Raw genomic sequence first — 114237 nt, 5'->3', positions numbered from 1 at the left:
GGGGGGTCGATCACTGCGTTCTACACCGTGTTGTCCGAAGGCGATGACCAGCAGGACCCGATTGCCGACTCGGCGCGGGGTGTGCTTGACGGCCACATCGTGTTGTCCCGGCGTCTGGCCGAGGAAGGTCACTACCCGGCCATCGATATCGAAGCCTCGATCAGCCGGGTGATGCCGGCCGTGGTCTCGGCGGAACACATGCAGCGTGCGCAGTACTTCAAGCAACTGTGGTCGCGCTACCAGCAGAGTCGCGACCTGATCAGTGTCGGTGCCTATGTGGCCGGTGGCGACCGCGAAACTGACCTGGCGATCTCGCTGCAGCCACAACTGACCCGCTACCAGCGGCAGGGGCTGAACGACAAGATCAACATGGGCGAAAGCCAGGCCTATCTGGAAACCCTGTTCGCGCCTGCGGCAGGCGGGTAACCGGCCATGGCCGTGAGTCGCGCCGCACGCCTGGCGCCGGTAGTGGACATGGCTGAGCAGGCCGAAAAAACTGCCGTGCAGCGTCTGGGCTACTTTCAGGGTCAGGTCAAAGTGGCTGAAAGCAAACTCGCCGACCTCGACGCCTTTCGTCTGGATTACCAGGAGCAGTGGATCGTGCGCGGCAGCGACGGCGTGTCCGGGCAATGGCTGCTCGGTTATCACGGCTTTCTGGCACAACTGGACACCGCCATCGACCAGCAGCGCCAGAGTCTGGTCTGGCACCAGAACAACCTGGTCAAGGCGCGGGACGCCTGGCAGCAGGCGTTTGCCAAGGTCGAAGGCTTGCGCAAACTGGTGCAGCGCTACCGCGAAGAGGCGCAACGCCTCGAAGACAAGCGCGAACAGAAGTTGCTGGACGAATTGTCGCAGCGCTTGCCGCGCCATGAACCCTTCTAAGCAGCGCGGCTAAACCCTGTGGGAGCGAGCCTGCTCGCGAAGGCGTCGTGTCAGTCAACAGCTCAGTCAACTGACCGATTGCATTCGCGAGCAAGCCCGCTCCCGCAGTAGATCTGCGTCGCGCCTTGCCCCAAACCTGTCCAAGTGCTAAACCTTGTACACGTTCGTCAATGACAAGGAAGCCAGTCAATGTCAGTCGTTACAGAAGTCTCTCCGGATGGTCAAAAACTGACGATTTCGGTCAGGGGGCGGTTCGATTTTGGGCGCCATCAGGAGTTTCGCGATTCCTATGAGCTGCTTGCCAAGAAGCCTGACTCCATCGTGGTTGATCTGAAAGACGCCACCTATCTCGACAGCTCGGCACTGGGCATGCTGCTCCTGCTGCGCGATCACGCCGGCGGCGACAATTCGGATGTGCGGGTGGTCAACAGCAACTCCGATGTGCGCAAGATCCTCGCCATCTCCAACTTCGACAAACTCTTCGACATCAGTTGACGGCCATGCAGGCGCAAGAGCCGCTGACGATCCTGATCGCCGAAGACAGCGCCGCCGACCGGTTGCTGTTGTCGACCATCGTCCGCCGTCAGGGGCATGAGGTACTGACGGCGGCCAATGGCGCCGAAGCGTTGGAGGTGTTCCGGCGCCAGCCACCGCATCTGGTGCTGATGGACGCGATGATGCCGGTGATGGATGGCTTCGAAGCGGCGCGGCAGATCAAGGTGCTGGCAGGGGAAACCCTGGTGCCGATCATCTTCCTGACGTCGCTCACTGAAAGTGAGGCGCTGGCCCGTTGCCTGGAGGCCGGTGGCGACGACTTTCTGGCGAAGCCCTACAACCAGGTTATCCTCGCCGCCAAAATCAAGGCGATGGATCGCTTGCGGCGCTTGCAGGCCACGGTGCTGCAGCAGCGCGACCTGATCGCCAGGCATCATGATTACCTGCTCAACGAACAGCGCGTGGCCAAAGCGGTGTTCGACAAGGTCGCGCACTCGGGTTGCCTCAGTGCCCCTAACATTCGTTACCTGCAATCACCCTATGCGTTGTTCAACGGCGATCTGCTGTTGGCGGCGTACACCCCGGCCGGCGACATGCATGTGTTGCTCGGCGATTTCACCGGTCACGGCTTGCCGGCTGCGGTGGGGGCGATGCCCTTGGCCGAAGTGTTTTATGGCATGACTGCCAAGGGTTACGGTCTGGCCGAAACCCTGCGCGAGATGAACGCCAAGCTCAAGCGCATCTTGCCGGTGGACATGTTCTGCTGCGCGACCATGCTCTGCCTGAGTTTTCAGCGGCGTTCGGTGGAGGTGTGGAACGGCGGCATGCCTGACGGTTATCTGCACCGGATCGCCAGCGGGGAGCGCGTGCCGCTGCCGGCGCGGCATTTGCCGCTGGGCGTGCTCAGCCCGCAAGCGTTTGATGATCGCACCGAGGTGCAGACCCTGGCCGTGGGTGACCGGGTATTCCTGCTCTCGGACGGAGTGATCGACACCACGGATGCCGATGACCAGTTGTTCGGTGTCGAGCGCTTGCAGCAACTGTTTGCCGCCAACCGTGAGCCGGACAACCTGTTTGCCGAGATCGATCAGGCCTTGCGCGAGTTTCGCGGTGAGCCTCGTGACGATGTGAGCATGGTCGAGATCAGCCTGCTGGAGGCGGCGCAGGTGGTGCCGTCGGCGCCGGTCTATTCCGACAGCGGCCAATCGTGTCCGCTGGACTGGTCAGTCAGCTTCGAGTTTCGCGGTGCCACGCTCAAACGCTTCAATCCCTTGCCGTACTTGCTGCAATTGTTGCTGGAAGTGCACGGCTTGCGCACGCAAGGCGGCGCGATCTACAGCGTGCTCGCGGAGCTGTATTCCAATGCGCTGGAGCATGGCGTGCTGGGCCTGGATTCCAGCCTCAAGCGCGATGCCAGTGGATTCGCTCGCTACTACGAGCAGCGCAATGAACGGCTGGAGGCCTTGCAGGACGGTTATGTGCGCGTACACCTGCAGGTGCGTCCGCAAGGCGGCGGTGGCTGTCTGGTTATCCGCGTCGAGGACAGCGGCAAGGGTTTTGACGTGACGCGAGTGATGGAACGGCCGCTTGACGGTGTCCGCCTGTCGGGTCGTGGTGTCAGTTTGATCCGGCAATTGGGGCATAACGCCAGTTGGTCGGACGAAGGTCGCAGTGCTTGCGTGGAGTTTTTCTGGGAGGTTAAGGCATAATTCGCGAATTCTTGATCAAGGAGTGAACAAGTGACTGACAAACATGTGGATCGCGAAGTACTCGATGCGTTGCGCGAAGTCATGGAGGACAGCTATCCGGATTTGCTGGATACCTTCCTGACCGATTCTGAAAGTCGCTTGCATCAATTGCAAAAAACGGCCGATGCCAAGGTGTTGGCGGAGCTTGCCCATAGTTTCAAGGGCAGCGCCAGCAACATGGGCGCGGTTCGCCTGGCGACGCTTTGCCAGACGCTGGAGTCGGACGCCAGGGACAAGAGTCCAACCGAAATCGTAGAGCTGGTGGCTGACATCAGCAGCGAGTTCGCCCATGTCCGTCCGGTTTACGAGGACGAGCGCCAGCACGCACTGACCCATTGAATCCTGCCGTCCGGCGCTTTTCGCAAGCGCCGGACGAATCTGGCCCGACACTTGCAATAACCCCCTTCAACTGTACCTACGATCCCAGTGCAGCGGAGACCGTGTCATGCCTGCGACCCCCAATGTTCTTCTTCAATCTGCCGCCCAGGCCAAGGCGCAAGCCGCCGCTGCCAAAGTGCCGGCAATGGCCGCAGATACCGGGGACAAGGCCTCAAGCTTCGCTCAGGTATTCGCTGATCAAGGCCCGAAAAAGACCCTCGCCAGTGCTGACAATTCGTTGAAACCGGCGCGCGACAAAGTCGCTGACAACAGCGATAAAAAGGATGCCGACACGTCGTCGTCTGCCGCCGCGCAACAGACCGTTGCCGATAGCGGCAATGCCTTGCCTGCCGACAAGACGGCGTCGACGACGTCCGATGATCAGGCGGCCAGCGACGACGCAGCTGCAGATACCGCGCAGACTCCGGTAACAGACACCACCCCGGTGGATCCGGCACTGGATCCGGCGCTGGCGCAAACCGTGCAACCGCTGGTGGCCACGCCCGTAGCGCCAACCCCGGTCGCTGAAACCCCGGCGCCGACCAAAACAGAAACACCGGTCGTGGCCGCTACCGTTGCGCCAGCGGTGGTCAAAGACCCGGCGGCCCCCACCGACAGCGCTTTCGACCCGGCAGCCGATCCTCTCGACTCGCTGCCGGCGGTGCGTATGGCGATGGAGCAGGGCGGGCATATTTCTGCCGCCAGCCAGTCCCAGCCCAAAGCCGCGCCGGCCCAGACTCAGGCCGACAGTGAATTGACTTCGGCGCAGACGTTTGCCGCTGGCATGGCCACTATGCTCGATGTGCAGGCCGACAAAGACAGCACCAGTCAGAGCGGTGAGAAAGCCTTCAGCGGCCTGATCGACGATGGTCTCAAAGATCTCAAGTCTGCTACCAGCGACACTCGTGTCGATGATTTCGCCAACCGTCTGGCGGCGCTGACCCAGGCGGCCACCCCGAAAACCGCGAACGCGGTGCCGGTGAACCAACCGATCGCCATGCACCAGAGCGGCTGGACCGAAGAAATCGTCAATCGCGTGATGTACCTGTCGAGCGCCAATCTGAAGGCCGCCGATATTCAGCTGCAACCGGCGGAACTCGGACGTCTGGACATCCGCGTGAACATGGTGCCGGACCAGCAGACCCAGGTGACGTTCATGAGCGCGCACCCAAGCGTGCGTGAAGCCCTCGACGGCCAGATGCATCGCCTGCGTGACATGTTCACCCAGCAGGGCATGGGCCAGGTCGACGTCAACGTCTCTGACCAGAGCCGTGGCTGGCAGGGTCAGCAGGGCCAGGAGCAGGCGCAGCAAGGTCAGAGTGGCCGCACCAGTGCCGCTGGCGGGCGTCTGGATTCGGCGGAAGAAGAGCTGACCCCGGCGGCGGTGGCTGAAGCCGCTGCGCAAACCACCAGCGTGATTGGCTCCAGCGCCGTCGACTATTACGCCTGATACAACGCAACACCCCTTGTGGGAGCGAGCCTGCTCGCGAATGCGTCATGACAGTCGACATCAATGTTGAATGTTAAATCGCTTTCGCGAGCAGGCTCGCTCCCACATTGGTTATGGGGTGCTACCCAATTCCGCTCTTCGACACTTCTGGCATAACACTTGCTCTTGCCTTGCCGTGCGACTGTGAAAACCCGATTAGTGACGGATTATTGGCATGGCGAAGAGCGAAGCAGCAGCTGTAAAAGACCCCGCGACCAAAGGCAAACTCAAGATGATCATCCTGATCGTGGTGGCTCTGCTGCTGGCGATCGGTGTCTCCGTGGGCGCGACCTGGTACTTCATGCACAGTGCTCAGAGCAAGCCTGCCGCAGCGGCCGAGGCCACTCCGGTCGGCAAGCAACCGGCGATCTTCGAGCCGATGGCGCCAGCGTTTGTCGCCAACTACAACCAGAACGGCCGTCAGCGCTACATGCAGGTGAGTATCACCATGCTGGCGCGTAACCAGGCCGATCTGGAGGCGCTCAAAGTGCACATGCCGGTGATCCGCAACAACCTGGTGATGCTCTTCTCCGGTCAGGATTTCGCCACATTGGCGACGCCGGTCGGGCAGGAGATGTTGCGCCAGAAGGCCACGGCCAGCGTCCAGGAAGTGGCGCAGAAAGAGCTGGGCAAAGTGGTGATCGAACAGTTGCTTTTCACTAATTTCGTACTGCAGTAGGAACACGACATGGCCGTGCAGGATCTGCTGTCCCAGGATGAAATCGATGCGCTGTTGCATGGCGTCGACGATGGTCTGGTACAGACCGATAACGCTGCCGAACCCGGCAGTGTCAAAAGCTACGACCTGACCAGTCAGGATCGCATCGTCCGTGGACGCATGCCGACCCTGGAAATGATCAACGAGCGTTTTGCCCGTTACACCCGCATCAGCATGTTCAACATGCTGCGCCGCTCGGCGGACGTTGCCGTCGGTGGCGTACAGGTGATGAAGTTCGGCGAATACGTGCACTCGCTGTACGTGCCGACCAGCCTCAACCTGGTCAAGATCAAACCGCTGCGCGGCACTGCGCTGTTCATCCTCGACGCCAAACTGGTGTTCAAGCTGGTGGACAACTTCTTCGGCGGCGACGGTCGTCACGCCAAGATCGAAGGCCGTGAATTCACCCCGACCGAGCTGCGCGTGGTGCGCATGGTGCTGGAACAGGCCTTCGTCGATTTGAAGGAAGCCTGGCAGGCAATCATGGAAGTCAATTTCGAGTACATCAACTCGGAAGTGAACCCGGCCATGGCCAACATCGTCGGCCCGAGCGAAGCGATTGTCGTATCGACATTCCACATCGAACTCGACGGCGGTGGCGGCGACCTGCACGTGACCATGCCGTACTCGATGATTGAGCCGGTGCGCGAGATGCTCGACGCCGGTTTCCAGTCGGACCTCGACGATCAGGACGAGCGCTGGGTCAATGCCCTGCGTCAGGACGTGCTCGATGTCGACGTACCGATCGGTGCCACCGTGGCCCGCCGTCAGTTGAAGCTGCGCGACATCCTGCACATGCAGCCGGGGGATGTGATCCCGGTCGAGATGCCGGAAGACATGATCATGCGCGCCAACGGCGTACCGGCCTTCAAGGTCAAGATGGGCTCGCACAAAGGCAACCTCGCGTTGCAAGTGATCGAGCCGATCGAGCGTCGCTGAAGCGGCACTCTCACCCCCACGCATTTAACTGAATTGTTGCCCGCCGAGGACAAATGATGAACGACGATATGAACGCCCAGGACGATCAGGCACTGGCTGACGAATGGGCTGCTGCCCTGGAAGAGACCGGTGACGGCCAGGCTGACATCGACGCGCTGCTGGCCGCTGACGCCGGCGCCGCCAGCTCCAACCGTCTGCCGATGGAAGAGTTCGGCAGCGTGCCGAAGAACAACGATCCGGTGACGCTGGACGGTCCGAACCTGGACGTGATCCTCGACATCCCGGTATCGATCTCGATGGAAGTGGGCAGCACAGACATCAACATTCGCAACCTGCTGCAACTCAACCAGGGTTCGGTGATCGAGCTTGATCGCCTGGCGGGTGAGCCACTGGACGTGCTGGTCAACGGCACGCTGATCGCACACGGCGAAGTGGTGGTGGTCAACGAGAAGTTCGGCATCCGCCTGACCGACGTGATCAGCCCAAGCGAACGCATCAAGAAGCTGCGCTGAGTGAAGCGCTTTCTCTGGGCGCTGCTGGCGCTGCCATTGAGTGTGCTGGCCGCCGAACCGGCCGCCACGACTGCTGCTGCGACTGCCGCGCCGGCGGTCGGCAGTGGCGTGGCCGGGCAACTGACGCAGTTGGTGTTCGGTTTGTTGCTGGTACTCGGGTTGATCTTCTTCCTCGCCTGGCTGTTGCGCCGGGTGCAGCAGGCCGGTCCTGCGGGCAAGGGCCAGGTGATCGAGCTGATCGGCTCCCGTGCCCTTGGCCCGCGCGACCGGCTGATGCTGGTGCAGGTCGGCAACGAACAGATTCTGTTAGGGCTCAGCCCTGGCACCATCACCGCGCTGCATGTGCTCAAGGAGCCGGTGCAGGTGCCGAGCACCAGCGAGAAAGCGACCCCGGAATTTGCCCAGCATCTGCTGAAGATTCTCGGCAAGGATCAGAAGGATAAGAAGTAATGGGTGCGCTACGTATCGTCTTGACGCTGGCCCTGATGCTGGCCGCGCCGCTGGCGTTCGCCGCCGATCCGTTGTCGATCCCGGCGATCACGCTGGGCACCAACGCCGACGGCGCGCAGGAGTATTCGGTCAGCCTGCAGATCCTGCTGATCATGACCGCCCTGAGCTTCATTCCGGCGGCCGTGATCCTGATGACCAGTTTCACCCGGATCATTATCGTCTTTTCGATCCTGCGTCAGGCCCTGGGTCTGCAGCAGACGCCATCGAACCAGATCCTCACCGGCATGGCGCTGTTCCTGACCATGTTCATCATGGCCCCGGTGTTCGATCGGGTGAACAACGATGCGCTGCAGCCGTATCTGGCGGAAAAACTCACCGCGCAGCAGGCCGTGGAAAAGGCTCAGGTGCCAATCAAGGACTTCATGCTCGCGCAGACCCGCACCAGCGATCTGGAGTTGTTCATGCGCCTGTCCAAGCGCACCGACATCGCCACCCCGGATCAGGCGCCGCTGACCATTCTGGTGCCGGCATTCGTCACGTCCGAGCTTAAAACTGCGTTTCAGATCGGCTTCATGATCTTCATTCCGTTCCTGATCATCGACCTGGTCGTGGCCAGTGTGCTGATGGCGATGGGTATGATGATGCTGTCGCCGCTGATCATTTCCCTGCCGTTCAAGATCATGCTGTTCGTGCTGGTAGATGGCTGGGCGCTGATTATCGGCACCCTGGCCAGTAGCTTCGGAGGTGTTTCGCCATGACGCCGGAAGTTGCGGTCGATATCTTTCGTGAAGCGCTGTGGCTGACCACGATGATGGTCGCAATCCTCGTCGTGCCGAGCCTGCTGATCGGCCTGCTGGTGGCGATGTTCCAGGCCGCGACGCAGATCAACGAACAGACCCTGAGCTTTCTGCCGCGTCTGCTGGTGATGCTGGTGACCCTGATCGTTGCCGGCCCATGGCTGGTGCAGACGTTCATGGAATACATCATCCAGCTCTACAAGAACATTCCGATGGTCATCGGCTGAGCCATGCAATCACTGCTTCAGCTGACCGACACCCAGATCAGTACCTGGGTGGCATCGTTCATGTTGCCGCTGTTTCGCGTCGCGTCGATGCTGATGGTGATGCCGGTGTTCGGCACCACGCTGGTGTCGCGCCGGATACGTTTGTATTTCGCCGTGGCGATCACCGTGTGTATTGCCCCGGGCCTGCCGCCGATGCCGGAGGTCAGTCCGCTTGCTCTCAGTGGCTGGTTGCTGATCGCCGAGCAGATTCTGGTCGGCGCGGTGCTCGGGTTTTCCCTGCAGCTGTTTTTCCAGGCCTTTGCCGTGGCCGGGCAGATTGTCGCGATCCAGATGGGCATGGGCTTCGCCTCGATGGTCGACCCGGCCAACGGCGTCTCGGTGGCGGTGATCGGCCAGTTCTTCACCATGCTGGTGACCTTGCTGTTCCTGTCGATGAACGGCCATCTGGTGGTCTTCGAGGTGCTCACCGAGAGCTTCACCACGCTGCCAGTGGGCGGCGGGTTGATGACGGCGCAGTACTGGGAGCTGGCCGGCAAGCTCGGCTGGGTATTGGGCGCGGCGTTGTTGCTGGTGTTGCCGGCGGTTACCGCACTGCTGGTGGTCAACATCGCGTTCGGCGTGATGACACGTGCGGCGCCGCAACTGAACATCTTCTCCATCGGTTTTCCACTGACCCTGGTGCTTGGCCTGTTCATTGTCTGGGTCGGCCTGGCGGACATTCTCAATCAGTATCAACCGCTGGCCTCCGAGGCCCTGCAGTTGTTACGCGAACTGGCACGAGCGCGCTGAGTCATGGCTGAGAGCGAAAGCGGTCAGGACAAAACAGAAGACCCCACGGATAAACGTAAAAAAGACTCCCGTGAGAAGGGTGAGATTGCTCGTTCCAAAGAGCTCAATACCCTGGCGGTAATGCTTGCCGGTGCCGGTGGCCTGCTGATATTTGGCGGTATGCTGGCGCAAGAACTGATGGACGTGATGCGGCTGAATTTCTCGCTGTCGCGGGAAGTGATCATGGATGAAAAGTCCATGGGCACGTTCCTGCTGGTCTCGGGCAAGATCGCGCTGGTCGCGATCCAGCCGGTCATGATCACGCTGTTGCTGGCCGCGCTGATCGGGCCGATTTCCCTTGGTGGCTGGCTGTTCGCGGCCGGCTCCATGGCACCGAAATTCAGCCGGATGAACCCGGGTGCGGGCCTCAAGCGCATGTTCTCGATGAAGGCGGTGATAGAACTGCTCAAGGCGCTGGCCAAGTTCATCATCACCTTGTTCGTGGCACTGATGGTGTTGTCGTCCGACATCGACGATTTCCTGCGTATCGCCCACGAGCCGCTTGAGCAGGCGATCATTCATAGCGTGACGCTGGTGGGCTGGAGTTCGCTGTGGCTGGCTTGCGGTCTGATTATCATCGCCGCGGTCGATGTGCCGGTGCAGCTCTGGGAAAGCCACAAGAAACTGCTGATGACCAAGCAGGAAGTGCGCGACGAGCACAAGGATCAGGAAGGTCGTCCGGAGGTCAAGCAGCGCATCCGTCAGACCCAGCGCGAAATGTCGCAGCGGCGGATGATGGCGGCGATTCCCGACGCCGACGTGGTCATCACCAACCCGACCCACTACGCCGTCGCGCTCAAGTACGACTCGGAGAAGGGCGGGGCGCCGGTGCTGCTGGCCAAGGGCAGCGACTTCCTCGCGCTGAAGATCCGCGAAATCGCCGTCGCCAACAACGTCATGCTCCTCGAATCGCCGGGGTTGGCACGCTCGATCTACTACTCCACTGAACTGGATCAGGAAATCCCCGGCGGCCTGTATCTGGCGGTTGCTCAGGTGCTGGCCTACGTCTACCAGATCCGCCAGTACCGTGCCGGCAAGGGCAAGCGCCCGGATCCGCTCAAGGACGACTTGCCGATCCCGCCGGATCTGCGCCGCGATTCCTGATCCTGCGGTGCCGCTGATGGCCTCTTCGCGAGCAAGCCCGCTCCCACATTCGATCTTCGGTGAATACAGAATTGGGGTATCACACAGATCCCCTGTGGGAGCGGGCTTGCTCGCGAAAGCGTCAGTCCAGGCGCCGACATTTTCCCGATAAATTCCAAGACTGATGCCTTCTGTCTGAAAACGGGCGTGACCTGTCACCTCTGACAGGTGTGCTTGCCTTCTTTTTGCCGTTTGATTGCGGGGTGATTTCGCGCGCCTGTAAGGGAGCAAGCCCGCTCCCACATTCGATCTTCGGTGAATACAGAATTGGGGTATCACACAGATCCCCTGTGGGAGCGGGCTTGCTCGCGAATGCGTCAGTCCAGGCGCCGGAATTTTCCCGATAAACCCTTCTGTTTCAATCATTGGCAAAAGTTGGAAGGCCTCTTGCGGTAGCCGCCGTGCCCCTGCTTTGGGCGTCAAAAGTTTGCTTTAAAGGAACGGGGAAAACCGGTGGATCGCTCTCAGTTAATCAACAGCGCACGCTCGAACATTGCCGACCTCAGTCGAGACAATCTGGGCGTGCCGTTGTTGCTGCTGGTCATGCTGGCGACGCTGCTGCGGCTGGCGTTGAACGTGGCGTCGACGCGGGTGGTGATGCTCCACGGTCAGGTCGCTTTCGCGAGCAGGTCGAATCGTCGCACCGTCGCTCCCACATTTGGAATGCATTTCCCTGTGGGAGCGAGCCTGCTCGCGAAGGCGTCAACCGCCACGACGCATGTCTCAAGCCTTTACACGGAGGTCTGCGACGGCTGAAGTTCCAGATTATCCAGCACCCGATTCGCTGCCAGTTCCCCGAGCATGATCAGTTGCCCGATGCCCATTAATGTCTTGCGCTGCGAGGCGGGCATGAGGTGGGCGAAGTCATTGACCATGTTTCTGGCTGAGGCGAGGGTTTCGCAGGCATCGGCCAGCAGCTCTTCGTTTTTGAAGTCTGCGGTGACGGCATACATCCGGCGGGTTCTGCGTGGCGGTGGAGTGGAGCCGGGCGGGCAGAGGTAATGGTCGAGCGCGCGGTCGGCGGCATCGTGGAGCTTTTTAGGCTGAACAATCAGCGACCGACCCACAATAGAACCCGACCCCAAGGCGCACAAGCCGGCGGATTCTGGCGTGGCTGTAGGCAACGGCGCAAGGATTCGTAGCCTCTAAGGCGTGTCTGAAGGTGTCTTTTAAACACCGGAGTTTAAAAGACACTTTGTGCTGATTTCTCGGGTCTCTTCGCGAGCAAGTCTAAGACGCCATCCTGGTCAGACTCCTGGCGGGACTCAAACCCAGAGTTGAAAGTGATCCAGGTAGGACCAGTCCCTTGATACGATTTGAATGGATGTAATTTTCCTGCCGGTGGGTGCGGAAAAATCGACCCATTTATGGCCGTTGGAGGCGTCTGCTGGAAGGTTCCTCGACCCTACATTTCCCAAGTTGTCGGAAAAACTGATTTCTGCGGCTCGCAGTTGATAGGTGTACGCAAATCTGACCCGAGAGTAGGCTGATTTTAGGCTTAGTGTGATCAGTTGCTGGCCTGTCGGTGATTCGACGCCTGAGTTGGTCACAATAGCCGGGCCTGTGAGCATTCCCGCTACGGGAGCCTCGTATGTTTGAATGCCGCTTGAGTTAGGTCCTGAGGTGAGCGTTATGGTCATGCTTGGAATGTTGATGCTTTGACCCGCGACAATGCTGCTATGAGGTTGGCCATCGAAATTTTCAAATAGTATCGGCTCAGGTATCGCTTCACCTACCAATACTCTCAACACCTTCGAAAACATCAATCGCTCACCACTACCCGATTTGTATACGGTGTAATTGATCAAGGCATTGGCGCCGCGATTGGTGGTTAGCCAATCGGAAGGAAGGGGGAAAGTCGGGGTGACACCTGCCTGAACCGGTTTCTCATCACTTTGCCAGGTCGTGTTGGCTGCCGCGCGAATACGCACCGTATAGCCTGTTGTCATGCCTGCATAGTTCACGCTAAGGGTTTTCTGGTCGCTCGATAGTGTTGGTGCCAGTAAATCGAATGGCTGAGGAAGGACGTGCAGCAGCAAGTATCTGGAGGGGATCAGTGCAGTGCCCGGCGCGGTCCGCACCGTGTAGTTGATTTTCACGGTGTGGCCAATGCTATCGATCGCCTCCAGGCGCGGAATGGGGATGTCGATGGTGCCTGGTGTTCCTACCGTGATGACTTGCGAGTAGTGGGTGTGCCGTGGGTTTTCCCAAGCGATACGAACCGTGTGACCGCGTTCCATGCCGGTGTATTGCGGGACTTGAGCGGTGACATGATCGGCGGAATAGAAGTTTTTGATGTCAAGTTGATCGCCGGCTGTGCCGTGTGCTTCCCGTACTTTTGGTGCTGCTGGATCTGTCACGGCAGTGGTTGAAGTCATGGCATTTGCTCCGACGTTTGGGTATTCGCTTTGGAAGCTTCATCTGATGTCATGAGCGCAAATCATGCGACTGTCAGATCTGCCAGTCGCGACGAATGGTCACCTGCCATTTTCGTAGTCGGGACCGGTTGCCAAATCCATTGGTTTTGCATGCAGTGGGTCAAACTGGCTGGGTCGGCGTATCACTATTCCTACAATCAGGTACGCCTCAGGCCCCTCTATTTCAATCCCCCCCTCAAAAGTTGGAAGGCTTCTTGCAGTAGCCGCCGTGCGCCTGCTTTGGGCGTCAAAAGTTTGCTTTAAAGGAACGGGGAAAACCGGTGGATCGCTCTCAGTTAATCAACAGCGCACGCTCGAACATTGCCGACCTCAGTCGAGGCAATCTGGGCGTGCCGTTGTTGCTGCTGGTCATGCTGGCGATGATGATGCTGCCGGTGCCGCCGTTCCTGCTCGACGTGTTCTTCACCTTCAACATCGCCCTGTCGATTGTCGTCCTGCTGGTCTGCGTGTATGCGCTGCGGCCGCTGGATTTCGCGGTGTTCCCGACGATCCTGCTGGTGGCGACGCTGCTGCGGCTGGCGTTGAACGTGGCGTCGACACGGGTGGTGATGCTCCACGGTCAGGACGGTCACGCCGCCGCCGGTAAGGTGATCCAGGCCTTCGGTGAGGTGGTGATCGGCGGTAACTACGTGGTCGGTATCGTGGTCTTCGCGATCCTGATGATCATCAACTTCGTCGTGGTGACCAAGGGTGCCGGGCGGATTTCCGAGGTGAGCGCGCGCTTCACCCTCGATGCGATGCCTGGCAAACAAATGGCCATCGACGCCGACCTCAACGCCGGCCTGATCGACCAGAACCAGGCGAAGCTGCGCCGTCAGGAAGTTGCCCAAGAGGCCGAGTTCTACGGTTCGATGGACGGTGCCAGCAAGTTCGTCCGTGGTGACGCCATCGCCGGTCTGCTGATTCTGTTCATCAACCTCATCGGCGGCATGGCCGTCGGCATCTTCCAGCACAACATGTCGTTCGCCGACGCCGGCAAGGTTTACGCCTTGCTGACCATCGGTGACGGTTTGGTGGCGCAATTGCCATCACTGTTGTTATCGACAGCGGCGGCGATCATGGTGACCCGTGCTTCCGGTTCGGAAGACATGGGCAAACAGATCAATCGGCAGATGTTCGCTTCGCCAAAAGCCTTGGCGGTGGCGGCAGGTCTGATGGCGGTCATGGGCCTGGTGCCGGGCATGCCGCACTTCTCGTTCCTGAGCATGGCGGCGCTGGCTGCCGGTGGCGCGTACCTGTTCTGGAAAAAACAGAACGTGGCCAAGGTTCAGGCGCTGCAAGAGGTTCAGCGTCAGCAGGAACTGCTGCCGTCGCCGGCCCGCGCCATGGAAACCAAGGAGCTGGGCTGGGATGACGTGACCCCGATCGACATGATCGGCCTGGAAGTCGGCTATCGCCTGATCCCGCTGGTGGATCGCAATCAGGGCGGGCAGTTGCTGGCGCGGATCAAGGGCGTGCGCAAGAAGCTCTCGCAGGATCTGGGCTTCCTGATGCCGACCGTGCACATCCGCGACAACCTCGATCTGGCGCCGAGCGCCTATCGCCTGACCCTGATGGGGGTGATCCTGGCCGAAGCCGAGATCTACCCGGACCGCGAACTGGCGATCAACCCGGGGCAGGTCTACGGCACGCTCAACGGCATTACCGCCAAAGATCCGGCTTTTGGCCTGGAGGCGGTGTGGATCGAAGTCAGTCAGCGCGCCCAGGCGCAATCGCTCGGTTACACCGTGGTCGACGCCAGTACCGTGGTCGCGACCCACTTGAACCAGATTCTGTACAAGCACTCCAGTGAGCTGATCGGCCACGAAGAAGTGCAGCAACTCATGCAATTGCTGGCCAAAAGCTCGCCGAAACTGGCTGAAGAGCTGGTGCCGGGCGTGGTTTCGTTGTCGCAGTTGCTCAAAGTGCTGCAGGCGCTGCTGGCCGAACACGTGCCGGTGCGCGACATCCGCAGCATCGCCGAGGCCATCGCCAACAACGCCGCCAAGAGTCAAGATACCGCCGCCTTGGTGGCCGCAGTCCGCGTCGGCGTATCCCGCGCCATCGTCCAAAGCATTGTAGGCACTGACTCCGAGCTGCCTGTGATCACCCTGGAACCAAGGTTGGAACAAATATTGCTCAATAGTCTGCAGAAGGCAGGACAAGGCTCGGAAGAGGGCGTTCTGCTGGAGCCAAGCATGGCCGAGAAGCTGCAGCGTTCGCTCATCGAAGCGGCGCAGCGCCAGGAAATGCAAGGTCAACCGGTGATCCTGTTGGTAGCAGGCCCGATACGCGCGATGCTCTCGCGTTTCGGCCGCCTCGCCGTCCCGGGGCTGCACGTGCTGGCCTACCAGGAAATTCCGGACAACAAGCAAGTGACCATCGTTGCGACAGTAGGGCCCAACGGCTGAGGTAGTGGTTTATGCAAGTTAAGCGTTTTTTCGCCGCCGATATGCGTCAGGCCATGAAGCTGGTTCGTGATGAGCTGGGCGCTGATGCCGCCATTATTGGCAACCGCCGCATTGCCGGCGGCGTCGAGCTGACGGCGGCGCTGGATTACAAATTGTCGGCGCTGGCGCCACGGGTTCCGAACATGGAACTTGAGGACGAGCTGCGCAAGACCCAGTCGCGCATCGTTACCGCCCAGGCCGAGCTGAGCCTGCGTGGCGAAGCCGACGGCAACACCAATCGCCAGTTGTTCGCCGGTCTGCCGTTGACGGCCGGTCTGCCGCTGACCGCTGCCGAGCCGTTGAGCGAACCGACTTACGCCGCCCCGGCGCGCCCGGCCCCGGCGCCTGCGCAGTCCTCCGGCGGGATTGACCCGCGTGCACTGGATTCGATGCGTTTTGAATTGAACAGCCTGCGCGAGCTGATGGAAGTACAGCTCGGCACCCTGGCCTGGAATCAACTGCAAGGCAGCCGTCCGGCGCAAGCCAACCTGTATCGCCGTCTGCAACGTATCGGTCTGTCCGGCCCGTTGTCGCGCGACCTGCTGGCAATGATCACCGACATCGAAGAGCCTCGTCAGGCCTGGCGCATGCTGCTCGCACATCTGGCGCGGATGATTGCCGTACCGGAAGTCGAGCCGCTGGAAGAGGGTGGGGTGATTGCCATGGTCGGCCCGGCCGGCATGGGCAAGACCACCACCCTGGCCAAGCTCGCCGCGCGCTACGTGCTCAAGTACGGCGCGCAGAATGTCGCGCTGGTCAGCATGGACAGCTTCCGCATCGGCGCTCAGGAACAACTCAAGACCCTGGGCCGGATTCTCAACGTGCCGGTGACGCACGTTGATCCGGGTCAGTCGCTGGTTCAAGCGCTGGATCCACTGCTGCGCAAGCGCGTGGTGCTGATCGATACCGCCGGCCTGCAGGCCAGCGATCCGGCCCTGCGCATGCAGCTCGAAAGCCTGGCCGGTCGTGGCATCCGTTCAAAAAATTATCTGGTCCTGGCAACCACCAGCCAGAAACAGGTTCTAACCGCCGCTTATCACAGTTACAAGCGTTGCGGGCTTGCCGGGTGCATCCTGACTAAACTGGATGAGACAGCAAGCCTGGGCGAAGTGTTGAGCCTGGCAATCAGTCATGAACTGCCGGTCGCGTATCTGACCGATGGCCCACGGATTCCGGATGATCTGCATCTGCCGCGCCGCCATCAACTGGTCAGCCGCGCCGTCAGCGTGCAAATGCAGGAAGAACCCAGCGAAGAAGCCATGGCTGACATGTTCGCTGATATCTACCACAGCCCGACCAAGCAGGTTGGCTGAGGTAATGAACCGTTTTTGTACCTACATCGATGGTCTGCCATGCATTGTTCCGGTTGAGAACGCGCAGCCAGTAATGTGGCCTCCGTCTATGCAAGACAAGGTAAAGAAATAACATGGGCAGCATGCATCCCGTACAGGTGATCGCGGTGACCGGCGGCAAAGGTGGCGTCGGCAAGACTAACGTGTCAGTGAACTTGTCTCTGGCGTTGGCAGAGCTTGGCCGTCGGGTCATGCTGCTGGACGCCGACCTGGGGCTGGCGAACGTCGACGTTCTGCTGGGACTGACCCCCAAACGTACCCTGGCCGACGTGATCGAAGGTCGCTGCGAGCTGCGCGACGTGCTGTTGCAAGGTCCCGGCGGGATCCGCATCGTGCCGGCCGCCTCCGGCACCCAGAGCATGGTTCACCTGAGTCCGGCGCAACATGCCGGTCTGATTCAGGCCTTCAGCGACATCGGCGACAACCTCGATGTGCTGGTGATCGACACCGCTGCAGGTATTGGTGACTCGGTAGTCAGCTTTGTCCGCGCAGCCCAGGAAGTGTTGCTGGTGGTTTGCGACGAGCCGACTTCGATCACCGATGCCTACGCGTTGATCAAACTGCTCAATCGCGACTACGGCATGAACCGCTTCCGTGTCCTCGCCAACATGGCGCAGAGCCCGCAGGAAGGGCGCAACCTGTTCGCCAAGTTGACCAAGGTCACGGATCGCTTCCTCGATGTCGCCTTACAATACGTCGGCGCGGTGCCGTACGACGAAAGCGTGCGCAAGGCAGTGCAGAAGCAGCGAGCGGTCTATGAAGCCTTTCCGCGTTCCAAGTGCGCGCTGGCGTTCAAGGCGATCGCGCAGAAGGTCGATACCTGGCCGCTGCCTGCCAACCCGCGCGGTCACCTTGAGTTTTTCGTCGAGCGCCTCGTGCAGCAAACGGCAGGGCCTGTGTTATGACCGCCAGCGGTATGAATTACTACAAGAAGTCGGCACGTGACGCGCAGTACGAGTTGATCGAGCGTTACGCGCCACTGGTCAAGCGCATTGCCTATCACCTGCTGGCGCGCTTGCCGGCGAGTGTGCAGGTCGAAGATCTGATTCAGGCCGGGATGATCGGCCTGCTCGAAGTCTCGACCAAATATGACGCCAGCAAGGGCGCCAGTTTCGAAACGTACGCGGGCATTCGAATCCGCGGTGCGATGCTCGATGAAGTGCGCAAAGGTGATTGGGCGCCACGCTCGGTTCACCGCAACACCCGTATGGTCAGTGACGCAATTCGGGCAATTGAAGCTAAAACCGGCCGTGATGCTAAAGATCACGAGGTTGCGGCCGAACTCCAATTGAGTCTCGACGATTACTACGGGATTTTGAATGACACGCTGGGCAGCCGGCTGTTCAGTTTCGACGACCTGTTGCAGGACGGCGAACACGAAGGGCTGCACGAGGATGGCGCCAGTGCTCATCTTGAGCCGTCACGCGATCTGGAAGATGAACGCTTCCAGGCCGCGCTGGCGGACGCGATTGCCAATTTGCCGGAGCGTGAGCGACTGGTGTTGGCGCTGTACTACGACGAAGAGCTGAACCTCAAGGAGATCGGAGAAGTCCTTGGCGTCAGTGAATCGCGGGTCAGCCAGTTACACAGCCAGTGCGCGGCCCGCTTGCGGGGGCGTTTGGGGGAGTGGCGAGCGCGCTGAAGGCAGTGTGGGGACACTGCGAACGAGGCTGGTGCGGTGATGAACGGCACCGGTCTTGCTCTGTTGTGCTCCAGACAGTCATCGAGTGCTTTGCCGGATTGATTGAAATGGCGCGTCCAGGTGCTGGGCGCGTTTAAGACTGCTTGGAGGTCGAATTGGACAAGAACATGAAAATCCTCATCGTTGATGACTTCTCAACGATGCGGCGGATCATCAAGAACCTGCTGCGTGATCTGGGGTTCACCAACACCGTCGAGGCCGACGATGGCACGACTGCCATTCCGGTGCTCAACAGCGGAAGCATCGACTTTCTGGTAACGGACTGGAACATGCCGGGCATGACCGGTATCGACCTGCTGCGCCACGTGCGTGCCGATGAAAAACTCAAGCACCTGCCCGTGCTGATGGTGACTGCAGAAGCCAAGCGCGAGCAGATCATCGAGGCCGCTCAGGCCGGTGTGAACGGCTACGTGGTCAAACCTTTCACGGCTCAGGCGCTGAAAGAAAAAATCGAGAAGATTTTCGAACGCATCGGCTGATGAACGCGCGGGGGAGCTATGGAGCATAACGAATCTTCACAGGGCGATTTCGAATCGACCCTGAAAAAACACGCGGTCGAACTGGTCGAGAGCCTTGAAAAAGGCAGGTTCGGCGACGCTGTGCAACTGATCCATGAGCTCAATCAGACCCGTGACCGCGGCCTGTATCAGGAAGTGGGCAAGCTCACACGCGAACTGCACAGTGCGATCGTCAACTTCCAGATCGATCCGCACATGCCGCAGGCCGAGGAAGTGTCGCAAATCACCGACGCCACCGAACGCCTGGGCTATGTGGTCAAGCTGACCGAAGCCGCGGCCAACCGCACCATGGATCTGGTGGAAAGCGCCACCCCGGTCGTCAATGGCCTGGCTGAAGAAGCCCAGGCCCTGAGCACCGACTGGGGCCGTTTCATGCGCCGTGAGGTCGGGGCCGAAGAGTTCCGCGAGCTGGCGCGCCGGGTCGACGGTTTTCTGTCGCGCAGCAGCACGGGCAACCGTGCGGTGTCGAGCAACCTTAACGACATCCTGCTGGCTCAGGATTACCAGGACCTTACCGGTCAGGTGATCAAGCGCGTGACCCAACTGGTCACCGAAGTCGAAAGCAATTTGCTCAAACTCGTCCTCATGGCCAGTCAGGTGGACCGCTTTGCGGGCATCGAACACGACCGCGCCGCGATGCTTGCAGAAAAAGATCCACAAAAACATCTCTCGCAGGGTGAAGGTCCGCAGATTCATGCCGATAAACGAGAAGACGTTGTGTCCGGTCAGGACGATGTGGACGATTTGTTATCCAGCCTTGGATTCTAGAGTTTTGGAATTTTAGGTTTTTTGGGTTTTTAGACCTGTAGGAGCACCCCATTAATGAGCTTCGGCGCCGATGAAGAGATCCTTCAGGATTTCCTGGTTGAGGCCGGCGAGATTCTTGAGCAACTGTCCGAACAACTGGTCGAGCTGGAAAGCCGTCCGGATGACGCAGATCTGCTCAACGCAATTTTTCGCGGTTTCCACACTGTAAAAGGGGGCGCCGGCTTCCTTCAGCTCAACGAGCTGGTGGAGTGCTGTCACATCGCCGAAAACGTGTTCGACATCCTGCGCAAGGGTGAGCGTCGCGTTGATGCAGAACTGATGGACGTTGTCCTCGAAGCACTGGACGCGGTGAACAGCATGTTCAGCGAAGTCCGTGAACGTGCACCGATCACGGCGGCCACCCCGGAACTGCTGGCCGCGCTGGCACGTCTGGCCGAGCCGCAATCGGCCGACGAAGCTCCGGCTTCGCCGGTGGCCGAGATGATCGAAGAGCTGGTCGTCGAAGGCGATTCTGGCGATTCGGGTGATATCACCGATAACGAATTTGAACAGCTGCTGGATTCGCTGAACGCCGTCAAGGCTGAAGCCGAAGCCCCGGCCGCTGCTGCACCTGCGCAAACTGCCAATGAGGCAGCCAGCGATGAAATCACTGACGCTGAATTCGAGTCGTTGCTCGATCAGTTGCACGGCAAAGGCCAGTTCGCGGCGGACGCCGTTGCACCGACGGCGGCTGCTCCTGCGGCACCGGCTGCGGGCGACAGCTCCGACATTACCGACGACGAATTCGAAGCGCTGCTCGACCAGTTGCACGGCAAGGGCAACTTTGCCGTTGAAGCACTCGAGTCGGCGATCGCCTCGGCACCAGCTGCACCTGCCGCTCCGGTGGCCGCTGCGGCCGGTAGCGACTTGATCAGCGATCACGAGTTCGAATCGCTGCTCGACGAGCTGCACGGCAAAGGCAAGTTCACCGACGTCGGTGCTGCCGCTACAGGTACCGCTGCTGCCGTTTCGACGCCAGCTGCCAAGGCACCGGCCGCGCCGAAGGCTGCGCCCAAGCCTGAGCCGAAAGCCGAAGCTGCGAAACCGGCTGCCGCTGCCGCCCCGGCGCCGGCCCGCGCCGCCGCTGCACCGCCAGCGGAAAAACCGGCGAGCGAAGCCGAGACCACCGTGCGGGTCGACACCGCGCGTCTCGACGAAATCATGAACATGGTTGGCGAGCTGGTACTGGTGCGTAACCGTCTGGTGCGCCTGGGTCTCAACAGCGGCGACGAAGCCATGTCCAAGGCCGTGTCGAACCTCGATGTGGTCACAGCTGACCTGCAGACCGCGGTGATGAAGACCCGGATGCAGCCGATCAAGAAGGTCTTCGGGCGCTTCCCGCGTCTGGTTCGCGACCTCGCGCGTCAGCTCAAGAAAGAGATCAATCTGGAACTGGTGGGTGAAGAAACCGACCTCGACAAAAACCTTGTCGAGGCGCTGGCCGACCCGCTGGTCCACTTGGTGCGCAACGCTGTCGACCACGGCATCGAGTCACCGGAAGAACGCGAAGCCTCGGGCAAGGCCCGTGGCGGTCGTGTTGTTCTGGCCGCCGAGCAGGAAGGCGACCACATTCTGTTGTCGATCTCCGACGACGGCAAAGGCATGGACCCGAACGTCCTGCGTTCGATCGCGGTAAAACGCGGTGTGATGGACAAGGATGCGGCCGATCGCCTGAGCGACACCGAGTGCTACAACCTGATTTTTGCCCCGGGCTTCTCGACCAAGACCGAGATCTCCGACGTGTCCGGCCGCGGTGTCGGCATGGACGTGGTGAAGACCAAGATTTCCCAGCTCAACGGTTCGATCAACATCTACTCGACCAAGGGCCAGGGCTCGAAGATCGTCATCAAGGTGCCGCTGACGCTTGCGATCATGCCGACCCTGATGGTGATGCTCGGCAATCAGGCGTTTGCGTTCCCGTTGGTCAACGTCAACGAAATCTTCCACCTCGACCTGTCGACCACCAACGTCGTGGACGGTCAGGAAGTGGTGATCGTGCGGGACAAGGCGCTGCCATTGTTCTACCTCAAGCGCTGGCTGGTCAGCTCCGCCGCTCACGAAGAGCAGCGCGAAGGCCACGTGGTGATCCTTTCGGTGGGCACCCAGCGGATCGGCTTCGTCGTCGATCAACTGGTCGGCCAGGAAGAAGTGGTTATCAAGCCATTGGGCAAAATGCTTCAGGGCACTCCGGGCATGTCCGGCGCCACCATCACCGGTGACGGCCGCATCGCTCTGATCCTCGATGTTCCAAGCATGCTCAAGCGTTACGCCGCACGGCGTATTTGAATCCGGGGCAGCGGGGCTACAACGTCCCGCTGCGCCTAATGGAGTGTTTATGGCAGTCAAAGTCCTGGTGGTGGACGATTCGGGTTTTTTCCGCCGCCGCGTCTCGGAAATTCTTTCAGCGGATCCGAGCATCCAGGTGGTCGGTACGGCCACCAACGGTAAAGAGGCGATCGATCAGGCCCTGGCGCTCAAGCCGGACGTGATCACCATGGACTACGAGATGCCGATGATGGACGGCATCACGGCCGTGCGGCACATCATGCAGCGCTGCCCGACCCCGGTGTTGATGTTCTCCTCGCTGACGCACGAAGGTGCCCGGGTCACCCTGGATGCACTGGACGCTGGCGCGGTGGATTTCCTGCCGAAGAATTTCGAAGACATCTCGCGTAACCCCGAGAAGGTCAAGCAACTGCTGTGCGAGAAGGTCCACAGCATCTCGCGCAGCAACCGTCGTTTCAGCGCTTACAGTGCGCCGGCGCCGGCCGCTGCACCGACGCCAGCGCCAACGCCGGCGGCATCGAGCTTCAGCAGCCACAGCAGCAGCGCGCCAACGCGTCCGGCGCCTGCTCCAGCTGCAAGCCGCGCACCGGCTGCCAGCGCTTCGTCGCCGGCACCGAAACGCAAAGCCTACAAACTGGTTGCCATCGGTACGTCAACGGGCGGCCCGGTTGCGCTGCAACGCGTCCTGACTCAGTTGCCGGCGAACTTCCCGGCACCGATCGTGCTGATCCAGCACATGCCGGCGGCGTTCACCAAAGCGTTCGCCGAGCGTCTGGACAAGCTGTGCCGCATCAGCGTCAAGGAAGCCGAGGATGGCGACATCCTGCGTCCGGGCCTGGCGCTGCTGGCTCCGGGTGGCAAGCAGATGATGATCGACGGCCGTGGCGCGGTGAAAATCCTCCCGGGCGACGAACGTCTGAACTACAAGCCGTGCGTGGACATCACCTTCGGTTCCGCTGCCAAGTCCTACGGTGACAAAGTTCTGGCGGTGGTGCTGACCGGCATGGGCGCCGACGGCCGCGAAGGTGCGCGTCTGCTCAAGCAGGGCGGCAGCGCGGTGTGGGCGCAGGACGAAGCCAGTTGCGTGATCTACGGCATGCCGATGGCTATCGTCAAAGCTGATCTCGCCGACGCGGTGTATAGCCTGGACGACATCGGCAAGCACATCGTCGAGGCGTGTATCTGATGGATGTTCTAAGCCTTATCGGGATCATCATGGCGTTCGTCGCCATCATCGGCGGCAACTACCTTGAAGGTGGTCACCTCGGTGCGCTGGCCAACGGCCCGGCGGCATTGATCGTACTGGGCGGCACCATCGGTGCCGCACTGCTGCAATCGCCGATGAGCGCGTTCAAGCGCGCCATGCAGATCCTTGCCTGGATTCTGTTTCCGCCACGGGTCGATCTGGCCGGTGGCATCGATCGCGTGGTCAACTGGAGCCTCACCGCTCGCAAGGAAGGCCTGCTGGGCCTGGAAGGCGTGGCTGATGCCGAACCGGACAACTACTCGCGCAAGGGTCTGCAACTGCTGGTCGATGGCGCCGAGCCGGAGGCGATTCGCAGTATCCTCGAAGTGGATTTCTACACCCAGGAAGCCCGCGACATCGAGGCTGCCAAAGTCTTCGAAAGCATGGGCGGCTATGCGCCGACCATTGGCATCATCGGTGCGGTGATGGGCCTGATCCATGTGATGGGCAACCTCGCCGATCCCACGCAGTTGGGCAGCGGCATTGCCGTGGCGTTCGTTGCGACCATTTACGGTGTGGCCAGTGCCAACCTGGTCTTGCTGCCGGTAGCGGCCAAGCTCAAGTCAATCGCGTTGCGGCAGTCGCGTTATCGCGAAATGTTGTTGGAAGGGATCCTGTCGATCGCCGAAGGTGAAAACCCTCGCTCTATCGAGCTGAAGCTTCAGGGCTTCATGGATTGATGGGGGTAATGGACTATGGCTCGTCGCAGGCACCAGGAAGAACATGTTAATCACGAGCGCTGGCTCGTGTCCTATGCGGACTTCATCACGCTGCTGTTCGCTTTTTTCGTGGTGATGTACTCGATCTCGTCGATCAACGAAGGCAAGTACAAGGTCATTTCCGAAGCGCTGATCGGGGTCTTCACCGATTCCGATCGCTCGCTCAAGCCGATCCCGATTGGCGATGAACGACCGAAGACCGTGACCCCGGCCAAGCCGCTGGTCAAGGACAGCGAGCAGGTTGACGCCGGTATCGCCGGTGCCAGCGATCCGTTGAAAAGCATTGCCGATGACATCAGCGCCGCGTTCGGCGACCTGATCGCCTCCAACCAGATGACGGTGCGCGGCAACGAGTTGTGGGTCGAGATCGAACTCAACTCCAGCCTGTTGTTCGGCAGCGGCGACGCCATGCCAAGCGACATCGCCTTCAACATCATCGACAAGGTTGCGGCGATCCTCAAACCGTTCGACAACCCGATCCACGTCGAAGGTTTTACCGACGATCAGCCGATCCGCACCGCGCAGTACCCGACCAACTGGGAGCTGTCTTCGGCGCGTTCGGCGAGCATCGTACGCATGCTGGCGATGCAGGGTGTGAACCCTGGTCGTCTGGCCTCGGTGGGTTACGGTGAGTTCCAGCCAGTGGCCAACAACGCCACTGCCGAAGGCCGCGCGAAGAACCGTCGGGTGGTGCTGGTGGTGTCGCGCAATCTCGATGTACGCCGCAGTCTGACCGGCACCGGAACCGCCAACGCGCAACCGGACGCGGCATTGAAGCGCGCTGGCACACAAACTGCACCGACCCCGGTCAAGACGCCGGGACGCGAGAGTGCCGTCAATTCTCCGTCACCCGCATTAATACGCTGAGCTATGTCTCGGTCGAGCATCTCGGCCGGGAGGAACGAACCGAATGAGAGTCTGGGCAGTCGCCAATCAAAAGGGTGGTGTCGGTAAAACCACATCTTCCATCGCTTTAGCCGGATTGCTGGCGGAGGCGGGCAAGCGCGTGGTTGTGGTCGATCTCGACCCGCACGGCTCGATGACCAGCTATTTCGGCTACGACCCCGACAGCCTGGAACACAGCAATTACGACCTGTTTCTGCACAAGGGCAGCGTGCCACAAGGCTTGCCCGGGCAGTTGCTGCTGTCGACCAGCGACGAGCGCATTTCCCTGCTGCCGTCGAGTACCGCACTCGCGACCCTTGAGCGTCAGTCGCCGGGCCAGAGTGGCCTGGGCCTGGTGATCGCCAAGAGTCTGGCGCAACTGTGGCAGGATTTCGATTACGCGGTGATCGACAGCCCGCCGTTGCTGGGCGTGTTGATGGTCAACGCCCTGGCGGCGAGCCAGCAACTGGTGATTCCGGTGCAGACCGAGCACCTGGCCGTCAAAGGCCTGGAGCGCATGGTCAACACCCTGGCGATGATCAACCGTTCGCGCAAACAGGCGCTGCCGTTCAGCATCGTGCCGACCCTGTTCGACCGCCGCACCCAAGCGTCGCTGGGCACCTTGCGCGTGCTGCGTGACAAATTCCCCGACGAGATCTGGCAGGGTTATATCCCGGTCGATACCCGCCTGCGCGACGCCAGCCGGGCCGGTGTCACGCCTTCGCAATTCGACGGCAAGAGCCGTGGCGTGCTGGCTTACCGCGCGCTGCTCAAGCATCTGCTGGCGCAACAACTTGTTCCGGCGGTGGCGTGAGCATGAACCGCCCCGTCAAGCTCACCTCGCGTCCGCAGTTGGCGCTGCAGTCTTATCTGGATGGCCTGCTGCAGGAGATTCCTGAGGAGCTGCCGCCGGCAATCGAGGCGCAGCCTGAGGTTACCGAAAGCACCGAGGCACTGGACGAGTTCCAGGCGGCGGTACTCGAAGAGCAGGCACGTGACGCACAGAAAGCGGCCAAACCTGCCGCGCCGGTGGCTGCGCCTGCCGCCGCGCCGGTGGCCAAGGCCCCGGTCGCGTTGATCGAACAGGCTGAGCCGGTGCGCGCAGCGGTTTCGACGCTCGCACCGCTGCTGCAAACCCGGTTACTGAACACTGCACCGGAACCGGTGGAGGTCGAACCGGCACCGGTCGCACCTGCACCCGTCGAGCAGACGCTGGTGACGCCGCTGGTAGAAGTGCATCTGCCGCCAAGCAATACGCCGCCACCGGTAGAGACCGAGGGGCGTCCCGCATGGGCCTCGGAAGCCTTCGAATGCCTGCTGTTCGACGTTGCCGGGCTGACCCTGGCGGTGCCGCTGGTGTGCCTGGGCTCGATTTATTCACTGGCCGGGCACGAGCTGACGCCGCTGTTCGGGCAGCCGGAATGGTTCCTCGGGATTCTGCCGAGCCAGGCCGGCAATCTGAAGGTGCTGGATACCGCGCGTTGGGTCATGCCGGATCGCTATCGCGATGACTTCCGTCAGGGCCTGCAGTACGTGATTTCGGTACAAGGTTACGAATGGGGCCTGGCGGTGCATCAGGTCAGCCGTTCGTTGCGCCTGGACCCGAATGAAATCAAATGGAGAAGTCACCGGGGTCAGCGGCCATGGCTCGCCGGCACGGTGATTGAACACATGTGCGCCTTGCTTGATGTCGCTGCACTGGCCGAGTTGATCGCCAGCGGCGGGGCAAAGCACATGTCCGGCAGTAAGCCGAATCACAAACCGACATAACAGACACCGGCATAGCCATGCCGGCGAACGAAACATACACCGCGAGCGCGGTACTTCGAGGGGCTAGGGTATGAACGACAAGGCGACGGCGGCAAAGGGTTCTGAAGATCCGATCCTGCAATGGGTAACCTTCAAGCTGGACAACGAAACCTACGGCATCAACGTGATGCGCGTTCAGGAAGTCCTGCGCTACACCGAGATCGCTCCCGTGCCGGGTGCGCCAAGCTACGTGCTGGGCATCATCAACCTGCGCGGTAACGTGGTCACCGTGATCGACACCCGTCAGCGCTTCGGCCTGAGCACCGGCGAGATCAGCGACAACACCCGTATCGTCATCATCGAAGCTGACAAGCAAGTCGTCGGCATCATGGTCGACAGCGTGGCTGAAGTGGTTTATCTGCGTCAGTCGGAAATCGAGACCGCGCCAAACGTCGGTAATGAAGAGTCGGCCAAGTTCATCCAGGGCGTGTGCAACAAGAACAACGAGTTGCTGATCCTGGTCGAGCTGGACAAGATGATGAGCGAAGAAGAATGGTCGGAACTGGAGAGCATCTGATTGATTCTCGAGGTTGCGGTCATTGTCCTGTTCCTCTTCTGGGCAGGCACGCTGGCAATGTTTCTGGCGTACATCAAGGCGCAGCGACTGATCGCTGCGCAACAGGCTCAGGGCGATGCGCTGCGTGATCAGCGCATCAAGGACCTGGCCAAGCGCGTCGACGACTACCAGAACGGCAACGTGCGCATGGGCGAAGCCCTGCACGAGCTGCGCTCGGTAGTTGCTCCGTTGCCGGACAAGATTGTTGCGCTAGAGCAGCGCGATCCATCGAGCCTGTCGTTTGCCCAGGCGGCGAAACTGGTGGGCATGGGCGCGAGCGTCGATGAGCTGACGCAGTCCTGCGGGTTGACCCAGGCTGAAGCGGAGTTGATGCGCAAGTTGCACAGAAGCTGATTTTTGCTCTAAAGCTGAAATCGCCCTTCGCGAGCAAGCCCGCTCCCACAGTTGACCGCGATCCTGTTGAAGGAATGCGGTCGAGTGTGGGAGCGGGCTTGCTCGCGAAGAGGTCTCCAGAACCTCAATAATCATCCCCGCGTTCGGTGACGTCCTTCTCGACCATCGGCGCCTGCGGATCGTGTCCCTCGGGGAATTTCCCCTTCAGATTCCATGCAAACGCGATGATCTCGGCAATCGTGCGGTACAGCTCGTCGGGGATGCTGTCGCCCAGTTCCATGCGCGCCAACAGCCGCACCAGCTCGGCGTTCTATCGAGCCTGTCGTTTGCCCAGGCGGCGAAACTGGTGGGCATGGGCGCGAGCGTCGATGAGCTGACGCAGTCCTGCGGGTTGACCCAGGCTGAAGCGGAGTTGATGCGCAAGTTGCACAGAAGCTGATTTTTGCTCTAAAGCTGAAATCACCCTTCGCGAGCAAGCCCGCTCCCACAGTTGACCGCGATCCTGTTGAAGGAATGCGGTCGAGTGTGGGAGCGGGCTTGCTCGCGAAGGGGTCTCCAGAACCTCAATAATCATCCCCGCGTTCGGTGACGTCCTTCTCGACCATCGGCGCCTGCGGATCGTGTCCCTCGGGGAATTTCCCCTTCAGATTCCATGCAAACGCGATGATCTCGGCAATCGTGCGGTACAGCTCTTCGGGGATGCTGTCGCCCAGTTCCATGCGCGCCAACAGCCGCACCAGCTCGGCGTTCTCATAGATCGGTACTTCACAGTCGCGGGCAATGCGCAGGATTTCTTCGGCCAGTTCCTCGTCGCCCTTGGCGGTGAGAGTCGGTGCGTGGTTGCCGTCGTATTTGAGGGCGATGGCCTGGCGTGGAGCGGTGCTGTCGTTCATGCGGTTTCGTCGACCCAGCGGTGTTCGAGGCGAGTTTGGCCGCCCTGCGGCGGAATGCCGAGGTGGCAGTCGAGATCGCCGACGTTCAGCCCGCGATCGAGCAAGCGCTGGCGCAGCGCGAACAGGTTGGTTTCGATCAGGTCGGCGGTGTACGGGCGTTCCGCCCAGAGCTGACTCGACAGGCTGCCGGCGATCAACTGAGCCTGAATCTGCATCGGCCCCAATGGCTCCATATCGAAGGCCAGATCGACGCGCCACAGCTGTTGCCTGGGCTCGCGTTCGTCACGGCGTTCGTTGGGCTGCGGTTCTTTTTCCGGGGCTTCTTCGCGTTGGAACTTGACCTGCAACGGCACGATGTCCTGCAGGTTGCGCATGGGGATTTCCAGCTGCCAGGTGCTGAGCAGGCGGCCGTCATCGGTGACCCCGGTCTGTTCCAGGCTCGACAGCTGATGACTTTGCAGGCGCGACACGGCCGCCGCAGCGAGACGCAGCAAATGCTCCAGATCGCCTTCGTCGTCCAGGCTTTGCAGCAAGCGGTCGGGCAGCGGAAAGCTGCTCGGCACTGGTTTGGCGCTGACCTGGCCGAGAGTGCCAAGGGCGTTGCGCACGAAACTTGGCAGCGCTTGTGCCAGGGTGTTGGCGGCGATGATCGCGTTGAAACTGGCATTGCCCGGCGCACCCGGCGACAGCTGCGCGATCAACTTGAGCAGATCGGCTTTCATGTCCGGGGCCAGCGCCGGATTCTGTCCGGTCAGCAATTTGGCTTCGAGAAAGGCGCCGCTGTTGGCCAGGGCCAGGGCGACGCCTTTGGCGGTGCTCATCTGCTGCACGTCGGGCAGGTTGGCGAGCAGGCGCACGACGGCAGCGCGCAGATCCTGCGAAGTCTGGTCGTCGTCGCTCGGCAGGTTTTGCAAGGCATTGAGCAAGCCGTCCAGCGAGCCCTGGCGACTCTGCTGGCCAAGCAGTTGCTGACTCACCGCCAATTGTTCCTGACGGCTGCTCAGCGGCACGAACTTGAGGGTTTGCGAGTCCTCGACCAGCGCCGAGAGCAGGGTGCCGATGCGCAATGGCGTCGGGCTGTCGATGTCCAGCGTGGCACCGCTCTGCGCGGTGTTGAGCAGGCTCACCAGCGAGCGGTACACCGTCGGCTGCCCCGGCACTTGCGGCAGTGTCTGCGAGGTCAGCACCTTGCCTTGCAAAAGCGTACCGACCGGCAACTGCGCGGTGTCGATGCGGGTGAGGGCGGCGACGCTGCTGGCGATGGCTTGCTGCACGGTGATCGCCAGATTGCCCGCCGACGGTTGGGTGACGGCCAGGCTGGTTCCGGTCGGCAGTGGCAGGTTACTGCTGGCTTGCACGGTGGTCTGGCGGCCGCCGTCGACGGTCACTTTGAGCAGCAGTTGAAAGGTCTGATCCGCCTGCTTGAGCGACAGCACCTCGGCCTGGGCACTTTGCCCTGCACCGATCAAGCCTTCGACCGGGGTCAGCAGCTTGAGCAACTCACCGCTCATCACCAGCGGACGAGCGTTCGCCGGGGTGGTGGGCGGGAGCGGGAGGATGTTCATTTCGCCTGTCATACGCGGACACAACCTGAGGAAATTGCACTCTTGAGAGTAAGACACGGCATGTATAATGCCGCGCGTCTTGCGCTTCGTTCAGAAAACATAGCAATTGTTTGATCCAGCTCTCTGGTTCGCACCGTCATTGCATTTATCCTGCATCTCTTTAACGGCCGCGCCAGAGCCGACTTGAACCGTATAAGGCCCGTGATCCCTTGACCAGTCCCGTCCTGCAAACCGTTGCCCTCGCCTGTGAGCGAGACCTGCGGCTGCTCTTCGAAAATCTCGAATTGAGACTGGCCAGTGGCGATATGGTGCAGATCAGCGGTCCCAACGGCAGCGGCAAAACCAGTTTGCTGCGCCTGTTGTCGGGGTTGATGCAGCCGACCAGCGGTCAGGTGCTGCTCAACGGTGAGCCCTTGACTGCGCAGCCGAGCGAACTGGCGCGCAACCTGTTGTGGATCGGCCACGCCGCCGGGATCAAGGATCTGCTGACTCCGGAAGAGAACCTGTCCTGGCTCTGCGCCCTGCATCAACCTGCCGAACGCGAGGCGATCTGGCAGGCGTTGGCAGCCGTAGGATTGCGCGGTTTCGAAGATGTTCCCTGCCATACCCTGTCCGCTGGCCAGCAACGTCGTGTGGCGTTGGCGCGCCTGTATCTGGACAGCCCGCCACTGTGGATTCTCGACGAGCCGTTCACCGCGCTCGACAAACAGGGCGTGGCGCAACTCGAAGACCACCTGGCCAGGCACTGCGAAAGTGGCGGCCTGGTGGTGCTGACCACGCACCACACACTGAGCCGGATGCCGGCCGGTTATCGCGACATCGATCTGGGGAACTGGGCAGTATGAGTGTGTTCGGCCTGCTGGTTGCCCGTGAGTCCCGCCTGCTGTTTCGTCGCCCGGCCGAACTGGCCAATCCGCTGATTTTCTTCGCCATCGTCATCGCTTTGTTCCCGCTGGCCGTCGGCCCGGAAACTCAAGTGTTGCAAAACCTGTCCCCGGGGTTAGTCTGGGTGGCCGCGCTGTTGTCGGTCCTGCTCTCGCTGGACGGGCTGTTTCGCAGTGATTTCGAGGACGGATCCCTTGAGCAGTGGGTCCTTTCGCCGCACCCGCTGCCACTGTTGGTCCTGGCCAAGGTGCTGGCACACTGGCTGTTCTCGGGTCTGGCACTGGTTTTGCTCTCGCCCTTGCTGGCGCTGATGCTCGGTTTGCCGGTCGCCTGCCTGCCAGTGTTGCTGTTGTCGTTGCTGCTGGGGACACCGGTACTGAGTTTGCTCGGTGCGGTGGGCGCGGCGCTGACGGTCGGTTTGAAACGCGGCGGCCTGTTGCTGGCGCTGCTGATTCTGCCGTTGTACATCCCGGTGTTGATCCTTGGCAGCGGCGCCTTGCAGGCCGCCTTGCAAGGCATGCCGGCGACCGGGTATCTGCTGTGGCTGGGTAGCCTGACCGCCCTGGCGATCACCCTGACACCTTTTGCAATAGCTGCTGGCCTGAAGATCAGCGTCGGCGAATAATAATGAGGTCTGGTCAAAAATTGACCGCTTTTTTTTGAAAGAATGACCCTTGCCAGCTCACACCGATGAGCGGCACCCGTGATGGAAACAGTATGAACTGGACCTGGTTTCACAAGCTCGGCTCGCCCAAGTGGTTCTACGGCATCAGCAGCAAGTTTCTGCCGTGGCTGAGCATTGCAGCGTTGCTGCTGATCACCGTGGGCGTTGTCTGGGGCCTGGCCTTCGCACCGCCGGATTATCAGCAGGGCAACAGCTTTCGCATCATCTACATCCACGTGCCTGCCGCGATGCTTGCGCAGTCGATCTACGTGATGCTGGCGGTGTGCGGTGTGGTCGGCCTGGTCTGGAAAATGAAACTGGCCGACGTCGCCCTGCAATGCGCGGCCCCTATCGGCGCGTGGATGACCGCCGTGGCGCTGGTCACCGGGGCGATCTGGGGCAAGCCGACGTGGGGTTCCTGGTGGGTCTGGGACGCGCGTCTGACCTCGATGCTGATTCTGCTGTTCCTGTATTTCGGGGTGATCGCGCTGGGCAATGCCATCAGCAACCGTGACAGCGCCGCCAAGGCCTGCGCGGTACTGGCGATCGTCGGCGTGATCAACATCCCGATCATCAAGTACTCGGTGGAGTGGTGGAACACCCTGCACCAGGGCGCCACCTTCACCCTCACCGAAAAGCCGGCGATGCCGGCCGAAATGTGGCTGCCGCTGCTGCTGACGGTGCTGGGTTTCTACTGCTTCTTCGGCGCCGTGCTGTTGCTGCGCATGCGCCTTGAGGTGCTCAAGCGCGAAGCCCGCGCCAGTTGGGTCAAAGAAGAAGTGCAGAACAGTCTGGAGGCCGCTCGATGAGTTTTGCTTCATTCGGCGACTTCCTCGCCATGGGCCATCATGGCCTGTATGTCTGGTCGGCCTACGGCATCTGTCTGGCGGTGCTGATCCTCAACGTGGTGGCGCCGATCGCGGCCCGCAAGCGCTATCTGCAACAAGAGGCGCGTCGTCTGCGCCGGGAGAACGGCAAGTGAATCCGCTGCGCAAAAAACGTCTGATCATCATTCTGGCCATTCTGGTCGGGGTCGGCGCTGCCGTCGGCCTGGCCCTGAGCGCCCTGCAGGAAAACATCAACCTGTTTTACACCCCGACCCAGATCGCCAACGGCGAAGCACCGCACGACACGCGCATTCGCGCCGGCGGCATGGTCGAGAAGGGCTCGCTGCAGCGCTCGTCAGATTCGCTGGACGTGCAGTTCATTGTTACCGACTTCAACAAATCCGTGACCATCACCTATCGCGGCATCCTCCCGGATCTGTTCCGCGAAGGGCAGGGCATTGTCGCCCTGGGCAAACTCAACGCCGACGGCGTGGTGGTGGCTGATGAAGTGCTGGCCAAGCACGACGAGAAATACATGCCGCCGGAGGTGACCAAGGCCTTGAAAGACAGTGGTCAATCCGCGCCGACCCCAGCGAAGGAGGGTTGATCGATGACGTCCGCACTGTTTATTCCCGAGCTCGGCCATCTGGCGATGATTCTGGCGCTGTGTTTTGCGCTGGTGCAGGCCGTGGTGCCGCTGCTCGGTGCCTGGCGCGGCGACCGTTTGTGGATGGGCCTGGCTCAGCCGGCGGCATGGGGCCAGTTCGCGTTCCTGCTGTTTGCCTTCGGTTGCCTGACCTACGCGTTCATGACCGACGATTTTTCGGTCGGCTACGTGGCGATGAACTCCAACAGCGCACTGCCGTGGTACTACAAGTTCAGCGCCGTGTGGGGCGCACACGAAGGCTCGCTGCTGCTGTGGGCGCTGATCCTTGGTGGCTGGACTTTTGCCGTATCGGTGTTCTCCCGCCAGTTGCCGCAAGTCATGCTCGCCCGCGTGCTGGCAGTGATGGGCATGATCAGCACCGGTTTCCTGTTGTTCCTGATCCTCACCTCCAACCCGTTCTCGCGGATTCTGCCGCAGATTCCGGCGGATGGTCGTGACCTCAACCCGTTGCTGCAAGACATCGGCCTGATCGTGCATCCGCCGATGCTGTACATGGGGTATGTCGGCTTCTCCGTGGCGTTCGCATTCGCCATCGCGGCATTGCTCGGTGGTCGGCTCGACGCTGCGTGGGCGCGCTGGTCGCGGCCATGGACGATTGTGGCCTGGGCCTTCCTCGGCATCGGCATCACCCTCGGTTCGTGGTGGGCTTACTACGAACTCGGCTGGGGCGGCTGGTGGTTCTGGGACCCGGTGGAAAACGCCTCGTTCATGCCATGGCTGGTCGGCACGGCGCTGATCCACTCGCTGGCGGTCACGGAAAAACGTGGCGTGTTCAAGAGCTGGACGGTGTTGCTGGCGATTGCCGCGTTCTCCCTCAGTCTGCTCGGGACGTTCCTCGTGCGTTCCGGTGTGCTGACGTCGGTGCACGCGTTTGCTTCAGATCCTGAGCGCGGCGTGTTCATCCTGATCTTCCTGTTGTTTGTGGTCGGTGGTTCGCTGACGCTGTTCGCCTTGCGCGCCCCGGTGGTCAAGAGCCAGGTCGGCTTCAACCTGTGGTCGCGGGAAACCCTGCTGCTGGGCAACAACCTGGTGCTGGTGGTCGCAGCCTCGATGATCCTGCTCGGTACTCTGTACCCGCTGATTCTCGATGCGTTGAGCGGCGCCAAGCTGTCGGTTGGCCCGCCGTACTTCAATGCGTTGTTCATCCCGCTGATGGCATTGCTGATGGTGGTGATGGCGGTCGGCGTGATCGTGCGCTGGAAAGACACCCCGGTGAAATGGCTGGTGAACATGCTGACCCCGGTGTTGTTGGGCAGCGTCGCCTTGGCCGTGGTGGCCGGTGTCGCCTACGGCGATTTCAACTGGGCGGTGATCGCCACCTTCCTGCTCGCCGCGTGGGTGCTGCTGGCCGGTGTGCGCGACATCGTCGACAAGACCCGCCACAAAGGTCTGATCAAGGGCCTGCCAACGCTGACCCGCAGCTACTGGGGCATGCAGATTGCGCACCTGGGCATCGCCGTGTGCGCCCTCGGTGTGGTGCTGTCGAGCCAGAACAGTGCCGAGCGCGACCTGCGCCTGGCGCCGGGCGAGTCGATGGACCTGGCCGGTTATCACTTCATCTTCGAAGGCGCCAAGCACTTCGAGGGGCCGAACTTCACCTCCGACAAGGGCACCATCCGGGTGATCCGCGACGGCAAGGAAGTCAGCGTGCTGCATCCGGAAAAACGCCTGTACACCGTGCAGAGCTCGATGATGACCGAGGCCGGGATCGACGCCGGCTTCACCCGCGACCTCTATGTCGCTCTGGGCGAGCCGTTGGAAAACGGCGCCTGGGCGGTGCGGGTTCACGTCAAACCGTTCGTGCGCTGGATCTGGTTCGGTGGCTTGCTCACCGGTCTGGGTGGGTTGCTGGCGGCGCTGGATCGGCGTTATCGCGTCAAGGTCAATGCCCGGGTGCGTGAAGCCCTTGGCCTGCAAGGAGCCGCTGCATGAGACGTTGGTTGATGCTGGTGCCACTGGCGATTTTCCTGCTGGTGGCGGTATTTCTTTATCGCGGTCTGTACCTCGATCCGGCGGAACTGCCGTCGGCGATGATCAACAAGCCGTTCCCGGAGTTCAGCCTGCCGAACGTGCAGGGCGACAAGACCCTGACCAAGGCGGACATTCTCGGCAAGCCGGCGCTGGTCAACGTCTGGGGCACCTGGTGCATTTCCTGCCGGGTCGAGCACCCGGTGCTGAACAAACTCGCCGAGCGCGGCGTGGTGATCTACGGCATCAACTACAAGGACACCAACACCGATGCCTTGAAGTGGCTGGCCGAGTTCCACAACCCGTATGTGCTGGACATCCGTGACGACGAAGGCTCGCTGGGCCTGAACCTCGGCGTGTACGGTGCGCCGGAAACCTTCTTCATCGACGCCAAGGGCATCATTCGCGACAAGTACGTGGGTGTGATCGACGAGCAGGTCTGGCGCGAGAAGCTCGCGGCCAAGTATCAGGCGCTGGTCGATGAGGCCAAGCCATGAAGCGTTTTCTCGCCGCCGTGGTATTGGGCTTGAGTCTGGTCGGCGTGGCGCATGCCGCGATCGACACTTATGAGTTCGCCAAAGAAGGTGATCGCGAGCGTTTCCGCGAGTTGACCAAGGAGCTGCGCTGCCCCAAGTGCCAGAACCAGGACATCGCCGACTCCAACGCACCGATTGCCGCCGACCTGCGCAAAGAGATTTTCCGCATGCTCGGCGAGGGCAAGGACAATCAGCAGATCATCGACTTCATGGTCGACCGCTACGGTGATTTCGTCCGCTACAAACCGGCACTCAACGCCAAGACCGCACTGCTGTGGTTCGGCCCGGCCGGGTTGTTGCTGGGTGGTCTGGTGGTGATCGTGGTGATCGTTCGCCGTCGTCGCGGCCAGCGCGCCGAGACCCCGCAATCGCTGTCCATCGAAGAACGTCAGCGCCTCGACCAACTGTTGGATAAAAACCAAGAATGATTGATTTCTGGCTTGCCGCAGGGCTGTTGCTTCTGGTCGCCCTGAGTTTTCTGCTGATCCCGGTTTTGCGTGGCCGTCGCGCCCAGCGTGAAGAGGATCGTACTGCCCTGAACGTCGCGTTGTATCAGGAACGCGTGGCCGAGTTGCAATCGCAGCAGGCCGAAGGCGTACTCGATGCCGCGCAAATGGACAGTGGCCGCGCGGAAGCTGCGCGTGAACTGCTCGCGGACACCGAAGGCGTTGCCGCGCCGCGCGTCTCGAAGCTGGGCAAACCATTGCCGCTGCTGGCAGCGGTGCTGGTGCCGGTGTTGGGCCTGGGGCTGTATCTGCATTTCGGCGCGGCCGACAAGGTCGAACTGACCCGCGAATTCGCCCAGGCGCCGCAATCGATGGAGGAGATGACCCAACGTCTGGAGCGCGCCGTTGCTGCGCAACCGGACTCGGCGGAAGGCCTGTACTTCCTTGGTCGCACCTACATGGCTCAGGATCGTCCGGCGGACGCAGCGAAGATGTTCGAGCGCGCGGCCAACCTGGCGGGTCGGCAGCCGGAACTGCTCGGCCAGTGGGCGCAGGCGCAATACTTTGCCGATGGCAAGAAGTGGTCGGACAAGATCCAGGCCCTGACCGACGAAGCGCTGAAAGCCGATCCGAAAGAAGTCACCAGCCTCGGCCTGCTGGGCATCGCAGCGTTCGAGGGCGAGCGGTACCAGCAAGCCATCGATTACTGGAATCGCCTGCTGGCGCAATTGCCCGCTGACGACAACTCCCGCGCTGCGCTGCAAGGCGGGATCGAGCGCGCCACCGAGCGCCTGCAGGCCAGTGGCGGCAAGGTCGCCGAAGCGCCGGCCGCCAAGGTCGCTGCATTGCTCAGGGTCCACGTTGACCTGGCCAGTGAACTGCGCAGCAAGGTGAAACCGGATGACAGCGTGTTCATCTTCGCGCGCGCGACGTCCGGCCCACCGGCACCGCTGGCGGCCAAGCGCCTGACCGTGGCCGATCTGCCGGTGACCATCGAGCTGGGCGATGCCGACGCCATGATGCCGCAGTTGAAACTGTCGAACTTTCCTGAAGTCCAACTGGTTGCGCGCATCTCCCGTGCCGGTCAGCCGACCGCCGGGGAATGGGTAGGGCGCAGCGGCCCACTGGCCAGCAGCACCACCGCGCCACAAAAACTGATCATCGACAGCCCGGACAAATAGCCGCCGGAACCCACAGGAAAGCACCGCCATGCACAGCCTCGCCCGCATCACAGTCATCACACTGGCCCTGGGCATGAGCGCATGTGCGGTGCACCGACCGGAGCCGACCACCAGTCTGCCACCGATCCCGCCGTCACAACCGAGCCCGACCCCGTCGACCTCGCCGACCCCGGGCAAAAGCATTCCGGCCAAACCGTCCAAGCCTGTCCCGCGCACCTCAGCCAGCTTCGCCCCGCCACCCGGCGGCAACAGCCACTGGGACCAGAAGCTCGGCGTCTACGTCCTCGACGACCAGCCCAACACCTTCTATCGCCAGCGCACCTACTTCCGCTGGAACAACGGCTGGAGCCGCTCGATCGGCCCCAACGGCCCGTGGGAAGACACCGACATTCACGGCGTGCCCCCGGGTTTGGGCAAGCAGTTCGGGCAGTAATGAAAACGGCGATCTTCGGATCGCCGTTTTGTTTTGAAGCGTTGCAATCGCCACCCTGCAGGCGCTGGCGAAGCCTGTGATTTTTTGATCTGGCTGTTCATCTGGCCAACAACCCCTGCACATAGTCGACAAACGCCCGCGCCTTGGCGCTGGCCATTCTCCCCGTCGCAAATACCGCCCATAAATCCAGATCAGGCAGTGTCCAGTCAGGCATGACGGTTTTCACCGCGCCGCTGGCCAGTTCCGGGGCGAACATCCATTCGGAGGCGAGCGTCAGGCCCTGATCGGCCAGAACCGCTTCGCGCACGCCCTCGGCCGCGCTGACGCGCAAGCGTCCGCTGAGGATCACCGATTGTTGTTCCGCGCCTTTGGTGAACTGCCAGGCGGTGCCGCCGCCGAGGTTGTAGACGACGGCCTGGTGTTTGCTCAGGTCGGCGGGGCAGCTCGGTTCGCCGTGCTTGGCAAAGTAGGCCGGGGTGCCGAGCACCACGCGGCGGCAATCGGCGATCTTGCGTGCGGTCAGGCCCGAATCGGTCAGGGCGCCCATGCGCAGGGCGACATCGATGCCTTCTTCGACGAGGTTGATGTTGCGGTCGTCGAGCAGCAAGTCGATGTTCAGTTGTGGATGCTGATCGAGAAACGCCCCCAGGTGCGGTACGACGTGCAGACGGCCGAAGGTCACCGCAGCGCTGATGCGCAAGTTGCCGCTCAACCCGCCGGCGCTGCCTCGGGCGGCGTTGTCGGCCTCGTTGGCTTCATCGATGGCGCGTTTGGCGCGTTCGAAATAGGCCAGCCCGGCCTCGGTCGGGGTCAGGCCCCGGGTCGAGCGCAGCAACAGGCTGACCGCCAAGTGCCTTTCCAGCTGCGCGATAGTCTTCGACACGGCGGGCTGGCCGATATTCAGCCGTCGGGCGGCGGCGGAAAACGAGCCGGTTTCGACGACGCAGACGAAGGTTTCCATGGCAGCGAGGCGGTCCATCTCATGTCCTTGCACAATCTTGAGGCTGTGGAATAACCCCTGTAGGAGTGAGCCTGCTCGCGATAGCGGTGTGCCGTCTATTCAATGTTGGCTGGACGGACGCTATCGCGAGCAGGCTCACTCCCACAGGGGAATGGGGTGTTGGTCAGAATGCGGCTTTGCCGACTGAGGCGCCGCCATCGACAAACAACGTCTGCCCGGTGATAAACCCGCTCTGCTCGGACAACAGAAACGCAATCGCCGAGGCAATCTCCTCCGGCTGCCCCAGACGTCCCATCGGCACTGCGGCCAGATAGCGCGCTTCACCCTCGCTGCCCGGCGGATTGTTGGCGCGAAACAATTCCGTCTCGGTTGGTCCTGGCGCCACCGCATTCACGGTGATCCCGGTCTGCGCCAGCTCCAGCGCCCACGAACGGGTGAAGCTGACCAGCGCCGCTTTCGCCGCCGCATAGGCTGTACGTTGGGTGATGCCCAGTACCGTCAGGCTGGAGATGTTCACCACCCGACCCCAACCCCGCGTGCGCATCCCCGGCAGCAATGCCTGGGTGGCCTGCAACGCTGAATGCAGATTCAGACGCATCACGTCGTCGAACGCGTCCAGATCGATATCCCCCAGCGCCTGCGGGCGGACCAGCCCGACGTTGTTTACCAGCCCATCGAACTCATATGTACGCGCCAGTTCGGCCAGCACCTGGCGGGTCAGCTCGCGATCACTCAGGTCCAACGGAAACAGGATGCCCGGAAAGCTCAGGTCGGGCTGGCGGGCAATCCCCACCACCCGGTGCCCGGCACGGTCCAGATGCTCGGCCAGCGCCCGGCCGATGCCCTTGCTGGCGCCAGTGATGAGGAAAGTACGTCGGGTCATGGCAACTCCTGGGCACATGGGATCGGATCAGCCGCGCAATGCATCCAGCATCGCTTCAGGCTCGGGACGCTGAGTGTAATCCGGGTTGACCTCGGCGTAACGAATCACGCCATTTTGACCAATCACATAACGCGCCGGCATTGGCAATGTCCACGATGGATCATCGTTGAACGTCGGCAGGTCGTTACGCAGGTTCTTGTACAGCTCGATCAGGTAATCCGGTAATTCGAAGCGCAGGCCGAACGCCGCCGCCACGTCATTGCGCGGGTCGCTGAGGATCGGAAACTGCAGTTCGTTGATGCGTTGCGACTTGCGGCTGTTGGCGGCGATCTGTGGCGAAATTGCCAGCAGACTGGCCCCGGCGTGCTGAATCGAAGGGAGAAAGGCCTGCAACGCCTGCAGCTCCATGTTGCAGTACGGGCACCAGACGCCGCGATAGAAGGACAGCACCAACGGCCCTTGCGCCAACAGATCAACCGACGATACGGGATGGCCTTCGGGGTCTTTCAGGGTGAACAGAGGCGCCATGTCGCCGACTTTCAAGGCACGGCTTGCCGCGCCGCCGGCGATCAGTTCGGCAGTGGCGCGCTCCATCACCGGGTGAATGTCGGCGGGGGCGTTGTAAGGGGGTTTGCCGGCCTTGAAGTCGGCTTTGAAGGCATCGAGTCTTGCTTGCAGGGTCATGGTCGAAATTCCTTGGGGAGAGCCGTGAGTGGCTCGATTCAAGGATGACCGTCATGCGAGGGCAGCGGAACGCAGGTGCCGGGCATAGCATTCATGCTTCACCGGAATGGCTGGGTTGATCACACCCTGTAAAACAACCGAACGTCGTTCTATCGATTTCTGTGCTTGAGTAAAGATAACTCTAGAGTTATTTTTATTCGTCCGGAGCAAGGAGGCGGTAGGTGCAAAGCAGGCTATTGATCAAGGAACTGGAGGAGGCAGGCTGGGCGCTGGATCGAGTCACCGGCAGTCATCACATCTTCATTCACCGCTACAACCCGTACACGATTCCCGTTCCCCACCCGAAAAAGGATTTGCCGCCGGGGACGGTCAAAAGCATCAGGAGGCGTGCCGGGTTGTACCACCCGCCAGCCAGCTGCAAGGGAGATCCATAATGCAATATCCGATCTGCATCGAATGGGGTGACGACAACACCGCCATCGGGATTCAGATACCCGACATTCCCGGCGCCGTCACGGCTGGGGATACCTTCGAGGACGCCTACAACGCAGCCGTTGAAATCGCCCACATTCTGCTGCAGGAGAGAGCGGCAGACGGCGAGTCGATTCCGATGCCGACGTCGGCAGCGGCCCATCGCAATAATCCGGAGTTTGCCGACATGGGTTGGGGCATGCTTGAGCTGGATATCTCGCCCTACATGGGCAAAACCGAAAAGGTCAACGTGACGTTGCCGGGCTACGTCATCCAGCGTATCGATCGATATGTGCGTGAGCACAATGTCAAAAGCCGCTCCTCCTTTCTGGCGGATGCGGCGATGGAGAAACTGGTTCGGTATTGAATAGCAGCGCTCCCACAGGTTCAGTGGCGGTCCTGTGGGAGCGAGCCTGCTCGCGAAGCTTTTGACGCCTTACGCCGTTGCCAAGGAACCACGCTGCGAAGCACTCAGAAACCGCAACAGCGCCAGTAACGGGAATGCGCTGCCGACAATCACGATCCACAACCAGCCGCCATGCTCATACACGGCACTGGCGACCGACGAGCCGAAGGCGCCGCCGATGAAGATGCTGGTCATGTACAGCGCATTCAGGCGACCGCGGCTTTTGGCGTCCAGCGAATAGACCGCGCGCTGGCCGAGGACCATGTTCATCTGTACGCAGAAGTCGAGCACGACGCCGGTCACGGCCAGGCCGATCACGCTGTAGGCCGGGTGGATGAAGGCCGGCAGGAAGCTCAGGCTGGCGAACAGCATGGCCAGCAGCGAGGCAATGCGGGTGTGGCCGGCGTCGGCCAGGCGTCCGCTGATGGGGGCGGCGATGGCACCGATGGCGCCCACCAGAGCGAAGATCGCGATCTCGCTCTGCGACAGCCCATGGTTGCGCGCCAGTTCCAGCGGCACGGCGGTCCAGAACAGGCTGAACGTGGCAAACATGCAGCCCTGGTAAAACGCCCGCTGACGCAGTACCGGTTGCTGGCGCAGCAGTGTCCACAACGAGCCGATCAGTTGGCCATACGTGGCGCTGTGATCCGGTTGGCGCTTGGGCACGGTCAACGCCAGCACCACACTGATCGCGGCCATCAACGCTGCGGCAATCATGAACATCGCGCGCCAGCCGAAGTGGTCGGCGACGACGCTCGACACCGGCCGCGCCAGCAGAATGCCCAGCAGCAGGCCACCCATGATCCCGCCGACCACCCGGCCACGGGATTCTTCCGGCGCCAGATGCGCGGCGAGCGGAATCAGGATCTGCACTGACACCGAACTGAACCCCACCAGCAGCGAAATCAGCAGGAACACGTTCGGCTGATTGGTGAACGCCGCGCCGAGCAGGCTGGCAATCGCCACCACGGTGGTAATGATCATCAACCGACGATTTTCCAGCAGGTCGCCCAGTGGCACCAGGAAGAACAGGCCCAGCGCGTAACCGATCTGCGTCAGCGAGACGATGAAGCTGGCCATGGTGTCGGAGAGACCAATGTCCGGGGCGATCAGGCCGATGATCGGCTGCGCGTAGTAGATGTTGGCGACGATGGCGCCGCAGCAGAAGGCGAACAGCAGCACCATGCCTCGGGTCATTGTGTGAGTTGTGGCGTTCATAAGGTTTCTCGATCCAGCGAAAGGGAATGCGGTGAGGCTAAGGGACGCACCGGGGCGGCGGTAGAAGCCTTGTATCGATAGCAGTTATTCCGTTGCGGAATGATTGGCTTCAAGCGTGGTGGCGTTCATCGGCGAACCTTGCGTCCGGCCGGGGTGGGGTGGGGTGATGATACATTCACTTACATATTCTTCGATAGCGTGCTTATGTTTACTGCAGCGCTTTAACTGTTCATCACCGGAGGATCGCCATGTTTCGTCAGTTGCTGCGTCACACCACCACGATTGCCCTGATCGGCCTGCTCGGCGCCAGCGCGGTGCAGGCGGCTGACGCCCCCGGTACGCGGCTCGGCGTACGCGGCGAGATCACCGGGGTCAGCACCGATTCGTTGAAGGTACACGTCAACAGCGGCGAGAGCGTGGTGATCCAGTTGACCGCGGACACCAAGGTTCGCGCCGTCACGCTGGCGAATATCGAAGACATCAAACCCGGCAGCTACATCGGCTCGGCCGCCATGCCTCAGGAGGATGGCACGCTCAAGGCAATGGAAGTGCACGTATTCCCGCCGGAACTGGCCGGCAGTGGCGACGGCCATCGGCCGTTCGATCTGGCCAAGGGCAGCAGCATGACCAATGGCAGCGTCGGCGATCTGGTGGTCAGCAACGGCCGGGTGCTGACGGTGAACTACAAGGGCGGGCAGCAGAAGATCCTGGTGCCGGAGGATGTGCCGATCGTCAACCTGACGCCGGGAGATCGCAGCTTGCTCAAGGTCGGGGTGAAGATCGTGACGTTCGTCACCCAGAGTGCGGACGGCACGCTAACCGCCCAATCGATCTCCGCCGGCAAGGATGGCGTCACCCCACCCATGTAGTGGGTCACACACAAATCCCCTGTGGGAGCGGGCTTGCTCGCGAATACTGTCTGACATTCAGCAGATGTGCTGACTGATCCGACGCCTTCGCGAGCAAGCCCGCTCCCACAGGGGGAAGTGTGGTGATTTCAAACTCCATGAAAAAGGCGACCACTGAGGGTCGCCTTTTTCGTGACTGCCTAAGCCTTACTGGCCGGTATAAATCTGATCAAAGATCCCGCCATCATTGAAGTGGGTCTTCTGCACCGAGCGCCAGTCACCGAAGGTCTTCTCGACCGACAGGAAATCGACTTTCGGGAAGCGGTCGGTGTATTTCGCCAGCACCGCCGGGTCCCGTGGGCGCAGGTAGTTGGCGGCGGCAATTTCCTGGCCTTCCGGCGACCACAGGTACTTCAGGTATTCATCGGCGGCAGCGCGGGTGCCTTTCTTGTCGACCACTTTGTCGACCACCGACACCGGTGGCTCGGCTTCGGCGGAGACGCTTGGGTAGATCACTTCGAACTGGTCGCGGCCAAACTCGCGAGCGATCATTTCGGCTTCGTTCTCGAAGGTGACCAGCACGTCTCCGATCTGGTTGGTCATGAACGTGGTGGTCGCGGCGCGGCCGCCGGTATCGAGCACTGGCGCCTGTTTGAACAGTTTGCCGACAAAGTCCTTGGCCTTGTTCTCGTCACCGCCGTTCTTCAGCACGTAGCCCCAGGCCGACAGGTAGGTATAGCGGCCGTTACCCGAGGTTTTCGGGTTCGGCACGATCACCTGCACACCGTCCTTGAGCAGGTCCGGCCAGTCTTTCAGGGCTTTAGGGTTGCCCTTGCGGACGATGAACACCGTGGCCGAGGTGAACGGCGCGCTGTTGTTCGGCAAACGGGTGACCCAGTTCTCCGGGACCAGTTTGCCGTTATCGGCGAGGGCGTTGATGTCGGTTGCCATGTTCATGGTGATGACGTCAGCCGGCAGGCCGTCGATCACCGAGCGCGCCTGCTTGCTCGAACCTCCGAAGGACATCTGCACCGTGATGTTTTCGTTGTGCTCGGCTTGCCAGTGCTTCTGGAACGCAGTGTTGTAGTCCTTGTAGAAATCGCGCATCACGTCGTAGGAGACGTTGAGCAGGGTCGGTGCGGCTTGAGCCACGCTGCCAAAGGCAAGACCGGCGGCGAGAAGTGAGGCGCCAAAGAGTTTTTTCACTGCGCATTCCTTGTTGTGTCGGTGATAGCGGTAGGGGGTGATACCGTTTTGCCAGCGACTATAGCCGGGCGCACATAGTCGCTTAAAGATTAAAAAGCTCTGTGCTTATTCCATTTTCTTGAACAGGGCGTTGCCGCAACGGGAGCAGAACGCCGCGCCATGCTCATGGCTGTTTTTCTTGCACACCGGGCAGTCGTGCTGCAGTTGTTCGCCGCGCATGGCGTTGGCCAGTTCTGCGGTGAATATTCCGGTGGGCACGGCGATGATCGAATAACCGGTGATCATCACCAGCGACGAAATCACCTGACCCAGCGGGGTCTTCGGCACGATGTCGCCGAAACCGACGGTGGTCAGGGTCACGATAGCCCAATAGATGCCCTTGGGAATGCTGGTGAAGCCATGTTCCGGGCCTTCGATGACGTACATCAGGGTACCGAACACCGTCACCAGGGTGCAGACGCTGACCAGAAACACCACGATTTTCTGCTTGCTGCCACGCAGCGCCGACATCAGGTAGTTGGCTTGCTTGAGGTACGGACTGAGCTTGAGCACCCGGAAGATCCGCAGCATCCGAATGATCCGGATGATCAGCAGGTACTGCGCATCGCTGTAATACAGCGCGAGGATCCCGGGCACGATCGCCAGCAGGTCGACCAGCCCGTAGAAACTGAAGGCATAGCGCAACGGTTTGGGCGAGCAGTACAACCGCAGGATGTATTCACCGAGAAAGATCACGGTGAAGCCCCATTCGATGTACGCCAGCACATCGGCGTAGTTCTGATGAATGCTGTCGATGCTGTCGAGCATCACCACCACCAGGCTGGCGAGGATGATCAACAGCAAGGAGCCGTCGAAGCGCCGCCCGGCGAGGGTGTCACTCTGGAAAATCATGACGTAAAGCCGTTCACGCCAACTGTTGCTGCTGTCCATGGATAACGCCTGAATCGAAGATCAGCGCAGCCTAGGTTGATTCTCCCCATGAGCGCAAGGCGTGCCGTCGACGGTCGCTTTGCCGAGCATCTGAATACCGGCGCGGATCAGCCAGCAGGCCAGGATGAATGGCGCGGTCAGTGTCGCCAGACCGATGGCGGCGAACAGCGGCGTGACCAGCAGCGCGAGAACGATGCCCAGCAGCGGCAGCCACGGTTGCTGGCGTTGGGGGCTGAAGGCGAGGGCGGCGAGCACCGCGTTGTAGCTACCCAGGCCGAGCAGCGCCATGCTGGCTTCGTGGTGCAGCAGGCTGGAACCTAGGCCGATTGCGGACGCCAGCAGCGCCCAGCAAAAAGCCCGACGGTCAGAGATCAGCAACCCAATGGCGATCAGCGCGCCGGCCAGTGGATGCCCGAGAAACATCACCTGGCCCAAACCGCGCAGTTCGGCGGCAAACAGATTCAGCGTGTTCATCTCGATGTGCGCCATCGGCGCCGACGGTTCGGCGAACAGCAGCAGGATCCAGCTCATGGCCACAAAGGGTGAGGTGTAGGCCGGTATGGATCGGCTGCGGTACACATGTTTGAGCCATTGCTGAGTGACCATCGCGCTCAAGCCACCAGCGGCGAGAATCAGTGGCGGCAGCATCGGCGACCAAGGGAAATACAGACTCAACAGCAGGCCGAGCAATACGCCGTTGTAGCTGAACAGACCGGCCTGGCGATCAGCCTTGGCGTAGTTGCGCCGTTGCGCGGTGAGCAAACCGGCGACAGCACCGAGCAGTGCACCGGCAAACAGCACCGGCGCGGTCAGCAGGATCGCCAGCAAGCACAGCAAGCCGCACAGCGGGTGGCGCTGAAGGAATATTTGACTGAAACCGTTGAGCAAAGCCTCGGCCCAGTCGGGGCAGTGGGTGTTGAAAGAGTTGGCAGGCATGGCAGTTCTAAAAAGTCAGTGAAACCGAATCGCCTGCTTCGCCAGCAGGCTGGCTCCCACACTGAATCTTTGTTCAGTCATTGAGTTTGTGGTGCACACAAGTCAACTGTGGGAGCGAGCCTGCTCGCGAAGAGGCCAGTAAAAACAATGAATCTCTTTGTTATGTGAATCCCCTCGCCACGGGTTTTGTATCTATCTTTAAATCAATGTTTCGATCCGCAGCGAGTTAGTCGACCCCGGCTGCCCGAACGGCACACCGGCGGTGATCAGCAGCGTGTCGCCACGCTCGGCCATGCCTTGGGCCTGGGCGATTTCCAGCGCGGTCGAGCAGACTTCGTCGACCTGACGCAGGCGATCGTTGACCACCGAGTGAATGCCCCACGCCACGCTCAAACGGCGCGCGGTCTGCAGGTTCGGCGTCAGGTTGAGGATCGGCGCTTTCGGCCGCTCCCGCGCCGCCCGCAGGCTCGACGCACCGGACTCGCTGTAGTTGACCAGCACCGCCACCGGCAGCACGTTGCTGATACGCCGGATCGCGCAGCTGATCGCGTCGGACACGGTCGCTTCGGCTTTCGGCCGGCTGACGTCGAGCTGGGTCTGGTAATCCGGGCCGTTTTCCACCTGGCGGATGATCTTGCTCATCATCTGCACCGCTTCGAGCGGGTATTCACCGGACGCGGTTTCGGCCGAGAGCATCACCGCATCGGCGCCTTCGGCCACGGCGTTGGCCACGTCGGTGACTTCAGCGCGGGTTGGGGCCGGGGAGAAGCGCATCGACTCAAGCATCTGCGTCGCCACCACCACCGGTTTGCCGAGTTCGCGGCAGGTGGTAATGATGTTCTTCTGGATCTGCGGCACGCTTTCGGCGGGCACTTCCACGCCGAGATCGCCGCGAGCCACCATGATCGCGTCGCTCAGTTCGGCGATTTCGCGCAGTTGTTCAACCGCCGACGGCTTCTCGATTTTCGCCATCAGGAAGGCTTTGTCGCCAATCAGTTCGCGGGCTTCGAGGATGTCCTGCGGGCGTTGCACGAACGACAGCGCCACCCAGTCCACCCCCAGCTCCAGGCCGAAGCTCAGGTCGCGGCGATCCTTGGCCGTCAGCGGGCTGAGGTCGAGCACGGCTTGCGGCACGTTCACGCCTTTGCGGTCCGACAATTCGCCGCCGGCGAGTACGGTGGTGTCGATGGCATCGTTGTATTTGGTCACTACGCGCAGGCGCAGTTTGCCGTCATCGAGCAGCAGATCCATGCCCGCCTCCAGCGCAGCAATGATCTCCGGATGCGGCAGATTCACTCGGCGCTCATCGCCCGGTGTCGCGTCCAGATCAAGGCGAAACGCCTGGCCGCGATGCAACTGAACCTTGCCGTCGGCGAACTTGCCGACGCGCAGTTTCGGCCCCTGCAAGTCCATCAGAATGCCCAGCGGATAGTTGAGCTGGCGCTCGACTTCGCGGATCCACTGATAGCGCTTGGCGTGGTCGGCATGATCGCCGTGGCTGAAGTTCAGGCGGAAGATATTGACCCCGACCTCGACCAGTTCACGGATGTCCTCGATGCCATCGACAGCAGGCCCGAGGGTGGCGAGGATTTTGACCTTTTTATCAGGCGTCATGATTTAGAACTCTCGAGAATCAGAATGGCGCGGAAGTCGTTGACGTTGGTGCGGGTCGGCTCGGTGACGATCAGCGCATCGAGCGCCTCGAAGTAACCGTAACCGTTGTTGTTATCCAGCTCGTCGCTGGCGCTCAAACCGAGGGCGGCGGCGCGGGCGTAGCTGTCCGGAGTCATGATCGCGCCGGCGTTGTCTTCCGAGCCGTCGATGCCGTCGGTATCACCGGCCAGCGCGTAGACGCCGGGCTGGCCCTTGAGGCTGTCGGTCAGGCTCAAGAGGAATTCGGCATTGCGTCCGCCCCGGCCATTGCCGCGCACGGTCACGGTGGTTTCGCCGCCGGAGAGAATCACGCACGGGGCTGCCAGTGGCTGCCCGTGATGGATGATCTGGCGGGCGATGCCGGCGTGGACTTTTGCCACTTCGCGCGATTCACCTTCGAGGTCGCCGAGGATCAGCGTGCTGAAGCCGGCCTGACGGCATTTCACCGCAGCGGCATCGAGCGATTGCTGAGGGCGGGCGATCAACTGGAAGTGGCTGCGCGCCAGGGACGGATCACCGGGTTTGACGGTTTCCGACTCCGGGCTTTGCAGCCAGTTGCGCACCGACGCCGGGATCTCGATGCCATAGCGCTTGATGATCGCCAGGGCTTCGGCGCTGGTGCTCGGGTCGGCCACGGTCGGGCCGGACGCGATGACCGTGGCGAGGTCGCCCGGCACATCGGAAATGGCGTAGGTATAAACAGTTGCAGGCCAGCAGGCCTTGCCGAGGCGGCCACCTTTGATCGCCGAGAGGTGCTTGCGCACGCAGTTCATCTCGCCGATGGTCGCGCCGGATTTGAGCAGGGCTTTGTTGATCGACTGCTTGTCGGCGAGGGTGATGCCTTCGGCCGGCAACGCCAGCAGGGCAGAGCCGCCACCGGACAACAGGAAGATCACGCGGTCGTCTTCGGTCAGGTTGCTGACCAGCTCCAGCACGCGTTTGGCCACGGCCAGGCCGGCAGCGTCCGGTACCGGGTGCGCGGCTTCGACCACTTCGATTTTTTCGCACGGGGCGCCGTGACCGTAGCGGGTCACCACCAGGCCAGACACTTCACCTTGCCAGCTGCGCTCGACCACTTGCGCCATGGCTGCGGCGGCTTTGCCGGCGCCGATGACGATGACGCGACCGCTGCGATCGGCAGGCAGACAGGCTTCGAGGACTTGGTTCGGATGGGCCGCGTCGATGGCTGTGGCAAACAGTTCGCGCAGCAGTTGTTGCGGATCGACCGACATGGCGGGCTCCCGGAATTTTTGTTATTGGAAGGGCAACTCAGATCCATTGTGGGAGCGGGCTTGCTCGCGAATGCGGTGGGTCAGTCAATCTCCATGTCGACTGACACGCCCTCTTCGCGAGCAAGCCCGCTCCCACATGGAAAGCGGGGCAGGGCTTACTTCTTGTCGCGAATCGAGAAGTTGGCCATGTGTTCCAGGCCCTTGATCAGCGCCGAGTGGTCCCAGTTGCTGCCACCGATGGCCGCGCAGGTGCTGAACACTTGCTGGGCGTTGGCGGTGTTCGGCAGGTTGATGTTCAGCTCCTTGGCGCCTTGCAGGGCCAGGTTCAGGTCCTTCTGGTGCAGGCTGATGCGGAAGCCTGGGTCGAAAGTGCCCTTGATCATGCGCTCGCCGTGCACTTCGAGGATCTTCGAAGAGGCGAAACCACCCATCAGTGCTTCACGCACTTTTGCTGGATCGGCGCCGTTTTTCGAGGCGAACAACAGGGCTTCAGCGACGGCCTGAATGTTCAGGGCGACGATGATCTGGTTCGCGACTTTGGCGGTCTGACCGTCGCCATTGCCACCGACCAGCGTGATGTTCTTGCCCATGGCCTGGAACAGCGGCAGTGCGCGCTCGAAGGCATCGGCGTCGCCACCGACCATGATGCTCAGGGTCGCGGCCTTGGCACCGACTTCACCGCCGGACACTGGCGCGTCAAGATACTGTGCGCCTTTCTCGTTGATCTTCTTGGCGAAAGCCTTGGTGGCGGTTGGCGAAATCGAGCTCATGTCGATCACCACTTTGCCCTTGCCGATACCGGCAGCAACGCCGTCGGCGCGGAACAGCACGTCGTCGACCTGCGGGGTGTCCGGGACCATGACGATGATGAATTCGGCTTCCTGCGCCACTTCGCGCGGGTTGGCCAGGGCGACGGCGCCAGCGGCGATCAGGTCGGCTGGAGCGGCGTCGTGGTGTGCCGACAGGAACAGGCTGTGACCGGCTTTCTGCAGGTTCGAAGCCATTGGGTGGCCCATGATGCCAGTGCCGATAAATCCGATTTTAGCCATGAGAAAATCCTCTTGTTTTTGTCTTGCTCAAGCAAATTAGGGGAACTGCTTTTTGTGGGGGATCTGCGTCAGATTGCGTTGTGGGTCTTCAGCCAGCCGAGGCCCGCTTCAGTGGTAGTCAGCGGCTTGTATTCACAGCCAACCCAACCCTGATAACCGATGCGATCCAGGTGTTCGAACAGGAAGCGGTAGTTGATTTCACCGGTACCTGGTTCGTTGCGCCCCGGGTTGTCCGCGAGCTGCACGTGGTTGATCTCGCCCAAGTGCGATTGCAGGGTGCGGGCCAGATCGCCTTCCATGATTTGCATGTGATAAATGTCGTATTGCAGGAACAGATTGGCGCTGCCGACCTGCTCGCGAATCGACAGGGCTTGCGCCGTGTTGTTCAGGTAGAAGCCCGGAATGTCGCGGGTGTTGATCGCTTCCATCACCAGTTTGATGCCCGCTGCCTGCAGCTTGTCGGCGGCGTACTTGAGGTTGGCGACGAAGGTCTTTTCCACGGTGGCATCGTCCACGCCTTGCGGACGGATACCGGCCAGGCAGTTGACCTGGGTATTGCCCAGCACTTGCGCGTAGGCAATCGCCAGATCGACACCGGCACGGAACTCTTCGACCCGGTCCGGCAGGCACGCGATACCGCGCTCGCCCTTGGCCCAGTCACCGGCCGGCAGGTTGAACAGCACTTGAGTCAGACCGTTTGCATCAAGCTTGGCCTTGATTTCGGCGGAGCTGAAGTCGTACGGGAACAGGTATTCCACACCACTGAAACCGGCTTTGGCGGCGGCGTCGAAACGGGCAAGGAAATCCTGTTCGGTGAACAGCATGGACAGGTTGGCTGCGAAACGCGGCATGGTGGTCTCCCGTATATCTTGTGAGGTTCCCCTTGTGGGAGCGGGCTTGCTCGCGATAGCGGTGTATCAGCCAACATCCATGTTGGATATGAAATAGTCATCGCGAGCAGGCTCACTCCTACAGAGGGAGCGGTCAGCAGTTAGTCGAGCAGCGAAATCGCCGTTGGCGCGTCGTTGCCGACCAGCGCCAGGTCTTCGAATTCGTTGACGGCGTTGATCTCGGTCCCCATGGAAATGTTGGTCACACGCTCCAGGATGATTTCGACGATCACCGGCACCTTGAACTCTTCGATCATCTGTTCGGCCTTGCGCAGGGCAGGGGCGATTTCCGATGGTTCGAACACACGCAGCGCCTTACAGCCCAGGCCTTCGGCCACTGCGACGTGGTCAACACCGTAACCGTTGAGTTCCGGCGCGTTCAGGTTATCGAAGGACAGCTGCACGCAGTAGTCCATTTCGAACCCGCGCTGGGCCTGACGGATCAGTCCCAGGTACGAGTTGTTCACCACGACGTGGATGTAAGGCAGTTTGAACTGAGCGCCGACCGCCAGCTCTTCGATCATGAACTGGAAGTCATAGTCCCCCGACAGGGCCACGACTTTACGGTTCGGATCGGCCTTGACCACGCCCAGCGCTGCCGGAATGGTCCAGCCCAACGGGCCGGCCTGACCGCAGTTGATCCAGTGACGCGGCTTGTAGACGTGCAGGAACTGCGCGCCGGCAATCTGCGACAGACCGATGGTGCTGACGTAGCAGGTGTCCTTGCCGAATACCTGGTTCATTTCTTCGTAAACGCGCTGCGGCTTGACCGGCACGTTGTCGAAGTGAGTCTTGCGCTGCAGGCTGGCCTTGCGCTGCTGGCAATCTTGCAGCCAGGCGCTACGGTTTTTCAGCTTGCCGGCGGCTTGCCATTCACGGGCCACTTCGATGAACACGGTCAGCGCGGCAGCGGCATCGGAAACGATGCCCAGGTCCGGGGTGAACACGCGGCCGATTTGCGTGCCTTCGATGTCGACGTGAATGAACTTGCGGCCTTCGGTGTAGACATCCACCGAACCGGTGTGACGGTTGGCCCAACGGTTACCGATCCCCAACACCACGTCGGATTTCAGCATCGTGGCATTGCCGTAACGGTGCGAAGTCTGCAGACCGACCATGCCCACCATCAGCGGGTGATCGTCAGGAATGGTGCCCCAGCCCATCAGGGTAGGAATGACCGGAATACCGGTCAGCTCGGCGAACTCCACCAGCAGATCGCTGGCATCGGCGTTGATGATGCCACCACCGGCCACCAGCAATGGACGCTCAGCCTGATCGAGCAGCGCCAGAGCCTTCTCGACCTGAACGCGGGTCGCGGTCGGCTTGGCCAATGGCAGCGGCTGATAAGCGTCGATGTCGAATTCGATTTCCGCCATCTGCACGTCGAACGGCAGGTCGATCAGCACTGGGCCTGGACGCCCGGAGCGCATTTCATAGAAAGCTTTCTGGAACGCGTAAGGCACCTGGCCCGGCTCCAGAACAGTGGTCGCCCACTTGGTGACTGGCTTGACGATGCTGGTGATGTCGACCGCCTGGAAATCTTCCTTGTGCATACGGGCGCGGGGTGCCTGGCCGGTGATGCAGAGGATGGGAATCGAGTCGGCCGAGGCGCTGTAGAGCCCGGTGACCATGTCGGTACCGGCAGGGCCGGACGTACCGATGCACACGCCGATGTTGCCGGCCTTGGTGCGGGTGTAACCCTCGGCCATGTGCGACGCGCCTTCGACGTGGCGAGCGAGGACGTGATCGATGCCACCGACTTTTTTCAGTGCGGAGTACAGCGGGTTGATCGCAGCGCCCGGAATGCCAAAAGCGGTATCAACCCCTTCACGGCGCATCACCAGAACGGCGGCTTCGATTGCTCTCATTTTGCTCATGGTTTTGTGCCTCTTTACGTTTTGTAATTGTATACAAGTGGCTTTGCGCAGAGTGTATTCACGGCGGACGGCGCAGGTCAATCCATTTTCTCAAGCGCCTGTTTCATTCGTCGGAAGCCAGATTCTGCTGTGGCTTTTCGTCGCATGCGGCGCTTTTCGAGAATTATTGTATACAAAAAAATAATTCATTGTGTTCTATTTGTGGCATCGGGCTGCGGCACAAACGCGCAGCTCCACGACTTTCCCAATAACAAAATGAGGACGGCACCATGAGCGCTTTAACCTTGAAAGTCGCAGTCAACCTGGTCAACGAAGCCATCAGCACCGGGCGAAGCATCAACGCCGCGCCGCTGACCATCGCGGTACTCGATACCGGCGGCCACCTGATCGCCCTGCAACGCGAAGACGGCGCGAGCCTGCTGCGCCCCAACATCGCCATCGGCAAAGCCTGGGGCGCCATCGCCTTGGGCAAAGGGTCACGTCTGCTGGCGCTGGACGCCCAACAACGCCCGGCCTTCATCGCCGCACTCAACAGCATGGGGCAGGGCAGCGTCGTCCCGGCGCCGGGCGGGGTGTTGATCCGCGATCAGGCGGGCAACGTGCTGGGTGCGATCGGTATCAGCGGCGATCTGTCGGATATTGATGAGCAGGTGGCGATCAAGGCGGTGGAGGCGCTGGCGTTGCGCGCGGATGCGGGGGTGGCGGCCTGACAGGAAACAGGCCAGTACGACTGATGGCTTGATGATGACGAAGAGGGGCGGGGTCTATAGACTGCCGCCCCTCTCGTTTACGTATCAAGGAAGATCAGCGTGAAGACGCTATTGGCCATCACCCTGGCTTCGGCCATGTCCCTCTGCACCCCCCTCCTGTATGCGACGGAAACACCCGACGCCGAAGAAATCGCATTCCAGGCCCTGAGTCCGGTGGTCTCTGCATTGATCAACGCGGACGATGTACAGGAACTGATGGATCGCGGCGAGAAGCTCGAATCGAGCGATACGTTGCAGGCCATTGCGGTGTATCTGGCCGCCACTCGAGAAGACCCCAAGCAATTGCAGGCGCCTTATCAGGTGGCGGCGCTGTTCGCTCGCCGTGGCGATGACAAGCTGGCCGAGCGCTTTTTGCGCGAGGCCGATGATCGCGGCTTGTGGTTCGGCCCAATGCTGGCCAGTGACGAAGATTTCGCCGATCTGCACGAGTCCGACATTTACAAAACCGTGTTGGCCAATGCTCAGGAGCGCTACAAGAAGATTGCCCCGGGCAAGGTCGGCGCAATTTCGGTGCTCAACCCGTCGGCGAACATTCCGGCACCCAAAGCCTGTCGTCCGGTGGTGGTCTGGCTGCACGGTTATGGCATCAACGGTGAGCTGGATGACAGCTACCAGCCGCTGGCCGATACCGGGGCAATCATCCTGGGCATCAACGGCACAGAAATGATCAACTCAGTCCACAGCTTTCGCTGGATCGGCCCAGGCTTTGAAGGCACCCATCAGACGGTACAGAAGGGCCTCAAAGCCCTGGAAGCCCGGCAATGCATCGACCGAAAGCGCGTTTTTCTGATGGGCTTCTCCCAGGGTTCGCAGCATGCCGGCGCCTTGTTGGCGCAACACCCGGACGATTACGCCGGCGCGCTGTTGCTGTCACCCGGCGGCATGCAACCGACGCCAACCGACAGCAAGGCGCGCGGCAAGCGGGTGTTTGTCATCAATGGCGAGAAGGAAGGGCCGCGTAATCAGCAGATGAGCGCCGATTTCCGCAAGTTGTTCAGCGACGGCAACGAGGTCAAGTCGCGTACTCACGAGGGCGGGCACTTTTTCCCTGACGACTGGCAGACTTCGTTCCCGCAGGCATTGCGCTGGTTGATGGGGGATGGGGTTTGAATACGACTATGCCTGTCTCCCTTCAGCGCATGGGATGTGGAGGGGCGGTCTGACCGTGGTGTCTAGTAGCATCTTTCGCGAGCAGGCTCGCTCCCACAGGTTTGGCAGGCAGACACAAAATGTCTGCATGACTCAGACCCTTGTGGGAGCGAGCCTGCTCGCGAATACGGTCTTGAATACACATTTGGCTAAAAGCTTGCCACACTTCATGCCATTCGCATGACTAGCCTTTCCATGAACTGAACATGAGAAAGGCAAAGGAATGCCGGATTTATCAGCTTCACATCGCCTGCGTATCGGTCGCAACTCCGAACCTGACCGCATCTATCTGCTGACCACCAATACTGTGCGGAGGGAGCCGGTGTTCAGCGACTTCATCCTTGGCCGGTTGGTCGTCAGCCAATTTCGAGCTGCTGAAGAAGAGGGGTTTGCCAATTCACTGGCGTGGGTTGTCATGCCTGATCATTTTCACTGGTTGGTCGAGCTCAAAAGGGGATCGCTGGGTGAGCTGATGCAACGAACCAAATCACTCAGCACCAAGGCTGTGAGCCGTGTCACCGGCCGTAAGGCTGTGCTCTGGCAGCAAGGCTTTCATGACCGGGCACTTCGCAAGGAAGAGGATCTGGTGAAATTGGCGAGGTATGTTGTGGCCAACCCGTTGCGGGCTGGTCTTGTTGAAAAACTGGGCGATTACCCGCTGTGGGATGCGATTTGGCTTTGAGCCAGAACCGTATCGCCGCCATTCGCGAGCAGGCTCGCTCCCACAGGTGATTTGTGAACGCCACACGTCCAGTGTAGGAGTGAGCCTGCTCGCGATGGCGTCACACCGGTCTATCAGTCCGGTTCACAGCCTTTGAGCACCAACCGGATAATCGTCTGCGCCGCCGCCTCGTAATCCGCTTCGTCCAGCTTGTCCTTGCCGGTCACCGCAGAAATCTGCCAGTCGAAGTCGGCGTAGGTCTGGGTCGCGGCCCAGATGCTGAACATCAGGTGGTTGGGGTCGATCGGGGCGATCTGGCCGCGGTCGATCCAGCTCTGGATGCAGTCGATGTTGTGTTTGGCCTGGCTGTTGAGCTGCTCCACCAGGTCGGCACTCAGGTGCGGGGCGCCGTGCATGATTTCGCTGGCGAACACCTTGGAAGCGAAGGGCAGGTCGCGGGAAATGCGGATCTTCGAGCGGATATAGCCGCTGAGCACTTCGCTCGGCACACCGTCCGGGTTGAACGGGGTCGAGGCCTGCAGGATCGGCACGATGATGCTTTCCAGGACCTCGCGGTAGAGGTTTTCCTTGGATTTGAAGTAGTAGTAGACGTTGGGCTTGGGCAATCCCGCCTTGGCGGCGATGTCGCTGGTTTTGGTCGCAGCGAAGCCCTTGTCGGCAAACTCCTCACTGGCGGCACGCAGGATCAGTTCTTTGTTGCGCTCGCGGATTGTGCTCATAAACCCGGTGGTTCCTTGCCTGTTCTGGCGGTTGCGCATGGTAGCACCGGCCTCACGCGTGGCTCAAGAATGCCCCGTTGCACCGCTCGGCGGCGCTGGCTGTCGCCGGGCTGAACGAAGCACCAGATCTTGCGGGTGAACGCCAATGGCGCTGCTAGAGTTCAAGGCAGCGATCAAGCCATTGGTCATGGATTTGCCTTGTCTGGCCGGGCTTCATTTTCCATTGCCGTGCAGCACTGTCGGCCCGTTCGAGTGAATAGCCGTGGAAAAACCCAGACGCAGGAAATTCGGCCTGGCCCTCGTCACCCTGGGGATCATGCTGCTCGCGCTGCTGCTGTGGTTGTTCTTCGCCTTCAATCAGCACAAACCCAAGCCGCCACCGCCCGCCGAGCCGGTGGCAGTGGTCGCTGTGAAGTTGCAGGATGTGCCGGTGTACATCGATGCGCTGGGCACGGTCACGCCGACTCGCAGTGTGACGGTGATTTCCCAGGTCGACGGCATTCTCGGTTCGGTCGAGTTCCAGGAAGGTCAGCAGGTGCGCAAGGGCCAGGTCATCGCCCGCATCGATGACCGCGCGCTCAAGGCGCAACTGCAGGTGGCCAAGGGCACGCTGATGCACGATCAGGCCTTGCTCGCCAACGCGCAGCGTGATCTGGCGCGCTATCGCGAATTGATCAAGGTCGGCTCCACCACCCAGCAAACCCTCGACACTCAGGCCTCGCTGGTGCAGCAACTGCAAGGCACGGTCGCCTCCGATCAGGGTAGCGTGCAGAACCTCGACGTGCAGTTGAGCTACTGCACCATCACCTCGCCGGTGGATGGTGTGGTAGGCCTGCGTCAGGTCGATCCCGGCAACTACGTGACCACCACCAGCGCCACCGGAATCGCAGTGATTACCCAGATGACCCCGGCCACCGTGGTGTTCGCCGTGCCCGAGGACGATCTGGGGGCGATCAATCAGGCCATGGCCAAAGGCGCAGTGACGGTGCTGGCCTACGACCGCAACAAGCACAATCTGCTGGCGACCGGCAGCCTGTTGGCGCTGGATAACCAGGTCGATACCAGCACCGGGACGATCAAGGTCAAGGCGCAGTTCAACGACGCGGGCAAGGCGTTGTTCCCCAATCAGTTCGTCAATGCGCGGCTCAAGGCCGACACCCTGAGCCAGATCAGCGTGGTGCCGACCCGGGCGATCCAGCACGGCAGCAAGGGCGATTTCGTGTTTGTGGTGGTCGACCCCGGCAACAAGGTCAGCCTGCGCAACATCAAGACCGGCCCGGCGACGGGGGATGTTTCGGCGGTGCTCGACAACGGCGTGAAGGCCGGCGAGCAAGTGGTCACCGAGGGCGCCGACAAACTCGACGACGGCTCTGCGGTGAAAGTCGTCGCGCAGTAGGAGGCGTAGCCCATGAACGTCTCGCGGCCCTTCATCGAACGCCCGGTTGCCACCACGCTGTTGATGGTCGCAGTGCTTCTGCTGGGCCTGCTCGGTTATCACCTGCTCTCGGTATCGGCGCTGCCGGAAGTCGATTACCCGACCATTCAGGTTTTCACCCAGTACCCGGGGGCCAGTCCCGAGGTGATCAGTTCGTCGATCACTGCGCCGCTGGAACGTCAGTTGGGCGAGATGCCGGGCCTCAAGTCGATGAACTCCACCAGTTCCGACGGCGCTTCGGTGGTGACCCTGCAGTTTGACTTGTCGCTGTCGCTGGACGTCGCCGAACAGGAAGTGCAGGCCGCGATCAACGCCGCCGGCACTTTCCTGCCGGCCAACCTGCCGTATCCGCCGGTGTACAGCAAGGTCAACCCGGCCGATGCGCCGGTGCTGACCCTGTCGCTGACCTCCGACGTACTGCCGCTGACCAAGGTCGAAGACCTCGCCGACACGCGGCTGGCGCAGAAAATCTCGCAGATCACTGGCGTCGGTCTGGTCACCATCAGCGGCGGCCAGCGCCCGGCGGTGCGGGTCGAGGCCAACACTTCGGCGCTGAACAATCTCGGCCTGTCCCTGGATGACCTGCGCACCTCGCTGGGCACGGCCAACGTCAATCAGGCCAAGGGCAATATCGACGGCAAGTATCAGGCGTATTCGATCGGTACCAACGACCAGTTGCAGTCGGCCGAGGAGTACCGCGACCTGGTGATTGCCTACAAGAACGGCGCGCCGGTTCGCCTGTCGCAGATCGCCGGTTCGACCCAGGGCCCGGAGAATCCACGGCAAGCCGCGTGGACCGACAGCACGCCGTCGATTGTCCTGAACATTCAGCGCCAGCCCGGCGCCAATGTGATCGACGTGGTCGACCGCGTGCAGCAACTGTTGCCCAAACTGCGCGCCAGTTTGCCGGCGACACTCAAGGTCAATGTGCTCACCGACCGCACGCAAACCATTCGCGCCTCGGTCACCGACGTGCAGTACGAGCTGGGCGTGGCGGTGCTGTTGGTGGTGATCGTGATTTTCCTGTTCCTGCGCAATCTGCCAGCGACGATCATCCCGGCGGTGACCGTGCCGCTGACCCTGGTCGGTACGATCGCCGTGGCCTATGGGCTGGGCTTCTCGTTGAACAACCTGACGCTGATGGCGCTGACCATCGCCATCGGCTTCGTGGTCGATGACGCGATCGTCATGATCGAAAACATCACCCGCTATCTCGAAGCCGGCGACTCACCGCTGCAAGCGGCACTCAAGGGTTCGGAGCAGATCGGCTTCACCATTATTTCGCTGTCGGTGGCGCTGATCGCGGTGATGATCCCGTTGCTGTTCATGGGCGATGTGGTCGGACGGCTGTTCCGCGAATTCGCCATGACCGTGGCCGTGACCATCGTCATCTCGGCGCTGATCACCCTGACCCTGACGCCGATGATGTGCTCGCGCATGCTCAAGCACAGACACGAGGAACGCCGGGTCGATTTCTTCGACCGAATCAACGGCTATTACGTCAAAGGTCTGGACTGGGTGCTGCTGCACCGCGGGCTGACATTGATTTCGGTGGTGTTCACGGCGGCGCTGACCCTGTTGATCATCGTGGTCATGCCCAAGGGGTTTTTCCCCGAACAGGACACCGGGCTGATTCAGGGCATTTCCCAGGCCTCGCCGAGTATTTCCTTTCAGCAGATGCAGGTCGAACAGCAGCGGCTGGCGGCGCGAATTCTCAAGGATCCGGCAGTGACGAGCCTGTCGTCGTTCGTCGGCATCGACCAGACCAACCCGACGATCAATCAGGGCAACCTGCTGATCAACCTCAAGCCCCACGGTGACCGCGACAACAGCGCCGCAGTGATTCGCCGACTGTCCGATGCCAACGCCGATGACGCCGGGATCCGCCTGTACCTGCACAGCGTGCAGGACCTGACGCTCGACGCCACGGTCTCGACCACCAGTTATCGCCTCGGCCTGCAGGCCACCGATCCGGATGAGCTGGCGCTGTGGACCAACAAACTGCTGGTGGCGATCAAGCAGGACCCGATGTTCACCGATGTACAGAGTCAGGCGCTGCAGTTCGGCAATCAGATCCAGCTCAACTTCGACCGCGCCACGGCGTCGCGTCTGGGCATCACGCCGCAGGCCATCGATGACGTGCTGTACGACGCCTTCGGTCAGCGCCAGGTCTCGACCATCTACACCCAGCTCAACCAGTATCACGTGGTGATCGCCACCGACCATCCGCCGCGTAACCTGGCCGATCTGCTGACCGGGCTCTATGTCGACATTCCCGGAGGCGGGGTGGCGCCGCTGTCGAGCATGGCGACCATGCAGGTGATCCGCGCGCCGGTGACGATCAATCGGCTCGGGCAATTTCCCTATGCCGATGTGTCGTTCAACCTCGCCCCCGGGCAGACCCTTGGCGCGGCAGTGACGCGGCTCAAGGACATCGAAGCCAAGGCCGGCCTGCCGCTCTCGGTGCAGGCTAACCTGGAAGGCGCGGCGGCGACGTTCGAGGCGTCGCTGTCCAACCAGGTGTTTCTGGTGCTGGCGGCGATCATCGTCGTGTACCTGATGCTGGGGATACTCTACGAGAGCTTCGTGCACCCGGTGACGATTCTCTCGACCTTGCTCTCCGCGGCGCTGGGTGCCTTGCTGGCGCTGCTGATCACCGGCACGCAGTTCGACATCATCGGCCTGATCGGCATCGTGCTGTTGATCGGGATCGTGATGAAAAACGGGATCATGATGGTTGACTTCGCCCTGGAGCTTGAGCGTGAGGGCGGACTCGATGCGCTGGCAGCGATTCGTCAGGCGGCCGAGCTGCGTTTCCGGCCGATTCTGATGACCAGCATGGCCTCGTTGTTTGGTGCGGTGCCGCTGGCGCTGGGCACCGGGATCGGCTCGGAACTGCGCCATCCGCTGGGCATCGCGATCATCGGCGGGCTGCTGTTGAGTCAGTTGCTGACGCTGTTCTCGACTCCAGTGATTTTCCTCGCCATGCACAGTCTGGAGCAGCGCTTCAGTCGGCGCCGGCCAGCGGTGGTCGAAGGCTATCGCGATGAACCTTAGCGCACCGTTCATCCAGCGCCCGATCGCCACCACGCTGCTGGCGGTGGGGCTGGCGCTGTTCGGCGTGCTGGCGTTCAACCTGCTGCCGGTGGCGCCGTTGCCGGAGGTGGATTTTCCCACCATCAGTGTGCGCGCATCACTGCCCGGGGCTGATCCGGGCACTGTCGCGTCGTCGGTGGCAACGCCGCTGGAACGCCAGTTCGGACAGATCGCCGGTGTCACCGAGATGACCTCGTCGAGTTCGCTGGGGGCGACGCGCATCACCCTGCAGTTCGACCTCAACCGCGACATCGACGGCGCGGCGCGGGATGTGCAGGCGGCGATCAACGCGGCACGCAGCAACCTGCCCAGCGACCTGTCCGGCAACCCGACCTACCGCAAGGTCAACCCGGCCGATTCGCCGATTCTGATCCTCAGCCTGACCTCCGACAGCGCCACACGCGGACAGATGTACGACGTGGCCTCGACGCTGCTTGAGCAACGCCTGTTGCAGACCACTGGCGTCGGCGACGTGACGGTGGGCGGCGCCGCCTTGCCGGCGGTGCGCATCGAACTCAATCCGGATCGACTCAACCGCTACGGCGTCAGCCTCGAACAGGTGCGCCAGGTGATTCAGGCGTCCAACGTCAACTTGCCCAAAGGCACGGTGTCAGTCGGCGATCAGTCGTATGGCCTCAAGGCTAACGACATGCTTTATCAGGGCACGGATTACGGCCCGCTGGTGGTGAAGAAAAACAATGGCGAGCTGGTGCGCATCGCCGATCTCGGCGACGTCACCGAAGACGTCGAAGACCTGCGCAACTTCGGCCTGTCCAACGGCAAACCGGCGGTGTTGCTGGTGGTGTTCAAGCAGCCCGGAGCCAATGTCATCGACACCGTCGACGCGGTGAAGGCCGACCTGCCGTTCTTGCAAAGCTCGATACCCTCGGCGATCAGGATCAACATCCTGATGGACCGCACCAGCACCATCCGCGCGTCGTTGCATGACGTGGAAATGACCTTGCTGATTTCCATTGCGCTGGTGACGCTGGTGACGTTCGCGTTCTTCCGCGACTGGCGCAGCACACTGATCCCGGCCATTGTCGTGCCGCTGTCGCTGCTCGGCACCTTCGGCGCGATGTACTTTCTCGGCTACAGCCTGAACAACCTGTCGCTGATGGCGCTGACCATTTCCACCGGGTTCGTGGTGGACGACGCGATCGTGGTGGTCGAGAACATCATGCGCCATCTGGAAAAGGGCGAGAGCCGCGTGCAGGCGGCGCTGGCCGGTGCGCGCGAGGTCGGTTTTACGGTGATGACCATCAGTGTTTCGCTGGTGGCAGTGTTCATTCCGCTGTTGCTGATGGGGGGAATTGTCGGACGACTGTTTCGCGAATTTTCGATTTCGTTGTCGGTGGCCATCGTGATTTCGATGGTGGTGTCGCTCACGGTGACGCCGATGCTGTCCAGCGTGCTGCTGCGTACGCAACAGCAGGCAGGCGCCGCCGAGGATCACCCGGATTCGCGCTTTCACCGCGTCTACGACCGCACGCTCGGCTGGGTCGTCGATCACTCGTTTCTCATGGGCCTGCTGACGCTGCTGGTGATTGTGCTCGCGTGCGTGCTGTATGTGCTGGTGCCCAAGGGCTTCTTCCCGCAGGAGGACACCGGGCGCATGTCCGGCAGCATCATTGCTGCGCAGAGCATTTCCTTTGGCGCGATCCAGTCGAATTTCAGCGAGATCAACCAGAAAGTGCTGAGCAACCCGAATGTGGCCACCGTCGGTGGGTTTGTCGGCGGTGGAGGCGGGATCGGCGGAGCGGTCAACAGTGCGCAACTGTTCATCACCCTCAAGGCGTTGGCCGCGCGCAAGGACAGTGCCGATCAGGTCATTGCGCAGATCCGCCACACGCTGGGCGACATGCCCGGTACCCGTCTGTATCTGCAGTCGGCGCAGGACATCACCGTCGGCGGGCGGCAGAGCGGGGCGCAGTACCAATACACCCTGACTGCCGATGACCAGAGCACCCTCGATGAATGGGTGCCCAAGGTCGTCGCTGCGTTGCACGGCTTGCCGCAACTGACCGACATCAACACCGACCAGCAGGACAACAGCCTGATGGCCAGCGTCACCGTCAATCGCGATACGGCGGCGCGACTGGGGGTGAGCATGTCGGCCATCGACCAGACGCTGTACGACGCCTTCGGTCAGCGCCAGGTGTCGACCATTTACCGCTCCGCCAACCAGTACCACGTGGTGATGGAAGTCGCGCCACCGTACTGGACCGACCCGACGACCCTGAAAAATATCTATGTGCCGGTGGGCACCGCGGCGGTCGCTGCCAAGGGCGCCGCCGTGGCACCGAATCTGAGTGCCAGCGCCGCGCAAGCGCTGGTGCCTCTGTCGGCGCTGGCGGATTACTCAGTCGGGCGCACAGCGATTTCCATCAGCCATCAAGGCACTTTTCCGGCGGTGACCGCCTCGTTCAATCTTGCGCCGGGAGTGTCTATCGGCCAGGCGACGGCGCTGGTGGACAACGCGGTGAAGCAGCTGCGCATGCCGGCCAGTGTGGTCGGCCAGTTCGCGGGCACGGCGCAGGTGTTCCAGACTTCGGTGGCCAGTGAGCCGTTGCTGATCGTTGCCGCGCTGCTCTCGGTGTACGTGGTGCTGGGCATGCTCTACGAGAGCCTCGTACACCCGCTGACCATTCTGTCGACCTTGCCGTCGGCCGGGGTCGGCGCCTTGATTGCGCTGCTGCTGACCGGCACCGAACTGTCGATCATCGCGCTGGTAGGGGTGATTCTGCTGATCGGGATCGTGAAGAAGAACGCGATCATGATGATCGACTTCGCCATCACCGAGCGCCGCGAGTTCGGCCTGAGCGCCAAGGACGCGATTCGCCGCGCCTGCCTGATCCGCTTTCGGCCAATCATGATGACCACGCTGGCAGCGATTCTCGGCGCACTGCCACTGGTGCTCGGCAGTGGTTATGGCTCGGAACTGCGCCGACCGTTGGGGATTTCGATCATTGGCGGCTTGCTGTTCAGCCAGTTGCTGACGCTGTACACCACGCCGGTGATCTACCTTTGGCTTGACCGGGCGTCGCAGCGCCTGCGCAGGAGTACTTCATGAGTTTTCACCATTCCCCTGTGGGAGCGAGCCTGCTCGCGAAGGCGTCGTGTCAATCGACTTCCCTGTCGAATGTGAAAGCGCATTCGCGAGCAAGCCCGCTCCCACTGTTGATCTTCTTTGGCTTGTTGTTGAGTGGCTGCATGGTTGGTCCGGATTATCAGAAGCCGGCAATCGAGCTGCCGCAGACGTTCAAGGAAGGCACCCAATGGCAACGCGCCCAGGCCAACCCGCAGGGCGCCATGGACAGCCAGTGGTGGCGGATCTATCAGGATCCGATCCTCAACGATCTGGTCGAACGCTCGGCCAGGGCCAATCAATCGATCATCGGCGCCGAGGCTGCCTATCGGCTGGCGCAGGCGCAGGTGGCGTCCAGTCGCGCGGGGCTGTGGCCGACAGTGGGCGTCGGGTTGTCCGGCGCGCGCGGCGTCGGCGGCGGGGCCAGCGGCAGCACCACCAGCGGCTTGACCGGCAGCAGCGGCGGCACCGTCGAGCAAACCGTCAGCGCGACCCTGAGCGCCAGTTGGGAGCCGGACCTGTGGGGCCTGGTGCGCCGCGGCATCGAGTCGAGCCAGGCCTCGCTGCAATCGTCCGATGCGCTGCTCGCCGGGGTACGGCTATCGATCGGCGCCAGCGTGGCGACCAATTATCTGGGGTTGCGGCAACTGGACATCGACATCGAACTGTTGCAACAACAGCAGACCATCAACCAACAGCTGTTGACGATGATCCAGGCGCAAACCGTGCAGGGCACGGCCACCAACGATCAGTTGCTGGTGGCGCAGGATCAACTGAGTACGGTGATCGCCGCGCTGCAAACGGCGCAGCGTTCCCGCGAGCAGGCCGAGCATGCGCTGGCGGTACTGGTGGGCATGGCGCCGGCGCAGTTCAATCTGTCCAGGGTTGCCGACTATCACTTCACCACGCCGATGCCGCCGCCAGTGTTGCCGTCGAACCTGCTGCTGCGGCGCCCCGATGTGGTCTCTGCCGAGCGCTTGGCGGCGGCTGCCAACGCGCGAATTGGTGTCGCCGAAGCGGCGTTCTTCCCGACCCTGAGCCTGACCGCTGAAGGTGGTTTTCGCGGCACGGCGCTGGGTGGCCTGTTCTCCGTGCCCAACCGCATCTGGACCCTGGGTCCGGCGTTGGCCGAAACCATTTTCGACGGCGGCGCCCGCGAGGCGGCCAAACAAGAGGCCGAGGCCACTTACGATCAGGACGTGGCGAATTACCGTGGCACCGTGCTCGGTGCGTTGCAGAACGTCGAGGACAACTTGTCGGCGATCAATCACCTGCACACCCAGGCGCAGGCGTACGAGCAGATGTTCCAGCGCAACCAGCAACTGTTCGGCAGCCAGCAGGCGCAACAGCGCGCCGGCACGGTCAGCCAGCAGGCGGTGCTGACCCAGCAACTGGTGCTGTTGCAGGCTGAGCAGAACCTGCGCGACACCCAGGGGTTGCTCAGCCAGGGCAGTGTTGCGCTGTTCCAGAGCCTGGGGGGCGGCTGGCAGGTGCCGTAGCATCTCGCTCCCTTGAGAGCGGCGCGGTATGCTGCGCGCACTTTTTTCACGTAGGGAAACCTGACCCATGGCAGGAAGCAGTTTGCTGGTGCTGATCGACGACATAGCCACCGTTCTGGATGATGTGGCGTTGATGAGCAAGATGGCCGCGAAGAAGACCGCCGGCGTGCTCGGCGACGACTTGGCGCTCAATGCCCAGCAAGTCAGCGGCGTGCGCGCCGAGCGGGAAATTCCTGTGGTCTGGGCGGTGGCCAAGGGCTCGTTTCTCAACAAGCTGATTCTGGTGCCGTCGGCGCTGGCGATCAGTGCGTTCGTGCCGTGGCTGGTGACACCGCTGCTGATGGTCGGTGGTGCGTACCTGTGCTTTGAAGGTTTCGAGAAACTCGCGCACAAGTTCCTGCACAGCAAGACCGAAGATGACGCCGACCACGCGCAGCTGAGCGCGGCAGTGGCCGAGCCGGCCACCGATCTGGTGGCCTACGAGAAGGACAAGATCAAAGGCGCGATCCGCACCGACTTCATCCTCTCGGCAGAAATCATCGCCATCACCCTCGGCACCGTGGCCGACGCGTCGTTGACCCAGCAAGTGATCGTGATGTCCGGCATCGCGATTGTCATGACTGTCGGCGTTTACGGCCTGGTGGCCGGCATCGTCAAGCTCGACGACCTCGGCCTGTGGCTGACGCAAAAATCCGCTTCGGCGGCGAAAAGCATCGGCAACGCGATCCTGCGCGCCGCGCCGTACATGATGAAAGGCCTGTCGGTGATCGGCACGGCGGCGATGTTCCTCGTCGGCGGCGGGATCCTCACCCACGGCATTGCTGTGGTGCATCACTGGATTGAAAGCGTCGGTGCGGCCGCTGGCAGCGCCGGGTTTGTGGTGCCGGTGCTGCTCAATGGTGTGGCCGGGATTATCGCCGGGGGCGTGGTGTTGCTCGCGGTGAGCGTGGTGGGCAAATTGTGGAAGGCCGTGCGGGCGTAAGGCCGCCCGCAGGTGTTCATGCCGGGAGATCAGCGCTCTTGAGCAGGTGCTTCGACAGGTAATGCGCGACGGCTTCATCGGTGTATCGGCCGATGATCTCCGCCTCGGGCAGTGCCTGCCTCAACTCGGCATGTGCGTTGCCCATGAGCACGCCTTTGCCGACACCGGCCAACATGTCGGCGTCATTCATTGCGTCACCAAAAGCGATGCAGGCCTCAATGGGCACGTTGAGGAATTCGGCCAGTTGCTTCAGCGCATTGCCCTTGGAAACGTCTCTGGCCATGACCTCCAGGCACCATGGAAACGTGAACACAGTGCCGATCTGATCGCCCAGCTGTTGTTCCAGCCGCGCCTGCAGCCTGAGCAGGGCGTCATGATCCTTGCTGCGCTGAAAGAAAAACACTTTCTGCACAGCATGCACTGGCAGATGCTCGGCCGCGCAGAGTGTTGGCTGGAAGTCCGGGTTCTGGCTGAAGTCTTTCAGATTTTCGTCTTCTCGACTCATCAGCCAGCCGGATCGGCAGTAAAGGTTGATCGTCAGATCGGTGTCTGCTCGGGTTTCCTCAAGCAATGTCTGGACAACCGCAGTCGATAATTCTGCGCTCAGAGCAAGCCCGCCACAGGCGCTGGAAATGCGCGCGCCATTGGCGGTGATCAGGTGAACCGGTGGTGACTGGCTGTCGAGCAGCGACTCGACGTCAGCCTGATGGCGACCTGTCGCCAGCACGATGTGATGGCCTGCGCGGTTCAGGCTGTGAATCACGCTTTTGGTAAAGGCACCGAAAGTATCGCCTGGCAGCAGCAGCGTGCCATCCAGGTCAGAGGCAATAAGCAAGTACATCATGAGTCCTCGGAAGGGATCGCCTGCCCACCCGATTGCCGCCTGTGCGGACAATCGAGTGGCGTCGCAAGGCTACTGGCGTTCGAGTAATTTCAGAGATTGTGCTTTGGTGAAGGTCATCCGCTCTTCCAGCCGGTGATTGTCCTTTTCGTAGTAGATGCTCATGTCGGCATGCTCCTGCGGGACCGGAACAATGCGGTCGATCATCGGCAAGGTATCCATCAGCAACTGACGGGCGTACCCCATCGCGCGGGTATAGGTGTCGATCACTTCCTCGAACTCAGGGTAGATGCAGAAGGCTACCTGATTGAGGATCGGCCCCTCGTCTATGCCTTCGCTGATCTCGTGCAGCGTGGCGCCATGCATCCGCTCGCCATTCTTCAAGGCCCAGTTGACCGGACGTACGCCGCGGTATTTGGGCAGGTAGGAAAGGTGCAGGTTGATGATTTTCGCGCAGCAGTCGATGAAGCGCTTGGGCAATATCCGCTTGTGGAAAATGACCAGGCAGAGGTCGCAAGCGAAGGTGCCGTCGGCATAACCTGGCAGGTCTTCGATCCGACCGCTCTCGATCACCTCGATGCCGTGCTCCCGGCAATACTCGATCAGCGTCCGTTCAGCGCTGACCGGCTCGAAAGGATCGGCCACCACGTACGACACGGTATGTTCGGGGGAGGCATTGAAGTATTCGCAGGCGAAGATGGCCAGTTCGCCCTTGCCGCAAATCACTACCTGCTCAGGCGAGTTCAACGGCGTTCTCCTTCGCTTGGCTGCTGATGTTTTTCTGCACTGCCAGGTCGTGCATCACGTCGCTCAGGGCCTGGATCAACCGGGCGTTTTCGTCAGGTGTGCGGCAGGACACGCGGAAGTACTTGTCGGAGTCGGTATTGCGTTTGCCCGAACACTCCTTGATGTACATGTGGTGCTTGTCCAGCAACAACCTGGAAATGGTCTGGGCGTCAGAGTAATGAGCCTTGCAGTAAATGAAGTTTGCTTCGGTCTTGAAGCCGCTGATGCCCTCGATGGCGTCCAGTGCCTGTTGAAAGGCGCGAGTGTCGCTGATGACTTGTTGGCAGCTGGCCAGGTATTCCTGCTGGTATTGCGGCAGATGCAACAGGAACTCCTCGGCAAAACCGTTGATGTTCCAGATCGGCAGCAGCGAGTTGATCAGTGCCAGCAAGGTCTGGTTGGCACTGGCCAGGTAGCCGATGCGAATACCACCGATACCGAAGGTTTTGCTCATGCTGCGAATCACCACCAGATTGGGGTGTTCGTCGAGCACGTTGAGCAAGGTGCTGTCGGCGTGGTTGGAGAAATCGAGGAACGATTCGTCGACGATCAGTGAGATATCCAGTTCCAGCAATTGCCTGGCAAGCGCCGACAGGGCCGAGGCGGGTGTCAGGGCGCCGGTCGGGTTGTTCGGCGACTCGATGATCACCACCTCAGGGCGCTGTTGCCGGCAGGTAGCGAGCAGCGCATCGATGTCGATCGCGAAGTCGTCCTCTTCCCGCGTGTAGTGGCAGAGCGTACGCTGTTCACCAAAGACGTTGGCGTATTCGTTGAAGGACGGCACGGTCACGAGCGCGCTGCCGGCATACACGGACGGTAGCAGTTTGATGATTTCCGCCGCGCCATTGGCCACGCACAGGTGTCTTGGGGAGACGCCGAGGAATTCGCAGAGTGACTCCTCGATGAGTCGTCTGGCGCCGGGGTAGTTGAGGAAGATGTGATCAAAGTTGTCCTTGATCTTGTCTTTCATCTGCTGTGGCGGGAAATGAAAGTTGTAGATCAAGGCGAAATCCAGCATCGGGTAGCGCCAGTAACCGCCGTGGCGGTTCTGAACGAAGCCCAGGCGGTCACGACTGGAAATGTAGTTGCAGATCGTCAGGTCGTAATAGTTGTCGACCTCATACCATTCGGTTGCCGGGACGATGACTGTCTGAATATCCCACTTGCCCTCAAGCGATGCTTTCTTGAATACGTCTTCGTAGTAGGCGTTGAGGTTGTTTTTTCTGACGTTGCTGGCGAGTTGTTTTTTGATGTGCTCGGCGAACGTGGCTGACCCGACCTGGTACAGGTTGACGGTCTTGTACTGTCCGTCACGGGCCTCGTGGCCGATGTCCTTGGTCGAGCCGAAGCCTTGCAGCCGAGCTTCTTCGAGGATGGCGTAGGTGCCTTCCATGTTCTTGCCCAGCGGCGACACCAGGGCGACCAGATCCCCCGGCTTCTGCAGCAACTGTTGCAGGCTGGAGGCCGAGAAGTAAATATCGCCCTCGATGATCAGGGTGTTCTGCGTAATGTGTTCGCGGGCCAGGTACAGCGAGTAGATGTTATTGGTCGTGGCCCAGTCCGGGTTGCTCACGAATTCGAAGGTGATGCCGGTGTCCATCGCCCGAAGATGAGCGGTAATGGTCTCCGACTGATAGCCGACCACGACGACTACGTGTTTGATACCCAGCGTTTCGAGGTTGTTCAGGGCGTTGTCGATGAACGCGATATTGTTGGTTTTCACCAAGGGCTTGGGCGTGTGGCGCGTGCGCTTGCCCAGGCGGCTTCCGCGCCCGGCGCAAAGAATGATGGCTGTCTGATTATTCATTGTAATTTCCTTATTTAACGAAAATGAGTCCGGGCACCACGTGCTGGTACATCCACACGCCGTCGATCCTGCCGTGAAAGCTCTCCTCGCCGCCGCTGTCTCCACCGGTCTTGATCCCGGCCCCGAGGCCGAATGTATGGAAGTTTTCCAGTACTCGACCTTCGCGGGTGACCGGGTTGAGTTGCTGGTTGGTGAGCAATCCGAAATCGTCCTGTTGCAGTTCCAGCGCCGTGCCATCGACATCCAGTATCGGCACCAGCCCGGCCTTGTATCCGGTGCTGTGAATCAGCAGGTCCGATTGCGCGATCAGGTTCAGGATCTGATCGGCGGAGGCCTGCGCGATGTCGACGATGTTCAGGTTGCGGATCAGGCCTTGTTTGATCTTGCGAGCGAACTCGAACGAGTCATATCGCAGGCCCGAATATCGATTGACCCTTTGGCTGGCCTGGCAGATATCGGCATCGACAAACGGATAGTGTTGCTCGCGCGCAGAGGCGGGGGAGTCGAAGAACAACTTGAAATCGCGCTTGGTCAGCAAGGTGATGGTGCCTGGAAAGTCCAGTTGCTCCACCAGACGGATCAGGCAGGAAACGGCGCTGTGCGAAGAACCGACGATGGCCAGGTTGCGGTATTTGCCGCCTTGCAGCGCCTGGTCGTGTTCACCCTTGAGCAGCGAATCCGAATTGATGTTGTGTTGCGGGTGCTGCAAGGTGGCTTGATTCAGCCGGCCACCGATGTTGAAGATGATTTTCTTGCACGTCGCCTGTACGCGCTGGCCATCGAGCAGATAGCTGACGCAGTAGTGACCCTGCGCGGTCAGGCGGATTTCGCTGACGGTCGACTGTGTGGAAATTTCAAAGCGTTTGTAGAGCGCCTTGTGCCGGGACACGTAGGTGCCGATGTGTTCGAGGAAGCGTCCGACATGACGCAGCTCTACCGCCTCACCCCGGCGTTCGGTGAAATACGTCCACTCTGGCGTGCCCTGCAGGAATCGACTCAAGTCGTCCGTGCGGTCCTGGAATTTTTCCAGAAAGACCCCGCCCAGCGAGTTGGCAGTGATCCGGTATTGACCGATTTCACCGCTGCCCAATGTGCTGGATTTCTCAAGTATCAGGCAGCGCTGTATCTGTTCATTCTGAATAAGATCAGGCAACAGCGAGATGTTGGCCGGGCCGGCGCCACATAGGATGAGGTCATAAATCGGCGTATTCATGAGGCTTTCCTGAAAGTCGAGAAGTTCGAGAAAATGGTTTTATTCAGGCAAAGAAACTCCGCACCAACTTGATTGGCGTGCAGCGATGGAGCTTTGCAAGTTCTGCGTCGAGTGATTAGCCAGTGGTGGGCGAAGTCTCGATGTTTGCTAAGGGGCGAGCTGTTTCGTCCGTGGACTTCCTCAATCGGAAAATCCCCATGAAGATGAGCGTCATCAGCAGGCTGGACAATGTCAGGAATATATAAAGTGCGGTTCCGCTGAGGTTCTGTATAAACAGCCCGCCGACAATCGGCGAGAGAGAAAAGCCGATGCTGTATAACGATGCGGCACCAAAGTAGGCACCTCGCAGATTGGGCGGCGCCAGGCTGTCGACAAACATGTTGATGCACGGAAAGAGCAGGGTCTGGCTGATACTCATGAGCAATACAGCGCCGTACCACAACGCCTTGATGTCGTAGTTGTGCGCGGCCAAGGCAAAGCCGGCCTCGCCGAGGATCAACAGGGCCGAGCCAAGATAAATCTTGGTGTTCAGTGAGACCGACGACAGTGCACTGGCAAGCGGCAATTGCAGTATCACGATTGTCGAGGCATGCAAAACGATCAACGAGGCGACAAAGGGCAGGTAGCCTTCGAAGGCAAGGGCGGCCATCAGTTGCGGCAGGCTGGAGTCAAAACTGCCAAAGATGAACATCATGATGATGTTATTGATCACCAGCGCCAGGAACAGATGGTCTTTGGCGAGCACGCCCATGGTGCTTTTGAAACTGGTGGTATTAACCGCCTTGAGGGTCACGCCTTTACCGAAGACCACCACGCCGACCAGCAGCAGCACATAGGACAGGGTTACCAGGACGAAGGACAGGGAGTCGGCGGAGATTCCCAGTTTGAGCCCGAAGTAGGGACCTGTCGCCGCACCGGCGTTGAGGAAAAAGTAGCGCAGATGCATGGCGCGCTCGACCAGAGGCCGAGATTCGATGACATCGCCGATGATGGTTTTGATCGGATTGTTGACCAGTGCCCACGACAGGTTTGCCAGCAGAGTCCCGGCAATGTAGCCATAAGCGCTGCTGCTGATGCCCAGTAGCAGGTAAGAGCTTGCAGCCACGACGCAGCCCAGCACAATGATTTTCAAGCGGCCGATTTTGTCCGACAGGTAACCGCTGTAAAAACTCGCTATCGAGGACAGGGCGATGGACAGTGTCAGGATCAGGCCGATAAACGTCGCACTGAAACCGAACCGGGTGTACAGCACGATCGAGATAAACGGCCAGACCATCATTGAAGTTGCACGGGTGACAAAGGTGCCGATAAACAATATCCAGATGAACAGTGGCATCTCGGAGATATATTGAGTGATACCGGTTTTTATTGAAGTATGCATGTTGATGACGGCCGTTTTTCAAACCCGCGACAAGTGCAGATTGAAGTGGTTGGATCAATGCATTGCCGACGCTGATCGCTGTAGTAATTCATCCGCAGCTAATTGAAGGTGCACGACACTCCATGCCATTCGGACGGCATATTGGAATGTATCGATGGATGTATTACTGATAAGCCGAGCGACAGGCTATGCGCAAGTTTCGCTGAGTCTTGAATAATAAAGTCCGCTGCGACCTACAGGTTGCAGATATCGGGTAGACCAGCGTCGAAAGGGAGGATAAGGGAGAGCCGATATCATTCCTTGAATATCGTTGAACACGTCATTGCATCCTTGGCAGTGTTGAGGCGAGTCTACATAAGCTGTCACAGAATGTTAATAAAAAATTCACATTTAAATTTTTGTGTTCGATTTCGAATCTGCTTGTGGCTTTGACTCACGAGTTCGTTAAACGAGCAGCGCCTGTCTGAAAGACGAAATGGCAGTGGCAGTCTTTACCCGGGCGGGCGCAGAAGGGCAGGCATGACAAAAATGTCGGGCGTGAAGACGCGCTGACAAGCTCGACAAGGTCGGCGCTTGCCAGCGGTTGGGAGGGTTTACTCGGCTATCTGCAGTTTGCGCGACTCGGTGTACACGTAGCGCACTTTCTCGTACTCGAACGGCGAGTTCATCTGGCCATAGCGGAAGTTGGTCTGGTAGCGCTTGTCGACCGCGCGCAGGGCCCAGATTTCCGGGTGGTTTTCGCTGACTTTCGACACGTTCAGGTAGTTGATCGCCGATTCGGCGGTGTAGTCCACGGCCAGCCCGGCGGTATCACGAATGTTCGACGGGCCGAGGATCGGCAGCACGAAGTAAGCGCCGCCCGGTACGCCGTAGAAGCCCAGGGTCTGGCCGAAGTCTTCGCTCTGGCGCGGCAGGGCCATGGCGGTGGCCGGGTCCCACAGACCGGCGACGCCGATGGTGGTGTTGAGCAGCAGCCGCGCCGTGGTTTCCATCGAACGCTTGCCCTTGAACTGCAGCAGGCTGTTGACCAGGTTCGGCACGTCGCCAAGGTTGTTGAAGAAATTGCTCACACCGGTGCGCAGGAAGCTTGGCGTCACGTAGCGATAACCGTCGACCACCGGCAGGAACACCCATTGGTCGAAGCGGTAGTTGAAGTGGTAGACGCGGCGGTTCCACGACTCCAGCGGGTCATAGACGTTGAGTGCGTTGAGCGTCGAACGCTCGAACTCACGCTGGTCCAGCCCCGGGTTGAACTTGAGTTTGGACAGCGGCTCCTTGAACCCGTCGCTGTCGACCACCACTGGCGCATTGGCTTTGCTGTTGTCGGCCTGGGCCACGCCTGCACTGAGGAGCGCTGCAATCAGCAGGAGATATTTAGCCACGGAAGAACTCCAGCATGGCGTCGCTGTTGACGCGGTAGTTAAGGTTGCCGCAATGGCCGCCGTACGGATAAACGGTCAGGCGATCACCAAAGGTCTTGCGCAGGAAGCCCAGGTCGCCGGGGCCGAGGATCACGTCGTCGGCATTGTGCATGACGGCGATTTTCGGGCTGTCATGCAGGTAATCCTTCAGGGCGTACAGGCTGACCTGATCGATCAGTTGCAGCAGGCTGCCGCCGTCGGTACGGGCGCGCCACATCGGGATCACCTGATCGGTCAGGTAGCAGTCGAAATCGCATTGCAGCGCACGCTTGAGGAACGGCGTGAGGCTGGTGCCTTCGGTGATCGGGAATTTCGGCGGGGTAATCAGGCCGCGACGGTTGATCAGGTCCGAAGTAAAGGCAATGTCGGCCGCCGAGAAGCGGAACGAGGTGCCGATCAGCATCGCCATCTGCTCGTTGGTCAGGTGCTGTTTGGACTGCTGGAAGTCGTAGAGCAGGGCGTCGTTGAGGTCGATGTAGCCCTTCTGCTGGAAGTAGCGGGTCAGCTTGCCCAGCACCAGTTCATAGAACGTGGTGCTGTTATTGATGCCTTTGACTTCGGTCTGCACCAGCTTGTCGAGGTTGCTGATCGAGGTGTAGAGGTTGACCGGCGGGTTGAGCAGCAGGACTTTCTTGAAGTTGAAGCTGCGTCGGGTTTCGTCCAGGTGCGCGACGAACGCGGCATCCAGGGCGCCAAGGCTGTAGCCGCTCAGGTAATACTCGGTAACCGGCAGTTTCGGGTTCTGCGCGCGGACGGCCTGCATCACCCGGTACATGTCTTCGGCGTCTTCCTTGGTGATGCCGGGCGTGGCGAAACGTGAAGCGGCGCTGATGAAGTCGAAGCTGGTCGGCGACGACAACTGTACGACGTGGTAGCCAGCCTTGTAGTAGAGCTTTTTCAGGTATTCATTGAGCGTGCTGTCAAAGCGCGCGCCGGTGCCGGCGATCAGGAAGATCAGCGGGGCCGGCTTGTCCTGCTCGGCGATGCGGTAGGTGAGTTTCTTCACCGCCCAGAAGTTGTCCGGGAGGATGAACGCCCGTTCCGGGCGCAGGGTGATGCTGTGGTCGGACTGGTTGATGTCCTCGTTGGACGGCAGTTCCGGGCGCAGGTCCGGCGGCGTCGTGGCGATGGTCGCCTCGAACGGGTTGGTCAGGGGATAGCCATAGCTGGCGGCATCGATATCCACCGCCAGTGCGGACGCACTCAGAATAAGGCCGCTGAACAGCGCGGCGAAGCGCAAGGAACGGAGCATGACTAGATCCCTTAGAGGAAGGTGCCGAATGAGGTTCGCAGGCTATGACCACCGGGTTTGCGCCAAAGTGCCATGCGGCGGCACCAAACAGGCAGAATTCGGGGTAATAGTAGCTGGACGATACACTTTGCACGTCGCGGATGACCAGTTAACAGTTGTTAGTGCTTGCCAACGGTGCAAGTCCGATTAAGCTGGCCGCCGATTTCCGTAGATTGGAGTGATTCATGTCCCGCCGCTTGCCCGTGATCCTGTTGCTCGTTCTGCTGCCGTTATGGCTGGCGGCCAGTTATGGCGCGCGTTATGGCTTCATGGAGGATGGGCAGTGGGTCGGCATCTGCGTCGATGAGGCCAGCCGCTGGGAGTGTTCGGTGCGTTCGAACCTGGGGCTGATGATTCACTTCAAGGTGCTGGGCTGGGCCGCGCTGGGTACGGCGCTGCTCGGTTTTGTCTTGCCCGGGCGGGCAGGGTGGTGGCTGGCGGTGCTGGCGCTGGTGTTCGGGCTGCCGGCACTGGCGCTTTACAACACCACGTTAGCGGTGTTTGCGCTGGTGATTGGCGGGTTGCGCCTGGTCCGGGCGTCCCGTAGCGCCTGACCGTCAGCCTTCGCGAGCAAGCCCGCTCCCACATTTGATTGCGTTCCAGCTGGAGGAACCCGATCAGATGTGGGAGCGGGCTTGCTCGCGAAGGGGCAAGATTGGCCTCTGGAGATCAGCGATTGCGAACCCGCAGGCAGCGCCACAACGCCGCTACCATGAGCCCACTCACCAGCGCCCAACCCCAGGCCTGCTGGTTCTGCAACCCTTCCACAAATAACTGCGGCGCAATGCCGGCGCCAACGATAAAGGTCAGCAGGGCGATTTCCCGGCGCGGCACGCTGACCGGACGGCACACGTACACCAGCGCCGGCAGAATGAACGCCATGCTGGCGAAGCTGCGATAACGTGCGTCGAACACCATCTCCAGCATCATCACCGCTGCAGCAAAACCTGCTACGGCAACCAGCCAACCGGCGCGTCGCTCCAGCAGATTGAACGCGCGTTCACGCCAACCCTGGCGGCTGCTCAAGGTCAGCGCAGCATGCGCCAGCACCGCCAGATTCAACAGGGTCAGCAAACCGACCCACAGCCATTCGCCGGCAAACCGTGTGGTCACCCGCGCCAGATCGCCCCAGGCGCCGATCGAGCAGGCGGCCACCGCGCCGAGCAGCGGCAGGATCAATGCTGATTGTGTGCTGCGCACCCGGCCGCCGAGCAGCAGCGTGCCGAGGAAAATCAGCCCGCCCAGGCCCAGCCATTCCTTCCAGTACGGCACGTTGGTCACCGGCCCGGCGAGTACGCCCTTGTCCTGACGATCCGCGTCGAACAGGCCCCAGTAGCCACCGACCGCACCTTCGCTGCCACGCTTCCATGGCTGGTCGAACGCCTCGATCAGGTTGTAATGCCAGCCTTCCTTCTCGGCCATCGCGACAAAGCCACGAATGAATTTGGCTTCATTGACCCGGCTCGGCAGGGCGGTCTCGCGCTGGCGGCCTTCGCTGGGCCAGCCGGTCTCGCCGATCATCACGTCTTTGGGCGCGAACTTGTTGCCGAACACCTGACGCACATCCGCCACGTGTTGCAGGGCGACGTCGATGTTCGACGGATCGTCTTCCCAATACGGCAGCAAGTGAATGGTCAGGAAATCCACGGCCGGCGCGACTTCCGGATGCTTGAGCCAGAACTCCCAGACATCGGCATACGTGACCGGCTGCCTGACCTGGCTTTTGACCTTGTTGATCAGTCTGGCCAGTTGCGCGCCGGTGACTTCCTTGCGCAGCAAGGCCTCGTTGCCGACGATCACCGCACTGACCACGTCCGGGTTGGCGTTGGCCGAGGCGATCAGCAGGTCGACTTCTTTTTCAGTGTCCACCGGGTTGCTGTTGACCCAGGCACCGATCATCAATTTCAAACCGTGCTTGCGCGCCAGCTCGGGCAGGGCTTCGAGACCGGTCATCGAGTAGGTGCGGATGCATTCGAAGCGTGTCGCCAGCAGGGCGAGGTCGGCGTCCATACGTTCCGGACGCAGCTTGAACGGCACGTCGAACGGCGACTGATCCTTGTCGAACGGCGTGTAGGAGGCGCATTGCAACTTGTGCGTCGGGGTGGCAGCGTCCGGCAGGATCACCGGTTTGCCGAGGCCGTACCAGAAACCGCCAAGGGCAAACAGGCCAAGCAGGCAAGCGAAGAAATAGGGAACAAGCGGAAAGCGGGAAGTCGCGGACATGATCAGGCCGAGTGGCTGCAAAGCGACGCATGTTACCTGCATTTATCCGCGGGTTGGTGGCCTGCATCATTTGCCCATGCAAAGTTCGGGCGGATTATTTGGCGTCATTTATTCAGACGCGATTAATGGCTTTCTGATGTCGTTTCTCGTTGTCTTGAGGTCGTTGCCAGAGCAGGTCGCAGCGGGCGTCAGGTTGATGATCGAAAGCGTCAGTACTCCACTGTCGTACGAGCGAGTTTGCGGTCGGGCGTGATGGGGGCGCTGTGCACCATAACAATACGTTGACGATGCCCGGCATCCGTCGGGCGCAGCATTTCGGGGAAGTAACGATGAAGATGCGACGACTTTTAGGCGCAGGTGCCGCTCTGGTGCTTGCGATGAGCTCCACTTTCGCCAGCGCTGAAAAACAGACCCTGAACATCGGTTACGTTGACGGCTGGTCCGACAGCGTTGCGACCACCCACGTGGCGGCCGAAGTGATCAAGCAGAAACTCGGCTACGACGTGAAACTGCAAGCCGTCGCCACCGGGATCATGTGGCAGGGCGTGGCCACCGGCAAACTCGATGCGATGCTCTCGGCGTGGCTGCCGGTCACCCACGGCGAATACTGGGCGAAGAACAAGGATCTGGTCGTCGATTACGGCCCGAACTTCAAGGATGCGAAAATCGGCCTGATCGTGCCGGAGTACGTCAAAGCGAAATCGATCGAAGACCTGAAAACCGACGACAGCTTCAAAAACCGTATTGTCGGCATCGACGCCGGTTCAGGCGTGATGCTCAAGACTGATCAGGCGATCAAGGATTATGGCCTGGACAAATACACCCTCAAGGCCAGTTCCGGCGCCGGCATGATTGCCGAGCTGACCCGGGCCGAGAAGAAGAACGAATCGATTGCCGTCACCGGTTGGGTGCCGCACTGGATGTTCGCCAAGTGGAAACTGCGCTTCCTCGACGACCCGAAAGGCGTGTATGGCGCGGCTGAAACCGTGAACAGCATCGGCAGCAAGGAACTCGCCACCAAGGCCCCGGAAGTGGCCAAGTTCCTGAAGAATTTCCAGTGGGCGTCGAAAGACGAGATCGGCGAAGTCATGCTGGCGATTCAGGACGGCGCCAAACCTGAAGCCGCGGCCAAGGATTGGGTCGCCAAACACCCGGATCGCGTAGCCGACTGGACCAAATAACCCCGGATAAAGCACTGCCCCTGTGGGAGCGGGCTTGCTCGCGAAAGCGTCGGATCAGTCAACCAGATTGTTGACGGACAGGACGCCTTCGCGAGCAAGCCCGCTCCCACATTTGTTTCTGGCGCAGCGCGGTTCACAGGGGTTGTGGCTGTTTGAGAGGTCATTTCCGATTATTTCGGCTCTTTACAGTCCGAAAATTGGCGAAAGTGTCATGTCGTTCTAATACTAAGGTCGTCTGGAAGCCGTTCCGCAGCCGCATACAGTGGATACGTTCCAACAATAATCTGTGCTGCGAGGATAAAAACAATGAACGACAGCATTTACCTCTCGATTCAAAACAGCCCGCGCTTCAAGGAGCTGGTGAAGAAAAGGGAACGATTCGCCTGGATACTCTCGGCGATCATGCTAGGGCTTTACTCCGCCTTCATCCTGCTGATCGCTTACGGGCCGCAAGTGCTCGGTGCCAAGATCAGTCCCGAATCATCCATTACCTGGGGTATTCCGATCGGCGTCGGCCTGATTGTCTCGGCTTTCATCCTGACCGCTATCTACGTACGGCGCGCCAATGGCGAGTTCGACGACCTGAACAATGCGATTCTCAAGGAGGCTCAGCAATGATCCGGCGTCTACTGGCTCTTTTGAGCATCGCAGCGTTCGCTCCGGCAGTCTGGGCCGCTGACGCCTTGACCGGCGAAGTCCACAAACAACCACTCAACGTCGCTGCGATCGCCATGTTTGTGGTGTTCGTCGGTGCCACTCTGTGCATCACCTACTGGGCGTCCAAGCGCAACAAGTCGGCCGCGGACTACTATGCGGCGGGCGGCAAGATCACCGGGTTCCAGAACGGTCTGGCGATTGCCGGTGACTACATGTCGGCGGCGTCTTTCCTGGGGATTTCCGCGCTGGTGTTCACCTCCGGCTACGATGGCCTGATCTACTCGATCGGCTTCCTGGTGGGTTGGCCGATCATTCTGTTCCTGATCGCCGAACGCCTGCGCAACCTGGGTAAATACACCTTTGCCGACGTGGCGTCCTATCGCCTCGGGCAAACCCAGATCCGCACCCTGTCTGCCTGCGGTTCGCTGGTGGTGGTGGCGTTCTACCTGATCGCGCAAATGGTCGGTGCCGGCAAGCTGATCCAGCTGCTGTTCGGCCTCGACTACTATGTCGCGGTGATTCTGGTGGGCATCCTGATGTGCCTTTACGTGCTGTTCGGCGGCATGCTGGCGACCACCTGGGTGCAGATCATCAAGGCGGTGCTGTTGCTGTCCGGTGCCTCGTTCATGGCGCTGATGGTGATGAAGCACGTCAACTTCGATTTCAACATGCTGTTCTCCGAGGCGATCAAGGTCCACCCTAAAGGTGAGGCAATCATGAGCCCGGGCGGCCTGGTGAAAGATCCGATTTCGGCGTTCTCCCTGGGCCTGGCGCTGATGTTCGGTACCGCCGGCCTGCCGCACATCCTGATGCGCTTCTTCACCGTGAGCGACGCCAAGGAAGCGCGCAAGAGCGTGCTGTATGCAACCGGTTTCATTGGCTACTTCTACATCCTGACGTTCATCATCGGCTTCGGCGCGATCCTGCTGGTCAGCACCAACCCGGCCTTCAAAGATGCGGCGGGCGCTCTGCTCGGCGGCAACAACATGGCGGCGGTGCACCTGGCTGACGCGGTGGGTGGCAGTATCTTCCTTGGCTTCATCTCGGCGGTGGCGTTTGCGACCATTCTGGCGGTAGTGGCTGGTTTGACGCTGGCCGGTGCCTCGGCGGTGTCTCACGACCTGTATGCCAGCGTGATCAAGAAGGGCAAGGCCAACGACAAGGATGAGATTCGCGTGTCGAAGATCACCACTATTGCACTGGGTGTTCTGGCTATTGGCCTGGGTATCCTGTTCGAAAGCCAGAACATTGCGTTCATGGTTGGCCTGGCGTTCTCGATTGCGGCGAGTTGCAACTTCCCGGTACTGCTGCTTTCGATGTACTGGAAGAAGCTGACCACCCGCGGTGCAATGGTGGGTGGCTGGATGGGGTTGATCAGTGCCGTGGGGCTGATGATCCTTGGTCCAACCATTTGGGTGCAGATTCTGCATCACGAGAAGGCGATCTTCCCGTACGAGTACCCGGCGCTGTTTTCGATGATCATTGCGTTCATCGGCATCTGGTTCTTCTCGATCACTGACAAGTCGGCGGCGGCCGAGAACGAGCGGGCGCTGTTTTTCCCGCAGTTTGTGCGTTCGCAGACTGGCCTTGGGGCGAGTGGGGCGGTTTCGCACTAACAGCTGATTACATGTTTTGACTGAAATGCCCCGGTTGAGAGACCGGGGCATTTTTTTTGTGGGCGGTTATCGGGCAGGCTGTGTTTTTTGTGGGAATGGGTACATATCCGTTGTTGTGGTAACGGCGGCTTAGGGTTCCGCCCTTACGGCGGGTCACTTTTTCCAGGCGCCGAAAAAGTAACCAAAAAGGCTTGCTCCTACGTCCGGCCCGCTCGCTGAGGCTCGGGGTTCCTTCGCTCCGGGATCCATCCGGGCGCAGCGCCTCCGGTTTGCTTCGCTGCACCTCCTCTCGCTGTGTCTGGCTTCGCCAAACGGTCGCTGCGCTCCCACCCCCGGATGAACCCCTCCACTCAGCCTTCCGACGTCGCCTTACAGATCAAGAGCTGCAGCCGAGCTAACGCTCATCCTGTTGATTGGTGAGGAGCAACAGCGTGCTCGGTTTTGGATTGGTGGTGGATTCGCCCCTCACCCCAGCCCTCTCCCCGGAGGGAGAGGGGGCCGATTTATGTGCTTTTCAAAGCCTGAGTTCTACGCGGTATCGCATGTCGGCGTACCTCCCCCAAACAACTCGATCAATCCCCTCTCCCTCCGGGAGAGGGCTAGGGTGAGGGGTTTTTGATCTTCAGGCCCCTTCGGCAGGCCGAGCGTAGGTGTCCATCAGGAGGTAGGCGCGCAGCGCCATGCGGCGAAGCCGCATACATCGAGAGGAGGTGCAGCGAAGCAAACCGTAGGCGATGCCCCCTGATGGGCACCGTAGCGAGGGAACACTGAGCCTCAGCGAAGTGCCGTACGCCGGGGCAAAGCCTTTTGGTTCCTTTTTGGCGTTTGAAAAAGGGACTCGCTGTAAGAGCGAAACCGCCAGCGGCACCACCCGCAGCAACGGATATGCTCCCAAATCCCAAATCCCAAATCCCAAACAAACAAAAACGGCCCCTATATAAATAGAGGCCGTTCCCGACACAACTCAAGACGTTATCGCAAGACAGGTCTTATTTGCGGTCTTCCAGCTTGGTGATATCACGCGACTCATAGCCGGTGTACAGCTGGCGCGGACGGCCAATCTTGTACGGGCTGGAGAGCATTTCTTTCCAGTGGGAGATCCAGCCAACAGTACGTGCCAAAGCAAAGATCACAGTAAACATGCTGGTTGGAATGCCGATCGCCTTGAGGATGATCCCCGAGTAGAAGTCGACGTTCGGGTACAGCGAGCGCTCGATGAAGTACGGGTCGGTCAGCGCGATCTCTTCCAGGCGCATGGCCAGTTCGAGTTGCGGATCGTTGTTGATGCCCAGTTCCTTCAGTACTTCGTCGCAGGTCTGCTTCATTACAGTCGCGCGAGGATCGCGGTTCTTGTAAACGCGGTGACCGAAGCCCATCAGCTTGAACGGATCGTTCTTGTCCTTGGCCTTGGCGATGAACTTGTCGATGTTGGACACATCGCCAATCTCGTCAAGCATGGTCAACACGGCTTCGTTCGCGCCGCCGTGGGCAGGGCCCCACAGTGCGGCGATACCAGCGGCGATACAGGCGAACGGGTTGGCACCCGAGGAGCCTGCCAGACGCACGGTGGAAGTCGATGCGTTCTGCTCGTGGTCGGCGTGGAGGATGAAGATCCGGTCCATGGCCTTGGCGAGTACCGGGCTGATCGGTTTGATCTCGCACGGGGTGTTGAACATCATGTGCAGGAAGTTTTCCGCGTACGTCAGGTCGTTGCGCGGGTACATCATGGGTTGGCCCATGGAGTACTTGTAAACCATCGCTGCCAGGGTTGGCATCTTGGCAACCAGACGGATCGCGGAGATTTCGCGATGCTGCGGGTTATTGATGTCCAGGGAGTCGTGGTAGAAGGCCGAGAGGGCGCCGACTACGCCGCACATGACGGCCATCGGGTGGGCGTCGCGACGGAAGCCGTTGAAGAAAGTTTTCAGCTGCTCGTGAACCATGGTGTGGTTTTTCACGGTGCTGACGAACTGGGCCTTCTGTTCTGCGGTCGGCAGTTCGCCGTTGAGCAGCAGGTAGCAGGTTTCCAGGTAGTCCGACTTTTCAGCCAGCTGTTCGATCGGGTAGCCGCGGTGCAACAGAATGCCGTTGTCGCCGTCGATATAGGTGATCTTCGATTCGCACGAGGCGGTCGACATGAAACCCGGGTCGAAAGTGAAGCGGCCCGTGGCCGTCAGGCCCCGAACATCGATTACATCGGGACCAACGGTGCCGGTTAAAATGGGCAGCTCGACGGGGGCTGCGCCCTCGATGATCAACTGCGCTTTTTTGTCAGCCATGTGGCCTCCTATTTATGCTTGAACCATCAGACAGACCCCCCACGCAGGGCCCGCACCACTATAGTGAGATAAATTCGAATGTCAATTTGCCTAAAGTCTTGCTCCAGAAGGCTTTAAGCGCACTTTTTCCTCGAAATTGACTGCCATTTACGCCTTTTATGCGACTTGTGCAATCAGCTATTGGGGGTAGGTGATTGCGTTGTCATTAGTAGCCTAACTGTCTATACTCGGCCACCGACCGCCAAGGGCTTTTGGGCTTGCTTTCATTGGGGGTCGCATCCCTGGGTGGTGGTTACCTGACCAGTGCACTCCCCAACAACTTTGCCCTGATTGTTAGGGGCTCTTCAGTGTGAAAAAAAAGCCGTGAAAAGCCAACGACCTGTAAACCTAGACCTAAGGACCATCAAACTCCCAGTCACTGCTTACACGTCCATTCTTCACCGTATCTCCGGTGTCATCCTCTTTGTCAGCCTGGCCATCATGCTTTACGCATTGGACAAGTCGCTGAGCTCCGAGGAAGGCTTCGGTCAGGTGAAAGCGTGTCTGACCAGTCCGCTAGCCAAGCTAGTGATTTGGGGCATCCTGTCCGCTCTGCTGTATCACTTGGTTGCCGGTGTACGCCATTTGATCATGGACATGGGCATCGGCGAGACGCTGGAAGGCGGCAAGCTGGGCTCGAAAATCGTTATCGCCGTTTCCGTGGTGGTAATCGTTCTGGCAGGAGTCTGGATATGGTAACTAACGTCACGAACCTCTCGCGTTCGGGCCTCTATGACTGGATGGCGCAGCGTGTGTCGGCGGTCGTTCTCGCGGCTTACTTCATCTTTCTGATCGGATACGTCGTGGCCCACCCAGGCCTCGAGTACGCCCAGTGGCATGAACTGTTCGCCCACAACGGGATGCGTATTTTCAGCCTCCTGGCCCTTGTTGCTCTCGGCGCTCACGCCTGGGTCGGCATGTGGACCATCGCGACTGACTACCTGACGCCAATGGCGTTCGGCAAGTCCGCGACGGCTATACGTTTCCTTTTCCAGGCAGTATGCGGCGTTGCGATGTTCGCTTACTTCGTCTGGGGTGTGCAGATTCTCTGGGGTATCTGAGTCATGGCTAACATTCCAACGATTTCTTTCGACGCCATCATTATTGGTGGTGGCGGTGCCGGCATGCGCGCTGCGCTGCAGCTGGCACAAGGCGGTCACAAGACTGCCGTGATCACCAAGGTTTTCCCGACCCGCTCGCACACTGTATCCGCCCAGGGTGGCATCACCTGCGCGATCGCGTCCGCTGACCCGAACGATGACTGGCGCTGGCACATGTACGATACCGTCAAGGGCTCCGACTATATCGGTGACCAGGACGCGATCGAATACATGTGTCAGGAAGGCCCGGCTGCCGTTTTCGAGCTGGACCACATGGGTCTGCCGTTCTCGCGTACCGAGCAAGGCCGTATCTACCAGCGTCCGTTCGGCGGTCAGTCCAAGGATTACGGTAAGGGCGGCCAGGCTGCTCGTACCTGCGCAGCGTCCGACCGTACTGGTCACGCTCTGCTGCACACCCTTTATCAGGGCAACCTGAAAGCCGGTACCACGTTCCTGAACGAGTACTACGCTGTCGACCTGGTGAAAAACCAGGAAGGCGAGTTCGTCGGTGTGATCGCGATCTGCATCGAAACCGGCGAAACCTCCTACATCCGCGCCAAGGCCACCGTACTGGCCACCGGCGGTGCTGGCCGTATCTACGCATCCACCACCAATGCCCTGATCAACACCGGTGACGGCGTCGGCATGGCCCTGCGTGCTGGCGTGCCGGTACAAGACATCGAAATGTGGCAGTTCCACCCGACCGGCATCGCCGGCGCCGGTGTACTGGTTACCGAAGGTTGCCGTGGTGAAGGTGGTTACCTGATCAACAAGCACGGCGAGCGTTTCATGGAGCGTTATGCTCCGAACGCGAAAGACCTTGCTGGTCGTGACGTGGTTGCCCGCTCGATGGTTAAAGAAATCATCGCCGGCAACGGTTGCGGTCCGAATGGCGACCACGTGATGCTCAAACTCGACCATCTGGGCGAGGAAGTGCTGCACAGCCGTCTGCCAGGTATCTGCGAACTGTCGAAGACTTTCGCTCACGTTGACCCGGTTGTTGCGCCGGTTCCGGTTGTTCCGACCTGCCACTACATGATGGGCGGCGTTGCCACCAACATCCATGGTCAGGCGATCACCCAGAACGCCGAAGGCGTGGACCAGATCATTCCTGGTCTGTTCGCAGTAGGCGAAGTGGCTTGCGTATCGGTGCACGGTGCCAACCGTCTGGGCGGCAACTCGCTGCTCGACCTGGTGGTGTTCGGCCGCGCTGCCGGCCTGCACCTGGAAAAGGCGCTGACCGACGGTATCGAATACGACGACGCTACCGAAGCCGACATCGAAGCTGCCCTGTCGCGTCTGAACGCGCTGAACGGCCGTACCGATGGCGAAGACGTGGCTACCCTGCGTCGCGAGCTGCAAAGCTGCATGCAGAACTACTTCGGTGTGTTCCGTACCGGCGAATACATGCAGAAGGGCATCGCTCAGCTGGCTGATCTGCGCAAGCGTATCGCCAACGTGAAGATCAACGATAAGTCGCAGGCGTTCAACACTGCGCGTATCGAAGCGCTCGAGCTGCAAAACCTGCTGGAGGTGGCTGAAGCTACCGCCATCGCTGCCGAAGTGCGTAAAGAGTCCCGCGGCGCTCACGCCCGTGAAGACTTCGAAGATCGTGACGACGAAAACTGGCTGTGCCACACCCTGTACTTCCCGGGTGACAAGCGCGTCACCAAGCGTGCCGTGAACTTCTCGCCGAAGACTGTTCCGACTTTCGAACCTAAAGTCCGGACTTATTAAGGGTGACCGCCATGTTGCAAGTCAGTGTTTATCGCTACAACCCTGATCAGGACGCTGCGCCGTTCATGCAGGAATTCCAGGTCGATACCGGTGGTAAAGACCTGATGGTGCTGGACGTGCTGGCCCTGATCAAAGAGCAGGACGAGGGTTTCTCCTATCGTCGCTCTTGCCGTGAAGGCGTCTGCGGCTCCGACGGCATGAACATCAACGGCAAGAACGGTCTGGCGTGCATCACGCCGCTGTCCGCCGTAGTGAAGGGCAACAAGTTGATCGTTCGTCCGCTGCCAGGTTTGCCGGTTATCCGTGACCTGGTTGTCGATATGAGCATCTTCTACAAGCAATACGAGAAGGTTAAGCCATACCTGCAGAACGACACGCCGGCTCCGGCCATCGAGCGTCTGCAGTCCCCTGAAGAGCGTGAAAAGCTCGACGGTCTGTACGAGTGCATTCTGTGCGCCTGCTGCTCGACCTCGTGCCCGTCCTTCTGGTGGAACCCGGACAAGTTCCTGGGTCCAGCTGCCCTGCTGCAAGCGTACCGCTTCCTGGCAGACAGCCGCGACACCAAGACATCCGAGCGTCTGGCTTCGCTCGATGACCCGTTCAGCGTATTCCGCTGCCGGGGCATCATGAACTGCGTCAACGTATGTCCGAAAGGCCTGAACCCGACTAAGGCCATCGGTCACATCCGTAACATGCTGCTTTCGAGCGGCGTGTGATTCAGCTGCTGTAACCGTAGAACCGCTGTACCGAAGAGGCTGTGGCGCGGGCTTCAACCCGCGTCATGGCTATAACCAGAGCAGTAGCCACAAGCTGCAGCTCTTATTTTGAAGAAATGAGACAAGCAGGGGCATCCGGGCTGGTACCCGGACTATCAGCGTGATCCTAAGTGGCTTGTTTTGGTCGCTGCATTCGGACTTCTGCAAGTTTGCTCGGTATTGGCGCCGATGGTGTTCCCCTAACCGAGGGTGACCAAGCATGCAAGAAAGCGTGATGCAGCGCATGTGGAACAGCGCCTACCTTTCAGGTGGAAACGCTGCCTATGTGGAAGAGCTTTATGAGCTCTACCTGCACGACCCTAACGCTGTGCCAGAAGAGTGGCGCACCTACTTTCAGAAGTTGCCTGCCGACGGCAACTCTGCCACTGATGTTTCGCACTCCACAATTCGCGATCATTTCGTGCTGCTGGCAAAGAACCAGCGCCGCGCCCAACCGGTTTCCGCCGGGAGCGTGAGCAGTGAGCACGAGAAGAAGCAAGTTGAAGTGCTGCGATTGATCCAGGCCTACCGTATGCGTGGCCACCAGGCAGCCCAGCTTGACCCGCTGGGGCTGTGGCAGCGTCCTGCACCTGCAGACCTGTCGATCAATCATTACGGCTTGACCAATGCCGATCTTGATACGACCTTCCGTGCCGGCGACCTGTTCATCGGCAAAGAGGAAGCGAGCCTACGCGAAATTCACGAAGCGTTGCAGCAGACATATTGCCGCACCATCGGCGCTGAATTTACGCACATCACCGATTCCGAGCAGCGCCAGTGGTTCCAGCAGCGTCTGGAAAGCGTGCGCGGTCGTCCGACGTACTCGGCCGACATCAAGAGCCATCTGCTCGAGCGCGTCACTGCCGGTGAAGGCCTGGAAAAATACCTGGGCACCAAATACCCGGGCACCAAGCGTTTCGGTCTGGAAGGCGGCGAAAGCCTGATTCCGATGCTCGACGAACTGATCCAGCGTTCCGGTTCCTACGGCACCAAGGAAGTTGTCATTGGCATGGCCCACCGTGGCCGTCTGAACGTGCTGGTCAACACCTTCGGCAAGAACCCGCGCGAGCTGTTCGACGAGTTCGAAGGCAAGAAGAAGGTCGAGCTGGGTTCCGGTGACGTTAAATACCACCAGGGCTTCTCGTCCAACGTAATGACCGCAGGCGGTGAAGTTCACCTGGCCATGGCGTTCAACCCGTCCCACCTGGAAATCGTTTCCCCGGTGGTAGAAGGTTCGGTTCGCGCCCGTCAGGATCGTCGTAACGACCCGACCGGTGAGAAGGTTCTGCCGATCTCCATCCACGGTGACGCTGCATTCGCAGGTCAGGGCGTGGTAATGGAAACCTTCCAGATGTCGCAGACCCGCGGTTTCAAGACCGGCGGTACCGTGCACATCGTGATCAACAACCAGGTTGGTTTCACCATCAGCAACCCGCTGGACTCGCGCTCCACCGAGTACGCCACCGACGTTGCGAAGATGATCCAGGCGCCGATCCTCCATGTGAATGGTGATGATCCGGAAGCCGTGCTGTTCGTGACCCAGTTGGCCATCGACTACCGCATGCAGTTCAAGCGTGACGTGGTGATCGACCTGGTCTGCTACCGTCGTCGCGGCCACAACGAGGCCGACGAACCAAGCGGCACCCAGCCTCTGATGTACCAGCAGATCACCAAGCAGCGCACCACCCGTGAGCTGTACGCTGATCGTCTGACTCAGGCCGGTGTACTGGACGCTGAACGTGTTCAGGCCAAGGTTGACGAGTACCGCAATGCGCTGGACAACGGTCTGCACGTAGTGAAATCGCTGGTCAAAGAACCGAACAAAGAGCTGTTCGTGGACTGGCGTCCGTATCTGGGCCACGCCTGGACTGCGCGTCACGACACGCGTTTCGATCTGAAGACCCTGCAAGAACTGTCTGCCAAGCTGCTGGAAATTCCGGAAGGCTTCGTGGTTCAGCGTCAGGTTGCGAAGATCTACGAAGACCGTCAGAAGATGCAAGCCGGCGGCCTGCCGATCAACTGGGGTTACGCCGAAACCATGGCGTACGCGACCCTCGCGTTCGAAGGTCACCCGATCCGCATGACTGGTCAGGACATCGGCCGCGGTACGTTCTCGCACCGTCACGCTGTGCTGCACAACCAGAAAGACGCGGGCACCTACATTCCTCTGGCGCACTTGTACGACGGTCAGCCACGCTTTGACCTGTACGACTCGTTCCTGTCGGAAGAAGCGGTACTGGCATTCGAATACGGTTACTCGACCACCACGCCAAACGCGCTGGTGATCTGGGAAGCCCAGTTCGGCGACTTCGCCAACGGTGCACAGGTTGTTATCGACCAGTTCATCACCAGCGGCGAGCACAAGTGGGGCCGTCTCTGCGGTCTGACCATGCTGTTGCCGCACGGCTACGAAGGTCAGGGCCCTGAGCACAGCTCGGCACGTCTTGAGCGTTACCTGCAGCTGTGCGCCGAGCACAACATTCAGGTGTGCATGCCGACCACGCCGGCCCAGATCTACCACTTGCTGCGCCGTCAGGTGATTCGCCCGCTGCGCAAGCCACTGGTTGTTCTGACTCCGAAGTCGCTGCTGCGTCACAAACTGGCCATCTCGACGCTGGAAGATCTGGCCGAAGGTTCGTTCCAGACCGTGATCCCGGAAATCGATGTTCTGGACCCGAAAAAGGTCGAGCGCGTTGTTCTGTGTAGCGGCAAGGTCTACTACGACCTGCTGGAAAAACGCCGTGCCGAAGGCCGTGAAGATATCGCCATCGTGCGTATCGAGCAGCTGTATCCATTCCCTGAGGACGACTTGAAAGAAGTCCTGGCTCCGTACACCAACGTCAAGCATGCCGTGTGGTGTCAGGAAGAGCCGATGAACCAGGGTGCCTGGTACTGCAGCCAGCATCACTTGCGTCGCAGCATCAGCAACCTCAACAAGTCTCTCGTACTTGAGTACGCGGGCCGTGAGGCTTCTGCTGCACCTGCATGTGGTTACGCATCGATGCACGCCGAACAGCAGGAAAAACTGCTGAACGACGCCTTTACTGTTTAACGCCTTCGCGCACCTGAAACCGAATTTAAGGAACCACAGATAATGGCTATCGAGATCAAAGCCCCCACTTTCCCGGAATCGGTTGCCGATGGCACCGTTGCCACCTGGCACAAACAACCGGGCGACGCCGTCAAGCGCGACGAACTGATCGTCGACATCGAAACTGACAAAGTCGTACTGGAAGTTCTGGCTACCGCCGACGGCGTGCTGGGCGCCATCGTCAAGGGCGAGGGCGAGACCGTCCTGTCCGACGAAGTCCTGGGCTCCATCGTTGAAGGCGGCGCGGCTGCCGCTGCTCCAGCCGCCGCTGCTGCTCCGGCTGCTGCTGCCGCTGCACCGGCTGCTGCCGAAGGCGAAGACGATCCTGTTGCTGCTCCGGCTGCGCGCAAGCTGGCTGAAGAAAACGGCATCAACATCGCTTCCGTTGCCGGCACCGGCAAAGGTGGTCGTGTGACCAAGGAAGACGTCGTGGCTGCTGTTGCTGCCAAGAAAGCCGCTCCGGCTGCCGCACCTGCCAAGGCTGCTGCTCCAGCTGCCGCTGCTCCTGTGTTCGCCGCTGGCGACCGCATCGAGAAGCGCGTTCCGATGACCCGCGTTCGTGCCACCGTGGCCAAGCGTCTGGTTGAAGCTCAGTCGAACATGGCGATGCTGACCACTTTCAACGAAGTCGACATGACCGAAGTCATGGCGCTGCGTTCGAAGTACAAGGATCTGTTCGAGAAGTCCCACAACGGCGTACGCCTGGGCTTCATGTCGTTCTTCGTGAAAGCAGCTACCGAAGCGCTGAAGCGTTTCCCTGCTGTCAACGCGTCGATCGACGGCGGCGACATCGTTTACCACGGCTACGCTGACATCGGCGTTGCCGTTTCCAGCGACCGTGGCCTGGTTGTACCGGTCCTGCGTAACGCCGAGCTGATGAGCCTGGCTGAAATCGAAGGCGGCATCGCAACATTCGGCAAAAAAGCCCGTGACGGCAAACTGTCGATGGACGAGATGACCGGTGGTACCTTCACCATCACCAACGGTGGTACCTTCGGTTCGATGATGTCGACCCCGATCGTCAACCCGCCGCAGGCAGCGATTCTGGGCATGCACAACATCATCCAGCGTCCGATGGCCATCAACGGCCAGGTCGTGATCCGTCCGATGATGTACCTGGCACTGTCCTACGATCACCGCCTGATCGATGGCAAAGAAGCTGTGACCTTCCTGGTGACCATCAAGAACCTGCTGGAAGATCCGGCTCGTCTGTTGCTGGATATCTGATAGAAGCAGTCGCGGGCTTCAAGCTTCAAGCTGCCGGAATGGGCAGCCTGGCTTGGAGCGCGCGGCTTGAAGCTTTTCGCTAAAGAGGATTTTTTGAATGTCGCAGAAATTTGACGTAGTAGTGATCGGTGCCGGCCCTGGCGGCTATGTTGCTGCCATCAAGGCCGCGCAGCTGGGTCTCACCACTGCCTGCATCGAGAAGTACACCGACGCTGAAGGCAAGCAAGCCCTCGGCGGTACTTGCCTGAACGTCGGCTGCATTCCGTCCAAGGCGCTGCTGGACAGCTCCTGGAAGTACAAGGAAGCCAAAGAGAGCTTCAACGTTCACGGTATCTCCACCGGCGAAGTCAAAATGGACGTCGCAGCGATGGTTGGCCGCAAGGCTGGCATCGTCAAGAACCTGACCGGCGGTGTTGCCACCCTGTTCAAGGCCAACGGCGTTACTTCGATCCAGGGCCACGGCAAACTGCTGGCTGGCAAGAAAGTCGAAGTCACCAAGCCGGACGGCTCGGTTGAAGTCATCGAAGCTGAAAACGTCATCCTGGCTCCAGGTTCGCGTCCGATCGACATTCCACCGGCTCCGGTCGATCAGAACGTCATCGTCGACTCGACTGGCGCTCTGGAATTCCAGACCGTACCTAAACGTCTGGGCGTGATCGGCGCTGGCGTGATCGGTCTGGAACTGGGTTCGGTATGGTCGCGTCTGGGCTCCGAAGTGGTTGTCCTGGAAGCACTGGACACCTTCCTGATGGCAGCGGATACCGCTGTTTCCAAGGAAGCGCTGAAAACCCTGACCAAACAAGGTCTGGACATCAAGCTGGGCGCTCGCGTGACCGGCTCGAAAGTCAACGGCGACGAAGTCGTTGTCAACTACACCGATGCCAACGGCGAACAGACCATCACTTTCGACAAGCTGATCGTAGCCGTTGGTCGCCGTCCGGTGACCACTGATCTGCTGGCTGCCGACAGCGGCGTGACCCTGGACGAGCGCGGTTTCGTGCACGTTGACGATCACTGCGCCACCACTGTACCGGGCGTTTTCGCCATTGGTGACGTGGTTCGCGGCATGATGCTGGCTCACAAGGCTTCGGAAGAAGGCATCATGGTCGTCGAGCGCATCAAGGGCCACAAGGCTCAGATGAACTATGACCTGATCCCTTCGGTTATTTATACTCACCCGGAAATCGCGTGGGTTGGCAAAACCGAGCAGGCCTTGAAAGCCGAAGGCGTTGAAGTTAACGTCGGCACCTTCCCGTTCGCCGCCTCCGGCCGTGCCATGGCCGCCAACGATACCGGTGGTTTCGTCAAGGTCATCGCTGATGCCAAGACTGACCGCGTATTGGGCGTGCACGTGATTGGTCCGAGCGCTGCAGAATTGGTTCAGCAGGGCGCGATCGGTATGGAATTCGGCACCAGCGCTGAAGACCTGGGCATGATGGTTTTCTCCCATCCGACCCTGTCTGAAGCCTTGCACGAAGCTGCTCTGGCTGTGAATGGCGGCGCCATCCACATTGCCAACCGCAAGAAGCGTTAAGACATAATAAGAAACCACGGCGGTAACGGCCCGTCGTGAGCCTTGCGAGCAAGTCTCACCGCGGAATGTCCGCTGGACGCAGTCTTGCGTAGCTCAGCTACGCAAGCAGCAGTCACAGGTGGCGCGGCACTCAAACGAGCGCAGCGCCGAATGCGCAGTACCTAACGAAGACGGTAAAAAGCATGAATCTTCACGAGTATCAGGGTAAGCAGCTGTTCGCTGAATACGGCCTGCCAGTTTCCACTGGTTACGCAGTAGACACCCCGGAAGCAGCAGCAGAAGCTTGCGACAAAATCGGCGGCAGCGAGTGGGTTGTCAAAGCCCAGGTCCACGCCGGTGGTCGCGGTAAAGCGGGCGGCGTCAAGCTGGTTCGCAGCAAAGAAGACGCCAAAGCCTTCGCACAGCAGTGGCTGGGCAAGCGTCTGGTGACTTACCAGACTGACGCCAATGGCCAGCCAGTCACCAAGATCCTGGTTGAATCGTGCACTGATATCGCTAAAGAGCTGTACCTGGGCGCTGTCGTTGACCGTTCGAGCCGTCGCATCGTGTTCATGGCTTCCACCGAAGGTGGCGTGGACATCGAGAAAATCGCTCACGACACTCCAGAAAAAATTCTGAAAGCCACTATCGATCCACTGGTTGGCGCTCAGCCATTCCAGGGTCGCGAGCTGGCATTCCAGCTGGGTCTGGAAGGCAAGCAGGTTGCTCAGTTCGCCAAGATCTTCGTAGGTCTGGCCAAGCTGTTCAAGGATCACGACCTGGCTCTGCTGGAAGTGAACCCGCTGGTGATCAAGGCTGACGGCGATCTGCATTGCCTGGACGCCAAGATCAACATCGACGCCAACGCAATGTACCGTCAGCCTAAGCTGAAGACTTTCCACGATCCGTCGCAAGACGATCCGCGCGAAGCGCACGCTGCCAAGTTCGAACTGAACTACGTGGCACTGGAAGGCAACATCGGCTGCATGGTCAACGGTGCTGGCCTGGCCATGGGTACCATGGACATCGTCAACCTGCATGGCGGCAAGCCAGCCAACTTCCTCGACGTAGGTGGTGGCGCTACCAAAGAACGCGTAACTGAAGCGTTCAAGATCATTCTGTCCGACACCAACGTCGCTGCAGTACTGGTCAACATCTTCGGCGGCATCGTTCGCTGCGACATGATTGCCGAAGGCATCATCGGCGCTGTGAAAGAAGTCGGCGTGAAAATCCCGGTTGTTGTTCGCCTTGAAGGTAACAACGCTGAGCTGGGCGCTAAAGTACTGGCAGAAAGCGGTTTGAACATCATCGCTGCTACCAGCCTGACCGACGCTGCTCAACAAGTTGTCAAAGCTGCGGAGGGCAAATAATGAGCGTCCTGATCAATAAAGACACCAAAGTTATCTGCCAGGGTATTACCGGTTCGCAAGGTAGTTTCCACACCCAGCAAGCCATCGAATACGGCACCAAGATGGTTGGTGGCGTTACTCCTGGCAAAGGCGGCACCGAGCACCTGGGTCTGCCAGTGTTCAACACTGTCAAAGACGCAGTAGCTGCCACCGGCGCTACCGCCAGCGTGATCTACGTTCCGGCTCCTTTCTGCAAGGACTCGATCCTGGAAGCAGCATTCGGCGGCATCAAGCTGATCGTCTGCATCACCGAAGGCATTCCTACCCTGGACATGCTGGACGCCAAAGTTAAGTGCGACGAGCTGGGCGTAGTCCTGATCGGCCCTAACTGCCCAGGCGTGATCACCCCAGGCGAATGCAAGATCGGCATCATGCCAGGTCACATTCACTTGCCAGGCAAGGTCGGTATCGTTTCGCGTTCCGGCACCCTGACCTACGAAGCTGTGAAGCAGACCACTGACGCCGGTTTCGGTCAGTCGACCTGCGTCGGCATCGGTGGTGACCCGATCCCGGGTTCGAACTTCATCGACATCCTGAAACTGTTCCAGGAAGACCCGAAGACCGAAGCGATCGTAATGATCGGCGAGATCGGCGGTTCGGCTGAAGAAGAAGCGGCTGCCTACATCAAGGCACACGTGACCAAGCCGGTTGTTTCCTACATCGCTGGTGTGACTGCTCCTCCGGGCAAGCGCATGGGCCATGCTGGCGCAATCATCTCTGGCGGCAAAGGCACTGCAGACGAGAAATTCGCTGCTCTGCAAGACGCAGGCGTGAAAACCGTGCGTTCGCTGGCAGACATCGGCAAGGCCCTGGCCGAGCTGACCGGTTGGGCTGTCAAGTAAGCCTCGCGCTGAACTGACGCTTTACCAAACAAAGGCCACCTTCGGGTGGCCTTTGTCGTTTCTGATGTTTATTTGACGATAGCGATTTATAGGCTCTCGCCCAATAACATGCAAAAACGCGACACAGACACGTCGCGTATCGGATAGTTCGCCCTCAAACAGTGCGTTTGTCAGACAAATTCGTTAGGCTAGCAGCCATTTTTGCGTCTGCCGCCCACAAGGCATGCAACGCGCTAAACGGGTCAGTCTCATACGGACTGACAGCATTTCCCTAACCCCACAGGGAAATCCCCCTCTAAATTCCGATTCAGTAGTGTGGTATTTCCTTAATGAAAGTTTTGAAAGGTCAGGACATCCTGGCACTTGGTTTTATGACATTTGCCCTGTTCGTCGGGGCCGGTAACATCATCTTCCCGCCTATCGTCGGTTTGCAGGCCGGACCTCACGTCTGGATGGCGGCGCTGGGCTTCCTGATCACTGCCGTCGGTTTGCCGGTGATCACCGTCGTTGCGCTGGCGAAAGTCGGCGGGGCGATGGACACGCTGAGCAGCCCGATCGGCAAGATAGCCGGCGGCATTCTGGCAGCCGCGTGCTACCTGGCGGTCGGCCCGTTGTTCGCCACTCCGCGTACCGCGACCGTGTCGTTCGAAGTGGGTCTGGCGCCGCTGACTGGCGAAAGCCCACTGGCGCTGTTCCTCTACAGCTCGGTGTACTTCCTGCTGGTGTTCTTCATCTCGCTGTATCCGGGGCGTCTGCTGGACACCGTGGGGCGTTTCCTGGCGCCGTTGAAGATCATCGCCCTGGCGGTGCTCGGTATCGCTGCATTCGCCTTGCCGGCGGGTGACATTGGCCAAGGCACGCCGGAGTACGTGGCGGCACCGTTTTCCCAGGGTTTCATTAATGGTTACCTGACCATGGATACCCTCGGCGCTCTGGTGTTCGGTATCGTCATCGTCAACGCGATCCGCTCCCGGGGCGTCGAGTCGCCAGCACTGATCACCCGTTACGCGATCATTGCCGGTCTCATCGCCGGTGTCGGTCTGGCGCTGGTGTATGTCAGCCTGTTCCGTCTCGGTTCCGGCAGCCATGAAGTGGCAGTCGGTGCTACCAACGGCGCGGCCGTGCTGCACGCTTACGTGCAACACACCTTCGGTTCGCTGGGCAGCGGCTTCCTCGCGGTGCTGATCTCGCTGGCGTGCCTGGTGACGGCGGTGGGTCTGACCTGCGCTTGCGCTGAGTACTTCAGCCGCGTGCTGCCACTGTCTTACAAGACGCTGGTGATCATTCTGGCGGCGTTCTCGCTGCTGGTGTCGAACCTGGGCCTGACCAAGCTGATCGCTTTCTCGATCCCGGTGCTGACCGCGATCTACCCGCCGTGCATCGTGTTGGTCGGCCTGAGCTTCTGCAAAGACTTCTGGCATGAACACGGCCGCATCATCGGCCCGGTGATGCTCGTGTCCTTCGTGTTCGGCACCATCGACGCCCTCAAAGGCGCCGGTTTGGCTGACTGGATGCCATCGCAGCTGTCCCACCTGCCGCTGAGCGAGCAGGGTCTGGCGTGGCTGGTGCCATGCGTCATGACCCTGGTGGTCGCGGTGATCTGCGATCGCCTGCTGGGCAAGCGCAGCGAAGCGGTTGCCTGATTGCTGACCCGCCACAAGCGGGTCTTCAACGCTTAAACAGAAATGCCCCGTATCAATCGATACGGGGCATTTTTTATGCGCCTCAGGCAGTGTCTTTTTCCTTGAGCCAACGTCGAAGCACTGCGCAAATCTCAATATCGGAGCGGGCTTGCTCGCGCATGCGTTGGGTCATTCACTGTTTATGTATTTGGCACACCGCTTTCGCGAGCAAGCCCGCACCCACAGGTACAGCGTTCATACTCCACAAGGAATTGCATGTCGTTCATCCAAGCCAACCTGATCCACCTGCTGGCCGCGCTCTGGTTTGTCACCTGCTGGGGCGGTTATACCCGTTATGCGTCGTGGAAGGCCCGCGACACCGCGTGCCTGGCCAGCGTGCTGCACCTGTACCGTGAAGACTGGATGCGCCGCATGCTGCTGCGCGACAACCGCATCGCCGATGCCAGCGTGATCGGCAACCTGGAGCGCAACGCCTCGTTCTTCGCGTCCAGCACCCTGATCATCCTCGCCGGGATTCTCACCGTGCTGGGCGCGTCCGAGCGCGCCGTGTCGTTGCTGGCGGACATTCCGATGGTCCAGCAAGCATCGCAGGGCATGTCGGAGATCAAGTTGCTGTGCCTGGCACTGGTGTTCGTCTATGCCTTCTTCACGTTCAGCTGGTGCATGCGCCAGTACAACTTTGCCGCAGTCCTGGTCGGTTCGGCGCCGATGATCGGTGAACGCCAGGTTTCCGAGCAGGAGCGCAAGGCATTCGCGCTGCGGGCGGCACGGGTGATTTCGATGGCGGCCAACCAGTTCAACTTCGGCTTGCGCTCTTATTACTTCGGCATGACGATGCTGGCGTGGTTTGTCAGCCCGTGGCTGTTCATGTTGATGAGTGCTGGCGTGGTGCTGGTGTTGTATCGCCGCGAGTTTCATTCCGACGTGCTGGATGTGATGGTCTATACCCCTACAGAGGCGACGTTGCCCGAAACCAATAAAGAGGCCGCTTGATGAGTATTCCGTTCTGGTGTGTGTTTATCAGTGCATTGTTGATTTACATCGCGCGTATGCCGGTGGGTAAAGCCATGAAAGAGCAGGGCGGTTACAACAACCACCTGCCGCGCCAACAGCAGGCGCAACTCACCGGTTATGGCGCGCGGGCGCTGGCGGCGCATCAGAACAGCATCGAAGCGTTCATTCTGTTTGCCGTGGGTGTGCTGATGGCGCACACCACGCAGACACAGGGGTGGTTAATCGATGCATTGGCGATCGTCTTTGTGATCGCGCGGATTCTCTACTTGTGGTTGTACCTGGCGGATAAACCTTCTCCGCGCAGCCTGGTGTGGCTGGTCGGTCTGATCTGTAGTTTGTTGCTGATGATTAGTCCGACTTTTAGAACCGTGTTGCTGTAAAAAACGGCTTCTAACCCGGCACTCTCAACAATCACAGACAAAAGAAAACCCGCACTTGGCGGGTTTTCTTTTTCTGCATCAAGTCGCAATTATTGCTTCTTGGCAGCTTCCTCTTGAGCAGCCTGATTCGATTCAGCCTGATCTTTGGCGGCTTCAGCGTTTTCTTTCGCTGCGTCGTTCACTTTATCCTGAGCTTCATTCATTTTCTGCTGAGCTTGTTCAGCATGTTGGTTGGCATCTTGAGCTTTGTCCTCGGATTTTTTATCGCAGGCAGCGAGACCGAGGGAAGCGGTCAACATCAAGGCAATAGCTAAAGTCTTACGCATGGGGTGTTTCTCCTTATGGAAAATAACTACTGGCCTTAAGAGCGCACCCCTCAAGGTTAAGTTCCTCATTTTCATCAGATATATAAGTTTGTTTCGCAATGGAACTTTTGCGGTTCTGTCTGCTACCGAAAACAGGCACTAACAAGAGTAATTATCAAATGGCCGAAAACCCCGTTTTTGAGCGTGCGACGCGATTTCTCTCGGCATTGCGTCACTGTCAGGTGCTCGGTTTGACGGTGCACAGCGCCAGCACTGAAGGGCTGACGGTAAAGTTGCCGTATAGCGCGAAAATAGTCGGCAATCCGCAGACCGGCGTGATCCACGGCGGGGCGATTACTTCGCTGATGGACACCGCATGCGGCATGTCGACGCTGTGCGTGCTGCCGGAATTCGAAGTCTGCCCGACGCTGGATCTGCGCATCGACTACATGCATGCCGCTGAGCCGAACAAGGACGTTTACGGTTTCGCGCAATGTTATCGGGTCACCACTGACGTGATCTTCGCGCGCGGTTTCGCCTATCAGGACGACCCACAGCAGCCGATCGCCCATGTCGTCGGCACGTTTATGCGCATGGGCAAGGGCTTGAAGGGCACTCAGGGGTTTGGCGGCAAGATCAAAGGAGAGCGTTGATGAGTGATGACTGGAAGCAACAGTTGCTGCAGGCTCATGCTCAGGGCGACTACGCGCCGCTGCTGCAGCTGATTCCTTATGCGGGGCTGATCGGTGTCGAATGCTCGCGAGTCGGCGATGAATTGCTGTTCAAGCTGCCGGCGAACAAGGACAACATTGGTAACCCTTTGTTGCCGGCTATCCATGGCGGGGTGATTGCCGGGTTCATGGAGCTGGCAGCCGCGTTGCATCTATTGATCTTCACCGGGGCGCCCGGGGTGCCGAAGATCATCGACTTCTCCCTTGATTACCTGCGTGCCGGGCAGTTTCGCGACACTTGGGCCAAGTGTCAGGTCTGTCGTCAGGGCCGCCGCGTCGCCAACGTTGCGATCACGGCCTGGCAAAGTACCGAGAGCGAGCCGATTGCCACCGCCCGTGCGCACTTCAAAATCGATGAGCCCTTGAAATCCTGAACGCTGCCCCCAACTCAATGAACAACCCGCCGCCGACCATCTGGGTCGCGGCCAATGCCATCTGATTGGAGTTTGATGACCATGAGTGTGGAAACTCAAAAGGAAACCCTGGGCTTCCAGACCGAGGTAAAGCAGCTGCTGCACCTCATGATCCATTCGCTGTATTCCAACAAGGAAATCTTCCTTCGCGAATTGATCTCGAACGCCTCTGACGCTGTAGACAAGCTGCGCTTCGAAGCCTTGGCCAAGCCTGAGTTGCTCGAAGGTGGCGCTGAGCTGAAAATCCGTGTGAGCTTCGACAAGGACGCCAAGACCGTCACCCTCGAAGACAACGGTATCGGCATGAACCGTGACGATGTGATCACCCACCTGGGGACCATCGCCAAATCGGGCACCGCCGATTTCATGAAGAATCTCTCGGGCGATCAGAAGAAAGATTCGCACCTGATCGGCCAGTTCGGTGTCGGCTTCTACTCCGCCTTCATCGTTGCTGACCAGGTTGACGTGTACAGCCGTCGCGCCGGCACCCCTGCCAGCGAAGGCGTGCACTGGTCGTCGAAAGGCGAGGGCGAGTTTGAAGTCGCCACCATCGACAAGCCAGAGCGCGGTACCCGCATCGTCCTGCACCTGAAAGCGGCTGAAGACGAGTTTGCCGATGGCTGGCGTCTGCGCAACATCATCAAAAAGTACTCCGACCACATCGCTTTGCCAATCGAGCTGCCGAAAGAAGCGGCTGCTGCCGAAGGCGAAGAAGCCCCTGCCGTTGAATGGGAAACCGTCAACCGCGCCAGCGCTCTGTGGACCCGTCCGCGCACTGAAGTGAAGGACGAGGAGTACCAGGAGTTCTACAAGCACATCGCCCACGACTTTGAAAACCCGCTGGCCTGGAGCCACAACAAGGTTGAAGGCAAGCTTGAGTACAGCTCGTTGCTGTACGTGCCAGCCCGTGCGCCGTTCGACCTGTACCAGCGTGAAGCGCCTAAAGGCCTGAAGCTGTACGTGCAGCGGGTGTTCGTGATGGACCAGGCCGAATCGTTCCTGCCGCTGTACCTGCGCTTCATCAAAGGCGTGGTCGATTCCAATGACCTGTCGCTGAACGTGTCGCGGGAAATCCTGCAGAAAGACCCGATCATCGACTCGATGAAGTCGGCGCTGACCAAGCGCGTACTGGACATGCTGGAAAAACTGGCGAAGAACGAGCCTGAGCAATATAAGGGCTTCTGGAAAAACTTCGGTCAGGTCATGAAAGAAGGCCCGGCAGAAGATTTCGCCAACAAGGAAAAAATTGCCGGTCTGCTGCGTTTCGCATCGACCAATGGCGACGACGGCGAACAAGTTGTCGGTCTGGCTGACTACCTGGCACGTGCCAAGGAAGGTCAGGACAAGATCTACTACCTCACCGGCGAAACCTACGCGCAAGTCAAGAACAGCCCGCACCTGGAAGTCTTCCGCAAGAAAGGCATCGAAGTGCTGCTGCTGACCGACCGCATCGACGAGTGGCTGATGAGCTACCTCAGCGAATTCGACGGCAAGACCTTTGTCGACGTGGCGCGCGGTGACCTGGATCTGGGTAACCTGGACTCGGAAGAGGACAAGAAGGCCGCAGAAGAAGTCGCCAAGTCCAAGGAAGGTCTGGTCGAGCGTCTGAAAACCGCGCTGGGCGATTCGGTTGCCGAGGTTCGCGTATCGCACCGTCTGACCGACTCGCCAGCCATTCTGGCCATCGGTGAACAGGACCTGGGTCTGCAAATGCGCCAGATCCTCGAAGCCAGCGGGCAGAAAGTGCCGGATTCGAAGCCGATCTTCGAGTTCAACCCGAGCCACCCGCTGATCGAGAAACTCGACGGCGAGCAGAGCGAAGAGCGTTTTGGCGACCTGTCGCACATCCTCTTCGATCAGGCAGCCCTGGCTGCCGGAGACAGCTTGAAGGATCCGGCCGCGTACGTGCGCCGTCTCAACAAGCTGCTGGTTGAACTGTCGGTTTAATCACGTTGCATAAAAACCCGCTTCGGCGGGTTTTTTCATTCTGGTGTTTACCCTTCAGGAGTCAGAAATGAGCCAAGTCACTGTACGTTCCGTGGTCTATCAGCTTGATGGCCAGCCTTATGAAGGTCGTCTGGCGTTCGACGCCGAGCACAAGGGCACGCGCCCGGGCCTGTTGATGGCGCCGAACTGGATGGGCGTCAGCGCCGGTGCCGAGGAGATCGCCAAATCGGTTGCGGCCAAGGGCTACGTGGTGTTGATCGCCGATGTGTACGGCCAGGCTGTGCGTCCGCAGAACGGCGATCAGGCCGGCGCCGCGATGATGCCACTGAAGAACGACCGTGCACTGCTGCGCAAGCGCATGCAGGCAGCGTTCGAGCAGTTGCAGAAGCAGGGTGAGGCGGCGGTCGATACGTCGAGGCTGGCAGTGTTCGGTTTCTGCTTTGGCGGTTGCTGTGCCCTGGATCTGGCCCGCACTGGCGCGCCGGTGAAGGCGGCCGTGTCGTTCCACGGTACGCTGGATTCGCCGAACCCGGCAGACGCGAAGAACATCAAGGGCGCGGTGCTGGTGCTGCACGGCGCTAGCGATCCATTGGTGCCCAAAGAGCAGTTGCCAGCGTTTGAAGACGAGATGAACGCGGCGGGTGTGGATTGGCAGTTGCTGAGCTACGGCGGTGCGGTGCATTCGTTCACCGATCCGCACGCCAACGTACCGGGAAAGATGATGTACGACGCGAAGACCGCAAAACGCGCCTTCAAGTCGATGCATGATTTGCTGGAAGAAGTGTTCAAGGGCTGATTTGATCGGGCACTGGCATGGCCGGTGCCTGACAGGTCCTCTTCGCGAGCAGGCTCGCTCCCACAGGGGGGTTGTGGTGTCCAGAGATTCTGGTCACACCATCAATCTCCGTGGGAGCGAGCCTGCTCGCGAAGACTGACTAAGCCGCTGTACACAACTCAGGGCAATTCAATCCGCTCGACTTCCCCCGGCACCGTCGGCCAATCCCCGGCTGCCCACTTGCGTCGCGCTTCATCGATCACCGCCGGATCGCTCGCGACAAAATTCCAGTTGATCCGCCGTGGCCCGTCCAGCGCCGCGCCGCCAAACACCACTGCGTGCACATCACTCTCGGCAAACAGGCTCATCTCTTCCCCTGCCGGCAACACCGCCAGCGCATGGGGTTCGAGGGACTCGCCATTCAGTTGCGCATCCCCATTCAGCACATAAATCGCTCGTTCCTCGTGCTCGGTCGGGATCAGCAGTGTCGTCGCCGTCTGCATCTTCACTTCCGCGTAGAGCGTTGGCGAAAGCACCGGCACCGGCGATTCCAGGCAAAAGCCTGAACCGGCAATCATCCGGATCTGCACGCCCAGGTTATCGCTGACCGGCAGGGTTTCCGCTGGGTGATGGCTGTAATGCCCCGGACCTTGCTCGTGATCCTTGGGCGAGGCCAGCCAGATCTGCAAGCCGTGCATTGTGAAGCTTTGCTCCCACAGCGGCTCGGGCGTGCGCTCGACGTGGGCAATGGCGCTGCCCGCGGTCATCCAGCTGACATCACCGGCCTTGACCACTTGATCGGAGCCGAGGCTGTCCTTGTGCTGGATCTGTCCTTCAAACAGGTAGGTGAGGGTCGACAGACCAATGTGCGGATGCTGTCGGATGTTCATGCCTTTGCCCGTCGGATAAACCGTCTCGAGCATGTGGTCGAAAAATACGAAAGGCCCGACGCTGCGACATTTGGCTGACGGCAGCGGACGCAGGATCGGCTGACCTTCGACGTCTTCGGCGCGCGGGCGGATGATCAGGGGTTGCGTGTCCATGGTGCATTCCAGGCTGAGCGGGTGATGCCAGAAGCATAACCCGCCGCTGGCACGAGGGGGATTACTGGCTATCGAAGCCTTGCGGGGCGTGGGTTTCGATGCTGACGTCGGTGGTGGTCATCAGTTTATGGATCGGGCAGCGATCGGCCACCCGTAGCAATTCCTCGCGTTGCGCGTCAGTCAGCACGCCCTTGAGCGTGAGGGTGACGTGCAGCACGTATTTGCCTTTCTGCTCTTCACTATTGTCGCGTTTGACCTCGACACCGACGCCGGTCAGCGGGATGTCTTTCTTCTTCGCGTACATCTTCAGGGTCAGGGCCTTGCAAGCGCCAAGGGCAGCGTCGAAGTAGTCGTGCGGCTCGGGGGCTGTGCCTTCGCCACCGGCAGATTTCGGTACATCGGCAAACAATTCGTGGTCATCGATCTTTACGGTGTGACGAAAACCTTCGGCGGAGACGGTATTGACGGTAACAGTCATGGCAACCTCACTGGCAGTAGGAAAAGTCGTGCGATCAAAAAAGACCTTGCAGTTATAGAGCATTCCCACAAGCACGCGTTCCACTTTCCTGCAGGATGAACCCTTGCTGTCGGCTCAGGGTCTAGGCTATGCCTACCTGCCGGAGATTACTTGTGTCCTTGTTTCGTTTGAGTCTTGCCTGCCTGCTGGTCGTTGCCGGCGCCGCCAGTGCCCGCGATTACACCTACAGCGATGCGCACCTGCACTACGTGGATTTCTTCCAGGAAACCGCCGGCATGGCGAAATTACTCACGGCCATGCAGGACAATTCCATTGATCACGTGATGATTTCCGGGATTCCCGTAGCGAAGAAATGGCACGAAGACGAACCCAAGCGTCCACGCTATTAAGCCGGCGATGACGCTGATGCCTACTGGTACAGCGCCACTGACGTGATTGTCGCTGATGCCGTACAGAAACTGACCTCGGAGCAGCGTCAGCACTTTCACCCATTTCTGTCCGGGTTCAACCCCAACGACAAAAACTCCGCTGCGCACATCCAGCGTCTGCTCTATCTGTATCCGGGGTTGTGGCAGGGCATTGGCGAAGTGTTTACCCGTCATGACGACCTGACGGCGCTGACCGCCGGCGATACGCCGCGGGCCAACAACGAGGCGATGACACGCATCTATCACTTGGCGGCAGAAAACGATCTGCCGGTGATGCTGCATTCCAACATCACCTCCAAGCGTGAGAAAAATCCGCTTTACCTGAAGGAAGTCGAAGAACCGCTGCGTAATCACCCGCACACCTGGTTTATCTGGGCTCACGCCGGCACCAGCGCGGAGATCCATCGCCACCAGACTCACCTGAAGTTTCTGTTGCCTACCGTCAGCCGATTGCTTGAGGCTTATCCAAATCTGTTTATCGATCTGTCGTGGAGCATGCTCACACCGTATCTGCTGGACGAACAAGGCAAACCACGTGCGGAATGGCTGGCATTGGTGGAGAAATACCCTGAGCGCTTTATGCTCGGCTCAGATGTTGTAGGTCGATTCAACAAACTCGGTAAGGAAATGCACAGCTTCACGCCGTTTCTCGACGCCTTGCCCGAAGCCGTTGCGCGTAAAGTCGCTCGGGACAACTTCCTGGCGATATTGCCGCGAACAGCGCCAAAGTCCGGGAAAACCCCGCTAAATCGTTAATGCTGAGATGTTCGAAGTATCAAGGCCTTTTGATATCACCTTTTCGTCTTACGCAAATTGGCGCCGGGCCGATACCTTCTAAAGCAACCAGCTGCAGGGTTGATGCAGCGCTTTTGGAAGGAACCAGAGTCATGAGTATCCGTAGTCTCAATATCGCGCCGCGTGCCGGCCTGGGTTTTGGAGTGCTGGCGCTGATGGTGTTTGCCCTGGGGGCGTTCGCCCTGCTGCAAATGTCGAACATGCGCGCGCAGTCTGATGAAGTCGACAACAACTGGCTGCCGAGCGTGATGGCGGTCGGCGAGATGAGTCAGGACATGCTGCGTCTGCGCGCGCTGACCATGCGCCTGTTGCTCAATCGCGATCCGCAGGCACTGGAACAGAATGTCACCAAGCTCAACGAGCTGCGCGGCGTATTGAGCGAAGCCCAGCAACGCTATGACGTATTGATCGTGTTGCCCGAGGAGCGAAACCTGTTTGATCGCTTCAAGGTCGCCGAGCACAAGTATCTGGAGCTGCAGGCGCAGGTCATGGCGTTGTCGGCACAGAATCGGGTGGAAGAGGCGGCAGCGATTCTCAACGGCCAGATGAGCCCGTTGGCGGACGATATCGCCGTCACCCTGCGCGACCTGGTGGAGCTGAACAAGCACAACGCCAATCTTGCGACCGAGGCGGCGCGCCTGGTGTTCATCAATTCGCGGGTGTGGGTCGGTGTGATGATCGGCATCACTGCGCTGATCACCATTGGTCTGGCGCTGCTGTTGACCCGCAGCATCGTCCTGCCTCTGGCGCAGTCGCTGGGTGTGGCGCAAGTGGTGGCCAGTGGCGATCTGACTGGCGATATCCATATCTCCGGCAAGGACGAGCCGGCGCGGCTGCTGCATGCGCTGAAAAGCATGCAACACAATTTGCGCGACACCATCCGGCAGATTTCCGAATCGTCCAGTCAGTTGGCGTCGGCCTCCGAGGAACTCAGTTGCGTCACGGAGGATGCCACGCGTGGGCTGCATCAGCAGAGTCTGGAGATCGAGCAGGCTGCGACGGCGGTCAATCAGATGACCGCTGCGGTGGAAGAGGTGGCGAGCAATGCGGTGGCGACTTCCGAGGCATCGAGAGAGTCTGACCGGATTGCCCAGCACGGGCGCGAGCAGGTCAAACAGACCGTGACGTCAATCGAATCCCTGGCCGAGGATGTCACTTCCAACGCCACGCAAGTAGAGGATCTGGCGCAGAAGGTTCACGGCATCAGCAAAGTGCTGGATGTGATCCGCTCGATTGCCGAACAGACCAATCTGCTGGCGCTGAACGCCGCGATTGAAGCGGCGCGGGCCGGGGATGCCGGCCGTGGTTTTGCGGTGGTGGCCGATGAGGTGCGGGCGCTGGCGCATCGGACCCAGCAGTCGACTCAGGAAATCGAGCAGATGATTGGCGGGATCCAGCAGGGCACCGATTCGGCGGTGAGTTCGATGCAGCAGAGCAACATCCGTGCGCATTCGACGCTGGAGTTGGCCAAGGCGGCAGGGGTGGCACTGGAGGAAATCGCCTCGGCATTCACCTTGATCAACGAGCGCAACCTGGTGATTGCCAGCGCGTCGGAGGAGCAGGCGGCGGTGGCGCGAGAGGTGGATCGCAACCTGATGAACATCCGCGATCTGGCGATGCAGACGTCGGCGGGGGCCAATCAGACCAGCGCGGCGAGCCAGGAGCTGTCGCGGCTGGCGGTGGATTTGAACAATATGGTGGCGAAGTTTTCGGTCTGATCTGATCCTTTAATATCGCGCTGAATCCTGTGGGAGTGAGCCTGCTCGCGAAAGCGGTGTATCAGCCACAAACGAATCGGCTGAACTGACGCCTTCGCGAACAGGCTCGCTCCCACAGGGGGGTGTGTTGTTGCGAAAATTACAGGCACAAAAAAGCCCCGCATTGGCGGGGCTTTTCGTTGTAGCGGCGGATCAGCTGCCTTTAACGGTTTTGCCGTTGACCGTGCCGTCCTGGAGCATGATGTTGTACTCCTTGCCGTCAGTTTCAACCTGTTGCAGGCGGACCAGCAGGTAATCCCAGTCCTTGGCGAACCATAGGACGGTGATGCGCTTGCTTTGTGTCGGATCGCGCACGCGCTCGACTTTGATCGCGTCGATCTTGCCGGCTTTTGTTTCGACTTTTTCGGTGCCCAGTACGCGGAAGTCGTAGGTATCGACATCGCCGCCATCGACCACTTGATAGCTCATGGTCTTCTTGCCGGACGCCAGGTCGTGTTGCAGTGCCAGTTGATACGTGGACTTGTCGACCATGCCGCGGTTGAGTGGAACCTTGACCGCATCACCACGATCGATGCCGGTGACCATCTTGGCGTTCCAGTCGAAATCCAGGTCAGACTTCTTCGCCTTGCCCAAACCACCCCGTTCGAAATGGTAGGACTGCGGCAGCAGCGTGTCCTTGTCGAGGGTCAGGGTGCTTTCTTCGGTCAGGTTGGCGATCATCATCGACGCCTTGAAGCTGAGCTTCCAGACGCCGTTGGCTTGCTTGGTCAGGCTCCGTTCGGCGGTGCCGCTCATGGGCAGCTGCTTCCAGTCGGCGGTGTAGCTGGCGGAGAACGGTTGAAGGTCTGCCGCCTGCGCGAAGGGCAGGGCGAGCAGAGCGCAAGCGAAGAGCAGGGCGCGACGCATAAAATCTCCTAGTGTCGAATCAAGTGGCCGCTGGCCGCGAGTAACTGGCCATCCAGTAAAGCACCTTGTTCGCCGAGTGCCAGCCGCCCTTCGGCAAACCAGCGTACAGCCATCGGGTAGATCAGGTGTTCCTGAACATGGACTCGCTGCGCCAGACTGTGCGGCGTGTCGTGCAACTCTACCGGTATTACTGCCTGTACGACCAGTGGTCCACCATCGAGTTCCTCGGTGACGAAGTGCACGGAGCAGCCATGCTCGGCGTCGCCGGCCTCCAGCGCGCGCTGATGAGTGTGTAACCCTTTGTATTTGGGCAGCAGCGAGGGATGGATGTTGAGCAGGCGACCCTGGTAGTGACGCACGAAGTCAGCGCTGAGAATGCGCATGAAGCCGGCCAGCACCACGAGTTTCGGATTGAATTCGTCGATCAGTTCGATCAGGGCAGCATCGAAGGCCTCGCGACCTTCGAATGCCTTGTGATCCAGCGAGCGGGTGGCGATACCCGCGTCACTGGCGCGTTGCAGGCCGTAGGCGTCGGCGCGGTTGGAAATCACCGCAGCGATGCGGACCGGGCTGTCGCCGGTCCGCGTGCTGTCGATCAGAGCCTGCAAGTTACTGCCGGTGCCGGACAACAGCACCACGACATCACAGGTTGCGGACATTAATGAGCCTTAAGGTTCTGCAGATCAACCTGGGCTGCACCTTCGGCGGCAGCAGCGATCTGGCCGATGACCCAAGGCTGTTCGCCAGCGTCACGCAGGGTCTTCAGAGCAACTTCAACGTGCTCCTGAGCCACGCAGATCACCATGCCCACGCCGCAGTTCAGGACGCGGTGCATTTCGGTCTCGTCGACGTTGCCTTGCGCTTGCAGCCAGTCGAAGACAGCCGGGCGGGTCCAGCTGGCCACGTCAACCACGGCCTGAGCGCCTTTTGGCAGAACGCGCGGGATGTTGTCCAGCAGGCCACCCCCGGTGATGTGGGCCATGGCTTTGACTGCGCCGGTGTCCTTGATCAGCTTGAGCAGCGGCTTCACGTAGATGCGGGTCGGGGCCATCAGCAGGTCGGTCAGCGGTTTGCCGTCGAGCTGGATGTTTTCGATGTCGGCGCCGGACACTTCGATGATCTTGCGGATCAGCGAGTAGCCGTTGGAGTGCGGGCCCGACGATGGCAGGGCGATCAGGGCGTCCCCGGTGGCGACTTTCGAGCCGTCGATGATTTCAGCCTTTTCCACCACGCCGACGCAGAAGCCGGCCAGGTCGTAGTCTTCGCCTTCGTACATGCCAGGCATTTCAGCGGTTTCACCGCCGACCAGCGAGCAACCGGACAGTTCACAGCCGGCGCCGATGCCGGTCACTACCTGGGCAGCGGTGTCGACATTCAGCTTGCCGGTGGCGTAGTAGTCGAGGAAGAACAGTGGCTCTGCGCCGCAAACGACGAGGTCGTTGACGCACATGGCAACCAGGTCGATACCGATGCTGTCGTGCTTGTTCAGGTTCAGCGCCAGGCGCAGCTTGGTGCCGACGCCGTCGGTGCCGGAAACCAGCACAGGCTGCTTGTAGCCGGCCGGGATTTCGCAGAGGGCGCCGAAACCGCCCAGGCCGCCCATGACTTCCGGGCGCGCAGTGCGCTTGGCGACGCTCTTGATGCGTTCGACCAATGCTTCACCGGCGTCGATGTCTACACCGGCGTCCTTGTAGCTCAGGGAGGGTTGCTTGCTCATGATCCAGGCCTTTAGGGGAGGGGATTCAGGGGTAACGACCGAGTTCAGCGGGAACGCCAAAACCGGTGGGGCGATAGCCTCACGCGAATTTCGGGGCGCCCGGCTGTTGCCGGTCTGCGAAGGCGCGCGATTTTATCAGGCTTGAGGGGCAGCGGCCATCCTCGCGCCGACGGGCAGGGGCATAATCGACTGAAATTTTTTGCAATTGTGCCGGGTGGGTGCCTGTATAAGGTGTGCCGATTAACCGTCTATCGTTATCACTGTGCAAAAACTTACCGCTACCGTGTGAATGTTTTGCGATGGCAGATTGTCACAGCCTTGCTTAACCGGTTCACGCGGCCTGTTCCAGCCGCTCCTGTCGACGGGAATTTTCCATGCGTTTTTGTAAATTGTTGGTTGTGGGTTGTTTGTCTGTGGTCAGCCTGGCGAGTCATGCCGAAAACCTCAAAGGTCTCTATCAAGTACGCCAGCCGGTCAGCAGCCAGGCACCGGAAGAGCGTGATCGCGCCACGCAGGCGGCGCTGGATACGCTGGTATTGCGTCTGACCGGCGACCCGAAGGCGCCGCAGAGCCCGGGGCTGGCGGCGATTCGCAAGGATCCGCAACAGATCATCAGTCAGTTTGGTTTTGATGCCGGGCCGCCGGAAGTGCTGAAAGTCGATTTCGACCCGGCTACCACCGAGCAGGCACTGCGTCGGGCGGGGCTGTCGTTGTGGGGCGCAAGCCGGCCTTCGATTCTGAGCTGGTGGCTGAACGATTCAACTGAAGGTTCAAGCCTGGTCGGTGACGGTCAGGCCGCCGCTGCGCCGTTGCGGGCGGCGGCCCAGCACCGAGGCTTGCCGCTGCGCTTGCCGCTGGCGGATCTGAGTGAACAGCTGGTGGCCACCGCGCCGGTGCTGGACGGTACCGATCCTGCGCCGTTGCACGGTGCTTCGGAACGATACGGCGCAGATGCCTTGCTGGCGGTGCATGCACACGAAGAGGGTGGGCAGTGGCAGGCCAAATGGCACCTGTGGCTGGGTGATCAGAAGGAGGCCGGCAGCGTGCAGGGCGCCGATCAGGCTGCCGTGGCCGATGCCGTGATGCTGGCGGTGGCCGAGCGTCTGGCGCCGCGGTTTGTTGCCAAGCCTGGGGTGTCGGGTCAACAGACCCTGGAAGTGCAGGGTATGAATCTGGAGCACTACGCCACGCTGCTGCGGTTACTCGAACCGTTCGGTGTGCGTCTGCAAAGTGTCGAGGGTGATCGCATCGTGTATCGGGTCAGCGGCAGCGCCGATCAGTTGCGTGCGCAATTGTCATTGGCGAAGTTGCAGGAATTGCCGGCTGAGGCGCCGGCACCGGTGGCGGCGCCACAACCGACGGTTGCCGGTGCTGCGCCGGTTGTCGCTGCAGCCCCGGCACCTTTGGCGCCATCGTTGCGGTTTCGCTGGTAAGTCTTTCCTTATATAGAAGCAGTAGGAGTGGTACATGGCTGATTCGCGGCGTTGGTTCTGGCTCGGTGGGGTAGTCCTGCTTTGCGCGTTTGTCTGGTTGCTGCACCCGATCCTCACGCCGTTTCTGGTGGCCTTGCTGCTGGCATATCTGTTCGATCCGCTGGTGGATCGTCTTGAGCGGCTCGGCCTGTCGCGCACTTGGGGAGTGATCGCGGTATTCGCCCTGTTCACGCTGATCGTCACAACCCTGTTGCTGGTGTTGGTGCCGATGCTCGCCAAGCAGTTGCTGCGTTTATATGAATTGGCGCCGCAGATGCTCGACTGGCTGCAGCACACCGCGTTGCCGTGGGCGCAGTCGAAGCTGGGTTTGTCGGATGGCTTCTGGAAGTTCGACAAGGTCAAGGCGGCGATCAGCGAACACATGGGCCAGACTACCGACATCGTCAGCGTGGTGTTGAGTCAGGCGACGGCTTCAAGTCTGGCGCTGATTGGCTGGCTGGCGAACCTGGTGCTGATTCCGGTCGTGAGTTTTTACCTGCTGCGCGACTGGGACGTGATGATGGCCAAGATCCGCAGCCTGTTGCCACGTGATCGTGAGCAAACCATCGTCTCGCTGGCGGGTGAATGCCATGAGGTGCTCGGCGCGTTCGTGCGTGGACAATTGCTGGTCATGCTGGCGCTCGGTGTGATCTACGCCGCCGGCCTGATGATCGTTGGTCTGGAGCTGGGGCTGTTGATCGGCCTGATCGCGGGGCTGGCGGCGATCGTGCCATACATGGGCTTCGTGATCGGGATTGGCGCGGCGCTGATTGCCGGGTTGTTCCAGTTCGGCGGCGATCTGTATCCGATGATCGGGATTGTCGCGGTGTTCGTGGTGGGGCAGGCGCTGGAAGGCATGGTGCTGACGCCACTGCTGGTGGGTGACCGGATCGGTCTGCACCCGGTGGCGGTGATCTTCGCGATTCTGGCCGGTGGCGAGTTGTTCGGCTTTACCGGTGTCCTGCTGGCATTGCCGGTGGCGGCGGTGATCATGGTGCTGGTGCGTCACGTGCATGATTTGTACAAGGACTCCGATATCTACAGTGGAGTCGACGATCCCGAGTTGTAGTGTTCGCGCGGACGGCCCGGCATTGCGGCGGGTTGGCCCGTGTTTTGCGGTGGGTTTGCTCGGCATCGCGTCAGAGAAACTGTCATAAAACCAGCGCGTTAACGCAAACCTTTGATTTTGCTTGGAGTCTGTCGCATTGTGCGCTCAGCTTCACGGGTATAAACTTCGCAAACTTTACACAGAGGCCACTAACGGTTCCTTGAGAACTGTTCAGTCAGCATGAAACCGATTCAGCTGCCCCTAGGTGTGCGTCTGCGTGACGACGCCACCTTCATCAACTACTACCCAGGCGCCAATGCCGCTGCACTCGGCTATGTCGAGCGCCTATGCGAAGCCGACGCCGGCTGGACCGAAAGCCTGATCTACCTGTGGGGCAAGCATGGGGTAGGGCGTACGCATCTGTTGCAGGCGGCTTGCCTGCGGTTCGAACAGATGGGTGAACCGGCGGTATATCTGCCGCTGGCCGAGTTGATGGATCGCGGCATCGAAATTCTCGACAACCTTGAACAGTACGAGCTGGTCTGTCTGGATGATCTGCAGGTGATTGCCGGCAAGCCGGACTGGGAAGAGGCGATGTTTCATCTGTTCAACCGTCTGCGTGACAGCGGTCGGCGCTTGCTGATCGCCGCGTCCACCTCGCCACGCGAGTTGCCGGTCAAGCTGGCCGACCTCAAATCGCGCCTGACCCTGGCGCTGATCTTCCAGATGCGTCCGCTCTCCGATGAAGACAAATTACGCGCATTGCAATTGCGCGCTTCGCGTCGTGGTCTGCATCTGACCGATGAAGTCGGGCATTTTATTCTGACGCGTGGCACCCGCAGCATGAGTGCATTGTTCGACTTGCTCGAACAGCTCGATCAGGCTTCGTTGCAGGCACAACGCAAGCTGACAATTCCGTTTCTGAAAGAAACTCTTGGCTGGTAGTCAGCCCTTGAAATACGGGGCTTTCAGCAGGTTTCGACATATTTCAGGCGCCAGAAAATCCGCTTTTCCGCATAGGGTGCAGACCGCGTATCGATTCAAATGGGCTTAAGCGCTTAGATGTAAACGAGAAACCGGGAAGTCACAAAAAGATCGATTGAATTTGCAAATGAGGCCGATAGCGGGCATAGTCTCGGCTTCTTTACAACTTCAGCCACGGTCGTGCCCATGCTAAATCGCTTCGCACCCCTCGTGCCTCTCGCACTCGTCACCCTGTTGTTCGGTTGCGCTGCTCATTCTCCAGTTCAAGAGCAGCCTCAACAGGTTAAAAATTCTGCCACTGCCCAGTCTTCCGTTATTTATCAGGAAGAACTGGCCACCGAAAAAGAACTCGCCGATTTCAACGGCAAGAAGCCATACGAGCTTCCGGTTCTGGCCGACAGCATCCTTGAACGCGGCATGTCCCTGATTGGTACTCGTTACCGTTTCGGCGGTACCTCTGAAGCCGGTTTCGACTGCAGCGGTTTCATCGGTTACCTGTTCCGCGAAGAAGCCGGCATGAATCTGCCGCGCTCCACCCGCGAAATGATCAACGTGGATGCTCCTCTGGTCTCGCGCAGCAACCTGGAGCCGGGCGATCTGCTGTTCTTCGCCACCAACGGTCGGCGCGGTCGTGTGAGTCACGCCGGGATCTATCTGGGTGACAACCAGTTCATTCACTCCAGCAGTCGTCGTAGCGGCGGTGTTCGCATCGACAGCCTGGGTGACAGCTACTGGAGCAAGACTTTCATCGAAGCCAAACGCGCCCTCGCAATGGCACCGACTGTGGTCACCGCTCGCAAGTAATTCCCCGTTGTCGCCACGTCCGTGGCGACAAAAAAACGGCCACGGCAACGGAGTAGACCTAGACTTTACAAGGTGAAGTTAAAGTCTTACTTGAAGTTTGTCGTATAGCCGCTAGAATCCTGTATCTATATTGATGGCAAACCGCCTGCGTGCTCCGCAGGCGGTTTTGTTTTCTGTCCATCCGGCAGAGAAAGCCGCAGCCAGATCAGGGTGTTCTGTTTATGACGATGTCGGCCCGCCTTGCATTGATCTTCTTCGCAGCGCTGCTCAGCGCCTGCGCCAGTCGCACACCGCCGCCTGCGCCCGTCGTACGTGCCCCGGTAGTGTTCGGACCTTCCCAGTCGTTCTCGCCCGCCGCTGAAGACGTGCTGTTTCGCGCGCTCGGCCTGGTCGGCACGCCTTATCGCTGGGGCGGCAACACGCCGGATTCGGGTTTTGATTGCAGTGGTCTGATCGGTTTCGTTTACCGCGATGCGGCGGGTATCAATCTGCCGCGTTCGACGCGTGAACTGATCGTGATGCAGGCGCCGAATGTCGGCAAGGAAGGCTTGCAGACTGGTGACCTGATTTTCTTCGCCACCAACGGCGGCTCGCAAGTCAGTCATGCGGGGATCTACGTCGGGGAAGGGCGCTTCGTGCACGCGCCGGCAACCGGTGGCACGGTGAAGCTCGACAGCCTGTCGAAGGCGTACTGGCAGAAAGCGTATCTGAGCGCCAAACGGGTGTTGCAGCCTGAGCATCTGGCGCATAACCCGTAATTGCTGATGTTTTAAATGTGGGAGATTCTATGT

At 60.2% G+C, this 114237-nt stretch carries 107 protein-coding genes and 4 pseudogenes (1 of these 111 only partly in view); 78 read left to right on the top strand and 33 right to left on the bottom strand.

Translation table 11 applies throughout. From position 1 onward, the window contains the following. The 15 genes and pseudogenes from fliI to U862_RS31520 form a co-directional block, all read left to right on the top strand. On the top strand, positions 1-426 hold the 3' end of the coding sequence (gene fliI, locus U862_RS0119420; RefSeq protein WP_025111941.1) for a flagellar protein export ATPase FliI. It extends 933 nt beyond the left edge of the window; 426 of the gene's 1359 nt are visible here — the last part of the coding sequence; the start codon falls outside the window, past its left edge; it ends in the stop codon at positions 424-426. Between the two features lie 6 nt (positions 427-432). Beyond that, positions 433-882, top strand: coding sequence for a flagellar export protein FliJ (gene fliJ / locus U862_RS0119415; RefSeq protein ID WP_025111940.1), 450 nt, complete (start codon positions 433-435; stop codon positions 880-882). A 189-nt stretch (positions 883-1071) separates the two neighbouring features. Continuing rightward, positions 1072-1377, top strand: a complete 306-nt coding sequence (locus U862_RS0119410; RefSeq protein WP_025111939.1) for an STAS domain-containing protein — start codon at positions 1072-1074, stop codon at positions 1375-1377. A 5-nt stretch (positions 1378-1382) separates the two neighbouring features. Next, positions 1383-3086, top strand: a complete 1704-nt coding sequence (locus tag U862_RS0119405; RefSeq protein WP_025111938.1) for a fused response regulator/phosphatase — start codon at positions 1383-1385, stop codon at positions 3084-3086. 30 nt (positions 3087-3116) lie between these two features. Further along, positions 3117-3464: an Hpt domain-containing protein gene (locus U862_RS0119400; protein ID WP_025111937.1), complete on the top strand. Its 348-nt coding sequence runs from the start codon at positions 3117-3119 to the stop codon at positions 3462-3464. A gap of 106 nt (positions 3465-3570) precedes the next feature. Further along, on the top strand, positions 3571-4953 hold the full coding sequence (locus U862_RS0119395) for a flagellar hook-length control protein FliK (protein WP_025111936.1): 1383 nt from the start codon (positions 3571-3573) through the stop codon (positions 4951-4953). Positions 4954-5167: 214 nt separating this feature from the next. Next, entirely contained in the window at positions 5168-5671 is a 504-nt protein-coding gene (gene fliL / locus U862_RS0119390) for a flagellar basal body-associated protein FliL (RefSeq protein ID WP_007966247.1), read from the top strand. A gap of 9 nt (positions 5672-5680) precedes the next feature. Further along, positions 5681-6649 (top strand): flagellar motor switch protein FliM, encoded by a 969-nt coding sequence (fliM, locus tag U862_RS0119385; RefSeq protein WP_003222890.1) that lies wholly within the window; start codon positions 5681-5683, stop codon positions 6647-6649. Positions 6650-6705: 56 nt separating this feature from the next. Next, positions 6706-7161, top strand: coding sequence for a flagellar motor switch protein FliN (fliN, locus tag U862_RS0119380; RefSeq protein WP_025111935.1), 456 nt, complete (start codon positions 6706-6708; stop codon positions 7159-7161). Then, positions 7162-7611, top strand: coding sequence for a flagellar biosynthetic protein FliO (fliO, locus tag U862_RS0119375; protein ID WP_025111934.1), 450 nt, complete (start codon positions 7162-7164; stop codon positions 7609-7611). After that, the gene (gene fliP / locus U862_RS0119370) at positions 7611-8369 is read left to right on the top strand and encodes a flagellar type III secretion system pore protein FliP (RefSeq protein ID WP_003222895.1); all 759 of its coding nucleotides are present in this window, start codon (positions 7611-7613) and stop codon (positions 8367-8369) included. Before fliO ends, fliP begins: the two co-directional genes overlap by 1 nt. Further along, a complete protein-coding gene (gene fliQ / locus U862_RS0119365; protein ID WP_025111933.1) occupies positions 8366-8635 on the top strand; it encodes a flagellar biosynthesis protein FliQ in 270 nt (89 codons plus the stop codon). The genes fliP and fliQ overlap by 4 nt, the downstream gene beginning before the upstream one ends. Positions 8636-8638: 3 nt before the next feature. Beyond that, complete coding sequence (gene fliR, locus U862_RS0119360) at positions 8639-9424, top strand: flagellar biosynthetic protein FliR (protein ID WP_025111932.1); 786 nt, start codon at positions 8639-8641, stop codon at positions 9422-9424. 3 nt (positions 9425-9427) lie between these two features. Beyond that, positions 9428-10567 carry a flagellar biosynthesis protein FlhB gene (flhB, locus tag U862_RS0119355; RefSeq protein ID WP_025111931.1) on the top strand — a complete coding sequence of 380 codons (1140 nt, stop codon included), beginning with the start codon at positions 9428-9430 and terminating at the stop codon, positions 10565-10567. 492 nt (positions 10568-11059) lie between these two features. Further along, positions 11060-11233 (top strand): annotated as a pseudogene (locus tag U862_RS31520) (hypothetical protein); the annotation flags it as partial. Between the two features lie 104 nt (positions 11234-11337). Here U862_RS31520 and U862_RS0119345 read toward each other — a convergent pair. Then, positions 11338-11673 (bottom strand): DUF6124 family protein, encoded by a 336-nt coding sequence (locus U862_RS0119345; protein ID WP_256214715.1) that lies wholly within the window; start codon positions 11671-11673, stop codon positions 11338-11340. Positions 11674-11871: 198 nt separating this feature from the next. Further along, positions 11872-12984: a hypothetical protein gene (locus U862_RS30925; protein ID WP_025111928.1), complete on the bottom strand. Its 1113-nt coding sequence runs from the start codon at positions 12982-12984 to the stop codon at positions 11872-11874. Between the two features lie 320 nt (positions 12985-13304). On the opposite strand from U862_RS30925, the gene flhA reads away from it, so the two are divergent. The 14 genes from flhA to U862_RS0119270 all read left to right on the top strand — a co-directional run bounded on the left by flhA (position 13305) and on the right by U862_RS0119270 (position 27707). After that, entirely contained in the window at positions 13305-15434 is a 2130-nt protein-coding gene (gene flhA / locus U862_RS0119335) for a flagellar biosynthesis protein FlhA (RefSeq protein ID WP_025111927.1), read from the top strand. An 11-nt stretch (positions 15435-15445) separates the two neighbouring features. Continuing rightward, entirely contained in the window at positions 15446-16786 is a 1341-nt protein-coding gene (flhF, locus tag U862_RS0119330; protein ID WP_025111926.1) for a flagellar biosynthesis protein FlhF, read from the top strand. Positions 16787-16899: 113 nt separating this feature from the next. Then, positions 16900-17730, top strand: coding sequence for a flagellar synthesis regulator FleN (fleN, locus tag U862_RS0119325; RefSeq protein ID WP_003222917.1), 831 nt, complete (start codon positions 16900-16902; stop codon positions 17728-17730). After that, entirely contained in the window at positions 17727-18467 is a 741-nt protein-coding gene (gene fliA / locus U862_RS0119320; RefSeq protein WP_003222919.1) for an RNA polymerase sigma factor FliA, read from the top strand. Before fleN ends, fliA begins: the two co-directional genes overlap by 4 nt. Positions 18468-18634: 167 nt before the next feature. After that, positions 18635-19006 carry a chemotaxis response regulator CheY gene (locus tag U862_RS0119315; protein ID WP_003183998.1) on the top strand — a complete coding sequence of 124 codons (372 nt, stop codon included), beginning with the start codon at positions 18635-18637 and terminating at the stop codon, positions 19004-19006. A gap of 18 nt (positions 19007-19024) precedes the next feature. Continuing rightward, entirely contained in the window at positions 19025-19813 is a 789-nt protein-coding gene (locus tag U862_RS0119310) for a protein phosphatase CheZ (RefSeq protein WP_025111925.1), read from the top strand. Positions 19814-19867: 54 nt separating this feature from the next. Then, positions 19868-22138: a chemotaxis protein CheA gene (locus U862_RS0119305; RefSeq protein ID WP_025111924.1), complete on the top strand. Its 2271-nt coding sequence runs from the start codon at positions 19868-19870 to the stop codon at positions 22136-22138. 49 nt (positions 22139-22187) lie between these two features. Beyond that, the gene (locus tag U862_RS0119300) at positions 22188-23324 is read left to right on the top strand and encodes a chemotaxis response regulator protein-glutamate methylesterase (protein WP_025111923.1); all 1137 of its coding nucleotides are present in this window, start codon (positions 22188-22190) and stop codon (positions 23322-23324) included. Further along, entirely contained in the window at positions 23324-24064 is a 741-nt protein-coding gene (locus U862_RS0119295; RefSeq protein ID WP_003222929.1) for a flagellar motor protein, read from the top strand. Before U862_RS0119300 ends, U862_RS0119295 begins: the two co-directional genes overlap by 1 nt. 15 nt (positions 24065-24079) lie before the next feature. Next, positions 24080-24970, top strand: coding sequence for a flagellar motor protein MotD (motD, locus tag U862_RS0119290; protein ID WP_025111922.1), 891 nt, complete (start codon positions 24080-24082; stop codon positions 24968-24970). A 43-nt stretch (positions 24971-25013) separates the two neighbouring features. Further along, the gene (locus U862_RS0119285) at positions 25014-25802 is read left to right on the top strand and encodes a ParA family protein (RefSeq protein ID WP_025111921.1); all 789 of its coding nucleotides are present in this window, start codon (positions 25014-25016) and stop codon (positions 25800-25802) included. 2 nt (positions 25803-25804) lie between these two features. Then, positions 25805-26758: a CheW domain-containing protein gene (locus U862_RS0119280; protein ID WP_025111920.1), complete on the top strand. Its 954-nt coding sequence runs from the start codon at positions 25805-25807 to the stop codon at positions 26756-26758. Positions 26759-26828: 70 nt separating this feature from the next. After that, complete coding sequence (locus U862_RS0119275) at positions 26829-27314, top strand: chemotaxis protein CheW (RefSeq protein WP_025111919.1); 486 nt, start codon at positions 26829-26831, stop codon at positions 27312-27314. Beyond that, a complete protein-coding gene (locus U862_RS0119270; protein ID WP_025111918.1) occupies positions 27315-27707 on the top strand; it encodes a DUF2802 domain-containing protein in 393 nt (130 codons plus the stop codon). It begins immediately after the preceding gene. A gap of 124 nt (positions 27708-27831) precedes the next feature. Here U862_RS0119270 and U862_RS0119265 read toward each other — a convergent pair. Then, a pseudogene (locus tag U862_RS0119265) lies at positions 27832-28017 on the bottom strand (EscU/YscU/HrcU family type III secretion system export apparatus switch protein); the annotation flags it as partial. Here U862_RS0119265 and U862_RS31515 point away from each other — a divergent pair. After that, positions 27931-28146 (top strand): annotated as a pseudogene (locus tag U862_RS31515) (DUF2802 domain-containing protein); the annotation flags it as partial. The pseudogenes U862_RS0119265 and U862_RS31515 overlap by 87 nt on opposite strands. 124 nt (positions 28147-28270) lie before the next feature. On the opposite strand, the gene U862_RS0119260 reads toward U862_RS31515, so the two are convergent. Further along, positions 28271-28600, bottom strand: a complete 330-nt coding sequence (locus U862_RS0119260) for an EscU/YscU/HrcU family type III secretion system export apparatus switch protein (protein ID WP_025111916.1) — start codon at positions 28598-28600, stop codon at positions 28271-28273. Beyond that, the gene (locus U862_RS0119255; protein ID WP_025111915.1) at positions 28597-30177 is read right to left on the bottom strand and encodes a flagellar hook-length control protein FliK; all 1581 of its coding nucleotides are present in this window, start codon (positions 30175-30177) and stop codon (positions 28597-28599) included. Before U862_RS0119255 ends, U862_RS0119260 begins: the two co-directional genes overlap by 4 nt. A gap of 197 nt (positions 30178-30374) precedes the next feature. Between U862_RS0119255 and ccmA the strand changes: the two genes are divergently transcribed. The 10 genes from ccmA to U862_RS0119205 all read left to right on the top strand — a co-directional run bounded on the left by ccmA (position 30375) and on the right by U862_RS0119205 (position 37772). Further along, entirely contained in the window at positions 30375-31010 is a 636-nt protein-coding gene (ccmA, locus tag U862_RS0119250) for a cytochrome c biogenesis heme-transporting ATPase CcmA (protein ID WP_025111914.1), read from the top strand. Further along, on the top strand, positions 31007-31675 hold the full coding sequence (ccmB, locus tag U862_RS0119245) for a heme exporter protein CcmB (RefSeq protein ID WP_003222942.1): 669 nt from the start codon (positions 31007-31009) through the stop codon (positions 31673-31675). The genes ccmA and ccmB overlap by 4 nt, the downstream gene beginning before the upstream one ends. Before the next feature lie 92 nt (positions 31676-31767). Then, complete coding sequence (locus tag U862_RS0119240; protein ID WP_025111913.1) at positions 31768-32523, top strand: heme ABC transporter permease; 756 nt, start codon at positions 31768-31770, stop codon at positions 32521-32523. Further along, entirely contained in the window at positions 32520-32696 is a 177-nt protein-coding gene (gene ccmD / locus U862_RS0119235; RefSeq protein ID WP_003222944.1) for a heme exporter protein CcmD, read from the top strand. Before U862_RS0119240 ends, ccmD begins: the two co-directional genes overlap by 4 nt. After that, positions 32693-33148 carry a cytochrome c maturation protein CcmE gene (gene ccmE, locus U862_RS0119230; RefSeq protein ID WP_025111912.1) on the top strand — a complete coding sequence of 152 codons (456 nt, stop codon included), beginning with the start codon at positions 32693-32695 and terminating at the stop codon, positions 33146-33148. Before ccmD ends, ccmE begins: the two co-directional genes overlap by 4 nt. Before the next feature lie 3 nt (positions 33149-33151). Next, on the top strand, positions 33152-35140 hold the full coding sequence (locus U862_RS0119225) for a heme lyase CcmF/NrfE family subunit (protein WP_025111911.1): 1989 nt from the start codon (positions 33152-33154) through the stop codon (positions 35138-35140). Then, the gene (locus U862_RS0119220; RefSeq protein WP_025111910.1) at positions 35137-35673 is read left to right on the top strand and encodes a DsbE family thiol:disulfide interchange protein; all 537 of its coding nucleotides are present in this window, start codon (positions 35137-35139) and stop codon (positions 35671-35673) included. Before U862_RS0119225 ends, U862_RS0119220 begins: the two co-directional genes overlap by 4 nt. After that, entirely contained in the window at positions 35670-36140 is a 471-nt protein-coding gene (locus tag U862_RS0119215; RefSeq protein WP_025111909.1) for a cytochrome c-type biogenesis protein, read from the top strand. The genes U862_RS0119220 and U862_RS0119215 overlap by 4 nt, the downstream gene beginning before the upstream one ends. Next, positions 36137-37339: a c-type cytochrome biogenesis protein CcmI gene (ccmI, locus tag U862_RS0119210; RefSeq protein ID WP_025111908.1), complete on the top strand. Its 1203-nt coding sequence runs from the start codon at positions 36137-36139 to the stop codon at positions 37337-37339. Before U862_RS0119215 ends, ccmI begins: the two co-directional genes overlap by 4 nt. A gap of 28 nt (positions 37340-37367) precedes the next feature. Beyond that, the gene (locus tag U862_RS0119205) at positions 37368-37772 is read left to right on the top strand and encodes a hypothetical protein (RefSeq protein WP_025111907.1); all 405 of its coding nucleotides are present in this window, start codon (positions 37368-37370) and stop codon (positions 37770-37772) included. Between the two features lie 97 nt (positions 37773-37869). Here U862_RS0119205 and U862_RS0119200 read toward each other — a convergent pair whose 3' ends face one another. The 3 genes from U862_RS0119200 to U862_RS0119190 all read right to left on the bottom strand — a co-directional run bounded on the left by U862_RS0119200 (position 37870) and on the right by U862_RS0119190 (position 40300). Beyond that, a complete protein-coding gene (locus U862_RS0119200; RefSeq protein ID WP_025111906.1) occupies positions 37870-38751 on the bottom strand; it encodes a LysR family transcriptional regulator in 882 nt (293 codons plus the stop codon). 145 nt (positions 38752-38896) lie between these two features. Beyond that, complete coding sequence (locus U862_RS0119195) at positions 38897-39616, bottom strand: SDR family oxidoreductase (RefSeq protein WP_025111905.1); 720 nt, start codon at positions 39614-39616, stop codon at positions 38897-38899. Positions 39617-39643: 27 nt separating this feature from the next. Next, positions 39644-40300: a peroxiredoxin-like family protein gene (locus U862_RS0119190; RefSeq protein WP_025111904.1), complete on the bottom strand. Its 657-nt coding sequence runs from the start codon at positions 40298-40300 to the stop codon at positions 39644-39646. A gap of 221 nt (positions 40301-40521) precedes the next feature. Between U862_RS0119190 and U862_RS0119185 the strand changes: the two genes are divergently transcribed. Continuing rightward, the gene (locus tag U862_RS0119185) at positions 40522-40734 is read left to right on the top strand and encodes a type II toxin-antitoxin system HicA family toxin (RefSeq protein ID WP_025111903.1); all 213 of its coding nucleotides are present in this window, start codon (positions 40522-40524) and stop codon (positions 40732-40734) included. Continuing rightward, positions 40734-41138, top strand: coding sequence for a type II toxin-antitoxin system HicB family antitoxin (locus U862_RS0119180; RefSeq protein WP_025111902.1), 405 nt, complete (start codon positions 40734-40736; stop codon positions 41136-41138). The genes U862_RS0119185 and U862_RS0119180 overlap by 1 nt, the downstream gene beginning before the upstream one ends. 69 nt (positions 41139-41207) lie before the next feature. Here U862_RS0119180 and U862_RS0119175 read toward each other — a convergent pair whose 3' ends face one another. Next, a complete protein-coding gene (locus tag U862_RS0119175) occupies positions 41208-42395 on the bottom strand; it encodes an MFS transporter (protein ID WP_025111901.1) in 1188 nt (395 codons plus the stop codon). A 248-nt stretch (positions 42396-42643) separates the two neighbouring features. Between U862_RS0119175 and U862_RS0119170 the strand changes: the two genes are divergently transcribed. After that, the gene (locus U862_RS0119170) at positions 42644-43264 is read left to right on the top strand and encodes a DUF5666 domain-containing protein (protein ID WP_025111900.1); all 621 of its coding nucleotides are present in this window, start codon (positions 42644-42646) and stop codon (positions 43262-43264) included. Positions 43265-43450: 186 nt separating this feature from the next. Here U862_RS0119170 and U862_RS0119165 read toward each other — a convergent pair whose 3' ends face one another. From U862_RS0119165 to gcl, 8 genes are all read right to left on the bottom strand, one after another. Further along, positions 43451-44449 (bottom strand): sulfate ABC transporter substrate-binding protein, encoded by a 999-nt coding sequence (locus tag U862_RS0119165; protein WP_025111899.1) that lies wholly within the window; start codon positions 44447-44449, stop codon positions 43451-43453. A gap of 105 nt (positions 44450-44554) precedes the next feature. Then, positions 44555-45379: an ion transporter gene (locus U862_RS0119160; RefSeq protein WP_025111898.1), complete on the bottom strand. Its 825-nt coding sequence runs from the start codon at positions 45377-45379 to the stop codon at positions 44555-44557. Positions 45380-45400: 21 nt separating this feature from the next. After that, positions 45401-46315 (bottom strand): urea transporter, encoded by a 915-nt coding sequence (locus U862_RS0119155; RefSeq protein ID WP_025111897.1) that lies wholly within the window; start codon positions 46313-46315, stop codon positions 45401-45403. A gap of 198 nt (positions 46316-46513) precedes the next feature. Next, the gene (pyk, locus tag U862_RS0119150) at positions 46514-47929 is read right to left on the bottom strand and encodes a pyruvate kinase (RefSeq protein ID WP_025111896.1); all 1416 of its coding nucleotides are present in this window, start codon (positions 47927-47929) and stop codon (positions 46514-46516) included. Then, positions 47926-49200: a glycerate kinase gene (locus tag U862_RS0119145; RefSeq protein ID WP_025111895.1), complete on the bottom strand. Its 1275-nt coding sequence runs from the start codon at positions 49198-49200 to the stop codon at positions 47926-47928. Before U862_RS0119145 ends, pyk begins: the two co-directional genes overlap by 4 nt. Positions 49201-49355: 155 nt before the next feature. Next, positions 49356-50249, bottom strand: coding sequence for a 2-hydroxy-3-oxopropionate reductase (locus U862_RS0119140; protein ID WP_025111894.1), 894 nt, complete (start codon positions 50247-50249; stop codon positions 49356-49358). A 68-nt stretch (positions 50250-50317) separates the two neighbouring features. Beyond that, complete coding sequence (gene hyi / locus U862_RS0119135) at positions 50318-51100, bottom strand: hydroxypyruvate isomerase (protein WP_025111893.1); 783 nt, start codon at positions 51098-51100, stop codon at positions 50318-50320. Between the two features lie 140 nt (positions 51101-51240). After that, the gene (gene gcl, locus U862_RS0119130) at positions 51241-53016 is read right to left on the bottom strand and encodes a glyoxylate carboligase (protein WP_025111892.1); all 1776 of its coding nucleotides are present in this window, start codon (positions 53014-53016) and stop codon (positions 51241-51243) included. A 269-nt stretch (positions 53017-53285) separates the two neighbouring features. Here gcl and U862_RS0119125 point away from each other — a divergent pair, with 269 nt between their 5' ends. From U862_RS0119125 to U862_RS0119115, 3 genes are all read left to right on the top strand, one after another. Next, complete coding sequence (locus U862_RS0119125) at positions 53286-53726, top strand: heme-binding protein (protein ID WP_025111891.1); 441 nt, start codon at positions 53286-53288, stop codon at positions 53724-53726. Positions 53727-53825: 99 nt separating this feature from the next. Next, complete coding sequence (locus U862_RS0119120; RefSeq protein ID WP_025111890.1) at positions 53826-54896, top strand: hypothetical protein; 1071 nt, start codon at positions 53826-53828, stop codon at positions 54894-54896. Positions 54897-55158: 262 nt separating this feature from the next. Next, positions 55159-55617: a transposase gene (locus tag U862_RS0119115; RefSeq protein WP_025111889.1), complete on the top strand. Its 459-nt coding sequence runs from the start codon at positions 55159-55161 to the stop codon at positions 55615-55617. Positions 55618-55730: 113 nt separating this feature from the next. On the opposite strand, the gene U862_RS0119110 is transcribed toward U862_RS0119115, so the two are convergent. Then, positions 55731-56336, bottom strand: a complete 606-nt coding sequence (locus U862_RS0119110; RefSeq protein ID WP_007969638.1) for a TetR/AcrR family transcriptional regulator — start codon at positions 56334-56336, stop codon at positions 55731-55733. Between the two features lie 262 nt (positions 56337-56598). Between U862_RS0119110 and U862_RS0119105 the strand changes: the two genes are divergently transcribed. The 5 genes from U862_RS0119105 to U862_RS0119085 all read left to right on the top strand — a co-directional run bounded on the left by U862_RS0119105 (position 56599) and on the right by U862_RS0119085 (position 66436). Then, positions 56599-57732, top strand: a complete 1134-nt coding sequence (locus U862_RS0119105) for an efflux RND transporter periplasmic adaptor subunit (protein WP_025111888.1) — start codon at positions 56599-56601, stop codon at positions 57730-57732. Between the two features lie 12 nt (positions 57733-57744). Then, the gene (locus tag U862_RS0119100) at positions 57745-60828 is read left to right on the top strand and encodes an efflux RND transporter permease subunit (protein WP_025111887.1); all 3084 of its coding nucleotides are present in this window, start codon (positions 57745-57747) and stop codon (positions 60826-60828) included. Next, the gene (locus U862_RS0119095) at positions 60818-63940 is read left to right on the top strand and encodes an efflux RND transporter permease subunit (RefSeq protein WP_025111886.1); all 3123 of its coding nucleotides are present in this window, start codon (positions 60818-60820) and stop codon (positions 63938-63940) included. Before U862_RS0119100 ends, U862_RS0119095 begins: the two co-directional genes overlap by 11 nt. A gap of 140 nt (positions 63941-64080) precedes the next feature. Then, positions 64081-65454: an efflux transporter outer membrane subunit gene (locus tag U862_RS0119090; protein WP_049828023.1), complete on the top strand. Its 1374-nt coding sequence runs from the start codon at positions 64081-64083 to the stop codon at positions 65452-65454. 67 nt (positions 65455-65521) lie between these two features. Then, positions 65522-66436 (top strand): DUF808 domain-containing protein, encoded by a 915-nt coding sequence (locus tag U862_RS0119085; RefSeq protein ID WP_025111884.1) that lies wholly within the window; start codon positions 65522-65524, stop codon positions 66434-66436. A 16-nt stretch (positions 66437-66452) separates the two neighbouring features. Here the strand turns inward: U862_RS0119085 and U862_RS0119080 are convergent, their stop codons facing one another. From U862_RS0119080 to U862_RS0119050, 7 genes are all read right to left on the bottom strand, one after another. Beyond that, a complete protein-coding gene (locus U862_RS0119080; protein ID WP_256214713.1) occupies positions 66453-67280 on the bottom strand; it encodes a Cof-type HAD-IIB family hydrolase in 828 nt (275 codons plus the stop codon). A gap of 69 nt (positions 67281-67349) precedes the next feature. Then, a complete protein-coding gene (locus U862_RS0119075; RefSeq protein WP_025111882.1) occupies positions 67350-68024 on the bottom strand; it encodes a formyltransferase family protein in 675 nt (224 codons plus the stop codon). Further along, on the bottom strand, positions 68011-69870 hold the full coding sequence (locus U862_RS0119070) for an aminotransferase class I/II-fold pyridoxal phosphate-dependent enzyme (RefSeq protein ID WP_025111881.1): 1860 nt from the start codon (positions 69868-69870) through the stop codon (positions 68011-68013). Before U862_RS0119070 ends, U862_RS0119075 begins: the two co-directional genes overlap by 14 nt. A gap of 10 nt (positions 69871-69880) precedes the next feature. Further along, positions 69881-71083 carry a hypothetical protein gene (locus U862_RS0119065; RefSeq protein WP_025111880.1) on the bottom strand — a complete coding sequence of 401 codons (1203 nt, stop codon included), beginning with the start codon at positions 71081-71083 and terminating at the stop codon, positions 69881-69883. 115 nt (positions 71084-71198) lie between these two features. Then, a complete protein-coding gene (locus U862_RS0119060; protein ID WP_025111879.1) occupies positions 71199-72464 on the bottom strand; it encodes an MFS transporter in 1266 nt (421 codons plus the stop codon). 593 nt (positions 72465-73057) lie between these two features. Continuing rightward, complete coding sequence (locus U862_RS0119055; protein WP_025111878.1) at positions 73058-73846, bottom strand: VacJ family lipoprotein; 789 nt, start codon at positions 73844-73846, stop codon at positions 73058-73060. Continuing rightward, a complete protein-coding gene (locus tag U862_RS0119050; RefSeq protein ID WP_025111877.1) occupies positions 73839-75137 on the bottom strand; it encodes a serine/threonine protein kinase in 1299 nt (432 codons plus the stop codon). The genes U862_RS0119055 and U862_RS0119050 overlap by 8 nt, the downstream gene beginning before the upstream one ends. A 224-nt stretch (positions 75138-75361) precedes the next feature. Here U862_RS0119050 and U862_RS0119045 point away from each other — a divergent pair, with 224 nt between their 5' ends. Continuing rightward, positions 75362-75730 (top strand): hypothetical protein, encoded by a 369-nt coding sequence (locus tag U862_RS0119045; protein WP_025111876.1) that lies wholly within the window; start codon positions 75362-75364, stop codon positions 75728-75730. 115 nt (positions 75731-75845) lie between these two features. Here U862_RS0119045 and U862_RS0119040 read toward each other — a convergent pair whose 3' ends face one another. Continuing rightward, positions 75846-77441, bottom strand: coding sequence for a beta-1,6-glucan synthase (locus U862_RS0119040; RefSeq protein WP_025111875.1), 1596 nt, complete (start codon positions 77439-77441; stop codon positions 75846-75848). 287 nt (positions 77442-77728) lie between these two features. On the opposite strand from U862_RS0119040, the gene U862_RS0119035 reads away from it, so the two are divergent. The 3 genes from U862_RS0119035 (at position 77729) to U862_RS0119025 (ending at position 80853) form a co-directional block, all read left to right on the top strand. Then, positions 77729-78580, top strand: coding sequence for a glycine betaine ABC transporter substrate-binding protein (locus U862_RS0119035; protein ID WP_025111874.1), 852 nt, complete (start codon positions 77729-77731; stop codon positions 78578-78580). Positions 78581-78886: 306 nt separating this feature from the next. Continuing rightward, a complete protein-coding gene (locus tag U862_RS0119030; protein ID WP_025111873.1) occupies positions 78887-79198 on the top strand; it encodes a DUF485 domain-containing protein in 312 nt (103 codons plus the stop codon). Then, positions 79195-80853 (top strand): cation acetate symporter, encoded by a 1659-nt coding sequence (locus U862_RS0119025; protein WP_025111872.1) that lies wholly within the window; start codon positions 79195-79197, stop codon positions 80851-80853. The genes U862_RS0119030 and U862_RS0119025 overlap by 4 nt, the downstream gene beginning before the upstream one ends. Positions 80854-81842: 989 nt before the next feature. On the opposite strand, the gene gltA is transcribed toward U862_RS0119025, so the two are convergent. Beyond that, positions 81843-83132: a citrate synthase gene (gltA, locus tag U862_RS0119020; RefSeq protein WP_003222994.1), complete on the bottom strand. Its 1290-nt coding sequence runs from the start codon at positions 83130-83132 to the stop codon at positions 81843-81845. A 363-nt stretch (positions 83133-83495) separates the two neighbouring features. Between gltA and sdhC the strand changes: the two genes are divergently transcribed. The 12 genes from sdhC to U862_RS0118960 all read left to right on the top strand — a co-directional run bounded on the left by sdhC (position 83496) and on the right by U862_RS0118960 (position 97882). Next, positions 83496-83870: a succinate dehydrogenase, cytochrome b556 subunit gene (gene sdhC / locus U862_RS0119015; protein ID WP_017127965.1), complete on the top strand. Its 375-nt coding sequence runs from the start codon at positions 83496-83498 to the stop codon at positions 83868-83870. Then, entirely contained in the window at positions 83864-84232 is a 369-nt protein-coding gene (gene sdhD / locus U862_RS0119010) for a succinate dehydrogenase, hydrophobic membrane anchor protein (protein WP_003222999.1), read from the top strand. The genes sdhC and sdhD overlap by 7 nt, the downstream gene beginning before the upstream one ends. A gap of 3 nt (positions 84233-84235) precedes the next feature. Further along, on the top strand, positions 84236-86008 hold the full coding sequence (gene sdhA / locus U862_RS0119005) for a succinate dehydrogenase flavoprotein subunit (protein WP_025111871.1): 1773 nt from the start codon (positions 84236-84238) through the stop codon (positions 86006-86008). 11 nt (positions 86009-86019) lie between these two features. Beyond that, positions 86020-86724 carry a succinate dehydrogenase iron-sulfur subunit gene (locus U862_RS0119000; RefSeq protein WP_003223007.1) on the top strand — a complete coding sequence of 235 codons (705 nt, stop codon included), beginning with the start codon at positions 86020-86022 and terminating at the stop codon, positions 86722-86724. Positions 86725-86983: 259 nt separating this feature from the next. Next, entirely contained in the window at positions 86984-89815 is a 2832-nt protein-coding gene (locus U862_RS0118995) for a 2-oxoglutarate dehydrogenase E1 component (RefSeq protein WP_025111870.1), read from the top strand. A gap of 42 nt (positions 89816-89857) precedes the next feature. Continuing rightward, complete coding sequence (odhB, locus tag U862_RS0118990; RefSeq protein WP_025111869.1) at positions 89858-91081, top strand: 2-oxoglutarate dehydrogenase complex dihydrolipoyllysine-residue succinyltransferase; 1224 nt, start codon at positions 89858-89860, stop codon at positions 91079-91081. Positions 91082-91178: 97 nt separating this feature from the next. Beyond that, the gene (gene lpdA, locus U862_RS0118985; RefSeq protein ID WP_025111868.1) at positions 91179-92615 is read left to right on the top strand and encodes a dihydrolipoyl dehydrogenase; all 1437 of its coding nucleotides are present in this window, start codon (positions 91179-91181) and stop codon (positions 92613-92615) included. A gap of 182 nt (positions 92616-92797) precedes the next feature. Further along, positions 92798-93964 (top strand): ADP-forming succinate--CoA ligase subunit beta, encoded by a 1167-nt coding sequence (gene sucC, locus U862_RS0118980; RefSeq protein WP_007919879.1) that lies wholly within the window; start codon positions 92798-92800, stop codon positions 93962-93964. Next, complete coding sequence (sucD, locus tag U862_RS0118975; protein WP_007919877.1) at positions 93964-94845, top strand: succinate--CoA ligase subunit alpha; 882 nt, start codon at positions 93964-93966, stop codon at positions 94843-94845. Before sucC ends, sucD begins: the two co-directional genes overlap by 1 nt. A gap of 329 nt (positions 94846-95174) precedes the next feature. Further along, positions 95175-96488, top strand: coding sequence for a branched-chain amino acid transport system II carrier protein (gene brnQ, locus U862_RS0118970; protein ID WP_025111867.1), 1314 nt, complete (start codon positions 95175-95177; stop codon positions 96486-96488). A gap of 255 nt (positions 96489-96743) precedes the next feature. Further along, positions 96744-97481, top strand: coding sequence for a DUF599 domain-containing protein (locus U862_RS0118965; protein ID WP_025111866.1), 738 nt, complete (start codon positions 96744-96746; stop codon positions 97479-97481). After that, positions 97481-97882 (top strand): MAPEG family protein, encoded by a 402-nt coding sequence (locus U862_RS0118960; RefSeq protein ID WP_025111865.1) that lies wholly within the window; start codon positions 97481-97483, stop codon positions 97880-97882. The genes U862_RS0118965 and U862_RS0118960 overlap by 1 nt, the downstream gene beginning before the upstream one ends. 89 nt (positions 97883-97971) lie before the next feature. Here the strand turns inward: U862_RS0118960 and U862_RS0118955 are convergent, their stop codons facing one another. Then, positions 97972-98208, bottom strand: a complete 237-nt coding sequence (locus U862_RS0118955) for a hypothetical protein (RefSeq protein WP_003223025.1) — start codon at positions 98206-98208, stop codon at positions 97972-97974. A gap of 158 nt (positions 98209-98366) precedes the next feature. On the opposite strand from U862_RS0118955, the gene U862_RS0118950 reads away from it, so the two are divergent. The 4 genes from U862_RS0118950 to U862_RS0118935 all read left to right on the top strand — a co-directional run bounded on the left by U862_RS0118950 (position 98367) and on the right by U862_RS0118935 (position 102074). Next, positions 98367-98840 carry a PaaI family thioesterase gene (locus tag U862_RS0118950; RefSeq protein ID WP_025111864.1) on the top strand — a complete coding sequence of 158 codons (474 nt, stop codon included), beginning with the start codon at positions 98367-98369 and terminating at the stop codon, positions 98838-98840. Further along, on the top strand, positions 98840-99292 hold the full coding sequence (locus U862_RS0118945; protein WP_025111863.1) for a PaaI family thioesterase: 453 nt from the start codon (positions 98840-98842) through the stop codon (positions 99290-99292). Before U862_RS0118950 ends, U862_RS0118945 begins: the two co-directional genes overlap by 1 nt. Before the next feature lie 81 nt (positions 99293-99373). Further along, on the top strand, positions 99374-101278 hold the full coding sequence (gene htpG, locus U862_RS0118940; RefSeq protein WP_025111862.1) for a molecular chaperone HtpG: 1905 nt from the start codon (positions 99374-99376) through the stop codon (positions 101276-101278). A 67-nt stretch (positions 101279-101345) separates the two neighbouring features. Continuing rightward, complete coding sequence (locus U862_RS0118935; RefSeq protein WP_025111861.1) at positions 101346-102074, top strand: dienelactone hydrolase family protein; 729 nt, start codon at positions 101346-101348, stop codon at positions 102072-102074. A 158-nt stretch (positions 102075-102232) separates the two neighbouring features. Here the strand turns inward: U862_RS0118935 and U862_RS0118930 are convergent, their stop codons facing one another. Both U862_RS0118930 and U862_RS0118925 read right to left on the bottom strand, forming a co-directional pair. Further along, on the bottom strand, positions 102233-103096 hold the full coding sequence (locus U862_RS0118930; protein WP_025111860.1) for a pirin family protein: 864 nt from the start codon (positions 103094-103096) through the stop codon (positions 102233-102235). A 61-nt stretch (positions 103097-103157) separates the two neighbouring features. Beyond that, positions 103158-103574: an OsmC family protein gene (locus U862_RS0118925; RefSeq protein WP_025111859.1), complete on the bottom strand. Its 417-nt coding sequence runs from the start codon at positions 103572-103574 to the stop codon at positions 103158-103160. Positions 103575-103702: 128 nt separating this feature from the next. Here U862_RS0118925 and U862_RS0118920 point away from each other — a divergent pair. Next, positions 103703-104758, top strand: a pseudogene (locus U862_RS0118920) (amidohydrolase family protein). Between the two features lie 131 nt (positions 104759-104889). Beyond that, entirely contained in the window at positions 104890-106515 is a 1626-nt protein-coding gene (locus U862_RS0118915) for a methyl-accepting chemotaxis protein (RefSeq protein ID WP_025111858.1), read from the top strand. A 192-nt stretch (positions 106516-106707) separates the two neighbouring features. On the opposite strand, the gene U862_RS0118910 is transcribed toward U862_RS0118915, so the two are convergent. The 3 genes from U862_RS0118910 to purM are packed head-to-tail and all read right to left on the bottom strand — an operon-like array spanning position 106708 to position 109138. Continuing rightward, the gene (locus U862_RS0118910; RefSeq protein WP_025111857.1) at positions 106708-107421 is read right to left on the bottom strand and encodes a DUF3108 domain-containing protein; all 714 of its coding nucleotides are present in this window, start codon (positions 107419-107421) and stop codon (positions 106708-106710) included. 8 nt (positions 107422-107429) lie between these two features. Continuing rightward, a complete protein-coding gene (gene purN, locus U862_RS0118905; RefSeq protein ID WP_025111856.1) occupies positions 107430-108080 on the bottom strand; it encodes a phosphoribosylglycinamide formyltransferase in 651 nt (216 codons plus the stop codon). After that, the gene (gene purM / locus U862_RS0118900) at positions 108080-109138 is read right to left on the bottom strand and encodes a phosphoribosylformylglycinamidine cyclo-ligase (protein WP_025111855.1); all 1059 of its coding nucleotides are present in this window, start codon (positions 109136-109138) and stop codon (positions 108080-108082) included. The genes purN and purM overlap by 1 nt, the downstream gene beginning before the upstream one ends. A gap of 374 nt (positions 109139-109512) precedes the next feature. On the opposite strand from purM, the gene U862_RS0118890 reads away from it, so the two are divergent. The 5 genes from U862_RS0118890 to U862_RS0118870 all read left to right on the top strand — a co-directional run bounded on the left by U862_RS0118890 (position 109513) and on the right by U862_RS0118870 (position 114204). Further along, positions 109513-110571: a DUF2066 domain-containing protein gene (locus U862_RS0118890; protein ID WP_025111854.1), complete on the top strand. Its 1059-nt coding sequence runs from the start codon at positions 109513-109515 to the stop codon at positions 110569-110571. Positions 110572-110605: 34 nt separating this feature from the next. Next, on the top strand, positions 110606-111679 hold the full coding sequence (locus U862_RS0118885; RefSeq protein WP_025111853.1) for an AI-2E family transporter: 1074 nt from the start codon (positions 110606-110608) through the stop codon (positions 111677-111679). Positions 111680-111898: 219 nt separating this feature from the next. Beyond that, entirely contained in the window at positions 111899-112603 is a 705-nt protein-coding gene (gene hda / locus U862_RS0118880) for a DnaA regulatory inactivator Hda (RefSeq protein ID WP_025111852.1), read from the top strand. Between the two features lie 225 nt (positions 112604-112828). Beyond that, a complete protein-coding gene (locus U862_RS0118875; RefSeq protein ID WP_003223044.1) occupies positions 112829-113446 on the top strand; it encodes a C40 family peptidase in 618 nt (205 codons plus the stop codon). A gap of 221 nt (positions 113447-113667) precedes the next feature. Next, positions 113668-114204: a C40 family peptidase gene (locus U862_RS0118870; protein WP_025111851.1), complete on the top strand. Its 537-nt coding sequence runs from the start codon at positions 113668-113670 to the stop codon at positions 114202-114204. The last annotated feature ends 33 nt before the right edge of the window (positions 114205-114237 follow it).

The organism is Pseudomonas sp. H1h, assembly GCF_000633255.1.
Classification (GTDB): domain Bacteria; phylum Pseudomonadota; class Gammaproteobacteria; order Pseudomonadales; family Pseudomonadaceae; genus Aquipseudomonas.
The sequence above is the reverse complement of the archived record's forward strand: the minus strand, read 5'-3'. Positions and strand labels throughout refer to the sequence as shown.

Excerpts from the sequence above, each read along its gene's own strand:
- U862_RS0119190 (WP_025111904.1), bottom strand. The coding sequence starts at position 40,300 with ATGACCCTGCAAGCAAGACTCGATGCCTTCAAAGCCGACTTCAAGGCC.
- U862_RS0119030 (WP_025111873.1), top strand. The coding sequence starts at position 78,887 with ATGAACGACAGCATTTACCTCTCGATTCAAAACAGCCCGCGCTTCAAG.
- U862_RS0119255 (WP_025111915.1), bottom strand. The coding sequence starts at position 30,177 with ATGACAGGCGAAATGAACATCCTCCCGCTCCCGCCCACCACCCCGGCG.
- U862_RS0118870 (WP_025111851.1), top strand. The coding sequence starts at position 113,668 with ATGACGATGTCGGCCCGCCTTGCATTGATCTTCTTCGCAGCGCTGCTC.
- U862_RS0118890 (WP_025111854.1), top strand. The coding sequence starts at position 109,513 with ATGCGTTTTTGTAAATTGTTGGTTGTGGGTTGTTTGTCTGTGGTCAGC.
- purN (WP_025111856.1), bottom strand. The coding sequence starts at position 108,080 with ATGTCCGCAACCTGTGATGTCGTGGTGCTGTTGTCCGGCACCGGCAGT.
- U862_RS0119145 (WP_025111895.1), bottom strand. The coding sequence starts at position 49,200 with ATGTCGGTCGATCCGCAACAACTGCTGCGCGAACTGTTTGCCACAGCC.
- U862_RS0119305 (WP_025111924.1), top strand. The coding sequence starts at position 19,868 with ATGAGCTTCGGCGCCGATGAAGAGATCCTTCAGGATTTCCTGGTTGAG.
- U862_RS0119170 (WP_025111900.1), top strand. The coding sequence starts at position 42,644 with ATGTTTCGTCAGTTGCTGCGTCACACCACCACGATTGCCCTGATCGGC.
- U862_RS0119200 (WP_025111906.1), bottom strand. The coding sequence starts at position 38,751 with ATGGACCGCCTCGCTGCCATGGAAACCTTCGTCTGCGTCGTCGAAACC.
- U862_RS0118930 (WP_025111860.1), bottom strand. The coding sequence starts at position 103,096 with ATGGACACGCAACCCCTGATCATCCGCCCGCGCGCCGAAGACGTCGAA.
- U862_RS0119060 (WP_025111879.1), bottom strand. The coding sequence starts at position 72,464 with ATGCATACTTCAATAAAAACCGGTATCACTCAATATATCTCCGAGATG.
- U862_RS0119220 (WP_025111910.1), top strand. The coding sequence starts at position 35,137 with ATGAGACGTTGGTTGATGCTGGTGCCACTGGCGATTTTCCTGCTGGTG.
- hda (WP_025111852.1), top strand. The coding sequence starts at position 111,899 with ATGAAACCGATTCAGCTGCCCCTAGGTGTGCGTCTGCGTGACGACGCC.
- U862_RS0119085 (WP_025111884.1), top strand. The coding sequence starts at position 65,522 with ATGGCAGGAAGCAGTTTGCTGGTGCTGATCGACGACATAGCCACCGTT.
- U862_RS0118950 (WP_025111864.1), top strand. The coding sequence starts at position 98,367 with ATGGCCGAAAACCCCGTTTTTGAGCGTGCGACGCGATTTCTCTCGGCA.
- fleN (WP_003222917.1), top strand. The coding sequence starts at position 16,900 with ATGGGCAGCATGCATCCCGTACAGGTGATCGCGGTGACCGGCGGCAAA.
- fliQ (WP_025111933.1), top strand. The coding sequence starts at position 8,366 with ATGACGCCGGAAGTTGCGGTCGATATCTTTCGTGAAGCGCTGTGGCTG.
- ccmD (WP_003222944.1), top strand. The coding sequence starts at position 32,520 with ATGAGTTTTGCTTCATTCGGCGACTTCCTCGCCATGGGCCATCATGGC.
- sucD (WP_007919877.1), top strand. The coding sequence starts at position 93,964 with ATGAGCGTCCTGATCAATAAAGACACCAAAGTTATCTGCCAGGGTATT.
- U862_RS0119035 (WP_025111874.1), top strand. The coding sequence starts at position 77,729 with ATGAAGATGCGACGACTTTTAGGCGCAGGTGCCGCTCTGGTGCTTGCG.
- U862_RS0119040 (WP_025111875.1), bottom strand. The coding sequence starts at position 77,441 with ATGCAGGTAACATGCGTCGCTTTGCAGCCACTCGGCCTGATCATGTCC.
- U862_RS0118935 (WP_025111861.1), top strand. The coding sequence starts at position 101,346 with ATGAGCCAAGTCACTGTACGTTCCGTGGTCTATCAGCTTGATGGCCAG.
- htpG (WP_025111862.1), top strand. The coding sequence starts at position 99,374 with ATGAGTGTGGAAACTCAAAAGGAAACCCTGGGCTTCCAGACCGAGGTA.
- flhF (WP_025111926.1), top strand. The coding sequence starts at position 15,446 with ATGCAAGTTAAGCGTTTTTTCGCCGCCGATATGCGTCAGGCCATGAAG.
- U862_RS0118885 (WP_025111853.1), top strand. The coding sequence starts at position 110,606 with ATGGCTGATTCGCGGCGTTGGTTCTGGCTCGGTGGGGTAGTCCTGCTT.
- fliR (WP_025111932.1), top strand. The coding sequence starts at position 8,639 with ATGCAATCACTGCTTCAGCTGACCGACACCCAGATCAGTACCTGGGTG.
- U862_RS0119225 (WP_025111911.1), top strand. The coding sequence starts at position 33,152 with ATGACGTCCGCACTGTTTATTCCCGAGCTCGGCCATCTGGCGATGATT.
- U862_RS0119080 (WP_256214713.1), bottom strand. The coding sequence starts at position 67,280 with ATGATGTACTTGCTTATTGCCTCTGACCTGGATGGCACGCTGCTGCTG.
- fliA (WP_003222919.1), top strand. The coding sequence starts at position 17,727 with ATGACCGCCAGCGGTATGAATTACTACAAGAAGTCGGCACGTGACGCG.
- brnQ (WP_025111867.1), top strand. The coding sequence starts at position 95,175 with ATGAAAGTTTTGAAAGGTCAGGACATCCTGGCACTTGGTTTTATGACA.
- flhB (WP_025111931.1), top strand. The coding sequence starts at position 9,428 with ATGGCTGAGAGCGAAAGCGGTCAGGACAAAACAGAAGACCCCACGGAT.
- U862_RS0119215 (WP_025111909.1), top strand. The coding sequence starts at position 35,670 with ATGAAGCGTTTTCTCGCCGCCGTGGTATTGGGCTTGAGTCTGGTCGGC.
- U862_RS0119095 (WP_025111886.1), top strand. The coding sequence starts at position 60,818 with ATGAACCTTAGCGCACCGTTCATCCAGCGCCCGATCGCCACCACGCTG.
- sdhD (WP_003222999.1), top strand. The coding sequence starts at position 83,864 with ATGGTAACTAACGTCACGAACCTCTCGCGTTCGGGCCTCTATGACTGG.
- U862_RS0119195 (WP_025111905.1), bottom strand. The coding sequence starts at position 39,616 with ATGACCCGACGTACTTTCCTCATCACTGGCGCCAGCAAGGGCATCGGC.
- U862_RS0119295 (WP_003222929.1), top strand. The coding sequence starts at position 23,324 with ATGGATGTTCTAAGCCTTATCGGGATCATCATGGCGTTCGTCGCCATC.
- U862_RS0119090 (WP_049828023.1), top strand. The coding sequence starts at position 64,081 with ATGGTTGGTCCGGATTATCAGAAGCCGGCAATCGAGCTGCCGCAGACG.
- U862_RS0119300 (WP_025111923.1), top strand. The coding sequence starts at position 22,188 with ATGGCAGTCAAAGTCCTGGTGGTGGACGATTCGGGTTTTTTCCGCCGC.
- U862_RS0119045 (WP_025111876.1), top strand. The coding sequence starts at position 75,362 with ATGTCCCGCCGCTTGCCCGTGATCCTGTTGCTCGTTCTGCTGCCGTTA.
- ccmI (WP_025111908.1), top strand. The coding sequence starts at position 36,137 with ATGATTGATTTCTGGCTTGCCGCAGGGCTGTTGCTTCTGGTCGCCCTG.
- U862_RS0118945 (WP_025111863.1), top strand. The coding sequence starts at position 98,840 with ATGAGTGATGACTGGAAGCAACAGTTGCTGCAGGCTCATGCTCAGGGC.
- U862_RS0119125 (WP_025111891.1), top strand. The coding sequence starts at position 53,286 with ATGAGCGCTTTAACCTTGAAAGTCGCAGTCAACCTGGTCAACGAAGCC.
- purM (WP_025111855.1), bottom strand. The coding sequence starts at position 109,138 with ATGAGCAAGCAACCCTCCCTGAGCTACAAGGACGCCGGTGTAGACATC.
- U862_RS0119395 (WP_025111936.1), top strand. The coding sequence starts at position 3,571 with ATGCCTGCGACCCCCAATGTTCTTCTTCAATCTGCCGCCCAGGCCAAG.
- ccmB (WP_003222942.1), top strand. The coding sequence starts at position 31,007 with ATGAGTGTGTTCGGCCTGCTGGTTGCCCGTGAGTCCCGCCTGCTGTTT.
- U862_RS0119140 (WP_025111894.1), bottom strand. The coding sequence starts at position 50,249 with ATGGCTAAAATCGGATTTATCGGCACTGGCATCATGGGCCACCCAATG.
- U862_RS0119155 (WP_025111897.1), bottom strand. The coding sequence starts at position 46,315 with ATGCCTGCCAACTCTTTCAACACCCACTGCCCCGACTGGGCCGAGGCT.
- U862_RS0118925 (WP_025111859.1), bottom strand. The coding sequence starts at position 103,574 with ATGACTGTTACCGTCAATACCGTCTCCGCCGAAGGTTTTCGTCACACC.
- U862_RS0119315 (WP_003183998.1), top strand. The coding sequence starts at position 18,635 with ATGAAAATCCTCATCGTTGATGACTTCTCAACGATGCGGCGGATCATC.
- U862_RS0119180 (WP_025111902.1), top strand. The coding sequence starts at position 40,734 with ATGCAATATCCGATCTGCATCGAATGGGGTGACGACAACACCGCCATC.
- motD (WP_025111922.1), top strand. The coding sequence starts at position 24,080 with ATGGCTCGTCGCAGGCACCAGGAAGAACATGTTAATCACGAGCGCTGG.
- U862_RS0119310 (WP_025111925.1), top strand. The coding sequence starts at position 19,025 with ATGGAGCATAACGAATCTTCACAGGGCGATTTCGAATCGACCCTGAAA.
- gltA (WP_003222994.1), bottom strand. The coding sequence starts at position 83,132 with ATGGCTGACAAAAAAGCGCAGTTGATCATCGAGGGCGCAGCCCCCGTC.
- U862_RS0118875 (WP_003223044.1), top strand. The coding sequence starts at position 112,829 with ATGCTAAATCGCTTCGCACCCCTCGTGCCTCTCGCACTCGTCACCCTG.
- fliJ (WP_025111940.1), top strand. The coding sequence starts at position 433 with ATGGCCGTGAGTCGCGCCGCACGCCTGGCGCCGGTAGTGGACATGGCT.
- U862_RS0119275 (WP_025111919.1), top strand. The coding sequence starts at position 26,829 with ATGAACGACAAGGCGACGGCGGCAAAGGGTTCTGAAGATCCGATCCTG.
- U862_RS0119065 (WP_025111880.1), bottom strand. The coding sequence starts at position 71,083 with ATGAATACGCCGATTTATGACCTCATCCTATGTGGCGCCGGCCCGGCC.
- hyi (WP_025111893.1), bottom strand. The coding sequence starts at position 51,100 with ATGCCGCGTTTCGCAGCCAACCTGTCCATGCTGTTCACCGAACAGGAT.
- U862_RS0119110 (WP_007969638.1), bottom strand. The coding sequence starts at position 56,336 with ATGAGCACAATCCGCGAGCGCAACAAAGAACTGATCCTGCGTGCCGCC.
- U862_RS0119205 (WP_025111907.1), top strand. The coding sequence starts at position 37,368 with ATGCACAGCCTCGCCCGCATCACAGTCATCACACTGGCCCTGGGCATG.
- U862_RS0118915 (WP_025111858.1), top strand. The coding sequence starts at position 104,890 with ATGAGTATCCGTAGTCTCAATATCGCGCCGCGTGCCGGCCTGGGTTTT.
- U862_RS0118960 (WP_025111865.1), top strand. The coding sequence starts at position 97,481 with ATGAGTATTCCGTTCTGGTGTGTGTTTATCAGTGCATTGTTGATTTAC.
- fliM (WP_003222890.1), top strand. The coding sequence starts at position 5,681 with ATGGCCGTGCAGGATCTGCTGTCCCAGGATGAAATCGATGCGCTGTTG.
- U862_RS0118910 (WP_025111857.1), bottom strand. The coding sequence starts at position 107,421 with ATGCGTCGCGCCCTGCTCTTCGCTTGCGCTCTGCTCGCCCTGCCCTTC.
- U862_RS0118955 (WP_003223025.1), bottom strand. The coding sequence starts at position 98,208 with ATGCGTAAGACTTTAGCTATTGCCTTGATGTTGACCGCTTCCCTCGGT.
- sucC (WP_007919879.1), top strand. The coding sequence starts at position 92,798 with ATGAATCTTCACGAGTATCAGGGTAAGCAGCTGTTCGCTGAATACGGC.
- U862_RS0119100 (WP_025111887.1), top strand. The coding sequence starts at position 57,745 with ATGAACGTCTCGCGGCCCTTCATCGAACGCCCGGTTGCCACCACGCTG.
- U862_RS0119285 (WP_025111921.1), top strand. The coding sequence starts at position 25,014 with ATGAGAGTCTGGGCAGTCGCCAATCAAAAGGGTGGTGTCGGTAAAACC.
- U862_RS0118995 (WP_025111870.1), top strand. The coding sequence starts at position 86,984 with ATGCAAGAAAGCGTGATGCAGCGCATGTGGAACAGCGCCTACCTTTCA.
- U862_RS0119175 (WP_025111901.1), bottom strand. The coding sequence starts at position 42,395 with ATGAACGCCACAACTCACACAATGACCCGAGGCATGGTGCTGCTGTTC.
- U862_RS0119280 (WP_025111920.1), top strand. The coding sequence starts at position 25,805 with ATGAACCGCCCCGTCAAGCTCACCTCGCGTCCGCAGTTGGCGCTGCAG.
- gcl (WP_025111892.1), bottom strand. The coding sequence starts at position 53,016 with ATGAGCAAAATGAGAGCAATCGAAGCCGCCGTTCTGGTGATGCGCCGT.
- fliL (WP_007966247.1), top strand. The coding sequence starts at position 5,168 with ATGGCGAAGAGCGAAGCAGCAGCTGTAAAAGACCCCGCGACCAAAGGC.
- fliP (WP_003222895.1), top strand. The coding sequence starts at position 7,611 with ATGGGTGCGCTACGTATCGTCTTGACGCTGGCCCTGATGCTGGCCGCG.
- U862_RS0119050 (WP_025111877.1), bottom strand. The coding sequence starts at position 75,137 with ATGCTCCGTTCCTTGCGCTTCGCCGCGCTGTTCAGCGGCCTTATTCTG.
- U862_RS0119240 (WP_025111913.1), top strand. The coding sequence starts at position 31,768 with ATGAACTGGACCTGGTTTCACAAGCTCGGCTCGCCCAAGTGGTTCTAC.
- U862_RS0119160 (WP_025111898.1), bottom strand. The coding sequence starts at position 45,379 with ATGGACAGCAGCAACAGTTGGCGTGAACGGCTTTACGTCATGATTTTC.
- U862_RS0119405 (WP_025111938.1), top strand. The coding sequence starts at position 1,383 with ATGCAGGCGCAAGAGCCGCTGACGATCCTGATCGCCGAAGACAGCGCC.
- lpdA (WP_025111868.1), top strand. The coding sequence starts at position 91,179 with ATGTCGCAGAAATTTGACGTAGTAGTGATCGGTGCCGGCCCTGGCGGC.
- U862_RS0119410 (WP_025111939.1), top strand. The coding sequence starts at position 1,072 with ATGTCAGTCGTTACAGAAGTCTCTCCGGATGGTCAAAAACTGACGATT.
- U862_RS0119025 (WP_025111872.1), top strand. The coding sequence starts at position 79,195 with ATGATCCGGCGTCTACTGGCTCTTTTGAGCATCGCAGCGTTCGCTCCG.
- sdhA (WP_025111871.1), top strand. The coding sequence starts at position 84,236 with ATGGCTAACATTCCAACGATTTCTTTCGACGCCATCATTATTGGTGGT.
- U862_RS0119115 (WP_025111889.1), top strand. The coding sequence starts at position 55,159 with ATGCCGGATTTATCAGCTTCACATCGCCTGCGTATCGGTCGCAACTCC.
- pyk (WP_025111896.1), bottom strand. The coding sequence starts at position 47,929 with ATGACGCCTGATAAAAAGGTCAAAATCCTCGCCACCCTCGGGCCTGCT.
- odhB (WP_025111869.1), top strand. The coding sequence starts at position 89,858 with ATGGCTATCGAGATCAAAGCCCCCACTTTCCCGGAATCGGTTGCCGAT.
- U862_RS0119070 (WP_025111881.1), bottom strand. The coding sequence starts at position 69,870 with ATGAATAATCAGACAGCCATCATTCTTTGCGCCGGGCGCGGAAGCCGC.
- U862_RS30925 (WP_025111928.1), bottom strand. The coding sequence starts at position 12,984 with ATGACTTCAACCACTGCCGTGACAGATCCAGCAGCACCAAAAGTACGG.
- U862_RS0118965 (WP_025111866.1), top strand. The coding sequence starts at position 96,744 with ATGTCGTTCATCCAAGCCAACCTGATCCACCTGCTGGCCGCGCTCTGG.
- U862_RS0119260 (WP_025111916.1), bottom strand. The coding sequence starts at position 28,600 with ATGAACGACAGCACCGCTCCACGCCAGGCCATCGCCCTCAAATACGAC.
- fliN (WP_025111935.1), top strand. The coding sequence starts at position 6,706 with ATGAACGACGATATGAACGCCCAGGACGATCAGGCACTGGCTGACGAA.
- U862_RS0119000 (WP_003223007.1), top strand. The coding sequence starts at position 86,020 with ATGTTGCAAGTCAGTGTTTATCGCTACAACCCTGATCAGGACGCTGCG.